The organism is Pseudoalteromonas sp. NS-SX12, assembly GCF_057367955.1.
The window spans coordinates 2,612,811-2,728,153 of record NZ_CM170634.1; the positions used below are offsets into that span (position 1 = coordinate 2,612,811).

At 41.2% G+C, this 115,343-nt stretch carries 96 protein-coding genes and 3 tRNA genes (2 of these 99 cut by a window edge); 43 read left to right on the top strand and 56 right to left on the bottom strand.

Features of this window, described 5'->3' with window-relative positions; all coding sequences use genetic code 11:
• Both cobO and AC2IOM_RS12135 read left to right on the top strand, forming a co-directional pair.
• Positions 1–471, top strand: partial view of a cob(I)yrinic acid a,c-diamide adenosyltransferase gene (gene cobO / locus AC2IOM_RS12130; RefSeq protein WP_054980124.1) — the 3' portion only. 126 nt of this gene lie to the left of the window's left edge; 471 of the gene's 597 nt are visible here — the last part of the coding sequence; its start codon lies off the left edge, out of view; its stop codon occupies positions 469–471.
• A 256-nt stretch (positions 472–727) separates the two neighbouring features.
• Positions 728–1,078, top strand: coding sequence for a DUF3718 domain-containing protein (locus AC2IOM_RS12135; protein WP_486358511.1), 351 nt, complete (start codon positions 728–730; stop codon positions 1,076–1,078).
• Positions 1,079–1,172: 94 nt separating this feature from the next.
• On the opposite strand, the gene AC2IOM_RS12140 is transcribed toward AC2IOM_RS12135, so the two are convergent.
• On the bottom strand, positions 1,173–1,877 hold the full coding sequence (locus AC2IOM_RS12140; RefSeq protein ID WP_486358512.1) for a DUF445 domain-containing protein: 705 nt from the start codon (positions 1,875–1,877) through the stop codon (positions 1,173–1,175).
• Positions 1,878–2,088: 211 nt separating this feature from the next.
• Here AC2IOM_RS12140 and AC2IOM_RS12145 point away from each other — a divergent pair, with 211 nt between their 5' ends.
• Together AC2IOM_RS12145 and AC2IOM_RS12150 are read left to right on the top strand one after the other, a co-directional pair.
• Positions 2,089–2,964, top strand: coding sequence for a fructosamine kinase family protein (locus tag AC2IOM_RS12145; protein ID WP_486358513.1), 876 nt, complete (start codon positions 2,089–2,091; stop codon positions 2,962–2,964).
• Positions 2,965–3,024: 60 nt separating this feature from the next.
• The gene (locus AC2IOM_RS12150; protein WP_054980128.1) at positions 3,025–3,228 is read left to right on the top strand and encodes a CPXCG motif-containing cysteine-rich protein; all 204 of its coding nucleotides are present in this window, start codon (positions 3,025–3,027) and stop codon (positions 3,226–3,228) included.
• A gap of 15 nt (positions 3,229–3,243) precedes the next feature.
• Here AC2IOM_RS12150 and AC2IOM_RS12155 read toward each other — a convergent pair whose 3' ends face one another.
• On the bottom strand, positions 3,244–3,873 hold the full coding sequence (locus tag AC2IOM_RS12155; protein ID WP_010560250.1) for a riboflavin synthase: 630 nt from the start codon (positions 3,871–3,873) through the stop codon (positions 3,244–3,246).
• A gap of 66 nt (positions 3,874–3,939) precedes the next feature.
• On the opposite strand from AC2IOM_RS12155, the gene AC2IOM_RS12160 reads away from it, so the two are divergent.
• The 7 genes from AC2IOM_RS12160 (at position 3,940) to AC2IOM_RS12190 (ending at position 11,189) form a co-directional block, all read left to right on the top strand.
• Positions 3,940–5,295: an MATE family efflux transporter gene (locus AC2IOM_RS12160; RefSeq protein ID WP_336434901.1), complete on the top strand. Its 1,356-nt coding sequence runs from the start codon at positions 3,940–3,942 to the stop codon at positions 5,293–5,295.
• Positions 5,267–6,280: a DUF3080 family protein gene (locus AC2IOM_RS12165; protein WP_486358514.1), complete on the top strand. Its 1,014-nt coding sequence runs from the start codon at positions 5,267–5,269 to the stop codon at positions 6,278–6,280. The genes AC2IOM_RS12160 and AC2IOM_RS12165 overlap by 29 nt, the downstream gene beginning before the upstream one ends.
• Before the next feature lie 182 nt (positions 6,281–6,462).
• Positions 6,463–6,539: transfer RNA gene (locus AC2IOM_RS12170), tRNA-Val, on the top strand.
• 164 nt (positions 6,540–6,703) lie between these two features.
• Positions 6,704–7,816, top strand: a complete 1,113-nt coding sequence (locus AC2IOM_RS12175; RefSeq protein WP_486358515.1) for a hypothetical protein — start codon at positions 6,704–6,706, stop codon at positions 7,814–7,816.
• Positions 7,813–8,454: an LOG family protein gene (locus AC2IOM_RS12180; RefSeq protein ID WP_010560254.1), complete on the top strand. Its 642-nt coding sequence runs from the start codon at positions 7,813–7,815 to the stop codon at positions 8,452–8,454. The genes AC2IOM_RS12175 and AC2IOM_RS12180 overlap by 4 nt, the downstream gene beginning before the upstream one ends.
• 21 nt (positions 8,455–8,475) lie before the next feature.
• Positions 8,476–10,182, top strand: a complete 1,707-nt coding sequence (gene aceK, locus AC2IOM_RS12185; RefSeq protein WP_010560255.1) for a bifunctional isocitrate dehydrogenase kinase/phosphatase — start codon at positions 8,476–8,478, stop codon at positions 10,180–10,182.
• A gap of 65 nt (positions 10,183–10,247) precedes the next feature.
• Positions 10,248–11,189, top strand: coding sequence for a LysR family transcriptional regulator (locus AC2IOM_RS12190; protein WP_486358516.1), 942 nt, complete (start codon positions 10,248–10,250; stop codon positions 11,187–11,189).
• Positions 11,190–11,418: 229 nt separating this feature from the next.
• On the opposite strand, the gene AC2IOM_RS12195 is transcribed toward AC2IOM_RS12190, so the two are convergent.
• The 7 genes from AC2IOM_RS12195 to glk form a co-directional block, all read right to left on the bottom strand.
• Positions 11,419–11,751 carry a membrane lipoprotein lipid attachment site-containing protein gene (locus AC2IOM_RS12195; RefSeq protein ID WP_486358517.1) on the bottom strand — a complete coding sequence of 111 codons (333 nt, stop codon included), beginning with the start codon at positions 11,749–11,751 and terminating at the stop codon, positions 11,419–11,421.
• A gap of 91 nt (positions 11,752–11,842) precedes the next feature.
• Positions 11,843–12,121, bottom strand: a complete 279-nt coding sequence (locus tag AC2IOM_RS12200) for a hypothetical protein (RefSeq protein ID WP_486358518.1) — start codon at positions 12,119–12,121, stop codon at positions 11,843–11,845.
• 79 nt (positions 12,122–12,200) lie between these two features.
• Positions 12,201–13,205 (bottom strand): type I glyceraldehyde-3-phosphate dehydrogenase, encoded by a 1,005-nt coding sequence (gene gap / locus AC2IOM_RS12205; RefSeq protein ID WP_486358519.1) that lies wholly within the window; start codon positions 13,203–13,205, stop codon positions 12,201–12,203.
• Between the two features lies 1 nt (position 13,206).
• Complete coding sequence (locus AC2IOM_RS12210) at positions 13,207–13,836, bottom strand: bifunctional 4-hydroxy-2-oxoglutarate aldolase/2-dehydro-3-deoxy-phosphogluconate aldolase (protein WP_010560260.1); 630 nt, start codon at positions 13,834–13,836, stop codon at positions 13,207–13,209.
• A gap of 12 nt (positions 13,837–13,848) precedes the next feature.
• A complete protein-coding gene (gene edd, locus AC2IOM_RS12215; RefSeq protein WP_010560261.1) occupies positions 13,849–15,711 on the bottom strand; it encodes a phosphogluconate dehydratase in 1,863 nt (620 codons plus the stop codon).
• 458 nt (positions 15,712–16,169) lie between these two features.
• Entirely contained in the window at positions 16,170–17,186 is a 1,017-nt protein-coding gene (locus AC2IOM_RS12220) for a LacI family DNA-binding transcriptional regulator (protein WP_486358520.1), read from the bottom strand.
• A 15-nt stretch (positions 17,187–17,201) separates the two neighbouring features.
• A complete protein-coding gene (gene glk / locus AC2IOM_RS12225; protein ID WP_486358521.1) occupies positions 17,202–18,167 on the bottom strand; it encodes a glucokinase in 966 nt (321 codons plus the stop codon).
• A 249-nt stretch (positions 18,168–18,416) separates the two neighbouring features.
• On the opposite strand from glk, the gene AC2IOM_RS12230 reads away from it, so the two are divergent.
• A complete protein-coding gene (locus AC2IOM_RS12230) occupies positions 18,417–19,436 on the top strand; it encodes a LacI family DNA-binding transcriptional regulator (RefSeq protein WP_105171502.1) in 1,020 nt (339 codons plus the stop codon).
• A 21-nt stretch (positions 19,437–19,457) separates the two neighbouring features.
• Here the strand turns inward: AC2IOM_RS12230 and AC2IOM_RS12235 are convergent, their stop codons facing one another.
• The 6 genes from AC2IOM_RS12235 to AC2IOM_RS12260 form a co-directional block, all read right to left on the bottom strand.
• The gene (locus AC2IOM_RS12235) at positions 19,458–19,949 is read right to left on the bottom strand and encodes an energy transducer TonB (RefSeq protein WP_486358522.1); all 492 of its coding nucleotides are present in this window, start codon (positions 19,947–19,949) and stop codon (positions 19,458–19,460) included.
• Positions 19,950–20,086: 137 nt separating this feature from the next.
• A complete protein-coding gene (locus AC2IOM_RS12240) occupies positions 20,087–22,516 on the bottom strand; it encodes a glycoside hydrolase family 15 protein (protein ID WP_486358523.1) in 2,430 nt (809 codons plus the stop codon).
• Complete coding sequence (locus tag AC2IOM_RS12245) at positions 22,517–24,010, bottom strand: MFS transporter (protein ID WP_486358524.1); 1,494 nt, start codon at positions 24,008–24,010, stop codon at positions 22,517–22,519. It abuts the gene before it with no gap.
• Positions 24,011–24,013: 3 nt separating this feature from the next.
• Positions 24,014–25,816, bottom strand: coding sequence for an alpha-amylase family glycosyl hydrolase (locus tag AC2IOM_RS12250; protein ID WP_486358525.1), 1,803 nt, complete (start codon positions 25,814–25,816; stop codon positions 24,014–24,016).
• Positions 25,817–27,313: a tryptophan halogenase family protein gene (locus AC2IOM_RS12255; RefSeq protein ID WP_486358526.1), complete on the bottom strand. Its 1,497-nt coding sequence runs from the start codon at positions 27,311–27,313 to the stop codon at positions 25,817–25,819.
• A 54-nt stretch (positions 27,314–27,367) separates the two neighbouring features.
• Positions 27,368–30,163 (bottom strand): TonB-dependent receptor, encoded by a 2,796-nt coding sequence (locus AC2IOM_RS12260; protein ID WP_486358527.1) that lies wholly within the window; start codon positions 30,161–30,163, stop codon positions 27,368–27,370.
• 646 nt (positions 30,164–30,809) lie between these two features.
• On the opposite strand from AC2IOM_RS12260, the gene AC2IOM_RS12265 reads away from it, so the two are divergent.
• A complete protein-coding gene (locus AC2IOM_RS12265; protein WP_486358528.1) occupies positions 30,810–32,420 on the top strand; it encodes an alpha-glucosidase in 1,611 nt (536 codons plus the stop codon).
• 114 nt (positions 32,421–32,534) lie between these two features.
• Here the strand turns inward: AC2IOM_RS12265 and AC2IOM_RS12270 are convergent, their stop codons facing one another.
• The 5 genes from AC2IOM_RS12270 to AC2IOM_RS12290 form a co-directional block, all read right to left on the bottom strand.
• Positions 32,535–33,155: an SDR family oxidoreductase gene (locus AC2IOM_RS12270; protein ID WP_486358529.1), complete on the bottom strand. Its 621-nt coding sequence runs from the start codon at positions 33,153–33,155 to the stop codon at positions 32,535–32,537.
• Positions 33,133–33,576 carry an FAD synthase family protein gene (locus AC2IOM_RS12275; protein ID WP_054980145.1) on the bottom strand — a complete coding sequence of 148 codons (444 nt, stop codon included), beginning with the start codon at positions 33,574–33,576 and terminating at the stop codon, positions 33,133–33,135. The genes AC2IOM_RS12270 and AC2IOM_RS12275 overlap by 23 nt, the downstream gene beginning before the upstream one ends.
• A 21-nt stretch (positions 33,577–33,597) precedes the next feature.
• Positions 33,598–34,668 (bottom strand): CDP-glycerol glycerophosphotransferase family protein, encoded by a 1,071-nt coding sequence (locus AC2IOM_RS12280; protein ID WP_486358530.1) that lies wholly within the window; start codon positions 34,666–34,668, stop codon positions 33,598–33,600.
• A 68-nt stretch (positions 34,669–34,736) separates the two neighbouring features.
• Positions 34,737–35,786, bottom strand: a complete 1,050-nt coding sequence (locus AC2IOM_RS12285; RefSeq protein ID WP_486358531.1) for a CDP-glycerol glycerophosphotransferase family protein — start codon at positions 35,784–35,786, stop codon at positions 34,737–34,739.
• A gap of 45 nt (positions 35,787–35,831) precedes the next feature.
• The gene (locus tag AC2IOM_RS12290) at positions 35,832–37,121 is read right to left on the bottom strand and encodes an NCS2 family permease (protein ID WP_010560275.1); all 1,290 of its coding nucleotides are present in this window, start codon (positions 37,119–37,121) and stop codon (positions 35,832–35,834) included.
• Positions 37,122–37,418: 297 nt separating this feature from the next.
• On the opposite strand from AC2IOM_RS12290, the gene AC2IOM_RS12295 reads away from it, so the two are divergent.
• From AC2IOM_RS12295 to AC2IOM_RS12305, 3 genes are all read left to right on the top strand, one after another.
• Entirely contained in the window at positions 37,419–37,889 is a 471-nt protein-coding gene (locus AC2IOM_RS12295; protein WP_486358532.1) for a tetratricopeptide repeat protein, read from the top strand.
• 83 nt (positions 37,890–37,972) lie between these two features.
• Positions 37,973–38,410, top strand: coding sequence for a SulA-like leucine-rich domain-containing protein (locus tag AC2IOM_RS12300; protein ID WP_010560277.1), 438 nt, complete (start codon positions 37,973–37,975; stop codon positions 38,408–38,410).
• 30 nt (positions 38,411–38,440) lie between these two features.
• Complete coding sequence (locus tag AC2IOM_RS12305) at positions 38,441–38,899, top strand: YchJ family protein (protein ID WP_486358533.1); 459 nt, start codon at positions 38,441–38,443, stop codon at positions 38,897–38,899.
• A 481-nt stretch (positions 38,900–39,380) separates the two neighbouring features.
• On the opposite strand, the gene AC2IOM_RS12310 is transcribed toward AC2IOM_RS12305, so the two are convergent.
• A complete protein-coding gene (locus AC2IOM_RS12310) occupies positions 39,381–39,890 on the bottom strand; it encodes a VC2046/SO_2500 family protein (protein ID WP_486358534.1) in 510 nt (169 codons plus the stop codon).
• Between the two features lie 112 nt (positions 39,891–40,002).
• Here AC2IOM_RS12310 and AC2IOM_RS12315 point away from each other — a divergent pair.
• Positions 40,003–40,087: transfer RNA gene (locus AC2IOM_RS12315), tRNA-Tyr, on the top strand.
• An 8-nt stretch (positions 40,088–40,095) separates the two neighbouring features.
• On the opposite strand, the gene AC2IOM_RS12320 is transcribed toward AC2IOM_RS12315, so the two are convergent.
• On the bottom strand, positions 40,096–40,356 hold the full coding sequence (locus AC2IOM_RS12320) for a hypothetical protein (protein ID WP_486358535.1): 261 nt from the start codon (positions 40,354–40,356) through the stop codon (positions 40,096–40,098).
• Positions 40,357–40,784: 428 nt separating this feature from the next.
• Between AC2IOM_RS12320 and AC2IOM_RS12325 the strand changes: the two genes are divergently transcribed.
• Positions 40,785–40,869 (top strand) — tRNA-Tyr (locus AC2IOM_RS12325).
• 25 nt (positions 40,870–40,894) lie between these two features.
• On the opposite strand, the gene AC2IOM_RS12330 is transcribed toward AC2IOM_RS12325, so the two are convergent.
• Complete coding sequence (locus AC2IOM_RS12330; protein ID WP_486358536.1) at positions 40,895–41,587, bottom strand: M48 family metallopeptidase; 693 nt, start codon at positions 41,585–41,587, stop codon at positions 40,895–40,897.
• 60 nt (positions 41,588–41,647) lie between these two features.
• Between AC2IOM_RS12330 and AC2IOM_RS12335 the strand changes: the two genes are divergently transcribed.
• Both AC2IOM_RS12335 and AC2IOM_RS12340 read left to right on the top strand, forming a co-directional pair.
• On the top strand, positions 41,648–43,294 hold the full coding sequence (locus tag AC2IOM_RS12335; RefSeq protein WP_105171517.1) for a response regulator: 1,647 nt from the start codon (positions 41,648–41,650) through the stop codon (positions 43,292–43,294).
• A gap of 56 nt (positions 43,295–43,350) precedes the next feature.
• Positions 43,351–44,328, top strand: coding sequence for a pentapeptide repeat-containing protein (locus AC2IOM_RS12340; RefSeq protein ID WP_336434876.1), 978 nt, complete (start codon positions 43,351–43,353; stop codon positions 44,326–44,328).
• 472 nt (positions 44,329–44,800) lie between these two features.
• On the opposite strand, the gene recD is transcribed toward AC2IOM_RS12340, so the two are convergent.
• The 3 genes from recD to recC are packed head-to-tail and all read right to left on the bottom strand — an operon-like array spanning position 44,801 to position 53,445.
• On the bottom strand, positions 44,801–46,615 hold the full coding sequence (gene recD, locus AC2IOM_RS12345; protein ID WP_486358537.1) for an exodeoxyribonuclease V subunit alpha: 1,815 nt from the start codon (positions 46,613–46,615) through the stop codon (positions 44,801–44,803).
• Positions 46,608–50,177: an exodeoxyribonuclease V subunit beta gene (gene recB, locus AC2IOM_RS12350; RefSeq protein ID WP_486358538.1), complete on the bottom strand. Its 3,570-nt coding sequence runs from the start codon at positions 50,175–50,177 to the stop codon at positions 46,608–46,610. The genes recD and recB overlap by 8 nt, the downstream gene beginning before the upstream one ends.
• Positions 50,164–53,445, bottom strand: coding sequence for an exodeoxyribonuclease V subunit gamma (gene recC, locus AC2IOM_RS12355; protein WP_486358539.1), 3,282 nt, complete (start codon positions 53,443–53,445; stop codon positions 50,164–50,166). Before recC ends, recB begins: the two co-directional genes overlap by 14 nt.
• A gap of 146 nt (positions 53,446–53,591) precedes the next feature.
• Between recC and xthA the strand changes: the two genes are divergently transcribed.
• The 3 genes from xthA (at position 53,592) to rlmA (ending at position 55,983) form a co-directional block, all read left to right on the top strand.
• A complete protein-coding gene (gene xthA, locus AC2IOM_RS12360) occupies positions 53,592–54,398 on the top strand; it encodes an exodeoxyribonuclease III (RefSeq protein ID WP_010560286.1) in 807 nt (268 codons plus the stop codon).
• Positions 54,399–54,422: 24 nt separating this feature from the next.
• Positions 54,423–55,070 carry a hypothetical protein gene (locus tag AC2IOM_RS12365; protein WP_395387908.1) on the top strand — a complete coding sequence of 216 codons (648 nt, stop codon included), beginning with the start codon at positions 54,423–54,425 and terminating at the stop codon, positions 55,068–55,070.
• Between the two features lie 103 nt (positions 55,071–55,173).
• A complete protein-coding gene (rlmA, locus tag AC2IOM_RS12370; protein WP_486358540.1) occupies positions 55,174–55,983 on the top strand; it encodes a 23S rRNA (guanine(745)-N(1))-methyltransferase in 810 nt (269 codons plus the stop codon).
• Between the two features lie 73 nt (positions 55,984–56,056).
• Here rlmA and yfbV read toward each other — a convergent pair whose 3' ends face one another.
• Positions 56,057–56,503: a terminus macrodomain insulation protein YfbV gene (gene yfbV, locus AC2IOM_RS12375; RefSeq protein WP_486358541.1), complete on the bottom strand. Its 447-nt coding sequence runs from the start codon at positions 56,501–56,503 to the stop codon at positions 56,057–56,059.
• 139 nt (positions 56,504–56,642) lie between these two features.
• Between yfbV and AC2IOM_RS12380 the strand changes: the two genes are divergently transcribed.
• The 7 genes from AC2IOM_RS12380 (at position 56,643) to AC2IOM_RS12410 (ending at position 63,102) form a co-directional block, all read left to right on the top strand.
• On the top strand, positions 56,643–57,839 hold the full coding sequence (locus AC2IOM_RS12380; RefSeq protein WP_486358542.1) for an acetate kinase: 1,197 nt from the start codon (positions 56,643–56,645) through the stop codon (positions 57,837–57,839).
• Positions 57,839–59,986 (top strand): phosphate acetyltransferase, encoded by a 2,148-nt coding sequence (pta, locus tag AC2IOM_RS12385; RefSeq protein WP_010560291.1) that lies wholly within the window; start codon positions 57,839–57,841, stop codon positions 59,984–59,986. Before AC2IOM_RS12380 ends, pta begins: the two co-directional genes overlap by 1 nt.
• A 79-nt stretch (positions 59,987–60,065) precedes the next feature.
• On the top strand, positions 60,066–60,452 hold the full coding sequence (locus AC2IOM_RS12390) for an ACT domain-containing protein (RefSeq protein ID WP_010560292.1): 387 nt from the start codon (positions 60,066–60,068) through the stop codon (positions 60,450–60,452).
• Positions 60,452–60,964, top strand: a complete 513-nt coding sequence (locus tag AC2IOM_RS12395) for a PTS glucose transporter subunit IIA (protein WP_486358543.1) — start codon at positions 60,452–60,454, stop codon at positions 60,962–60,964. The genes AC2IOM_RS12390 and AC2IOM_RS12395 overlap by 1 nt, the downstream gene beginning before the upstream one ends.
• The gene (locus tag AC2IOM_RS12400) at positions 60,957–61,301 is read left to right on the top strand and encodes an ArsC family reductase (RefSeq protein WP_010560294.1); all 345 of its coding nucleotides are present in this window, start codon (positions 60,957–60,959) and stop codon (positions 61,299–61,301) included. Before AC2IOM_RS12395 ends, AC2IOM_RS12400 begins: the two co-directional genes overlap by 8 nt.
• A complete protein-coding gene (dapE, locus tag AC2IOM_RS12405) occupies positions 61,298–62,431 on the top strand; it encodes a succinyl-diaminopimelate desuccinylase (RefSeq protein WP_486358544.1) in 1,134 nt (377 codons plus the stop codon). The genes AC2IOM_RS12400 and dapE overlap by 4 nt, the downstream gene beginning before the upstream one ends.
• Positions 62,419–63,102 (top strand): M15 family metallopeptidase, encoded by a 684-nt coding sequence (locus AC2IOM_RS12410; RefSeq protein ID WP_486358545.1) that lies wholly within the window; start codon positions 62,419–62,421, stop codon positions 63,100–63,102. The genes dapE and AC2IOM_RS12410 overlap by 13 nt, the downstream gene beginning before the upstream one ends.
• Here the strand turns inward: AC2IOM_RS12410 and AC2IOM_RS12415 are convergent.
• Positions 63,083–64,300, bottom strand: coding sequence for a pyridoxal phosphate-dependent aminotransferase (locus AC2IOM_RS12415; RefSeq protein ID WP_010560297.1), 1,218 nt, complete (start codon positions 64,298–64,300; stop codon positions 63,083–63,085). The two genes, AC2IOM_RS12410 and AC2IOM_RS12415, sit on opposite strands and share 20 nt — an antisense overlap.
• A gap of 194 nt (positions 64,301–64,494) precedes the next feature.
• Positions 64,495–64,836 (bottom strand): Hpt domain-containing protein, encoded by a 342-nt coding sequence (locus tag AC2IOM_RS12420; protein WP_010560298.1) that lies wholly within the window; start codon positions 64,834–64,836, stop codon positions 64,495–64,497.
• Between the two features lie 196 nt (positions 64,837–65,032).
• On the opposite strand from AC2IOM_RS12420, the gene AC2IOM_RS12425 reads away from it, so the two are divergent.
• On the top strand, positions 65,033–65,626 hold the full coding sequence (locus tag AC2IOM_RS12425) for a tRNA-uridine aminocarboxypropyltransferase (RefSeq protein ID WP_486358546.1): 594 nt from the start codon (positions 65,033–65,035) through the stop codon (positions 65,624–65,626).
• Here the strand turns inward: AC2IOM_RS12425 and dcd are convergent.
• Positions 65,623–66,213, bottom strand: coding sequence for a dCTP deaminase (dcd, locus tag AC2IOM_RS12430; RefSeq protein WP_010560300.1), 591 nt, complete (start codon positions 66,211–66,213; stop codon positions 65,623–65,625). The two genes, AC2IOM_RS12425 and dcd, sit on opposite strands and share 4 nt — an antisense overlap.
• A gap of 2 nt (positions 66,214–66,215) precedes the next feature.
• Positions 66,216–67,328 (bottom strand): iron-sulfur cluster carrier protein ApbC, encoded by a 1,113-nt coding sequence (apbC, locus tag AC2IOM_RS12435; RefSeq protein ID WP_486358547.1) that lies wholly within the window; start codon positions 67,326–67,328, stop codon positions 66,216–66,218.
• 173 nt (positions 67,329–67,501) lie between these two features.
• Here apbC and metG point away from each other — a divergent pair, with 173 nt between their 5' ends.
• Positions 67,502–69,529 carry a methionine--tRNA ligase gene (metG, locus tag AC2IOM_RS12440; protein WP_054979447.1) on the top strand — a complete coding sequence of 676 codons (2,028 nt, stop codon included), beginning with the start codon at positions 67,502–67,504 and terminating at the stop codon, positions 69,527–69,529.
• Positions 69,530–69,767: 238 nt separating this feature from the next.
• Here the strand turns inward: metG and AC2IOM_RS12445 are convergent, their stop codons facing one another.
• The 4 genes from AC2IOM_RS12445 to AC2IOM_RS12460 all read right to left on the bottom strand — a co-directional run bounded on the left by AC2IOM_RS12445 (position 69,768) and on the right by AC2IOM_RS12460 (position 75,665).
• On the bottom strand, positions 69,768–72,359 hold the full coding sequence (locus tag AC2IOM_RS12445; protein ID WP_486358548.1) for an ATP-binding protein: 2,592 nt from the start codon (positions 72,357–72,359) through the stop codon (positions 69,768–69,770).
• Positions 72,360–72,440: 81 nt separating this feature from the next.
• On the bottom strand, positions 72,441–74,672 hold the full coding sequence (locus tag AC2IOM_RS12450) for a TonB-dependent receptor (RefSeq protein ID WP_486358549.1): 2,232 nt from the start codon (positions 74,670–74,672) through the stop codon (positions 72,441–72,443).
• Positions 74,673–74,744: 72 nt separating this feature from the next.
• Positions 74,745–75,017, bottom strand: a complete 273-nt coding sequence (locus AC2IOM_RS12455; protein ID WP_010560305.1) for an acylphosphatase — start codon at positions 75,015–75,017, stop codon at positions 74,745–74,747.
• 36 nt (positions 75,018–75,053) lie between these two features.
• Entirely contained in the window at positions 75,054–75,665 is a 612-nt protein-coding gene (locus AC2IOM_RS12460) for a dienelactone hydrolase family protein (RefSeq protein ID WP_486358550.1), read from the bottom strand.
• 96 nt (positions 75,666–75,761) lie between these two features.
• Here AC2IOM_RS12460 and AC2IOM_RS12465 point away from each other — a divergent pair, with 96 nt between their 5' ends.
• The gene (locus AC2IOM_RS12465) at positions 75,762–76,952 is read left to right on the top strand and encodes a class I SAM-dependent methyltransferase (RefSeq protein ID WP_486358551.1); all 1,191 of its coding nucleotides are present in this window, start codon (positions 75,762–75,764) and stop codon (positions 76,950–76,952) included.
• A 58-nt stretch (positions 76,953–77,010) separates the two neighbouring features.
• Here the strand turns inward: AC2IOM_RS12465 and AC2IOM_RS12470 are convergent, their stop codons facing one another.
• The 4 genes from AC2IOM_RS12470 to AC2IOM_RS12485 all read right to left on the bottom strand — a co-directional run bounded on the left by AC2IOM_RS12470 (position 77,011) and on the right by AC2IOM_RS12485 (position 83,131).
• Positions 77,011–77,280 carry a hypothetical protein gene (locus AC2IOM_RS12470; RefSeq protein ID WP_486358552.1) on the bottom strand — a complete coding sequence of 90 codons (270 nt, stop codon included), beginning with the start codon at positions 77,278–77,280 and terminating at the stop codon, positions 77,011–77,013.
• A gap of 175 nt (positions 77,281–77,455) precedes the next feature.
• A complete protein-coding gene (locus AC2IOM_RS12475; protein ID WP_010560309.1) occupies positions 77,456–77,752 on the bottom strand; it encodes a PilZ domain-containing protein in 297 nt (98 codons plus the stop codon).
• Between the two features lie 92 nt (positions 77,753–77,844).
• Positions 77,845–81,738 (bottom strand): ATP-dependent RNA helicase HrpA, encoded by a 3,894-nt coding sequence (gene hrpA, locus AC2IOM_RS12480; RefSeq protein WP_486359563.1) that lies wholly within the window; start codon positions 81,736–81,738, stop codon positions 77,845–77,847.
• A gap of 376 nt (positions 81,739–82,114) precedes the next feature.
• On the bottom strand, positions 82,115–83,131 hold the full coding sequence (locus AC2IOM_RS12485) for an isoaspartyl peptidase/L-asparaginase family protein (RefSeq protein WP_486358553.1): 1,017 nt from the start codon (positions 83,129–83,131) through the stop codon (positions 82,115–82,117).
• A gap of 274 nt (positions 83,132–83,405) precedes the next feature.
• Here AC2IOM_RS12485 and AC2IOM_RS12490 point away from each other — a divergent pair, with 274 nt between their 5' ends.
• From AC2IOM_RS12490 to AC2IOM_RS12500, 3 genes are all read left to right on the top strand, one after another.
• Positions 83,406–83,720 carry a TraR/DksA family transcriptional regulator gene (locus AC2IOM_RS12490; protein WP_010560312.1) on the top strand — a complete coding sequence of 105 codons (315 nt, stop codon included), beginning with the start codon at positions 83,406–83,408 and terminating at the stop codon, positions 83,718–83,720.
• A 12-nt stretch (positions 83,721–83,732) separates the two neighbouring features.
• Positions 83,733–83,981 (top strand): HP1242/YdcH family protein, encoded by a 249-nt coding sequence (locus AC2IOM_RS12495; protein WP_010560313.1) that lies wholly within the window; start codon positions 83,733–83,735, stop codon positions 83,979–83,981.
• A 136-nt stretch (positions 83,982–84,117) separates the two neighbouring features.
• The gene (locus AC2IOM_RS12500) at positions 84,118–85,632 is read left to right on the top strand and encodes a tryptophan halogenase family protein (RefSeq protein ID WP_486358554.1); all 1,515 of its coding nucleotides are present in this window, start codon (positions 84,118–84,120) and stop codon (positions 85,630–85,632) included.
• A gap of 41 nt (positions 85,633–85,673) precedes the next feature.
• Here AC2IOM_RS12500 and AC2IOM_RS12505 read toward each other — a convergent pair whose 3' ends face one another.
• The 5 genes from AC2IOM_RS12505 to AC2IOM_RS12525 all read right to left on the bottom strand — a co-directional run bounded on the left by AC2IOM_RS12505 (position 85,674) and on the right by AC2IOM_RS12525 (position 95,750).
• Entirely contained in the window at positions 85,674–87,110 is a 1,437-nt protein-coding gene (locus AC2IOM_RS12505) for a tetratricopeptide repeat-containing sulfotransferase family protein (protein ID WP_486358555.1), read from the bottom strand.
• Positions 87,110–88,648 carry a tryptophan halogenase family protein gene (locus AC2IOM_RS12510; protein WP_486358556.1) on the bottom strand — a complete coding sequence of 513 codons (1,539 nt, stop codon included), beginning with the start codon at positions 88,646–88,648 and terminating at the stop codon, positions 87,110–87,112. Before AC2IOM_RS12510 ends, AC2IOM_RS12505 begins: the two co-directional genes overlap by 1 nt.
• Positions 88,649–88,720: 72 nt before the next feature.
• Positions 88,721–89,431 (bottom strand): SapC family protein, encoded by a 711-nt coding sequence (locus tag AC2IOM_RS12515; RefSeq protein WP_486358557.1) that lies wholly within the window; start codon positions 89,429–89,431, stop codon positions 88,721–88,723.
• Between the two features lie 166 nt (positions 89,432–89,597).
• Positions 89,598–92,210 carry a TonB-dependent receptor gene (locus AC2IOM_RS12520; protein ID WP_486358558.1) on the bottom strand — a complete coding sequence of 871 codons (2,613 nt, stop codon included), beginning with the start codon at positions 92,208–92,210 and terminating at the stop codon, positions 89,598–89,600.
• Between the two features lie 1,158 nt (positions 92,211–93,368).
• A complete protein-coding gene (locus tag AC2IOM_RS12525; RefSeq protein ID WP_486358559.1) occupies positions 93,369–95,750 on the bottom strand; it encodes a winged helix-turn-helix domain-containing protein in 2,382 nt (793 codons plus the stop codon).
• Positions 95,751–95,957: 207 nt separating this feature from the next.
• Between AC2IOM_RS12525 and AC2IOM_RS12530 the strand changes: the two genes are divergently transcribed.
• Genes AC2IOM_RS12530 through AC2IOM_RS12540 form a run of 3 tightly spaced genes read left to right on the top strand, consistent with a single transcriptional unit; the run spans position 95,958 to position 98,036 of the window.
• A complete protein-coding gene (locus AC2IOM_RS12530; RefSeq protein WP_486358560.1) occupies positions 95,958–96,641 on the top strand; it encodes a cytochrome c biogenesis protein CcdA in 684 nt (227 codons plus the stop codon).
• A gap of 10 nt (positions 96,642–96,651) precedes the next feature.
• Entirely contained in the window at positions 96,652–97,137 is a 486-nt protein-coding gene (locus AC2IOM_RS12535; protein WP_486358561.1) for a TlpA family protein disulfide reductase, read from the top strand.
• A 5-nt stretch (positions 97,138–97,142) separates the two neighbouring features.
• Positions 97,143–98,036, top strand: coding sequence for a peroxiredoxin family protein (locus AC2IOM_RS12540; RefSeq protein WP_486358562.1), 894 nt, complete (start codon positions 97,143–97,145; stop codon positions 98,034–98,036).
• 50 nt (positions 98,037–98,086) lie between these two features.
• On the opposite strand, the gene pgl is transcribed toward AC2IOM_RS12540, so the two are convergent.
• The 3 genes from pgl to pgi all read right to left on the bottom strand — a co-directional run bounded on the left by pgl (position 98,087) and on the right by pgi (position 102,452).
• The gene (gene pgl, locus AC2IOM_RS12545) at positions 98,087–98,800 is read right to left on the bottom strand and encodes a 6-phosphogluconolactonase (RefSeq protein ID WP_486358563.1); all 714 of its coding nucleotides are present in this window, start codon (positions 98,798–98,800) and stop codon (positions 98,087–98,089) included.
• Positions 98,800–100,269 (bottom strand): glucose-6-phosphate dehydrogenase, encoded by a 1,470-nt coding sequence (gene zwf, locus AC2IOM_RS12550; RefSeq protein WP_138628548.1) that lies wholly within the window; start codon positions 100,267–100,269, stop codon positions 98,800–98,802. Before zwf ends, pgl begins: the two co-directional genes overlap by 1 nt.
• A 539-nt stretch (positions 100,270–100,808) precedes the next feature.
• A complete protein-coding gene (gene pgi / locus AC2IOM_RS12555; RefSeq protein ID WP_486358564.1) occupies positions 100,809–102,452 on the bottom strand; it encodes a glucose-6-phosphate isomerase in 1,644 nt (547 codons plus the stop codon).
• A 285-nt stretch (positions 102,453–102,737) separates the two neighbouring features.
• Here pgi and AC2IOM_RS12560 point away from each other — a divergent pair, with 285 nt between their 5' ends.
• A complete protein-coding gene (locus AC2IOM_RS12560) occupies positions 102,738–103,766 on the top strand; it encodes a LacI family DNA-binding transcriptional regulator (RefSeq protein ID WP_010560325.1) in 1,029 nt (342 codons plus the stop codon).
• Between the two features lie 226 nt (positions 103,767–103,992).
• On the opposite strand, the gene AC2IOM_RS12565 is transcribed toward AC2IOM_RS12560, so the two are convergent.
• Positions 103,993–105,840 (bottom strand): aminotransferase class V-fold PLP-dependent enzyme, encoded by a 1,848-nt coding sequence (locus AC2IOM_RS12565; protein WP_486358565.1) that lies wholly within the window; start codon positions 105,838–105,840, stop codon positions 103,993–103,995.
• 164 nt (positions 105,841–106,004) lie between these two features.
• Positions 106,005–107,342 carry an ankyrin repeat domain-containing protein gene (locus AC2IOM_RS12570; protein WP_100913203.1) on the bottom strand — a complete coding sequence of 446 codons (1,338 nt, stop codon included), beginning with the start codon at positions 107,340–107,342 and terminating at the stop codon, positions 106,005–106,007.
• Between the two features lie 134 nt (positions 107,343–107,476).
• Between AC2IOM_RS12570 and AC2IOM_RS12575 the strand changes: the two genes are divergently transcribed.
• The gene (locus tag AC2IOM_RS12575; RefSeq protein ID WP_010560328.1) at positions 107,477–107,656 is read left to right on the top strand and encodes a DUF2897 family protein; all 180 of its coding nucleotides are present in this window, start codon (positions 107,477–107,479) and stop codon (positions 107,654–107,656) included.
• On the opposite strand, the gene AC2IOM_RS12580 is transcribed toward AC2IOM_RS12575, so the two are convergent.
• Entirely contained in the window at positions 107,653–109,053 is a 1,401-nt protein-coding gene (locus tag AC2IOM_RS12580) for a YjiH family protein (protein ID WP_486358566.1), read from the bottom strand. The two genes, AC2IOM_RS12575 and AC2IOM_RS12580, sit on opposite strands and share 4 nt — an antisense overlap.
• A 158-nt stretch (positions 109,054–109,211) precedes the next feature.
• Positions 109,212–110,342 (bottom strand): outer membrane protein assembly factor BamC, encoded by a 1,131-nt coding sequence (gene bamC / locus AC2IOM_RS12585; protein WP_486358567.1) that lies wholly within the window; start codon positions 110,340–110,342, stop codon positions 109,212–109,214.
• A gap of 187 nt (positions 110,343–110,529) precedes the next feature.
• Here bamC and AC2IOM_RS12590 point away from each other — a divergent pair, with 187 nt between their 5' ends.
• Together AC2IOM_RS12590 and bcp are read left to right on the top strand one after the other, a co-directional pair.
• Positions 110,530–111,063 carry a glycine cleavage system transcriptional repressor gene (locus tag AC2IOM_RS12590; protein WP_010560331.1) on the top strand — a complete coding sequence of 178 codons (534 nt, stop codon included), beginning with the start codon at positions 110,530–110,532 and terminating at the stop codon, positions 111,061–111,063.
• Positions 111,064–111,074: 11 nt separating this feature from the next.
• On the top strand, positions 111,075–111,548 hold the full coding sequence (gene bcp, locus AC2IOM_RS12595) for a thioredoxin-dependent thiol peroxidase (protein ID WP_138628562.1): 474 nt from the start codon (positions 111,075–111,077) through the stop codon (positions 111,546–111,548).
• Between the two features lie 76 nt (positions 111,549–111,624).
• Here bcp and rluB read toward each other — a convergent pair whose 3' ends face one another.
• The 5 genes in view from rluB to rnm are tightly spaced (at most 53 nt apart) and all read right to left on the bottom strand, a layout consistent with a single transcriptional unit that may run on beyond the window.
• A complete protein-coding gene (rluB, locus tag AC2IOM_RS12600) occupies positions 111,625–112,500 on the bottom strand; it encodes a 23S rRNA pseudouridine(2605) synthase RluB (RefSeq protein ID WP_010560333.1) in 876 nt (291 codons plus the stop codon).
• A gap of 53 nt (positions 112,501–112,553) precedes the next feature.
• Complete coding sequence (scpB, locus tag AC2IOM_RS12605; RefSeq protein ID WP_054979477.1) at positions 112,554–113,132, bottom strand: SMC-Scp complex subunit ScpB; 579 nt, start codon at positions 113,130–113,132, stop codon at positions 112,554–112,556.
• Between the two features lie 17 nt (positions 113,133–113,149).
• A complete protein-coding gene (locus AC2IOM_RS12610) occupies positions 113,150–113,944 on the bottom strand; it encodes a segregation and condensation protein A (protein WP_486358568.1) in 795 nt (264 codons plus the stop codon).
• Between the two features lie 24 nt (positions 113,945–113,968).
• Positions 113,969–114,589, bottom strand: a complete 621-nt coding sequence (locus AC2IOM_RS12615; protein ID WP_010560336.1) for an L-threonylcarbamoyladenylate synthase — start codon at positions 114,587–114,589, stop codon at positions 113,969–113,971.
• 9 nt (positions 114,590–114,598) lie between these two features.
• On the bottom strand, positions 114,599–115,343 hold the 3' portion of the coding sequence (rnm, locus tag AC2IOM_RS12620; protein ID WP_486358569.1) for an RNase RNM. The gene runs 110 nt beyond the window's last position; the window shows 745 of its 855 coding nt (coding positions 111–855); the start codon falls outside the window, past its right edge — the gene reads right to left on this strand; the stop codon is at positions 114,599–114,601.

The window sequence follows — 115,343 nt, forward strand, 5'->3', positions numbered from 1 at the left end:
AAGTCGACCAGTGCATTTGGCACGGTTGCACGTGCTGTAGGTCATGGGCAAAAAGCAGCAGTAGCACAATTTGTTAAAGGCGGCTGGGAGTGTGGTGAGCGCAATTTACTTGAAAATGCCGGCGCCACATTTTTTGTTATGTCGACAGGCTTCACTTGGGAAACGCAAAACCGAGAATCAGACACACAAGCCGCGCAAGCTGTATGGCAAGACATCAAACAGTGTTTATCAGATGACACCATAGATTTGGTCGTACTTGATGAAATCACCTACATGATTAATTACGACTATATTGACCTTGATGACGTATTAATGGCAATTGCTAACCGCCCAAAAGAGCAATCCGTGATTGTGACCGGTCGCGCAGCGCACCGTAAATTAGAAGAGCTCGCTGACACTGTCTCTGAAGTACGTAATGTTAAACATGCATTTGATAACGGGGTTAAAGCGCGTAAAGGTATCGATTGGTAAATTCACACAAAGCGACGTGTAATTACTTCAGCAATGAAAAAAGTTAAAAAATAATTTCAGCTATTTATTGCAAATGTCACATATTAACGCCATGAAAAGTGGCGTTTTTTATGCGCTAATGACACATTTGAAATACTCTTTTACACCCTGTCACGTTAGGTTAACAGCATTTTTTCGAGTTTCAGCGACTATATAAGTACGTTCAATTGAAAACGTGAACACTTACTTTAATTAATGTTGGAATGAGGAATTTAACATGAAAGTTTTAGCAGCAGCACTTATTAGCACCACCCTTTTCGCTTCAGTAAACGCATCTGCAGATACACAATTTGTCGCAGCAGATAATTCGCCGGGTACTGCGCTTTGTATGGCAATGACAACAAACAAACCGCTTAAACTACATCGTGAACTTAAAGAAACTTATCTTAAAAAGCATTCACTGGCGGATAAACTAACTTGTAATGATATGTCGCTGGCGAAATTTGCAAATACATATGGCCTTAACCGCACTGGCAAATATTTAAATTTAGAAGTTAAAACATCAACCAGTATTCAAGACTTAGCGATGGCGAAAAAGCAAATCGTCTATGTTTCAGGCAGCAAGTAACCTTAACATGGTGTTTGGATAATGACGGGAATAAGACAAGAAAACGGAGGCTCACCCTCCGTTTTACGTAATTCTTTTTAATAGATAATCGGCTTTAAATAAAATGAGCAATTAAGCCAAATAAACCACCGAATACCCCACCCCAAACAACCAACCAGCCTAAGTGTTCTTTAATAAGGTTTTGAATAAGCTCTTTTACAAGTTCAGGCGTTAATTCGGTTAAACGTGCCTCAATAATCGCTTCAATTTTCGACTGGAGCTTTTCTGCACTGGTGTTAGATGTTAGCTGAGCTTGCACAGTTTTATGGAATACTTCAGAACTACTGATCTCAATAAGTGATGACTGCATTTTTTCAATAAATGGCTGTTTCATTGGTTCAAGTACTGCTGTACCACCAAACATACCAAGCATCGCGCCAAACTGTGAGTTTTCAACCACGTCTACCAACGAGTCAAACGCTGGGTTTAAATCGGTATTTTCAATGATCGGCGTGAAATCGATGCCGTTCTCACTATTATCCAACTCTGCTGACATTAGCTTATTAATATTTTCTTGAGTAAAGAACTGCGACATAAATAAGCGCTTAATGGCTAATTTAATCTGTTCAAACTGATTTGGAATAACACCCGAACCGTAAAGACCGGGTACTTTTTCAAATAACATGTGCACAGCAAGCCAGTTTGTTAACGCGCCTGATAACGCAAATAAACCAATGCTAAGTAACCACGGTAAAGACAATACAAAACCCGCCACTGTTAACACCACAGCGACAAGATTGGTGATAGCGTGCTTGTTCAACTAACCCTCCAAATTCCAGCTAAACCCAAATCGCCGCTATTTTAAAGTTTGGGTTTGGCTAGAAGCAAGGGCAAAAAGCCGAATTTCTTCTTATTTTATGTGCTTTTTTGTAAACGGTGCTCAAAAATAATGAGCCTTGACTATAGTTAGTTTGTTGCTCAACTGTGTGCTTGCGCCATTAGCAAACTAAATTGCTGCGAAGGACTTAATTATGTGGAACGCCCTAATCACCGAACTGTCAAAAACCCTACATTGTAACCTCGCTATATCGAACAAAATTCAACTGTCGAACTCTGGAGATGACCTGCTTTATAAACTTTCAGATGATAAACAGAGTTTTTTTGTTAAAGTCGCAAGTAAAGACAAACTCGATAACTTTGAACAAGAACGCATTGGTTTAAACACCCTTACCAAAGAAAGCACTTTTTACGTTGCCGATTCGCTGCTTGTCGGTCAAAGTAATGAGTTTGCCTACCATGTAATTGAATGGCTTGATTTAGATGACGGCAGAGAAACTGATTGGTATCACTTTGGTGTGACATTAGCTGAACTTCATAAAAAACATCAACAACAAATGTTTGGCTTTGATTTAGATAACTACATAGGTTTAACTGCTCAGCCCAATGAGTGGCATAAAAAATGGGATACCTTTTTTGCCGAACAGCGAATTGGGTTTCAACTGCAACTGCTGGCGGAAAAACGCGTTCATTTGGTGGATATTGACCGCTTTGTCGATTTAATAAAGCAAATACTGCATACCCATCATTGTCAGCCATCATTACTGCATGGTGATTTATGGCGTGGCAATGTAGGCTTTTGCCAACACAAACCGAGCGTGTTTGACCCAGCATGCTATTATGGCGACCGCGAAGCCGACGTTGCCATGACCGAGCTGTTTGGCAAATTTCACCATGATTTTTATGTTGGCTATCAAGATACCTATCCACTGCCCGAAACTTACCAAGAAAGAAAGCATATTTATAACTTGTACCACCTGCTTAATCATGGAAATATTTTTGGTAATCAATATATTGAAGATGCACATATGCAGGTCGTTAAAATCCAGCAACGATATGGTCTAGACTAGCGGGTAAAATTAAGGTTTTCGACTACACTTTAACAAGTGTCTTTATTGTTGGAAACTGCTATGAGAGACCATAAATTTCAACGGATCACTTGCCCGCATTGTGGCAATCATGTCGATGTAGAACTTGATACAACACTCGGCGACCAAGAATACTACGAAGACTGTGCAGCCTGTTGCAATCCTATCCATTTAAATATGCACATAGATAGGATTTACAACAAAGTGGAGCTCAGTGTCGACAGTGATGACGAACAAGTTTTTTAAACCTTTCGGCAGCAATTAGAGACCTTTCGCTTTCATATAACGTTCGATGGTTTCAACAATAGTATAGGTTTGTTGGTCAACTTCGATATTAAATTCGCTACCAATGTGTGCAAGGCCCAAATTGGTTACTTCTAGCGTTTCTGGAATTAGGTGTAGATAAAATCCGTTGTGAGTAACTTCGCCAACCGTTAAGCTGCAGCCGTTTACACTAATAAAGCCTTTGTAGTTAATGTATTTGAGCCATTTTTCTGGTAACGACAGAAACATTGCGCAGTTATCTTGCTCACGTTCAATACGCGTTAGCTTTGCAACGGTGTGGATATGCCCAGAGACGATATGTCCGCCCAACTCAGTCCCAAAGGTAACCGAGCGTTCAAAGTTTACTTTTTCGCCTTGTTTTAATTTACCTAAGTTGGTGAGCTTCAAGGTTTCGTCGATCACATCAAAATGCACTTGGCCAACTACGTCTTTATGACCGAGCTCGTATTCCACCACAGTAAGACAACAACCATTGATTGAAATGCTCGCACCAATGTCCAAATGATTTAAATATGCGTTGGGAGTAGACAAAACTAGGCGCATAATTTCACCACTTTTGGAAACAGATACCACCGACGCCTTTGTTTGTACAATACCAGTAAACATTTAATTCCTATCTATCTCTACATTCAGTAAACTACGATTTTCCTTATTTTGCTAGAATGCGCAAGTATGACCTTTAATGTTTTTGAAGCGAGATTTATTCTTCGCTTGGCTATCCCTGTTTTTATTGCCCAAGTTACCATGATTCTAATGGGCGTTGTGGATACCGTAATGGCGGGACAAGTAAGTGCCTATGATTTAGCAGCGCTTGCCATTGCGTTGGGTATTTGGAACCCAGTTCTACTGACACTACTAGGTGTCTTATTAGCTTTAACGGGTATGGTGGCGCAAAACTTCGGGGCAAAGAAGCTATTTGCAATTCGCCATGATATGTATCAAGGGTTTTACTTAGCTTTGGTGCTTGCTGCACTTGGTTTAGCGCTCATATTCTTTGTTGATATTCCGCTTTCTTATATCAAAATGGAACCGGAAGTAGCAGGTCTTGCTCTTGGTTATATTAGCTATGTTAAATGGGGCTTACTGGGCTTTTTAATTTACAATGTACTTCGCTGTGTCTGCGAAGGTATGGCATACACCAAGCCTGCGGTTTACATTGCCGCAATTGGCTTAGCAATTAATATTCCCGCCAACTATATTTTCATTCACGGTAAGTTCGGTATCGACGCCTATGGCAGTGCTGGCTGCGGAATCGCCACAGCTATTGTGTATTGGTCAATGGCGTTCAGTTTGTTTATTTATATGCTGTATTCAAAACGCCTAAAAGGTCGTTTTCTATTTTCTCGCGCAATTAAACCACACTTTGCTACACAGCTGACGATTACCAAGCTTGGCACACCCATTGCGCTTGCACACTTTTTTGAAGTAACGCTATTTGCCTGTATTCCACTCTTTATTGCACCACTTGGGGCTATTGCGGTGTCAGGTCACCAAGTGGCAGCAAGTGTATCAACGGTATTATTTATGATCCCATTAAGCCTTGCGCTCGCCATTTGCATTCGAGTTGGTAATCTTACCGGACAAAAAAACTATGCCGCAGTAAAAAATACCGTATCAACTAGTTTATTATTAGCATTGATGATTTCAACTCTAGTAGCGCTTATTACGTTCTTGTCACGCAGCGTGATCGGTAGTGTGTACAGTGATAATAGCGAAGTAATCGCCCTCGCCAGCGCGATTTTAATTTTGGCGTGTTTTTATCAATTACCCGATGCCCTGCAAGTCGCTGCAACAGGTATTTTACGTGGCTTAAAGTACACCGCACCTATTTCGTATATTACGTTTATATCGTACTGGTTAATCGGTTTTAGTTTAGGTTACGTATTAGCATTAACTGATTTAATTGTTGAGCCTATGGGACCAGAAGGCTTTTGGCTCGGCATTATTGTTGGGTTATCAACCGCAGCCGTTTTATTAATTTATACCGTGAGGAAACGCCTTGCTAACGCGCCATTTAATAACGCTTAGTACCAAAACCTTAATTATTTTAATACTAGCTGGGTGCTCAAAGGCACCTAGCGAGATTAATTTAGATTATCACGCACGCTTAAATACGCAGCTCACGTTACCCGAGCTTACCCCCTATCAAGACAGTAAAAAGTTGGTCATGCCAACCTTTTCCAATATCGATGCCAGCACTATTGGCATTCTACAACTCAATAAGTTACAACACTGCCAATTAGGTCAATTGATTGCTGAGCGCAATTCACAGCTGGGGAAAGTCAGCGGTCCAAGCAGCGAATTTGTATATAACGTGCGTTTTATCCAAATGGTGCCTAATTGTGTTGCGACACTTAACGACGCTGAGCTTACAAAGCAGCTCAACGAAGTAAAACAACAAAAAGCCGACTTGCTGTTTACCTATTGGGAAAAAATGCTGTTTTTAGACAAGCAACTTGCCTCGCTTTATTTACCTGTATCTTATTCACTGCTCGATGTTAACCAAACACAAAAGCAACACACGCTTAATACCTTAAATTATTTAGCGAGCGTTAAAAGCGCGTTGGTAAATCAAGAATTTAACCAAATAAACAGCGCTGAATTAGAAGCGCATTTAGCAACACTTTTTAAAAACAGCTATTTGCCAAGTTTGTTACGAGCTTTGTACGAACAAATTTTTATACTGCAGCAGCAAAATAAAGCGCTCGAATCAGTATCATTTAGCGACATTTGTAAAACCGGACATAACAATAAAAGCGCCACCGTACTCACAAATATTTTTAGCAAATTTTATGGCAGCAAAATACAAGGCTATCACAACGATCTGTTGCAGGAATATATGCAAGTAAAGCCTGCATTACTTGGCCTTTGGCAAAATCAGTACCATCAGCCTTACAAAAGTGATTTAAAAATTCATCCGCTTTCGCTCGATACCAGCCTTAAGCACTATTCAGTTACGCATGTTACTTGGTGGCAACAACTGTATAAACGCTGCAACATTCAACCAGGCTAAGCCCGATGTTCTTTTGTAGTTGAGTTGGCGTCGTCTTAGACTGACGCTCACTATCTACATTCGTCTAACATGAATATAAAAGAACACTGCAAACTGCATATAAATCCATCAGTTAAACGCGTTTGGTGAAAATTCTGCTTGTGCAACAAAAAATTCTATGTAGAATGCGAACCATAAATAGAGGGTCTGTAGCTCAGTTGGTTAGAGCGCCACGTTGACATCGTGGAGGTCGGTGATTCGAATTCACTCAGACCCACCATTTACTTCCAAAATATCTTCTCCCTTAAATATTCATTGTTTCTAATTTAATTTTACGTTCATAAGTTTCTTCTATTAGCTTCAGCATCTATGCGTTTTTCTAGCTTCTCACTTTTGAAATCAGTAAACTGGCATCTATCACTTAGCTTACTTATTGATGTTTAAATGAAGTTTAATGTTCTACTTTCTTTTCTAGTGTGCGCTATATACTCAACTCACCTGTTAGCCAATGCTTTTTCAATTAGCAAACAAACGCCGCCAACAAGCCTTAAAATTAATACTGACAGCGATAAACTTTGTCAGGTTGCAGATAATACCCTTGCCTATCGTGCACTGGGTAACGCATACGATCCCGCGGTGATCCATGCAAATAAACTTTCGCAATTTGGGATTACTGAAAAAGACATCGAACGAACGCTTAAATCACTGTGTGAATTTGCCAAACACGATGATATGAATAAGACCCATCAGCTGACAAACTTTGAGTTTCTAACGAAACATTATGATTTCTATCGTATTAGTTCAGACACAAAACATGCGAAAAAACTAAGTAACAAAAAGCCATTACTTAAAAACCTCACCGCCGATAAAGTGTTAATGACAAAATACTATGTGCATTTAGCGAGCGGCAGTGACAGCAAAACAAGCGAAACACCGTTTCCACTCTATGCGCTGCCGTTTGATGAACACCATTTATCACTAGAAGAAGCAAATACACAAAAACACCTAACGCGATTCAAATACGGTAAACAAGCTATTTTAGGTGGTGTGATTGACGCCAAAAAGCTAGCAAAACCGCTTGTTTATTTGTCACGAGAAGATTTAGAGTCAGCACTGTTACAAGGTACTATCGTTGTTGATATTAAGGGACAGCAGCGTGTTTACAATGTGCATCGCAATAACGACATTGCCTACGACCGAGCAATTAAGCCATATTTACAAAATCGTTACTGGTACTTTAAACAAGTGGATGGCATTTTAGGCTATGGCAAAGACGCAGACCATAAAATTGAAGTATTACCGGAAGTAACGTTTGCGGGAGATATTTATCAACTCGGGCTGGGCGCATTAGTTTTTGCGCAATTTGATTTTAAAAGTCATAGCGAATACCGAATGGCAGTGATGGCCGATACCGGTGGCGCGTTTGAAAATAACTTGTATCAGCTAGACTATTTAGCAGGCAGTTACCCAGGCATTGACGCCTATTACGATGCAAACCGACATATGCCGGATTATATTGACGCGTGGTTTATGGTGTTAAAAGGAGATGCACAATGATCGATGATTTAAAGGGTGACGAATCATGGCGCATGTTTCGTATTATCAGTGAGTTTGCCGATGGGTTTGATAAATTATCAGATACAGGCCCTGCCATCTCTATTTTTGGCTCAGCACGCTTAGAGCCAAGCGATACGTACTATCAAGCAACCGTCGATATTGCCAAACGCTTTGTAGAAGAAGGGTTTGCGGTAATTTCTGGCGGTGGTCCTGGGATCATGGAAGCAGCCAATCGCGGTGCAACAAACGGCAAAAGCATTGGCCTAAACATTGAACTGCCACACGAACAAGTGCCTAACCCATACCAAAATCAACCTCTTGATTTTCGTTATTTTTTTACCCGTAAAGTGATGTTTTTAAAATACTCTATGGGCTATATTTGTATGCCTGGTGGCTTTGGTACACTCGATGAAACATTTGAATCACTTACGCTACTGCAAACTGGCCGCATTTCAAAAATGCCTATCGTGCTATTTGGCTCAGAATTTTGGCAAGGGCTGGTTGATTGGATGCAAGCACAGCTAGTTAAAAAAGGATTGATTGACCAAAGTGACTTTTCGTTGTTCACTGTAACCGATGATATCGAAGAAGCGGTGGCGATTATTGTTAAACACGCTCGGGGTCGTCAACAACCATAATAACAATAAAGGGATATAAAAATGCAGTTGAGCCAGGTTATTGCTAACTTAATTTTAAAAGGGTTTAGCCATCACTATTCATTGTTTCAAGGATTAACCTCGCAAGCTCAAGTGCATTTTGCCAATGCCGATTGGCAATCAATGCAGCGTATTAGCGCTGAGCGCATTAGTTACTACGACAAGCGCGTAAATGAATGTATTGAAAAGTTAAAACGCCGCATTGATGCCTCGCATATCGATACCGAATTATGGCTTGCCACGAAAGCCGAGTATACCGATTTACTGAGTTTTCACCCACAGGCCGAGCTGGCTGAAACCTTTTTTAACTCTGTATTTTGCCGCTTATACCACCGCAAATATTTTAATAACGACTTTATTTTTGTTGAAAGTACTTTAACCGCACCACTGGTACCGGTTGAAGAAGAATACAAAAGCTTTTTTCCTGTCGTCGATGGCCTTTTACCCACCATTAAACAAATATTCGCCCAATTCGATTTAAAAGCACCGTTTATCGACCTTGAATCAGATATAAAAAATATTGTTAAAGCCTTTGTTAAGCAAGCCCCTAATGTAAACTCGCGCAACCACCAAATGCGCTTTGATATATTGAAAGCACCGTTTTATCGCAACAAAGCAGCTTACATTGTCGGCCGTATTGTTAGTAAAAATGGCGTACAGCCGTTTATTATTCCTATTTTGCACAAAAAAAATAAAGGGCTGTATATTGATGCCGTGCTAACAAATTCAATCCAAATGCGGGTAGTGTTTGGCTTTGCTCGGGCGTACTTTATGGTCAATACTCGCTCGCCCTCAGGTGTTGTAAGCTTTTTAAATCAGCTTATGCCGAACCGCACACCCGCTGAGCTGTACAACGCCATTGGTTTTCATAAACAAGGTAAAAGTGAGTTTTATCGCGAGTTTTTAAATCATTTAGCCTCATGCAAAGAAGATTTCGAAGTAGCCGCAGGTACTCCTGGCATGGTTATGGAAGTATTTACCCACCCTACTTTTCCGTATGTATTTAAAGTTATTCGCGATAAATTTGGTGATGGTAAACCCTTTGGCAGACGCACCGTACTTGAACGATATCAATTGGTAAAACAACACGATAAAGTCGGACGCATGGCCGATACCATTGAATTCTCAGATGTTGCCTTTCCAATTTCACGCTTTCCAGAGCCTTTGTTAAACCGGCTAAAGAAATCAATTGCCGGTTCACTCGAATTTGACGGTGACTTATTAATCATTAAGCATCTTTACATTGAAAGGCGTATGACACCGCTTAATTTGTTTTTACAAGATGCCAACGAGCAAGATAAACGTCATGTAATGGGCGAATATGGCCAAGCACTTAAAGAGATGATGTCGGCCAATATTTTCCCAGGCGATATGCTGTTAAAGAACTTTGGTGTAACTAAGCACAAACGCGTTATTTTCTATGACTATGACGAAGTGCAGTATTTAACCGATATGAATTTCCGCGATTTACCTAAATCCGACGGTTATTTTGATTACCCCGATGCCTATTCAGTTGCGCCACAAGATGTCTTTATTGAACAACTCACCACGTTTGTTACCACAGATCCACATATAAAAGCCTTGCTGCTCGACCAACACCCTGAACTCAGTACCGCAAGTTTCTGGCGTGATGAACAACAAAAAATTAAACAAGGCATAAGTACAGATATTTACCCTTACCCCGAAAGTCTAAGATTTAAATTACGATAACATCTTGTTATTTATTCATTCGTTTATTAAAGTCTTTTATAAAATACTTTAGCCACATAAATAAAATGAATATTAGTAAAGTCGATTTAAACCTTTTGGTGTATTTAGATACCCTGCTAAGAGAATGTAATGTGACGCGTGCAGCAAATCAGTTAAACATTACACAACCCGCTATGAGTAACGGTTTAAAACGCCTGCGAGCACTGTTAAACGACCCAATCTTGGTGAGAACCAGTGATGGTATGGTGCCGACTGAACGCGCTAAAGAATTACAACCTGTGATCCGCGGGGTATTATTAACCCTTGAAGAAACACTGCAGCCTAACCGCGATTTCGAACCAGCAAGCAGTAATCGCGTGTTTCGTATCATGGCCAGCGACTACGCTGCAAGCACCCTCGCGCCTATGTTATTAAACCGCTTACAATCCTTAGCCCCTGATACAACGCTCGATATTGTTACGCCAAGCGACGTAACCTTTCACGACGTAGAAAATGGCAAAGTGGATATGGCGATTAACCGGTTTGATAATTTACCGCAATCATTCCACCAAAAGCGTATATGGAAAGACAGTTTTTCGTGCGTGGTGAACGCCAACAATCCCGTATTAGAAAACTACAGTTTAGATGCATACTTAAAAGCCCGTCATATTTGGGTTAGTAAAACAGGTTTTGGTGTGGGTGTGGGCATGGATCCTGCCGATGTACAAAAACTTGGCTGGGTTGATGAAGCACTTGCTCATTTTGGTAAACACCGCAATATTGCATCATTTACCCGTAATTACCATGTGGCTATCCACCTTGCTAAAGCACAAAACCTAATCGCCACGCTACCAACCAAAGTAGCTAAAATTTATGAAAGTGATAACGCGCTAAAAATAGTCGAGCCACCGTTCCCTATTCCACCGTTTGAACTCGATATGATTTGGAGTCCATTATTACACCGCGATGCAAGCCATATTTGGCTGCGCCAACAAATTGCCGATGTAGCAGAAACGCTTGCAAGCTAACTGACGCCGTTTATAACGTATAAAAAAGCCGACAAACAGTGTCGGCTTTTTTAATCAGAGCTGGGATTATACCAATTCACTTAAATAGCAGCCTATCCTAGCGGACTAAATATCATGCTAACTGCGTTAGAATTTATCAATTTAAAACAACTACATAAGAAAAATTCTGCCTTGTTACCATTTCATTTATCCAGCGCTATCCCTGATCTCATACTTAACAGAATTGGTATTATTCTTCACGTTTAGTGAGCTTAACACCATCGACTGTCATGACCCACTGATCGTTTTCAATCGAAGGTGGCTCTGTTACATCGAATGTAGTCGTTAAAAATCCTATACCTACAATAAAATCATCACCTTGAAACTCTTTAAGTGGCCCATTAACCTCAGTGCTACCACCGCCCTTCAGGCGCTTATAAGATACTGTGCCGTCAGGCAAGATTAGCAAATACATTTCTTTACTCGACCACTCCCCCGCATACGATAATCTATCGTCCGGTAACGGTTCGCTACATGCACTTAAAAACACTAAAGCAAAAATAACCAATAATGATTTTTTCATATTCCCTCACAAAAACTAAAACAAAATAAACGTAAATAAAATTAGGTGATAATGAGCATTTTATAACAAGCTTACAGTGACCATAAGACTTTTATAACTTAGAGTCTGACGCATTCGTTTCAAGTAAACGATAAATGGCATACAGATAGAAACACGGATAAAACCCACCAATAAATAACACTAAGCTGCTCGAACTAAGTAAATCAGTAAACGTAAGTGCCTTAATATCCTGCTTAAGTGATATTTGGTCAAACATCAGCCAAAGGGCAAAAAATAGTAAAGCGAAATGAAGAAGCGAAAATGCGATAACGCGCAATTTAGACTTGGCAATTGAGTGCGACCATGTCGCAGGGTGTGATGCTAAACTCATAAACAATCCTTTGTTTTTTAGCATTGTAAAACAAAAACGGCTGCAGATGCAGCCGTTTTTACTTAGTCGGTAGAGTAAATTATAAAAACTTACCTAATGCTGTTACTTGGTCGAGCATGCGGTTTGAGAAACCCCATTCGTTATCGTACCAAGCCATTACTTTAACTAATTTACCATCAACCTTAGTTTGCGTTGCATCGAATACTGAAGACGCAGGGTTGTGGTTAAAATCAATTGATACAAGCGGTGCTTCGTTGTACTCAAGTACTTCTGCCATTGCACCTTCAGCTGCTGCTTTAACCGCTGCGTTTACTTCTTCAGCTGTCGTGTCGCGCTTAGCAATAAAGGTTAAATCCACAAGTGATACATTGATTGTTGGTACACGTACCGCCATGCCGTCTAGCTTACCAGCAAGCTCAGGCAATACTAAGCCAACCGCTTTTGCTGCGCCGGTTTTTGTTGGGATCATACTTTGTGTTGCACTACGCGCACGGTATAAATCACTGTGGTACACGTCCGATAAGTTTTGGTCGTTGGTGTAAGCATGAATTGTTGTCATGCTGCCTTGCTCAATACCAATTGTATCGTTAAGCGCTTTAGCAACAGGTGCTAAACAGTTAGTTGTACACGACGCATTTGAAATAATAATGCTATCAGCGTTTAACACATCTGAGTTAACACCGTGCACAACCGTTGCGTCCATATCTGTACCTGGTGCAGATACGATTACACGTTTTGCACCCGCTTCAATGTGTTTTGCTGCCGCGTCACGCGATGTGAAAAGACCAGTACATTCAAGCACGATGTCCACAGCTAAATCAGCCCAAGGCAAGTTTGCAGGATCGCGTTCTTGTACTAATGCAATTTCATCGTTGTCGATAACCAGTGTGTTTTCAGCAAGCGTTACTTTTTTACCAAACGTACCATGCACTGAATCGTACTGTGTAAGGTGTGCATTTACGTTAGCTGGTGCTAAGTCGTTAATTGCAACAATTTTAATTTCTTGTTCGCGATTTGACTCATAAAGCGCGCGTAATACGTTGCGTCCAATACGGCCATAACCGTTAATAGCTACTCTGATCATCTTATTCACCCTCATTCACTTTACTTGCTTGGCGCGCTAACTCTTCGATTGCTTGCCAGTCTTTATTTGCGATTAATTCTTTATCTAACATCCAAGTACCACCCACACACACTACATTTGGCAGTGCTAAATAGTTAGGCGCACTGGCAAGGCTTACACCGCCAGTTGGGCAAAACTTAACATGTGGTAGTGGACCAAAAATTGACTTCAACATTGGCACACCACCGGCGGCCTCTGCTGGGAAAAACTTTAAAAAGCCAAAGCCTTTTGCTGCCAGCTGCATCACTTCACTTGGTGTCGCGGCACCTGGTAAAAATGGCACATCAGTTTCACTGGCAAGCGCTAACAACTCATCGTTAACACCAGGGCTCACCATAAAATCAGCGCCCGCTTCAATTGATGCATTAAACGTAGCTTTATCTATTACAGTGCCAGTACCAACATACGCTTCTGGCAATGCTTGTTTAATTTGTTTAATTGCTTCTACCGCTACAGGTGTACGCAGGGTAATCTCTAATGCGCGTAAGCCACCGTTGTACAATGCCTTTGCAAGTGGCACTGCGTCTTCAAGGTTATTAATAACAACAACAGGGACTACCGGTGCTGCTTGAAGAATTTTTTCAATACTCATTTTTACTTCCTGTTATTGGTTTGTATTTGGGTAGATAAGACCAAATGCACTGGCACCTAAATCTGCGCTAGATACCGTTTGGCGAATACCTTCAAACAACTCACGACCTGTTCCAAAAGTTTGAACTTGTTCGCTAATTTCAATTTCACGCTGTGCAAATTCATCATCAGCAACATGTACTTTTAATACGCCATTTGGTGCATCAAGTGTTACCACATCACCTTCGCGGATTTTTGCAATAAAGCCACCCTCGACTGCTTCAGGCGCAAGGTGAATAGCCGCTGGCACTTTACCTGACGCGCCCGACATACGGCCGTCAGTAACAATCGCCACCTTAAAGCCTTTGTCTTGCAACGTTGCCATAATTGGCGTTAGTTTGTGTAGCTCTGGCATACCTTTCGCTTTAGGACCTTGCTCTTTAATTACGGCGATAAAATCAGTTTCAAGTTCGCCGCGAGCAAAAGCATCTTGCAATCCTGCTTGCGAATTAAATACTTTTGCAGGTGCTGTCACTGTTTGATGCTGCTCTTGTACCGCAGATACTTTAATCACCGCATGGCCCAAGTTACCCGTTAATAGCTGCAAGCCACCTTGCGGGTTAAATGGATTTGTAACTGGGCGAAGTACTTCTTCATCGTGCGAATTTTCTGGGCAATCTTGCCATTTCACTTTCGCTGCAATTTGGTTGTCGGTAGCAATTACCGAAGTATCAATTACTGGCTCTTTGGTGTAATCGTTTAGGCTATTACCAACAATGGTCTTCACATCTTCGTGTAAGAAACCGCCTTTTAATAGCTCTTTCACTAAGAACGGTAAACCACCTGCTGCATGGAAATGGTTAACATCTGCCGAACCATTTGGATAAACACGTGCAAGTAATGGCACAACTTCAGAAATATCTGACATGTCTTTCCATGTAATTTCTACGCCTGCTGCTTTTGCCATTGCAACTAAGTGAATTGCATGATTCGTTGAACCACCCGTTGCAAGTAAGCCGACTAAACCATTCACAATCGTTTTTTCACTGACAATTTCACCAATTGGATTGGCATCTTGGCTGGTGATCAGCTGGTTAAGCATCATTTCTACCGCGTTAACCGTTAAACCATCACGTAATTCTGTGTATGGATTTACAAACGAGCTGCCTGGCAGGTGCAGACCCATAATTTCCATCAACATTTGGTTAGAGTTAGCGGTACCGTAGAAAGTACATGTACCTGCACTGTGATAAGACGCGCTTTCTGCTGCAAGTAATTCATCACGACCGATTAAACCTTGCGCAAATTTTTGGCGTACACGCGCTTTTTCTTTATTTGGAATACCTGAAGGCATTGGGCCTGCTGGTAAAAAGTAAATTGGCAAGTGGCCAAAAGACAGTGAGCCAATTACAAGGCCCGGGACAATTTTGTCACACAGACCTAAACAAAATACGCCATCAAAAACGTCGTGCGACAGTGAAACAGCCGTAGACATTGCAATCACATCACGGGAAAAAAGTGAAAGCTCCATGCCATCACGGCCTTGCGTTACACCATCACACATAGCAGGTACACCACCGGCAACTTGTGCAGTGGCATTAAATTTGGTTGCAACCTTTTTAATTAGATCTGGGTATTCTTTGTAAGGCACATGCGCTGAAAGCATGTCGTTGTAAGAATTGATAATACCAAGATTAGGTTGTTCGTCTTTGGTTAATAATGCTTTGTCTGAGCTTGAACAGGCTGCCATTACGTGTGCAAGGTTACCGCAACCTAAGCCAGCACGTACGCGTTTTTTAGATTTAGCTGCTGTCATACGCGCTAAATACGCTTGACGCGTTGCTTTACTGCGTTCAATGATTCGTTCGGTTACTTCTTGGATTCTTGGGTGTAGCATTTTCGCACTCATTCATAAAGATTTGGGAAAAAGGCTCAGTACTTAAATTAGAGACTCCTGCTAGTCTAAGTACCGAGCGACTTTGTCTACCCGTTCAAAGGTCCGATATCGAGCGTCTCTCACAACCACTCTATGACACCGGTGTCACATTATTAAAACCGATCCATGACACCGGTGTCAACCCTAATTTTAGTGCTTTTCTTGTGAACTGCCCAATTTATCTACAATAAAAAGCATGAATTGAGTTCAACAAGTGACAATGACATTAAAATGAAAGAAAAAATAATTTACGAGGAACGCTTAGATATAAGCCGATAAAGAAAAAACGCGGCAAAGGAACCGCGTATTACTAAGGTATAAGTGAAATGTTTAGCGCCTCTTAAATAAAAGAAACGCTTTGCTTTAACTGGGAATTATCAACCGTTATTTTCGTAAGGCGTGAAGTCTTACGTGACAAATTATTTTTGCATAGGCGCTGTCGATTCACGCTCAATTAATTTGCCAGCGAACACTTCTTCGATGTCTTCGCTTTCCGGCGCATTGATCTTATCGATTAATAAGTTTACCGCACGAAATGTCATATCTTCTACCGGTTGCGCAATCGTTGTAAGACCCGGCCAAATATGGCGCGCAATCGGGGCATTATCAAAACCTGCAATTGACAGCTCATCAGGTACTTTAAGTGACATTTGCGAGGCAACTTTTAATACCGCTGCGGCCATGTAATCATTCGACGCAAATACCGCACTTGGTCGAGCTGCTGATTCAAGGATTTGTCGCGCACTGTCTTCACCAGAATGATAACTAAAGTTACCCTCGGCAACTAACTCACTTTTAAGGGTTATGCCCTCTTCGTTCAAAGCATCAACATAGCCGGCGAAACGCGCTTCAGTAGCACTGTGATCTGGGTGACCTTTAATAAACGCAATTTCTTTGTGGCCGAGTTTTAGCAATAACTTGGTAATATCGTAAGCCGCTTGCGTGTCGTTACTTTTAATCGAGATTGATTGGTCGTCTAAGGTCACTGGTGCGACGCGCGCATACGGGATCTTGCGTAGCTTTAAATGGTCTACTAACTCGCGGTTATCTGAAAATGGTGGCGTTAATACAATACCATCTAAGCGCGATGTGCTAATAAGTGTTTCAATATTGTCAATAAGTGGCTCGCCGCGCAGTTCACATGGGTGAATTAGCAAGTTGTAGTTGCGCTCTTGGCAGGCTTCTAATGCGCCTGACTGTACACGGGTGATATAACTTTTTGACGGGTTGTCATACAAACAACCAATGATAAAACTGCGGTTATGGGCAAGGCCTCGGGCAATCGGATTAGGACGATAATTTAGCTCTTTAAACGCTTGCTGAACCTTCTCTCGGGTCGCATCAGACACGTTTGGCTCGTTATTAAGCACGCGAGATACCGTCTTTTTTGATACCCCAGCGTGTTTAGCCACACTATTTATCGTCACTTTTTCCATATAAATCTCTAATTATTACTTCGTATCTAAACTGGCAGCTGCACCCAACAACGGAATATTGTCTTGAGTGATTAAAATTACCGGAATATCGTTAACAATGTGCTGCATTTTTCCTTTTGCAACAAAACGTTTTACAAACTCACTCGCCAGTAGCTTATCTTGAAAACGGGGCAAAATACCGCCGCCAATATACACACCACCGGTCGCGTTAAAGGTCAGGCTCAAATCACCTGCTACAGCGCCAATCCAATCGCAGAATTGGTTGAGTGTTTTTACACAAATGTCGTCATCATTTGCGAGCGCCAATTGTGTAATTGTTGGCGCGTCAAAGTTCTTTGCTGTTTGCCCATGGACTTTCGCCATCGCACGGTACAAGTTTTCAATGCCCTGACCGGAAAATACATGTTCAACCGAAACATGTTCAAATTCTTCGCTTAATGCAGTAATTAAGTTGCGTTCAAGTTCATTACATGCCGCTAAGCTGATATGGCCTGCTTCACAGCTCAATACCACATTCTGCTCTTCGCCTTTCACAAGTGCGGCAGCGCCAAACCCTGTACCTGGACCAATCACCGCAATATTACCATCGCTGTGACTATGCCCGTCTTTAATAACTAAGTTTGCAGTGTTATCAATATAAGGAGATGCGTGTGCAAATGCAGCAAAGTCATTGATCACTTTAAAATTAGCAAAGCCGAATTGCTGTTTAATATCGCTTACATTAAATTGCCAACCTAAGTTAGTTAAAAAGACCGTGTCTTTTTTACGTGGACCCGCAACGGCAAAGCATGCATTGTTGGGCACGCTTTCTAGGGTAGAAATGTAGGCTGCAACAACATCAGCAAAGCTATCAAACTCTAAACTTGAAAACTTTTGAATGTTATTAAATACAATTTCTTTTGTCGTTTTATCAAATGCTGTAACGAGTGCAAAGCGTGCATTTGTACCGCCAACATCCGCAACTAATATAGGCTCAAACATATTAATTCTCTCAATTGAATTAGCTAATTTTTAAGTGCAGCAATTGCAACTCGTAAGTAGTTATATCTTGCCCTGCTACAGACAATCAACTAAATGGCAACAAACCCAATTGACTTCGGTTAAGTTGACTAATTATGACACCGGTGTCAGATTAAATTCAATATCTCATCACATAAAGTTAGTTTTTTTATTAAGTTTATGGCTAAAATACCGTCTAAATTAGCGTGTTTATCATAAAAAGGTGCACAGTTGAGTAAATCCAAAGCCACATCGTTCGATATTGCCCACTATGCAGGCGTATCACAATCTACGGTTTCGCGCGCATTGCGCAACAGCCCGTTAGTGAACGAGGAGACCAAAAAGAAAGTCTTTGAGATTGCCAAAAAACTTAATTACAAAGTCGATAAAAACGCCAGTAACCTGCGCACGCAACAAAGCAACACCATTGCACTGTTACTATTTGAAGATCCCACCAGCGATGAATCAATGATCAATCCGTTTTTTCTATCAATGTTGGGCTCAATCACGCGTGCCTGTGCTAATCAAGGCTATGATTTACTCGTGTCATTTCAGCAAATGGATCAAGATTGGCAAGCGCAATACGAAGACAGTCACCGCGCTGATGGCTTAATTTTGCTGGGCTACGGCGATTACATAGATTACCAAGCGCGACTTGCCACACTATTACAAAACAACACTAAGTTTGTATGTTGGGGCGCCCGTGTTGATTCGCGCCCAGAGCTCTCCATTTCCTGTGATAACTATTTTGGCGGTGAGCAAGTTGCAGAGTTTTTAGTCGCGAAAAAGCGCACACAATGTGCATTTATCGGTGATGCATCAGAACACAGCCCTGAATTTTTCGCCCGTTTTAATGGCTTTAAAGACACGCTTAATAAACATGGTTTAGATGTTGATGCGCGCCAAATTATTAATGCGATTTCAACCGATGAGTCAGGCTATAACGCCACCAAGACTTTGCTTAGCTTAAAACGCCCTATTAATGCTATTTTTGCTGCCAGTGACTTAATTGCAATTGGCGCTATTCGCGCAATCAAAGAAGCGGGATTAAATGTACCTGAAGATATTAGCGTGATTGGCTTTGATGATATTCCCGTTGCGAGCTTTACTGAGCCCGCACTCACCACAGTTAATCAAAGTACGTCTGTTGCGGGAGAAATGCTTGTGGCGAATTTGCTAGCCCAATTAAAAGACGAGCCACCAGCACAAACCCAACTAAAGCCCACCTTGGTTGTGAGGCATTCGGCATAAAAAAGGCGCTTAACGCGCCTTTTAAAATGCTATTTCTTTACTTATTAAAGTGCCAACAGATGCCACAACATCATTGCCAGGACATTGACTCCTTGCAATTAATTTATTTATTGCACAGTTTCCTTTTCCATCTTCTAAGCAATACTCAAACCGAGTTCGGAGCTTTATAGGTTTATCCATCCCTGCTCCACTTAACGCTTGCCAATTCCATTTAGGAATAACGTTTTTTGCCTCTCTCGCAAAGCTTTTATGAGTAGAGTTTATTGACGTTATATCTTCAATTTTGTGTTCCGCTGTTACTACATATTCGATAGTTGCACACCCTTGCTTGCGCGAAACCACTTGTTCTTCAGGATAACGTGGTGCAAATCTCTTTACTGAATTAAACTGCAATAATTCCGAAAAATCGTTTGATACGCTCAAATCAGCGTATTTACGACTTTCTATATCAGCAGTTGAGTTACACCCGAATAAAACAGTTGCTGTTGCAATGTAAAACAATCTTTTTGCCATATACACTCCCTGTAAATTAATAACTACTAATAGGAACGTTACCACTTAAAAGTATGTTTTTCAAATAACTGACTGCTGGGCTTCCAGAAGTTTTACTCTTTGAAAGTAAATTAAAAAAGGCGCTTAACGCGCCTTTTTTAATTCAACTTTTCTTTGACTACTGGGTAGTAATCCCAAACTTGTTTATCTGACATTGAGCGCAATAACTTAATGTACTCCGCGTGTGTCCAGGCAAGTGGCGTCGCTGAATTTGTGCCTTCGCCAAATGTGTAATTATGCGGGTTAACACCAACACCATCCCACACTTGCTCTGGTAACATTAAGCCTTCGTTGGCGAATTGTTCCATGCCTTTAACATAGGTTTGCGTCAATGCGGCTTGCTGTTTCGCATCGAACGAATCAGATTGCGCGAGTTTTGCAATTTCATAGTGGCCTCGCTCACCGGTAAAGAATGGCCAAACACGTCCACGTTGTCCTGGGGTATTATTGCCGCCTTCGGCGTAGTTGGTGCCAGTCACCTCATCTTCACCATAACCGTCATTACCGTAACGGCGCCAGCCTGGGAATTGTCCCTCTACCCCCTCAAAAGTAAAGTTATATTTTACTTTAAGGTTTTCAGGTAAATTTTGTGCATCATATTCATCAAGCGTATCAATAATATGCTTATCCTCAGCGCTTCTTACACCGTAACGCACAAGTTCCAAAAAGCCGCCATCCAAAATGCTTTGTTTAACTAAACCTTTGCGCCCATTGTTATCGCCTAAAACAGTTGTTGAGTTTGCATCGTCATCTTGGCTAATGCGAACATAATGCTGACCGTTTGATGCGTCGCTCGGTAACGTACTTTTAGTGGTATACATGCGCGATTCAACTTTGGCGTTGTAATCCTTTGCAACATTGAAGTACTTAGCAGCCAAGGCATCATCGCCTGCCAGCTTTGCAATTTCACTTGCGGTAATAAGACCAGCAATTACAGCGGCTGTGGTTGACGGCGAATGCCCCGCTTGCTCTTCCCAACGTTCTTGTTGAGTAAATGGCGGCTTTATTTCGGTGTCATTCCATAAAATTTTAGCAAGACCACCTTCCACTAAAAAATCTGCCGCAGGTTTAAGCATTTTATTAAACCAAAGGATCAGTTCTTCTTTGCTAAGCACATCGGCAAGATAAAGCTTCCAACCAAGCATAATTGGCATCGCGGTTTGGTCCAATTGAACACCCACCCATTCCAACTCACCGTCAACATGAGTCTTTTGTAAAAACCAACCTGTATCACCTTGGTTACCCGGTGTTTTATCGGTCACTTGTACTTTTTCTAGGTATTCAAACGCCGTTTTCGCGGTGGCTTTATCACCCATAGCTAAAAACGCCATTGCTACTTGGTAGAAATCACGTACCCAAACAGCTTTGTATCCGGTATGCCCTTCAATTGCAGGTACGGTGTCACCCCATGGGTTTGACAGTGATGCAATCAATGCGCCCGCATGTGTTTTGTCTTCCTGCGCTTTTAACACTAAGGCACTGGCATACGCTAAACGACCATTATCGGCTGATTGCGAGCTTAGCGCTTCCAGATCAAGTGACGCTAAATAGCCTTGCCAATCTGCACCAAATTCAGTTAATAGCGCTTGGTAACCTTTTTGTTGGCTTGCGTTTGCTGCCGCAATACTTTCATCCAAGGTGTTACCAAATGACAGTGTTAAATCAAATTCTGCTTTGCTTGATGTACTACCAAGTAAGGCGTCAAGCGACACGTTGCCAGGTTTATCACCGGTTGTTGCATAGCTTGTGAACGTTTCGCCCGATTTCATTTGTGATATCAAATCAGATGTACCAACAAAACCTACACTCGCTTGTTCAAATGCGGTGTTACTTGAAAGTGTTAGATAATTGTCGCCATCAACCGCAACGAGTTTATCCTCTTTCACCATGGCTTTATCGCCAACACCGTTATTATTCACATACGGGTTAGCATGAACATAAAGTGATAATGCCTCGCCTTTAAGTGATTCTAAAACCACTTTTACAAATAACGTTTGGTTGTTGCTATCAGTAAAAATGTGCTTTTCAATTTTAAAGCGGCCTTGTTTGTCGGTATTCGTCAGCTTGTAAGCAAGTGACAAGGGTCTGCCTAGTTCGTCTTTTTGTAGGTAGTCAATTTGCCACTGGGTATCATCAAGTTCTGAAGCAATGAAGTTGTTGCCTTTAACAACAAATTGCATTTCTTTTAACTGTGCTTGATGAATTAAACCAAACATGGTTTCGGTAATAATCCCCTGCGCTAATGAAAACCACACTTTTGAAACGGCACCTGTTGCCGCCTTATCACTGTAACTGCCATCTAAATAGGCTTCGTAGCTAGTACCGATACCGGTTTTGCCTGAATAAGCCCAGAACGGTTTGCTACCTGGTGCGCCTGGGGCAGTTAAATTGTTTTGCGCTGTACTTGCTGAGTTAGTTTTTGCCACTTCAGCACCACAGCCTGTAATTGCAAGTGCTACTGCGCTTGCAAGCAATGATTGTTTAACAAATTTAGTTTTAAACATGGTTAATTGTTCACTTGTTGTCATTTACTTGTTATAGGTCACACGGGTTACCGCAAGGGCAGCAATCAAGTATGAAACGCCACCTAGAGAGAGTGCATAAATTGCTTCACCATCGAATACAAAGCGCACTAATGCGCCTAAAATGGTTGCTGCTAACATTTGCGGAATAACGATAAAAAAGTTGAAAATGCCCATATACACACCCATTTTATTGCTCGGCAAGGCGTTACTAAGCATGGCATATGGCAGAGATAAAACAGATGCCCAAACAAAGCCGATGGCTACCATGGCATAAATAAGATGATCGCTATTCGAAATAAAGGCAAAGCTCAACATACCGCCAGCGCCAAGCAATAAATTGATCATATGGCTCACTTTTAAGCCAAGCTTTTTCACCATTAGCGGAATAACAATTGCGGCAATTACTGAAAAGCCGTTGTAGGCTGCAAATAATACCCCTACCCAATCAGCACCATCGTTATACGCTTTTGTTGCAACGTCGCTGCTGCCAAAGTGAAAACTGGTTACGGCGGGAGTGGTGTAAATCCACATCGCAAAAAGGGCAAACCAACTAAAAAACTGTACAACGGCTAATTGTTTCATGGTGCTTGGCATGCTCATCATGTCAGACATCACCGTATAAAAACCGTTTTGCGTTTTACCACGAGTTTGCATACTGTTTGAAAGTAAAAAGAGCCCACCAAATACACTCAGCGCGCCGCCTAAGAATACGATATCTGTACCAAGCGATAACACATACACTGCCGCCAAAACTAACAAACCTAAGCCAAGTAATGCCACGCCAATGCGAGCAAACGGCAAGTGGCCTTGGTTTGAATATGCAAGCGTTACTTGTGGATCTTCATACTTCGCGAGCTCTTCAGGGCTATATTCTTTAGTAGTGACAATGGTCCAAAGTACCGCAACCAGTAATACCACAGCACCAAAATAGAATGAAAATGTTACTGATTCTGGAATAACACCAGCTTCTGCGGTATTACTAATACCAAACCAATTAGTCATCATCCAAGGCAGTGCCGATGCAACTACGGCGCCAACACCAATGAAAAAGCTCTGCATTGCATAACCCATACCGCGTTGCTTCTTCGGAAGGTTGTCACCTACAAGTGCACGAAACGGCTCCATCGTCACGTTGATAGCAGCATCCATAATCCATAACATGCCTGCCGCAATCCACAAGGTGGGCGAATTTGGCATAATACACAGTGCTAATGTTGTTGCCAGTGCACCGTATAAAAAGAAAGGCCTACGGCGACCTAATTTCCCCCAAGTGCGGTCACTAAAATAACCAACAATCGGCTGCACAATTAAACCTGTAAGCGGCGCGGCAATCCATAAAATAGGAATTTCATCGATATTTGCACCTAAGGTTTGGAAAATACGGCTCACATTGCCATTTTGCAGGGCAAAACCAAATTGAATGCCCATAAAACCAAAGCACATATTCCATATTTGCCAAAACGACAGCGTTGGTTTGTCTTGCACGGGTGTTGTCATAAATTACTCCACTACCACAACTACTGCGCCCTCGGGCACTAGTGTGAAGTTAGTTGTTTTATTATTAGTTTGAATTTTGTTATTGCCAGCAAAGCGCAACAGATTTGCTGGCTTCACATTATATGGCAATGTAACTGACTGCTCTTTATCGCCAAAATTAGCAAGTATCAGCAAAGTGTCATGCTCGCTTTTACGGATAAAGCCAATCACCTTATCTTTAGCCTCACCTAGCTCACTGGTGATATCAATCAGCGAACCTTGTTTAATGGCATCGCGCTTGGCCAAATTTAATAATGTTTTATAGAATTCGCGCAGCGCTTTTTGTTGGTCTGATAACAAGCCACCATCAAATTTGCCATTATTCACCCATTTTTGATGTTGAGGCACGCCAACATAATCAAAAATACTGGTACGTGTTGGGCTACCAAACCCGGCGTTTTCAGCGCCTGGCTCCCCTACTTCTTGACCAAAGTAAATTAAACTAGGTGATTGGCTGATAAGGTGCGAGACCACCATCGCCGGTTTGCCTTTATCCATATCGCCGACAAAATCAGGGCTCGCAATGCGCTGCTCATCATGATTTTCTAAAAAGTTAAGCATATGTGGCGCAATGTCTTTTACTTCGTGGTGAACAGGCATTAAGGTCGTTGCCGATTGCTTTCCTTGCATTACCCACTTTAACGTATCGTAAAAACCGACTTTGTCGTAGAGATAATCCATTTTACCTAAGTGGATATAATCACGATAAAGTGTTGGATTGTATACTTCTGCAATTAACGTGGCGTGCGGGTTTTTGCGCTTGATATGCGCATTTAAGTAGCTCCAAAATTCTACGGGTACCATTTCAGCCATATCATAGCGAAAGCCATCAACCCCTTTGTCTAACCAATAAAACGCGATATCGCGCATTTTGTGCCAACTGCTTGGTAGCTCTTTACTTTGCCAAAACGCGACAACATCTCGATAGCTCTTAGTTGCGTATTCACTTGGTAATGTCGCAAAATCATAACTGCCATCAGGTTTTACACCGTAGTTTACTTTTACTGTTTCGTACCAGTCATTAAAATTTGGCTGCGCCTCGCGTGAGCCATTACCTGTCCATTTCGCTGGGGTTTCATCAAACTTTCCATCAACTAATGGATGCGCATCACCGCCTAAAGGTGAATAATATTCAGGAAATTTAGGCAGTGAAAACGCTGCTCCAGGAATATAGTAAAAATCATTAAACTTGGAATAAGTAACGCTGGTATCGTCCTTTTCACCTAAACCAATCACACCTTTAGGTTTCGCGATAGACTCATAGCGGCGCGCAACGTGATTTGGCACAATATCAATAATTACTTTTAAACCTGCAGCATGGCTACGTTTGATCAGTGCTTCAAACTCTTCAATACGCTTGGCCGGATTATTTGCAAGATCTGGGTTAACTGAATAGTAATCTTTAATGGCATAAGGGGAACCCGCGCGTCCTTTTATCACATCGGGATCATCTAAACTGATACCAAACTGTGTGTAATCTTCAGCCATTGCATGATGAAGTACACCGGTATACCAAATATGACTAACACCCATATCTTTTATTTCATTAAGCGCTTTCGGGGTAAAATCAGCAAATTTTCCAACACCATTTTCAGCCTTGCTACCCCAGGGTTTATTGGTTGTATTTGTGTTGCCAAACAAACGGGTAAACACCTGATAAACAACTGGCTTTTGCACTTTGTTTTGTTCTTCTACAAGTTTAGATTGGGCACTGACACTATTTGACGCCACAATAAGCGCAAATAAGGCATACATCTTCTTTTTCATTTAATTACCAAATCGTTTTAAAAATTCATTATGGGTTGGCAGTTTTTCACTGGTGTGGGCAACCAAGGTTTTTAAGCTTTCAAGTAAATCTTTAATTTGTGCATCATTTAAGTTTTGCGCGAGTGGATGATATTGCGCTGGCGTAATACCTTGCCCTATCATCACTTGCTGCCAGGCCACTTCACTAAACAACTCGTCATCTTGTCTGAAAAACAATGCGTTATCAGCAAAAAGCTGTATTTTGTGGCGTAAGCTGTTTGGCACGTCCATATCATTACACTGACGCCAAAAAGCACTGTCTGTGCGCTCGGTTAATTTGTAATGCAAAATAATAAAATCGCGAATGCGTTCAAATTCAACCTGACTTTGACGATTAAACTCTGCTACAACGCCATCATTAATTCCCATTAACGGAAAATGCTTTACGAGGCGAGTTGCCGCAGTTTGAATTAGGTGAATACTGGTTGATTCAAGTGGCTCTAGAAAACCACTTGAAAGGCCTATCGCCACGACATTCTTATGCCATTGTTTTAAGCGACGGCCAGTGCGAAAGCGAATAAGCTTTGGCTCTGCAAGCGCCCTACCGGGTAAGTTATTTAGCAGTAATTGTTTTGCGTCATCATCCGAGAGATGATTGCTGGCGTAAACCAAACCATTACCAATGCGATTGGTTAGCGGAATTTGCCATTGCCAACCGGCATCATGAGCAATTGAACGTGTGTAGGGTTTAATTTCATTCTCATCATGTTCACACGGTACAGCCAAAGCACTATCACAGGGTAACCAATGGCGCCAATCTTCAAAGCCAACATTCAGGGTTTTATCAAGCAATAAACCGTGCAAACCAGAACAATCGACAAACAAATCACCTGTTACAAGCGCTTGGTTTTCGAGCGTGAGTGATTTAACAAAGCCATTGTTATGGTGAGTTTCGACACGGGTTACTTTGCCTTCAATGCGCTTTACCCCGAGCTGCTCTGCGTGATTTCGCAAAAACTCTGCGTATAAACTCGCGTCAAAATGATAGGCGTAGCTAGTCCCCGGTAATTTGGTATTTGGTAGATGCTGGAGCTTATCGAAGCGGTTGCGCTTTGCTGCTTGATAATTAATCGAGTAATCCCAAAAACTACTCGTATCACCCCGCTCTTTGGCTTTAAGCCAATAATTCAAAAAATTACAAAATGGAAAGTCCTTACCAAAACTACCAAACGCATGCATATAATGCTCGCCTTGTTGCCCCCAGTTTTCAAACTGAATGCCAAGCTTAATAGTTGCATTAGTTGCTTTGATAAAGGCTTTTTCATCAATGCCAATGGCGGCATTAAAAGGAATGATGGGAGGAATGGTTGCCTCGCCAACGCCAATTGTGGCGATGTCTTTTGACTCAACTAGCGTAATAGAAATCTGCTTGCCAAGTACTTTTGCAAGTAAGCTTGCAGTAAGCCAGCCAGCAGTACCTCCGCCGACGATGACAACATTGTTGATTTGATTTGTCATGGTAACCTCAGATAAAAACAAAGCCCTTTACAGGGCTTTGTTGCAACATTCAGGTTAGAACTGGTAGTTCACACCTAGCAAGAAAGTGCGACCATAATCTTGGTAATCACGTACTTGCAATGCGTTATCACCTGATAACGAGATAAACGGTTCTTCAGTAATGTTTTGCACTTGGAAAGTCACCGTCATGCCCTCTAGGCTCTTTAAGCCACTTTCAGAGAAGTCATAACCAATTTGTGCATCCCAAATCGTTTCGCCTTGAATATCAACTTGCTGTGAGTCAAAACCGCGGCCATAAACGTCACCTTTAAAGTCATCACGTTTACGCATGCTAGCACGCGCTTGGAAACCGTAATTTTCATAATAGAAAGTTAGGTTTTGAATGCTCTTAGATAAACCTGGAATTTCGTAATCATTGCCATCTTGGTCAACCATGTCTGAGCTATTAACAGTATGGCTTGCAATTAAACCAAAACCATCCAGTGCATCAGCAAAGTAGTTAAATGGTAATGTTACTGAGAACTCAGCACCTTTAACCGTGCCGTCGCCACCGTTTACTTTACCATTACCTGTACCATCTGGGTTAGCAGGTACTAGGCCTGTTGATGGATCTGCAACACCTGTCATGTCGATTGAATAGCTACCATCAAAGATCCAGTCTTTTAAATCTTTATGATAAAGCGCGATAGCAAAATAACCTTCTGAGCTAAAGTAGTTTTCATAGCTTAGGTCAAAATTAATTGCTTGATACGGTTCAAGTGACGGGTTACCGCCATTTACTACCCAGTTGCTACCATTTTCGTCTGGCTGCTGATTGTAAGTAGCATTAACCGAGGCATTCATTTCATCCATACGTGCACGTGAAATCGTCTTTGCAGCACCAAAACGTACCGACTGATCATCATCAATCGACAATGATAGGTTTAAGCTTGGTAATAGATGTGCGTAATCGTGTTCAATATGCGTTGGCGATGTAATAACTTTGCCGTCTTGTGTATTGAAAGCGTTACCTTGCGATTCTTGCTCAGTTTTAACATAGCGAAGACCTGCATTACCAGTTAACGGCATGCCTGCTACTTCAGTATCAATGTTTGCTTTAACAAAAGCACTGGTTAATTGCTCTTTAACCGTCCACGATTTAGTTGCGTGGCTTGGATCGGTTAAGCTTTCTGCCAGTAAATCGTAGTAACCATCTTCAACCATTGCGCGTGAGTTAAACGCAATCATGTCGCCCATACCGATGAAATCAAGGTTTGCAGTACCTAAACGGTACTCTTCTGGCACCATCATCATACCTGGGTTATCTAACGAGAAGCTTGATACTGTTAAGAAGTAACCTTCAGAGCGCTTGGTTTTCTCACGTTCACTGTAAGACAAACCAAATTCAACAGACGTTACATAATCGTTTTCAATTACTTTAGTTGCAGCAAGGCGAAGTGCATTTAGCTCATCGTCAACTTCAGGGGTATTTAAAAAGCCGTCTTGCAATTGGTTTTCATATTCAGTACCAACAACGCCGTATTTTTCATTAAGTGCAGAACTCCAACCCCAAGAAAGTGGGCCGCCAAGTTGAATTAAATTATAGTCACTATAATCCAGCTCATGGCTAAAGGTTGCGCCTGTATTTCCAGAGTTAAATGCGTAACCTAGGTTATCTGCAACACCACGTGCATCGCCACGACCTGTTCCGGCATAACTTTCCATACTCCAGATTTCACGCTCAACACTTGAGTGACTTGCATCGAACTCAAGTGACCAAGAATCATTTAAATCGTATTCTAAATTAAAACCAAATGATGTGAGTTCAGCGCTGCGATCTTCGTAGTCGTTACGTACTACAACACGCTGCCCTTCTGTAATCGCTGATGTAACAAAGCCTGTTGCTGGGTCTACCACTGCGTTATCCGCACTGATTGAACCCTGACCCCAAGCAAATGGCACTTCGATACCACGGAGAATTTTTTCATCTACAAAATCTACATATAAGCTATCAAATACCATACGTAGATTTTCGCTTGGTGCATATTCAATCACCGCCATAACTGAATCACGTTCTAAGGTAGATGAACGTACAAACGGCTTTGCACCACCTAAAATTGAATAGGTATTACCATCATCACCCGTGAATTCAGGGTAGCCCCAAGAGTTCCAACGCTTTTCTTGGTTTGGTGATGACATTGTATTAAATGCAACTGCCACACCTAGGGTGTTATCGGCAAATTGGTCGATGTAAGACAGTGTACCGCGAAAGCCATTATCGTCAGCATCTGGATTTAATTTTTCAAAGCCCGTTTGCTCATACATGGCGTTAACTTTGATAACGCGCTCATCCATTGATAGCGGTTTAATTGTTTGCAAATCAATAACGCCAGCAAGGCCCGATGCTTCTAAATCGGCACTCGGCGTTTTATAAACCGTTACCGCACTCATAATTTCTGATGGGTATAAATCTAATTCTGCACCGCGGTTATCGGTTATCGATACTTGTTCACGACCATTAAATGTTGTGCCAACATGGTCTTCACCAAAACCACGAATAGTAACGCGACTTGCGCGACCGTCTAAGCGCTGAGCGGCTAGACCAGGTAAGCGTGCAATTGATTCTGCAATTGAAGAGTCTGGTAATTTACCGATGTCTTCTGCTGATACTGATTCAACCACTTCTGGTGAAAAGCGCTTGGTGTTAATGGCTTTAACTAAACTTGCGCGAAAGCCTGTAACCTCAATAACCTCAACTTCTTTTTCTTGTTCTTTATCGTTGTTTTGGTTGTCTGCAGCATATAAGTTTGCAGAGCCTACACCTGCTGCGACCATTGCCAGCGTCAGCATACTTGGTTTGAAAATAGACATAAATTTTGTTCCCGATTGACTATTGCTAGTGCAAATCATGGTGCGAAATAACATCACTAAACGAATATAGCTTACTGACAGTATTTGTAGCAGTTGCACCAAATGAGTTCGCGTTTGTTGCCGACAGTGATAGTAACGCTATAAATTTAGCAACCACAACAAACTGCATACGTATTCAAATTTATGCAACGGCGCTTTTGGTTACAAATATTTTACATTTATATTTTGTTACACATTGATTAATAAGTCTTTTTTAAAAGCAGCATAAAACAAAACGTTAACTTAAAGAAAATGACATAAAATCATTACAAATACGGGCCAATTCAGTGCAAATTCAGCACAAAGTGAATATAACCTGCACTTAAAAGGTGCAACACAAAACCAATGATAAATTGGTATTACCAATTTAAACCTTTATTTTAGTGCATTTTAATAATAAATATTAAAATTGGTTATTTAGTGTGACCAATAAACATCGTTCCAAAGACTTCTCTTCTTAAAACTATTTTCACTGCATACGTATGTAGGCTTTTTACTCGCAGCCACTATATGACGTAAGCTGACCGTTATTCGCAGTAAACAGATACTGTGAAATGGCAACGCAAACGTAAAAAAGCATTTAGCATCAGATAGTAATGAGAAAACGATGTCGAAACTAACAGCGCAACTAAATTGGTGGAAAGGCGCGGTAATTTACCAAATCTACCCACGCAGCTTTCAAGACACTACAAATAATGGTGTTGGCGATTTACAGGGAATAATAAAGCGACTTGATTATATTAAAGCGCTTGGTGTTGACGCTGTATGGATTTCGCCGTTTTTTAAGTCGCCAATGAAAGATTTTGGTTACGACATTAGCGACTATCGCGATATCGACCCATTATTTGGCTCACTTGCTGATTTTGACGAACTCATCGCGCAAGCTCATCAACGCGATATTAAAATTGTGATTGACCAAGTATTGAGTCATACCTCAGATCAACACCCTTGGTTTATTGAGAGTCGTGAAAACAAAACAAACGATAAAGCCGATTGGTATGTATGGGCTGATGCCAATGAAGATGGTTCACCGCCAAATAACTGGTTATCAATTTTCGGCGGTTGTGCATGGCAATGGGAGCCGCGTCGCTGCCAATACTATTTGCATAACTTTTTAACCCAGCAGCCCGATTTAAACTTCCACAATGAAGATGTGCGCAATGCTGTATTAGATAACGTTGAGTTTTGGTTAGCTCGCGGTGTAGATGGCTTCCGCTTAGATGCTATTAACTTTTGTTATCACGACGCACAACTGCGTGATAACCCTGCAAAGCCAAAGCATTTAAGGCAAGGTCGTGGGTTTAGTGAAGATAATCCATACGCATTTCAGTATCACTATTACAATAATACCCAGCCCGAAAACCTGGCATTTATGCAGGCTATTCGCACGCTAATGAACAAATACCCAGGCGCTGTGACCCTTGGTGAAATTTCCTCTGAAGATTCACTTGCCACCATGAATGAGTACACAGCAGGTGGCGACAAACTGCACATGGGTTACAGTTTTGAGCTATTAACAAAAGACTACAGCCCAAGTTACATTCGAAACACAGTTGAAACCCTTGAATCGCAAATGACTGAAGGCTGGCCATGTTGGGCATTTAGCAATCACGATGTAGAGCGCGTTGCATCACGTTGGAGCAACAATGGTATTGTTAATCATGAGCAAGTAAAAATGCTACATGCGTTACTTGCAAGTTTGCGTGGCAGTGTGTGTTTGTACCAAGGTGAAGAGTTAGGTTTAGGTGAAGCTGAAATCACCTTTGAGCAATTACAAGACCCTTATGGCATTACCTTCTGGCCAAACTTTAAAGGTCGCGATGGCTGTCGTACGCCATTACCTTGGCAGCGTGAAAATGAATTCGGTGGTTTCTCAACTGTTGAACCTTGGTTACCGGTAGTTGACGCGCATAAAGATGTCGCGATTGACGCACAACAAGCTGACGAAACTTCTGCGCTAGTACATTGCCAACAATTTTTAGCTTGGCGCAAGCAACATGATGCGCTGCTTTTTGGTGACATTAAATTTACCCAAAGCGACGAACATATTTTAGGCTTTGAGCGCAGCTATAACGGCAAAACATTAGTCTGTTATTTCAACCTAAGCGAACAAAGCCAAACGGTTGACGTACAAGGTAAAGTAATTAAAGCAAACCACTATGAAAGCGCGACATTAAGTGGCTTTGGCTATGTGATATTTGCAAAAGAGGACGTGTAAAAGTTACTAACGCAGGGTAAATGGAATTACCATTTTAACTAATTGAAAGAATTACGTATTGTTCTTCCCATGTGAACGTAAGGCTAGCCCATCTGGGTTAGCCTTTTTTTTGAATTATGGATTAAGTACAAACTCATTTTTACGAATAAACAGTACATCACCACTTTGGTATTGCCCATTTAGAACATCAACAACATGTTTGCTAAACTCGCTACATGTCATGATATTGTTGTTAGGAATATTAAACTTATCCCTAAACTTAGTTTCAATTGCACCGGGTGCCATGCAGATCACTTCAAAGCCATCATTTGCCATGCTTTTGCTTAACGTAATCACACCTGCTTTTGAGCTGCAATACGATGACCAATCTTTATAAGCGTTAAACCCAGCAGTTGATGAAATATTAATTATCAGTGTGTTTTGATTATTTTTCAGCGCGTATTTACTTACCAAATAGGTACCAATTAAATTCACTGAAATATCTTGAATCCACTCAGCTGAATCGGATTCAAGTAATCGATTTGGGTGAATGCAGCCAGCATTATTAATGACAACGTCGAACGCTTTACCTTCAAAATAAGACGCCACTTCGCTATCTTGCGTGACATCCAATTGTTTGCGTGAGACTAAGGTAATATCAAAGGCATCGCTAAATTCGTTAGCAAAGCTTTGTGCCCAATCACCGCCACCGCCAGTAATTAAAATTGATTTTTTAGACGATATCTGGGTTTTCATGTTTATCCGACTTATCTATTAAGTTTCTGTATTGATCGTAAATACGCTCTTTTAAGTTTGAGCTACTTACACCAGCACCATATGGGAAATAAAATACTTTTACACCGAGATCGCGGAGGTAATCATATTTACCGCGCCAATCATCGCCTACCACAAAAATATCGATATTCAGATCTTTTATGCGCTGTGTATGCTCTAACGAGCGCTGTGGAATAACCACATCAGGGTGTTTTAGCGCTTCAACAATCGCAATACGTTCTTCAAAAGGTACCGCAGGTGGGTTTTTATAGCTACACACAAGCTCGTCGGTGCTTACCCCTACAATTAAGGTTTCGCCAAGTCCTCTGCCATATTCAATCATTTTCAAATGATTGCGGTGAAACAGATCAAAGGTACCTGATACGTAAACAATTTTACTCATAATATATTCTTTTAACTCGTGTTAATGTGAGATTAAATAATCACAAATACGCTCTGCCGATTTACCATCTAGCTTGCCCACGTATTCATCACATATTTGCTTTCTTATTGACTGTTTGATTTGCGGGTTTTTAACCGCATTTGCAACTACTTCGCTAAGAGCTTGATAACTCGCCGCCCTATCACAGAGTTCGTGAAACACTGTAATGCTTTCATCTATGCGCTTTTTAAAACGGAACGAAAATATACCGCGATAACCCCAACGTAATTTGTAGAAGTCACACCAGATAACGGGTTTATCTAACGCTGCAAATTCAAAGATAGCAGACGATGCATCCGACAGCATGACATCTGAAATCGCCATAAACTCCAACAGATTATACTCATCAACGCCAGCTAGATAGACATTTTCACTGGCCGCCCAAGATTCTAATATGGCTTTTTGTTTAGTGTAACGCGGCTTAGTTAGCGAGAAAAAGTGCGGCTTTAAAATAATGTTGTAGTCTGCAAAATCGTTGGCAAAATTTGCAGAAAATAGTTCTATTGAACTTGGATAAAATGTTGGCGCGTAGAGAATTGTCGGCTTATTTTCATCTAAACCAAGCGCGCTTAATGAGAGCTTAAGTGATGTGCGATTAATCGCAGGATCGAGCTTAGCATAACCGCTGTCTACAAAATTGCCGTTTGGAAACATGGCTTGAAGATTAGCTCGGCGCTTTTCACCTTCAACAAAGCGCACTGTGGTTGGGTTTTTCGATACATCGTAATAACAGCTTTTAGGGCCAACGCCGTGTTGCATCAATACCGTTTTGCTTGCGCTATGGAGTTGCTCTAAATCAGATACGGCGTTACCAAACACAATCCAATCGGCTTTTTGTGCGAGATAATGTGCTAACGCGTCTTGCCAATTGCCTACAATTTTGTAAGTTAACTGGGTGTCGTTTAAAGCATTTTCAACGATGCGGTTTAGGTCATTATCATCTGTTTTGTAAGCGACTAACTCAATATCTGTTTTATGCTGTTTTAATGCATCAATTACCGGTAAATACTGCGGTAAATAATACAGATGTTGAATATCAAAAATAACCTTCATTGAACTGCCTAAACGATTTATGTGACATTTTTATGATCTCACAAAAACTTAACATCAGGCAAAGTTTTTTAATTGAATTTCCAGTATTTGAGCTTTTTTCTTAGCTTAAAATTGCGAATAAAGTTAAGTGGCTTAGTTTTTTCAACAGTAAGTTCACCCAGTAATACTTTCTCAACCGCATCCAGTACTCGGCCACTCGATTGCCCATCGCGATACGGATGCAATTGCTTTATATACTCGCCAATCTGCTGAGTAAGGTCGTGTGGAGATTGCAATGCATATGACAGCTTTTCTTCAAGTAAATTAGGCTCAGTGAAATTAACCATATACGGTTTAGGATCAATATTGTTAAACGTTACGACCGGTTTATTTTGCACTAAAAACATTTGAATCACTGACGATGTATCGCACAACATCACATCTGCCTGTTTAAGCAGCGGCAATACGTTATCGGTTTCAACAAACTGTAAATGTTCGCTTTCAAGGGATTTATATTGCTCAACAATATGTTTTGGCATTTTAGGATGAAATTGCACTAGCCATTGCCACTTTCCCGTTGTGCTGAGTTTTTTAACTTGCTCGAACAAATGCGGTGCACACGTTAAATTGCGAGAAAACGTCGAGCACATTAACACCGTTTTCTTACTCTTATTGACTGTCGGCTCGGTTAGCGTGTCAGTAAATAATGGATCAAGCGTAGGCCAGCCTGTTTCGACCACATTAAAATAGCCATGTTGCTTGGCAAGCTGCTTGAACGGTTCGGTAGTATCTGGTCCTTGGGTGCAATATAAATCAAAGCATTGACGAATATTGAAATGGTCATTGTTACCGCGTCTATTTAACTTACCCGCGTTAAAACCATGGAACACCGCCACTTTAACGCCTGGGAAAAAGCGCGGTACCGTATTACCAGGAACAAATACCGCATCTGGATTAAATGCTTTTACCGCATCAACTGATTTAAGTACCTGCTCATCTTCTTTTAAATAGTTCGCATTAACTTCATTACCCCACAAGAACCAAGCAACCTCGCCACCGCGGCGCCAAATTTCTTGTTGTAACGGGCGTAAAATCGCATAACTGTAATTTTGAGAGATAAAGAAAAGGTATTTACGCATAAATAATCCGTTGTGTTAAAGGCGCAAACAGCGCCCCGTTTATTTTTATAGTAGAGCGAACTTAACCACAAAGAGAATAGATAACACCCAAACGCTAATGCTCACTTCTTCTGCACGATTGCACATTACTTTTACTGCTGTGTAAGCAATGAAACCTAATGCAATACCGTGCGCTATCGAAAACGTAAGCGGTGTCATTAATAATACAACGGCCACAGGCACGGCTTCTGTCATATCATCCCAATCAATCAGTTTTAAGTTTTGTAACATTAATACAGCAACATATAAAATTGCGCCAGCTGTGGCGTAAGCCGGCACCATCGCCGCAAGCGGTGCAAAGAACAGCATTAATAAAAAGCAGATACCAACAACAACGGCGGTTAAACCTGTTTTGCCGCCAACCGATACCCCAGCAACAGACTCAATATAAGAAGTCGTTGTTGATGTACCTAACGTTGCGCCCGCGATCGTTGCGCAACTATCTGCACTAAGAGCGCGGCCCATACGTGGAATATTGCCTTTTTCATCAGCAATACCGGCTTTTTGTGACACCGCAACAAGTGTGCCTGAGGTATCAAATAAGTCGACAAAAAGGAAAGCAAAAATCACACTAAGCATTGAAAGCTCTAATGCGCTGGCAAAGTCCAGTTCCATCCAGGTCGGTGCAAGTGATGGTGGCATTGAAACAATGCCGTTGTATTCAACTAAACCAAATGCTAACGCGATAGCGGTAACACCTAAAATACTAAACAGCACGCCACTTTTAATATCTCGGTATAAAAGCGCAGCGATAAAAAAGAAACTAATAATTGCAAGTAACGGGCCCGCTTGGGTTATATCACCAAGCTGTACCAAGGTTTCAGGGCTTGCCACAATAATACCCGAGTTTTTAAGGGCGATTAACGCTAAAAATGCACCAATACCGGTGGCAATTGCGCGCTTTAAAACAAGAGGAATGGCATTAATAATCCACTCACGCACTTTAAATAAACTTAACAGTAAAAAGATAATGCCAGAGAAAAACACCGCGGCAAGTGCGCTTTGCCAGCTGTAGCCCATACCTAGCACAACACCATATGTGAAAAATGCGTTAAGCCCCATGCCTGGTGCCAGTGCGATTGGGTAATTCGCCCAAAACCCCATAATAAAACAACCAATTGCTGCGGCTAAACAGGTGGCTACAAATGCTGCGCCTTGGTCTATGCCTGCTTCGGTTAACATTGCAGGGTTTACAAATACTATGTACACCATAGTGACAAATGTGGTGATGCCAGCGATCACTTCACGTTTAACCGTACTGCCCTGTTGGTTAATTTTAAAAAGTTGCTCAAACATGATTTCGTTACTGTGTCTTAAGGGGGCGATGATCATACCAGTGACACAGCAAAAATTAAATTTTTAAGTCATTTCGAAATGAAATTAAGTGAAAAAAACAAAAGCTTCTAAACTTAGGGTAATTCATCACGCTTAGATTTAGATAAACGTTCACCATGCGACATAATTTTAAAGGTACCAGATCAACGTCTGGTCACTCGTAATTTTATTTAAACACGTTTTAATCGGAACGTTTCTAACAATCATTGTAAAAAAGTTATTAGCCTTGCCTTAGGTTGATTAGCAATAAGGAAGCATATGCCCGACGAACATAAATCCATTGAAGTAGATTCATTAACTATAGAGGAAGTAGAACATCTGATTCTTTCTACATTACTTGCGATCAAAAAAGAACTGACACAAAAAGCACACACTATTGTAGAGCAAGATGCCGAACGTTTGTTTGCAACCTCAGTCACCATGTCAAAAGCCAAAAATGATGTTGGTGCTGCCAAATATATGCGTTTCGCAGCCCTGCAAGGTCATGTAAAAGCGCAGTTTTATTTAGGCATGATGTTCGCTAAAGGCGCCGGACTACCACAAAGCGTGTATCACGCATATACCTGGTTATACCTAGCTGAAAGCCAAGGCTCGATAGAAGCCGTAGAGGCAATTGGCAAGCTGCAGCCGCTACTCCAAGCAAAACAAATCACTGATGCCAAAAAGCAAGCCGCTGATTTATATGAGAATATTAATGACGCAATAATCCAATCTGAAAAAATTGTGTAAAAAATAACAAAAAGTGCTTGAAACAAAATACTGTATAAACTACTGTATAGATAATTTCACTGTATATTTAAACAGGTATCGTTATGTTACAAGCTCAACACCTTTCATCACAGCACGCAGTACAGGTTTCAACACAAGATACAGACAAGCTGAAAGTTATTAATGTGCAAGATGACATTCAAGAAACATTGGCACTTATTGAAATACTGCAAAAGCATACCTGCGAAAATAAATGGACACTGCTGCTTGCACCCGATGCGGTGCCAAGTAAAACCCTGTTAGAAAGTTTATCTATCGACCACAGCAAACTGCTTATTATTCGTCAGCGCCATCTTATTAACATTGAATACGTGGTTAATTCGGCGCTAAAAAATGGCAATTTTGGCGCAGTGGTATCGTGGACAAATATGCTTGATGAAGTAACGCTAAGTTCACTCTATGCAAACCAAACAGAGTTTAATGGCTATTTTTACCACTTTGCAGCCAGCAAAGGTGTGACGGCAAACCCTACTCTCTGCTAAAATGCTGGTTTTGAAAAACGAAATCTATTTATGTGTTACTGTGGAACAGCACAAGCATTTGAGCAATGTTGTGCACCCATCATCAATGGTGAAAAAAAAGCAGATAATGCAGAGCAGCTAATGCGCTCTCGCTATTCTGCATATTGTGTAAATAACTGTGAATATATTCATAACACCTATGCACTGGCTAAACGTGCCGAAAACAGTGTTAGAGAAATAAAGTTATTTGCTGAACTTGCTGATTTTATAAAACTTACGGTGAATAGTTTTAATGAGCAAGGCGATTCAGCCCAAGTGCATTTTAAAGCAGAGTATATTTGCGACGGCTACTACTGCCAGCTAGAAGAAGTATCAAACTTTATTGTTGAAGAAGATCAATGGCGCTATTTAGATGGCACCCTTACCCCTCATAACGAAACTAAGCTAGGCAGAAACGATACCTGTCCATGTGATAGTGGTAAAAAGTTTAAAAAGTGTCATGGTAGCTAAGTAAGCCTTATTCACTTTTTAAATGTATGTAGTATTAGCATAAGCAACATTGTCTTATCCTATCACTAAGATTAAGACGTTGACTGAAAGTTTTAATAGGGTGGCCCAATTAGATAGCGCCCCCTATTTCTCAACTCCCATCCACCAATACCAAAATACCCATTTTTTAGATACATTCAGATAATGCACATGGATGATAATAATTGAGTTTCGCGATAAGTTTTTATGCAGTTTTTTCCGCTTAACTTTTCTTCTTGGCTAAACCACGAACAAAACGCAAAACATATAGCCCACACATTAAGCCACTACCCGACCAACAAGCATTCACGTAACGCATTTTGAAAAAAGACATAAACCCGTCAAATATATATTTAATGGCAAGCACGCTATTAACTGCCGCTATTTATACAAAGATTAACGTTATGAAAGATTTAGTAAGTATTTAACAAAAGAGCCGTGTGAGCCGCTACGGCCAATTTTACTAAGCGACAGAAGCGAAGCTGTACTCTTGGCTCTTTTCAATACTTTGATAGAAATTGTCGATATCCATTTCGTTATTGTTAAGTCCCACTTGTTTAGCACTGTGTAACTTCTTTTGCACAGCAGGCGGGCAATTATCAACAACTAGGGGCGGAATGTAGTTTTTATCATTCTTACAAGTGAAAGGTTCAGGCTTTAAACATTCATTAAATTGAATCGCGATTAATCCTTGGTTTTCTAACAATGTACGATTGTGTTCGCCAAGCAAGCCGTTAAACGGTTCACTTGCTAATGGCTTTTTCGGGCCTGCTGCGACCTTTGCGTATGAAAAAACCGGATCAATAGTCGCCGACTTTTCGCTTTTTATTAGCTGAAATTGCGAAAACTCCGTCGCATCATTACTTAATAAAGAAAGTAAAAGTGCAAAATCAGAATGGCGCTGTTCTTTAACACTGTGAGAAAGTTGCTCTCCAAGTTGCGCTTCATGTGTGATGATTTGTTCGATTTGCATCTTTAATAGTCAATCTGATTAATAACAAAGCTGTTATCGACAAAATTAAAAAAAACTTTAGTTTTAACCTTTACTTAATTTTTTAGTTTGTTAATATTCGCCTCGTTCTCGTGGAGGGGTTCCCGAGCGGCCAAAGGGATCAGACTGTAAATCTGACGGCATTGCCTTCGATGGTTCGAATCCGTCCCCCTCCACCACTTCTCTTTTATTCCAAATTCCAAATTCCAAATTCCAAATTCCAAATTCCAAATTCCAAATTCCAAATTCCAAATTCCAAATTCCAAATTCCAAATTCCAAATTCCAAATTCCAAATTCCAAATTCCAAATTCCAAATTCCAAATTCCAAATTCCAAATTCCAAATTCCAAATTCCAAATTCCAAATTCCAAATTCCAAATTCCAAATTCCAAATTCCAAATTCCAAATTCCAAATTCCAAATTCCAAATTCCAAATTCCAAATTCCAAATTCCAAATTCCAAATTCCAAAAAGTGAAATGTTATCTGGTGCTAAGTCAAACTAATTATCTTATTGATACTCACTTAGCGATTAATTACATACCTATAATTTAAATTTTAACACGCAAAATACACTGACCTACTCGTTATCAAAAATGCGTGTATTCACAGCACATAATTTAGCGCTTGATTACGTTAACAAATAATCGAACGTCACTGCCTAACATAAATTATTCTTTTCCAACTAAACAAATTAACTTGTGTCGCTATGTGTCTCGAACATCAAATATGAATAACAAAAGTTCTTTTGGCGGTTACTTTGAGTGGTTTTGTATGAAATTTAGCTGTTATGATTGCATTTTGAGCGGTTGGCCGCTTTTTTATAAAAAGTGCTTTACAGTAAGATAAAGCTTCACTAATATTGCGCCTACTTCAGTGGAGGGGTTCCCGAGCGGCCAAAGGGATCAGACTGTAAATCTGACGGCATTGCCTTCGATGGTTCGAATCCGTCCCCCTCCACCACTTTCTCTCTGAAGCTCATCTAAATCTATTCAAGCTTAAATATATCCAATCTATATCCGTTTTCTTTAAGCCAGCTTTCAGCTTTTCGATAATCTGGATAGATGCTCTCAACCGTTTGCCAAAACCTACGGCTATGATCCATCACTTTTAAATGCGCTACCTCATGTGCAACAACATATTCAATTACCCATAATGGCGCACTTACTAGCTGCAAATTAAATTGTAATCGTCGTTTCGAATCACATGCGCCCCAACGACTGCGCACATGTTTAATGCTTACACTGTGAAATGACTCCTTGATTTGCTTTGCCAATCGCTGCGCCTTGGCGCTGCAATAATTAGTAAGTTTATTTTTTGCAAAATCAGCGATTAATGCCAGCTGCTTATCACTTACATTTTTTACCCGTCGCGATGTATTAATAGACAGTACCCCGTCAACTAATTCAACGTTACTTTTTACCTGCCCTTCAACAAATATTAAATTGATCTCTTCACCTAAAATAGTGAGTGTTTTTTGCGTTAATACCGACGCTGCATCAACACGTTTAATCTGCTTTTCTAAGTGTTTATTAATCCAACCTTGTTTTTGCATTAACCATTGTTCAATAAAGTCGTGTTTTAAATGCATAGGAGCATAAACAAACACTTCTTTTGCTTTAATTTTTATAGCGAGTGTTTTACGATTTTTACTACGTTTTAACTGATATTTGATCGACATTATTTTCTATTGTGGTTAACTTGCTATAGTTATAAGAATCTAGCGCTAATCTGTATATAAATGAGTCAAAACAGCGAAAATCCACTCAAAGATAAGTCCATTTTAATTATTGATGACCAGAAATCGTTCCAACAACTGCTTAAAGGTATGTTGATACAACTGGGTGCCAATAATGTCTCATTTTACGATTCCGGCGAAGCCGCGCTTAATAAAATTGACAAAGATTCTGTTGATATTGTGTTTATCGATTATAACCTTGGACAAGGCCGAAATGGTAAACAGTTTTTAGAAGAGCTTAAGTATTTAAACAAATTATCTCGCCACAGTATTTCCATTTTAGTTACAGGGGAAAGTACTCGCTCAGTTGTTTTGTCGGTACTTGAAATTGAGCCTGACGATTATTTAATTAAGCCGTTTTCAAGTGGCATGTTAAAAACACGCTTAAGTAAGCTCTCCAACAAAAAGAAGTTATTTTTTGACGCGAATCAGGCTATTGAAGACGGCCAACTAGAAGCCGCAGTGCAAATTTACTTAAAAATAGCCAAAGATAGGCCGCGTAATGCCCAATTTTGTTATAAACGTGTCTGTCAGATCTACTTTGACTTAGGGCAATACCAAAATGCCTTTGAATTACTTGGTAATATTTTAGCAACAGCACGGCCCACTTGGGCGCTAACTTATATGGCACAAACTTGCATGTTTTTAGCGCAATACGACAAAGCAATTCGTATTTGTGACGAATTACTCGGGCAAAACCGCTTTAATATCGACGCCTTAGACATTAAAGCCTTATGTTTAAACCATATTGATCAAGGGAAAGAATCACTTTTCCTTATCGAGCAAAGTTGTAATATTTCACCGCATTCATTTGCAAGGCAAAAAACCTTCGCTGAAATCGCACAAGCTAACAACGATCTTGAGGCGCTTATTAAAGCACACGGCACCCTGCTTGCCATGTCTAAAGGCACCGCATTTGCCCATATTGATTATCAGTTTAACTACATTCGTGCCATGTTCAGCCAACTCCATTTGGCTAACTCAAAAGAAGAAAAAGCTGACCTAAGTAATCAAATTAAAGGGAGTTTACGTCAAGCACAAAACGACCCTACCGTTACAGAGCAACATGCATTGTTTAAAGAGTTTAATACTTTTTGCGAAGCGCGATTAAGTGTCAGTGAAGGCGACTTTTTAGATGCGAAAAAAATGATAGCGCCTTATATTGCTGAACAATCATTAAGTAGCTCGGTATTGCCTGATTCTGTTATGGCACTATTTGATTTAGGTGAATTTGACGATGCCAACGCTCAGCTTGAAAAATACAAAGGACTGAACGAATGCGATGGGCAAACCCTTAAGCAATTACAAGAGCGTAACGAGTCGCTTGCAAATCATCAGACCGAGTTTGAGCAGCACAATGTACGTGGCATTGAGCTGTATAAACAAGGCGATTTTCAAAACGCTATTGAGCAATTTGAAATGGCACTTAAATACGCACCTATGAATACGGGGAGCGCACTTAACTTACTGCAAGCCCTATTACAGCTTTTGCCTCGAGCAAATCAAGCAGCCGATGTTATTTTGGAAAAATGTCGCAGTAATTTTCGCTTGGTCGAAGGTATGGCATTGCCGCGTCAACACGCTAAACGACTTGAAGATCTTAAGTTTGAATACAACAAGTTAGCTAAACTTTATTCACAATCAAATTAGCAAAACCTTAGCTAGGTGCTAGGCTTAAAGAATTCAATATCTGATATTTTTGATCTATGAGCAATGCACCAAAATGTAAATATGTATCGCCTGAAAACGAGCAATGTCGTGAGCTTGATATGGGTGGCGGCTATTGTTTTTGGCACGATCAAAAATACGATAAAAGTGGCTTAGCGTTAACTGAAAAATTAGAGCGCTATGCCAAACGCGGCGGTTTATTAAAAGGCTTACAGCTAAAACGAGCTGACCTTACCGGGCTTAATCTAGTCAATCACCACGGTGAAGATTTCGACCTATCGTACAGCAACTTTTATCGCGCAAATATGCAAAACGCGCATCTTTACAATACCTGTATTCGTGATGCCTCACTGATGAAAGCCGATTTACGTGACGCCAATTTGCATTGCGCCAAATTAGAGGGAACAAACCTACTTGGCATCAAACTAGTCGGCGCACGTATCGATAATATGAAGTTGGGCCACACCTTATTGCAAGAAAATCTTGCGCGAAAAGCTGAAAAGCAAAACGACAGTGACAAAGCACTGGATTATTTTGAACAATCTGAAGAGATCTATCGCGATCTTCGAAATGCCGCAGAGAATCAAGGACTGTTAGAGCTATCAGGCAAATTTAATCACAAAGTACTGATTATGCGCAGGCATCAATATCCCAAATTTTCAAGACATCGCATTGCCTCTAAGTTTTTCGATATTTTGTGCGGCTATGGCGAGCGCCCTGTAAACGTTATTTTCTTTTCGATGATGCTGATTCTGCTTTGCGCACTAGGTTACTTTACATTTGGCGTAAGCTTTAATGGCGACACAATTCAGTTCAGTTCAACGCAAAACACGCAAGAAAATTTAATGGCGCTGGTTAACAGCCTCTACTTTAGCGTAGTGACCTTTACAACCTTAGGATACGGTGACATAACGCCCCTTGGCTATTCCCGATTTATCGCCGCTGTCGAAGCTTTTTGCGGTAGCTTCTCTCTAGCCCTGTTCGTGGTAGTTTTCGTTAAGAAAATGACGCGTTAGCGTGAACACCCTTAACGAAAACTCAAACCATTAACTCGAGTATTAACGTCATATTCGTTTTGCTAATTAATGTTGCCAATAATAAACAACATCATGAATACCATTGAAAGTAATCGAAAAAAGAACAACTGCCCTTTTAAACTGCGTACCTGTTTAGACGTTTTAAAAACTTTCAACTCTAATGCTTTACAATATTCACGACTAATCATAATAGAACCCTCATAGTAGTATCGGTGTTATACCAACATACCTGTTTGGCACACTTAGTTAGATTATGCATAATCGTTACCAAGTTTTAATGTGCCTTCGCGTTCCTTTTTACCCTCGCTCCTAACTTGCTATCGACCTATCAGATAAAACTTTAAACGATATTTACCGTTAACCTTGCTGTTAGCGACTTACTATCAAAAAAGTAGGTCATAAGTCGCCTGTTCGAGTTAAAGTCTAGTTATCTTTTGTGCGCTTTTTCTATCTAGCGTTCATTACGTTGAAAACGCGCATACAGACCAGAATATCGCGATACTGTGCGTGCCATGGCGCGCTCTAAGCCACCCTCTAACGATACCAACTCAAACGATTCTTTCGCACGCGTAATGCCGGTGTATACCAACTGTCGATTAAGTACCGGTGAATTAACTGGTAGTAACATAGCAACATGTTTAAATTCAGAGCCTTGCGATTTATGAATTGTCATTGCATAAACAGTATCAAATTGCGGTAAACGGGTTGTTGAAATCACGCGTTCAGCACCTTGGTCGTCAATAAAGCTCGCCATCAATCGACCGTTTTCGTCTTCGATAATAATGCCAATATCACCGTTAAATAAATTAAGCTGGTAATTGTTTTCGCTGATCATAATTGGCATACCAATATAAAAATTACCGGTGCGTTTAATTAACTGCTGCTGGCTAAGCTGTTTTTCGATTTTCATATTGAGCTCGTTGGTACCATACGGCCCAACACGCGTTGCACACAGGACTTGGTAGTTTGCAAACGCTAAATGAATGTCGCGAATGCTATCGCCATTGCGTATTGCTTTTAGGTAAACACTGTAGTGCTCGGCTGCGCGGTCAATAAATCCCTTAAAATCAGTTTCAAGCGAACTAAACATCAAATCTGCGCTGTTTGAGTGATATACCTCATTCAGAGCATTCAAATCATTGCTATTAACCGCTTTTGCCAATCGCCCTATGCCGCTGTCGGTTTTAAAACGGTGGCTAACTTGCAAATAAGCAAGGTTATCATTGAGCTCATAACAAGTTGGTTTTGCCGCATTCATTGGCATATTAAGTAGCTGCGCAAGGGCTTTTGCCGTCTCTGGTGTGTAATTATGATCGACACCTAACGTTAATGGGCGACATAAATCTGACAGTACATTACCCGTATCAACCGACGATAGTTGGTCTTTATCACCTAATAAAATAACCCGCGCATGACTTGGTAATGCATCAAATAGTTTAGCTAACATGGCTAAATCAACCATCGAGGCTTCATCTAAAATCACTAAGTCCACGTCGAGCGGGTTTTGTCGATTGTGGCGAAACTTGTTAGATAAATGGATCACCCCCAACAAACGGTGCAAGGTTTGCGCTGTGTCTGGAATATGCTTTGCAATTTGCGAATCAATATTCAAGTGTTGCTTTGCACCGGCAATCGATTCACTCAATCTCGCCGCCGCTTTGCCCGTTGGTGCAACAAGTTGCACTTTTAGCGGCACCTTGCTGTAGAGCGACTGTAGAATTGCCAACAATTTAGTCACTGTGGTGGTTTTACCTGTGCCCGGTCCACCAGAAATAATACAAAAACGTTTTAAGCAGGCTACGGCGCAGGCCACTTTTTGCCAATCAAGGGCCCCTGAGTTTTTAAAATAATGCGACAGCAAATTACCCAACTCAGTTAAATCAAAGTTAGTGGAAAGTACATTTCTCGCCTTTACCGCCTCTACAAATTCACGCTCATAATCATCATAGCGAGCAAAATACAGGTGTTTTGCAAACAAACGAAGTGGCTGTTGCTCCCCTACGCTTTGGTGTGCCTGCAAAAGTGCACAAAAGTCATCATCACTTGTAAATGGCGACTGCTTTTTACCATATTCAGTGAGAGCAAGATTAAACGGGTCGTCTTTATCAATGCTTTCAAGCGGTAAACATGAGTGCTGAGAGCGCACCGCACGGCTTAATAACAGTACTAGGTAAAATATTTTAGAATCGCTATCTGGTACTAATATGCTCGCCAGATTAAGGTCAAACTGATCGATTTTGTCATATTCAATAAGTAGTTCACGCATTGAATGTCCCCTTATCAAATAAGCTATCTAATGCAAGCACTTGCTCAACATCGGGTGCTTTGTAATACACGCCATTACCCGTTGGCATACCGCGCATAAATAAGTAAAGGCTGCCCCCTAAATGGGTGTGAATGTCGTAATTAGCAATGCGTTGTTTTAACAAACGGTGTAACGCTACCGTGTAGAGTAAATATTGCAAATGGTAGTGATGTGAACTCATCACCGTTTCCATATTGTCTTGATTGTAGTCCTCACCGCTATCACCTAAATAATTCGACTTATAATCGAGCACATAGTAACGGCCATCAAAACAAAAGATTAAATCGATAAAACCTTTCAGCATGCCGCTTATGGTAGCGCTTGTAAGCGGTGTAAAATGGTCGCGACTCTGTGTGAATAAAATATCGTTAAGTTTGCGGGTCACTAATTCGTTTACTGGCAGCATAAACTCCATTTCGATTAGGCACTGCGTCATATCTAGCTGTTCCATCGATATGGCAAGTGGCGCTAGTGGCTTAGCTAATAACTGTTTAATCCAGTTTTCAACAACCTCCTGCCAACCATCATCTATTTGATATGCGAGTAACTGCTTTTCCACAACATCTGCAAGCGGTTCTTTTTGCTCGAAAACTGGCTGTTCAGCAGCGTTAAAATCAATTTCTTCCATAATGGCGTGTAAGCAACTACCGGCATTGGCGCCTTTTGGAAAACTAAACTCATTTTGTACGATTGCAGTAGTGCTCTCCTGCCAATCGAGTAAATGCATTTCATCATTGGCACCTTGCTTGTAATCAAACGAACTACTATCGCCATGAGACGATTTAGTTAATGATGAAAAACTCGAAAGTCGCCATTTGTTTGGTACGCTTTTCGTTTTTTGCTTAACCAATAATTGATCAAACGTGGTGGCTGCTTGAGGTAACACTACGGGCGACTCTGGTGCACTATAAAGTGACGCGCTTAAACCACTATGGCTCTCGCAAAATCCGCGCAATTGGTTATACCAGTCATGCCCCGTATCAATATCATCTTTATCAAGTAACAAATGCCCTAAAGGCGTTTTTGCAATACCTGGGGTTTTACTGCGGCCATCTTTACAGTTGTATAAGCCCACCACTAAATAATGTACTGCGCGCGTTAGCGCAACATATAAAAGGCGTAAGTCCTCAGCAAGACTTTCTTTATTGGCCAGCGCTTTCGCGTCATCGTCGGGCGCTAAATCATAAATAAGTGTGCCATCGTCTTTATGATAAACCGCATCGTTATTTTCTCTAAAGCTTGCAACAAACGGCATATACACAACAGGGTATTCCAGCCCTTTTGAGCCGTGCATGGTTACAATGTTCACCAGTTGTTGGTCGGTTTCTAGACGCAGTTGCGAACCTTCGGCCGCGAATTTAGTAATTTGGTCATAGAGCCAATGCAGTAAACGATGATAACTGTTCAGCGCCAGCTGTTTTTGCTGTAATAATTCACCTAAATGCCGAATATCCGTTAGCAAGCGCGGTACATCCCAGCCTTTTTGCTGCCAACGACTCGGAAGCGCATTTAACTCGACCAATGATTCAATCACCGCCATTACACCTTTTTGTTGTAACAACAATTTTAGCTCGGCAAAGTGTTCTAAGGTTTCTTCCCACGCATTGGTATTTTGCGTTAATGCATGCACTTGTGAATAATTTAGCGCAAACAACGGTCCCACTAAAACGCCGCGAAAAATCGCTTCATTGTAGGGGGTAATAAGCGCAGAAAGAAAGGTCAATAAATGACTGGCGAGTGGCGTTTCAAACACACTATCGCGCGATAAAAACACACTGGCAACGCCACATTTATAAAGAGCGCTTTTAATTGAATTTGCTTGGTTGCGATCCCTGACGAGTACCGCGATATCGCTTGCTTTTAACGCGTCACCTTCCAATTTGGCACGTCCCGCTGCGGCATCAATTAATAGCTCGGCAATTTGCGAGGCGCAAATGTTAGCAAGGTGATTATCCCCTTGTCCTTTAGCCACAGTGTCATCAAGTTCATCGAAGACACAAAAATGAATACCTGACTTACTTTCTTCATTAACAAATAATCCCGATTCGCTGCTTTTACCAAACGCGTTTACTTTGCTAAATGGAATGTCTTTATTAAAAATAAAACTATCGTCTTTGTTAGCGAAAATACTGTTTACACCATCAACAATTTGCTGCGATGAGCGATAGTTAGTATCCAGTGTGTAATGACTTTCTAACGGTACTTGGCGCTTGGCGTCAATGTAGGTAAAAATATCAGCGCCACGAAACCCATAAATAGCTTGCTTAGGATCGCCAATCATAATCAATGCGTTGTCGTTACGCGATACGCTTTTATTGTTTAAATAAATATTGGCGAATATACCGTATTGAATAGGATCGGTATCTTGGAATTCATCGATTAGTGCAACAGGGTACTGGCTTAAAATTGCATTCGCCAGCTCACCACTTGTGTTAGTTTCAAGCGCTAAACTTAAATTTTGTAATAAATCATCCGGATTAATCAGCTGATGCTTTTGTTTTTCACTGAGTAACCAATCAACGAGGTAGTGATACGCACTAATTAAAATCGACACTGGCAATGCTGCTTCGGCCTGTGCTTTTAGCGTTGCCGCTTCATCAAATAAGGCTGCAAGTTGATGGCTAACCGGTGTTTTATCTTTTAAATAATTGCCTTTATCCGCAAATGCTTGCTCACCCCAGATTTCAAACGAACGTTTTGATGCGCCTTCAAAAATCACCTCATCACTTTGGCAATAGGCGTTTAATAATGCTAAGTTTTTGCTGCTCGCAATGGGCTTTGATTTTTTAAACGGCGTGTTTTCAATAAAGCCGATAAACTCTTGCGCTAAGATCTGCTGTTTAAGCGTACTTGTAGTCTCATAAAGGGCATTTTGTAACGAAAGCGCTTGCTCAAAGGTATAATGCGGCGTAATTTCAACGCCTGTGCGGCTCAATAATCCAAATAAATTTTTAAGCAATACATTCGGTGAAGAAAAACAGCTGGTTACCGCCGCGTAGCATTGCTTTTCAAGTGGAAAAACAAACTGACGCCAAAAATCTTTAATCGCGGTCTCAAGCAATTCACTCTGATCCATAATAAATTGCAAATTAAACGCCATTCCTGATTCAAAGGCATGTTGTTTAAGCATACGTTGACAAAAACCATGAATCGTAAAAATGGCGGCATCATCAAGCGATTTAACTGCGCTGTCGATTTGATAAAACGCACTGTGGCTATCATCTATTTGGCTTACTAACTCGTTAACTACCTGATCATTGGTTTCTTTACCCAGCAGTGTGTCACGCAAGGTAATTAAACGCTGCCTTACCCTGTCTTTAATTTCCGCGGTGGCCGCTTCGGTAAACGTTACAACTAAAATCTGTTCAATACTGAGCGGCGTTGTACGTTTGCCCTGTTGGGTAAAGCCAAGTAGTAACCGTAAATATAGTGCTGTGATGGTATACGTTTTACCGGTACCCGCGCTTGCCTCAATTAAGTTTGCGCCGCACAGCGGCATCGCCATAGGTTTAAGATTTTGCATATTTATGCTCCGTAATAATGGCGTCTATCGGTGCAAGATAGGTTTCGGTTAATTCAATAAACTCGTCAGCGACACTTTCTAGGGAGGTAAAATCAAGTGCAATATACGGGTCGCTCAATTCGTTTTGACCAACAAACGAAGCACCTGAGAATGTGTTTTCTGCCGCGGCAAAATCGCGTTTTTGCAAATAGCTAAATCCAGTCGTCGCAAACAGTGGCAACGGCCGAGTAAACATACAGAGATATAGCTCGCCCCATTTTTCAAGCTGACTTAATGCCTCGTCTTGGTTCAGTTGCTGGTATTCAATATAGCCATCAAGGGATAAAAACACGGTGCTATTTACGTCACCACTGGTTGAGCCCGCTAGGTGATATAAATACCCAGCAATTTTATCTTTTGCTTTTAATTTAGCTGTAGGACGATACAAATATTGCGTCGCTAACGATACAGGTTTTAATGCACCACTTATTCTCAGCATTGATAGTGACAAATCAACACGTGTTGGCTCAATGGGTGTTTCATCACCTGTAATAATCTGATGGCGCTTTAACTCCATCAACAAAGGCTCTGCAGTATTCACCATGTTATCAAACGCCAACTCGGCACCCGCTCCTTGCGGTAAATCGCCCCTTGCAATAATTGCCGCTAAATTAGGGGCATTACTGAGATAATCGCGCTCGATAATTTCTTGCAAGTAGCGGTAACGCGTTAAACCGTCTAAGGCAAAGGTTTCGTCATCTTGATTATTAAATTGATAGTCACCTAATCGTGCACCAATGGTGGAGCGATAAAACGATTGCTGTGGTGCAAATAATTGCTGAATAAACAGCGATAAATCAACCTGTGTGTCGATATCTGCAACTAACGGTTCGTTTTGACCCGTTGCTAGCGCTTGTTTTGGTAACCAAATCGGATTATAGCTTTGCAGGTGCGATTGTTGATAATACGCAGGATTAAACGGCTGCAAGTAGTGGCTCACCGTTAACGATTCAATTAGTTCACCCTTATCGTGCTCAAACACACGGGATAAATAGTCTGTTAATTCACTGACTAAAACACTCGGTAAACGCTCCGAATTATCCACACACGAATTACCGATATAGCTTAAATACACATGTTCACGGGCACTTAAAATTGCTTCTAAAAACAAGTAACGGTCGTCCATTTTACGTGAACGGTCACCTTTTTGTGGTTTGCTGTGCTGAAGTAAATCAAACCCCAGTGGCTGCACAGTGCGCGGATAATCGCCATCATTTAACCCTAAAATACACACCACTTTAAAGGGCACAGCACGCATAGGCATTAAAGTACAAAAATTTACCTGGCCCATAAAAAAGCGCTGGCCAACCCCTTTTTGCATCAGTTGCTGCTTGAGAATATGCACCATTAACACTTGCGATACCGCACCAGTATGATCATTGTTTTCAAAGTGCTGTAAAACGTGTTCGAGTGCCTTTTGTACAAAGCCTAAGTCGTTATTTTGGCTTATATCACTTGCGTAAAAGCGCATTGTAAGTTGTTGCAACTGCTTTACTTTTTCAGCTAAGTTGCCACTGGATTTTAGCTCTTTTTGTGTTTGTTCAAGTGCATCAAAAAAGCGAATTAATTTAGCCAGCGTTTCAACCGCCATACCTTCAACCTGATCGGCTGCAAATAACTGGTTAAATTCGGTGTTTTCGTCTTTGCTAGCAAACCCCAGTATTAAGCGCGATAACCCCTGTCGCCAACTGTTAATGGCAATTTTCGGTTGGTTAAATTCGCCCTTATGTTCGCCATCAATGCCCCAGCGAATATTAACCTGCTCTAACCAATAACCAATTTGATTGAGTTCTTCGCTCGAAATTTCAAACTTTGCTGAAATTTCGTCAACTTGTAATAAGTCCAAAATATCAGATACATAAAAACGGCATGCGCCTAAATCGGCAAGTTTGATAAAGCTGTTTACGATTGGTTTTTCTTGCTCAACACCTAAGTCAGAAATCGCAAATGGAATGTAACGGTTGTCTTTTGCACTGCCAAATACCGCTTCAATATATGGGCTGTACTGGCCCGAATCGGGCATCATCACAATAATATCGCGCGGTGATAAGCTATCGTCAGCACTAAATAAGTTCAACAAATGGTCGTGCAGCGCTTCTACTTCTCTAAGTGCATTATGGCAGCGCGCAAACTGAAATGACGAATAGCCTTTGTTTTCACTATAAGTTAACTTGCCCTCATCTGATACAAACCAAGTTGGGTCACTAGCAAGCGGCACGCCTTTAAACGCTAATTCAAAAATTTCCTGTTGTAATTGACCCAGTAAATTCTCATCAAACGCCTCAATAAATATATCCGTCCACTGTGCATCTAATTCCACCAGCTGCTCTAAATATTCGCGCCCTAGTTTACCCCATGATGCCAAAAGTGGATTACCTACAATGTAATAATCCTCGCCTTCGGCATCAATATTTGGTTTAACGTCATAATTGGCAATAATTTTCGCTTTGGTTTTTTCATCAACTACATCGCCCCAGTAGTGTTTACTTGGGTTACATAAATAAATGTACACATCAATATGCTCGGCTAATGCCTGAAACACTTCAAGTTGCTGACTGGGAATGGCAGACAAGCCAAATATGTATAAATTTTGATGAGATAAATTAATTGCATTTTGGTTTAGAGATGCAATTAAATCTTGATGCAAATTCGCACGATGATATGGGTTTTGCCCAAGTGTTTGCGTATGTTCAAGTAGTTTTCGCCATAATATGGGCTGCCACGGTGCAATTGATATATCGACATCGGCAAGTTCGTCGTCACCCTGCTGCCAGCTCTCTAGCCAAGCTGGTCGATACATTAAATATTGGTCAAACGCATCGGCAATTTTTTCGCACAAACTAAATAATCGCGTATCGTTATCGAGCGCAGTTTGCGTATCCACCAAGTACTGTTTTAACAGTGCAAATTCCGCTTGTTCTAAACAATTAGGCAAAATATTAAATAGCTTCCACGCCATATTATTTTTGTTAAATGAGGATTCTTGTGGCACATCTGACAACAAGCTTTGATACAAACGCCAAATATAACTTGAAGGCAACACATAATCGATTTGCCCAGTGACACCATGTTGCTCGGCAATCAACACCTTTAGCCACTGCGCCATACCGGGTGATTGCACCAATACTTGTTCTTTATTAAAAATGCTCGGATTGGGGCTGTGCATCAGCGACTGAGATAAGTGAAGCTGAAGCGCTTCCATACGGTTTGATTGAATAATATGCAGCATTTTAAGAACAAACTAACTAATTGGTTTACCTTATATTAATTTAAATAAATGCGGCTGACTATGAAAGAGTAAAAAGCTAACGTGACACGCTTGTTTTTTGTTAGACTAGTGCGCACTAATCTCAGATGTGGATAACAAGGTGAACAATGAAAGTTATCAGTTTTAATATAAACGGCTTACGTGCTCGTTTGCATCAACTACAAGCGGTTATCGACAAGCATCAGCCTGACGTAATTGGCCTTCAAGAAATTAAAGTACATGATGAAGCTTTCCCTATCGAAGATGTTGAAGCGATGGGATATCACGTTGCATTTCATGGTCAAAAAGCCCATTACGGCGTGGCGGTTCTTACTAAACAAGCGCCAATCGCAATTGAAAAAGGCTTTCCGACCGATACTGAAGAATCGCAAAAACGCATGATTATTGCGACAGTAGCAGATAAAAACGGTAATCCGGTTAAAATTTTAAACGGCTACTTCCCGCAGGGTGACAACATTGCCCACGAAACTAAATTCCCATACAAACGTCAGTTCTATCTCGATTTAATGACTTATTTAGCAAGTCATGATCCTGAAGAGCAAATTATCGTAATGGGTGATATTAATATTTCACCGCTCGATTTAGATATCGGTATTGGTGAGCCTAATCGTAAACGCTGGCTAAAAACTGGTAAATGTTCATTCCAACCAGAAGAACGCGAATGGCTTGCTCGCCTGCTCGATTGGGGATTTGTTGATACCTTCAGAGCATTAACGCCAGACGCCACAGAAAAGTACTCGTGGTTTGACTACCGTTCTAAAGGGTTTGATGATAACCGCGGTCTGCGTATTGATGTTGTACTAGCAACCAAAGCGCTTGCAGCAAAGTGCATCGAATCAGATATTGATTACGAGCTGCGCGGCATTGAAAAGCCATCAGATCACGCGCCAATTTGGGCAACATTTGATATTTAACCGAGTCAATTGGTAGGTAACCCTGTGCAATTTGATTTAGCTGAATTAACCTGTTTGTTGTTATTTGCAATTGCAGTGATTAAATCACTGAATGCGACCACGCGTCATATTCTTTTATCAAATCAAGTTGTGCAGCGAAGCGTGCTCGCCATCAGCCTAATGTTAGTTGGCTTTTGGTCACTCAAGGCTGGGCTTTATCCCGGTCTTGATATTCACGTTTTAGCGCTGACTGGTGTAACGTTAACGCTTGGTCCTCGCCTTGCAATTCTCACTGCAGCGCTTAGCCATAGTTTACAGTTAGGCCTTGGTTTAGTACCGTTTGAGCAAATTGGCAGCTATGCCCTATTTACCTCGCTTTTGCCTATTTTGTTTAGCTACGCACTGTTTTTATTGTGCTACCAATACATTACCCGCCATTTATTTGTTTATATCTTTGTTAATAGCTTTTTAGGCGCTGGCCTTACCGCCGTGTTTCATATTGGCTTAATGACAGGCTATCATTATTTTTCTGGCCACTATGATTGGCAAACATTACTTGATAATTACACTTTTTTAGCAAGCCTCATCTGGTTTCCAGAAGCCACCATCAACGGCATGGCAATGACGGTGTTAATTATTTATCGCCCTCATTGGGTAAGAACCTTTTACGACAACGAGTATTTAGCGCGCTAAACCACATATTTTGAAAGAGCCGAGTTTATGGTGCACTAATCTCGTATCTGCTGGTGGTTTAAGGTTATAATCATGCGATTATTTATCGTGTAACCAGATTTAAATGTCTCAACTTTATTTTTGCCCTATGTGCCAGACGCCACTTGCCGATGACACACATCGTTTAATTTGCGCCAATAACCACAGTTTTGATAAAGCCAAAGAAGGTTATATCAACCTGCTGCCCGTGCAAAACAAAAAAAGTAAAGATCCGGGCGATAACAAAGAAATGGTTATGGCACGACGCGCGTTTTTAGCCCGTTGTCACTATAATTTTTTACGCGATGCGATTTGCCAACAGATTGAAGCACTGGCGAATAACAGCACGTTGCTAGATGTTGGTTGTGGCGAAGGTTTTTATACCCACAAATTTGATGAATGTGAGAATGTCGCAACGACTTACGGGCTCGACATTTCAAAACCTGCGGTTAAATATGCTGCTAAGCGCTTTAAAAATTGCCATTTTAGTGTTGCTTCATCGTCGAATGCACCATTTAACGATGCAGCGTTTGATATTGTAACCAGTGTATTTTCACCACTGTTTAGCGATGAATTAAATCGTCTTGTAAACGACAACGGTACGCTAATTGTTGCAAGCCCAGGTGATAACCACTTAACTGAGTTAAAATCGATTATTTATAACGAAGTAAGACCACATCAAGCAGTTGAAGCGCCGGCTGGCTTTAACCTTCAAAGCCATACGTTACATACCCAAGTAGTTAGTTTAGAGCTCGATGCGTTAACTGAATTAATTAAAATGACACCATTTGCGTGGAAATTTCGCCCAGAGCATTGGCACTCTCTCAGAGAGAAAACACCTTTTACAGTAACCCTGTCGTTTTATGTAAGTGTGTTTAACAAAGGCAATGCTTAATCTCACAAAGCATTGCGCGAATACAAAAAAGTATCAGCTAAAGCCCTGATACTTTTTGGTTATCGCAGGGTATTTAAAAAAGATCGCGTTTAAACGCATTATCCATTTTGTCGTACACCTCTTTAAGCAGATATGCCAAATCGCCGTAACGCGGTTTGCTAATTGATACTGGCGGCTCGACCCCGTGCTCAGTCATTTTGCCGTAAACCTCGCGAAACCACACCGCTTCTTGGGGCGGTAGCAACGTATTGGCACGCTTGCCCAACCAATACAAACCTTGCACTGGCATTGACAACAAAAATAAAGAAAAGGTTAACGCTTGCGGTAAATATTCAAGACTTAAAAAGTTTACCTGCACAAACACACTTAACACCGCAAGCAAAGGCACAACTTTAATGGCAAGCTTAGTTGCCTTTATGACACGAAACTCCAAAAATACAGCGCCTAATTTAGGCTCCAACGGCCATGTTTTGCTGTAGTGATGCCCATCAGAAATTTGCGCTAACATCGATTTTTGCATTACCACCTCGAAATTGCATTGAGTTTCTAGAATTACCTAACGAAAAAGTAAATTTTAGGGTAAAATTGCAACTAATAAAGTCAAGTATACCATAGTCTGAAATGACTGCCGAAAAATCTATTTAAGGAAACTATTAACTATGTCGCACAATGTGCTCGTATTAAATTGTGGAAGTTCAAGTTTAAAATTTGCCATTATCGATGCCACAACCGGCGCAGCAAGCCTAACCGGCTTAGCCGAGTGTTTATCACTTGATAATGCATCGCTAAGTTACAAACTTAACGGTGAAAAGCATAAAATCGAATTACCAAAAGGGGCACAGCACGACACTGCCATTGCAGAAATCGTTAATCTAATTAAACAGCAAAACTTAAGTAGCAGCTTAATTGCGGTAGGCCATCGCGTCGTTCATGGCGGCGAAGCATTTACCGGCTCAGTAATCATTGATAGCGCTGTATTAAATAGCATCGAAAGCAATGTTGCCCTCGCACCACTTCACAACCCAGCTAATTTAATGGGTATTCGCGCGGCACAAGCGGCATTTGCAAACCTACCGCAAGTTGCAGTATTTGATACAGCATTCCACCAAACAATGGAAAAGCAAGCGTACTTATATGCGCTACCGCTTTCGCTATACAAAGAGCACGGGGTGCGCCGTTACGGCTTCCACGGCACGAGCCACTTCTTTGTTGCTAATGAAGCTGCTAAATTAATTGATAAGCCAATAGAACAAAGTGCGATTATTACTGCGCACTTAGGCAATGGCTGCTCTGTTACAGCGGTTAAAAACGGCAAAAGCGTTGATACCAGTATGGGTTTAACACCGCTTGAAGGCCTTGTAATGGGTACGCGTTCAGGGGATTTAGACGCAGGTCTTTACAACTATTTATCAACCACACTTGACTATTCAAACAGCCAAATCGACGCATTACTAAATAAACAAAGTGGCTTACTTGGCTTAAGCGAACTTTCGAGCGATTGTCGAGAAATTGAAGAAGCAGCCGAACAAAATCACGTACAAGCTAAGCTTGCTCTTGATGTGTTTTGTTACCGTCTTGCTAAGTACATCGCGTCATACGTTGTACCATTAGGCCAGCTTGATGCCATTGCTTTTACCGGTGGCATTGGCGAAAACTCATCACTTATTCGTGAAAAAGTCATTCAATTATTGGCTTATTTTGCTTTTGAACTTGATAGCGATGCCAACCTTGCAGCGCGCTTCGGTAATAGTGGCGTAATCGCGTCAAACCCATTAGGTGCAAAAGTGCTTGTTGTACCAACCAATGAAGAATGGGTTATCGCGATGGACGCTCATAAGCTTGTGGAGGCACGCTAATGTCACATCGCATTATGCTTATTCCCGTATCAACGGGCGTTGGCCTTACCTCGGTTTCTGTGGGCTTAGTACGTGCCCTTGAAAAAAAATCGGTAAAAGTTAACTTTTTTAAACCTATTTCGCAGCCTCGCGGTAAAAAAACTGGGCCAGAGTTATCTACCGAAATCGTTAAAATTGGCTCAACCATTAACCCAGCGAAATCAATCGATTTACATACCGCGGAGCAAATGATTGGCGACGGTAAAACGGAAGTTTTACTTGAAGAAATTGTTGGACGTTTTGAAAAACATGTTGGCAAAGATGATGTTGCAATTATTGAAGGTATGGTACCGACACGTAAGCAACCTTATGTTGGCCGCGTAAACCGTGAAATTGCACAAACCCTTGGTGCGCACATTGTATTCGTTTTAACGCCAAGTAACGATGACGTAGACGAAATTGAAGACCGTATTGAGCTAGCAGCAAGTTTATACGGTGGCGTTGAACACCCTCGCGTACTAGGTTGTATTTTCAATAAAGTAAATGCACCACTAGATGAAGAAGGTAATATTCGCACTGACTTTATTGAGCCAAGTAATGATGAAAGCTTGCAAATTGAGCTTAATCGCATTGCATCGCTGCCACTATTTCGTAAAAAGCCGTTTAAGCTATTAGGTTCAGTACCATGGTACCAAGATTTAGTTGCGCCGCGCGTAATGGACTTAGCCAAGCACCTCAACGCTGAAATTTTAAATTACGGTGATATCGAGCATCGCCGTTTAAGAAGCGTTACATTCTGTGCACGTACCGTATCAAATATTCTTAACCACTTTTCACCGGGTGCATTATTAGTAACGCCGGGTGATCGCTCGGATGTGTTAGTTGCAGCCTGTTTATCAGCAATGAATGGTACAAAAATTGGTGCGGTACTGTTAACCGGTGGCTTTAAACCTGAAGAACGCATTTTAAAATTGTGCGAACAAGCGTTTGACACTGGCCTGCCAATTATTTGTACAGAAAACGACACTTGGCGTACCTCGATTCTACTACAAAGCTTTAATCTTGAAGTACCAGTAGACGATGAACAACGTATCGAAAAAGTAAAAGACCATAATGCACGCCATATCGATAAAGACTGGTTAGAATCACTGACGCAGGGCGTTGCGCTAAATCGTAAAATGTCTCCACCAGCGTTTCGTCATTTACTGTCATCTACTGCACGCTCAGCGCAAAAAACCATTGTCTTGCCTGAAGGCAACGAACCGCGCACAATTAAAGCTGCGGCAATTTGCGGCGAGCGTAACATTGCCCGTACAGTTTTACTTGGCGACCGCGAAGAAATTGAACGTATTGCTGAGCAACAAGGTGTACAGCTAAACGATAACGTTGAAATTCAAGATCCGAGCATTGTACGACAAAACTACATTGCGCCTATGGTTGAGCTACGTAAACACAAAGGCTTAACGGAAGTTATTGCCGAAGAACAACTGCAAGATAACGTAGTGTTAGGCACCATGATGCTCGCAGAGAATAAAGTGGATGGCCTTGTTTCGGGCGCGGTGCACACTACAGCCAATACAATTCGTCCGCCGCTACAGTTGATTAAAACAGCGCCAAATAGCTCACTGGTATCATCCGTGTTCTTTATGCTTTTACCAGATCAAGTATTGGTTTACGGCGACTGTGCAATTAACCCTGATCCAACAGCAGAGCAATTAGCCGATATCGCCATTCAATCGGCTGATAGCGCAGCCGCATTTGGCATTGAACCACGCGTTGCGATGATCAGCTACAGCACAGGTACATCAGGTACCGGTGATGACGTTGAAAAAGTACGTTTAGCTACCGAACTTGCTCAGGCAAAGCGCCCTGATCTATTAATTGATGGCCCACTGCAATACGACGCTGCCATTATGGAAAGCGTAGCGAAGAAAAAAGCACCTGACAGTAAAGTTGCCGGTAAAGCAACGGTGTTTGTATTCCCAGATCTCAATACAGGTAATACAACATACAAAGCAGTACAACGAAGCGCTGACCTGATTTCTATCGGTCCAATGCTGCAAGGTATGCGCAAGCCGGTAAACGATCTATCTCGTGGCGCCTTAGTAGACGACATTGTTTACACCATTGCATTAACTGCGATACAGGCAACGCAAGAAAGCCGCTGATCAGGTTGAAAATAGCCTTACAGATGATATTTTTTTTGATATTGTAAGGCTATAAACCACAAGGATTTTTGGGAGTAATATGTCTCAACAAACGTTAGCCGTAATGCAAGAAACCTTTACGATTCACAGTTTTGACGTAGACACACCTATTCCACCTGCCGTTTATCAAAGCAAGGTGTTTTTTATTGCGCGCACCTATGATGAGCTCTCGGTTGTATGCCCGTCTCATGTAAAACTTGATTCAAACGAGCAAGAAGAAGATTGGGCAGCGCTTGAGGTTTTAGGCCCTCTTGGGTTTTCTATGACTGGTATTCTTTCTAATATTTCGGGCGTACTGGCAAGTGCAAAGATTTCCATTTTCGCAATCTCAACATTTGATACCGATTATATTTTGGTGAAGAAATCATTAATTAATGACGCCGCAACTCACTTATCAAAAGCAGGCTATAAAGTGGTTGATAGCTAATGCGCGTGTTAAAACAAGATTTTTACAGCGTTAAACATGCAGCCCTCGCTATTCACGCGCCATTTTCCGGTCGGGTGATAAAGCAAAGCGACGCCGCAAACCCATTAGTACGCAATCAATTGTTGGGATTAGGGGTTGAATTAGAAATCAGCAATTATCAGCTTTTCGCGCCATTCTCAGGCACTCTGCTCTCAGTCAATCAAGGTGGTTTAGAGTTTGTCTTTAAATCAAAGCAAGGCCTTAAATTGCTAGTGCTCGTCAATCTAGATGAACAATCTCTGCCAATGACAGGCTTCAAACAACACCTAAAGGTTGGCGATTTGGTTTCCCCTGGGCAACTTGTCGCTAGCTTTGATTTTCGTAAACAACATCACAGTGTTTTCGCGAGCATTTTACTGCTTGAACCTGAGCGCTTAAGCAAGGTGCTTGATAAATGTTATTATCAAGCGAGCCGCGTAACCGCCGCAAACGGTATTTTATTTAAACTAACAAAACGAATTAACCATGATTAAACTTTTTGGCATTCCAAACTGCGACACAATTAAAAAAGCAAAAAAGTGGCTTGAACAAAACAACATTGAATACACTTTTCATGACTACCGCAAAGACGGTGTAAACTCAGAGATGGTAAATAACTTTTGCCAACAGCTAGATTGGCAACAAGTATTGAATAAGCGAGGCACGACCTACCGCCAGCTCGATGATGCAACTAAAGAGAACCTTAACGCCGAGTCTGCGGTCGCACTATTAGTAGAGCAACCAGCCATGATTAAGCGCCCCATTTTAGAAAAAAATGGCGAATTCCATTTAGGTTTTAAAGCAGATCAATATCAAAGTATTTTCTCATGAGTGATTACAATGTAGTAAGCCTTACCCAAGCGCTTATTCAAAAGCCCTCTGTGACACCCGATGATGCCGGCTGCCAAGATTTAATGGCCGAACTGCTAACGCCGCTCGGATTTAATATTGAATCTTTATTTTTTACCGACACATTAAACATGTGGGCGCGCAAAGGCACTGAGGCCCCGTTATTCTGTTTTGCAGGTCACACCGACGTGGTACCAACTGGGCCAACAGATGCATGGCATCAACCACCATTTTCGGGTAATTTACTCGACGGCTATATTCACGGTCGCGGCGCCGCTGATATGAAAGGCTCGCTTGCCGCTATGCTGATTGCCACTGAGCGTTTTGTTAAAAAGCACCCAAATCATAAAGGAAGTATCGCCTTTTTAATTACCTCAGACGAAGAAGGCCCGTTTATTAATGGCACGACTAAGGTGATTGACGTATTAGAAGCCCGTAACGAAAAAATTGATATGTGCTTAGTGGGCGAACCTTCATCTAGCCATACCTTAGGCGATGTAGTTAAAAATGGTCGTCGCGGTTCATTGACTGGGTTTGTTACTGTGAAAGGTGTGCAAGGCCATGTCGCCTACCCGCATCTTGCAAAAAACCCAATTCATTTAGCTGCCCCCGCATTGGACGAACTGGCAAATACGCAATGGGATAGCGGCAACGAGTACTTCCCAGCCACCAGTTTTCAAATCTCAAATATAAACGGTGGTACTGGTGCAGGTAATGTCATCCCGGGCAGTGTTGAAGTGCAATTTAACTTTCGCTATAGCACTGAAGTAACCGCTGATGAGCTCACTGCGCGTACTGTTGCTATTTTAGACCATCACGGACTTGAATATGATATTCGCTGGGTTTACAACGGACTGCCTTTTTTAACCGATGAAGGTCCACTACTTGAAGCAACCGTAGCAGCCATTAAAGATGTACAGCATATTGATACATCGGTTGAAACCACAGGTGGTACATCTGACGGGCGTTTTATTGCACAAACAGGCGCACAAGTGGTTGAACTGGGTCCTATCAATGCAACCATTCATAAAGTTAATGAATGTGTAAACGCACGCGATCTTGAGATCCTTGCTGATGTGTATGAGGCCATTTTAGTTAAATGTTTAACCTAGATGAGCAGGCTGCGCTTGGTCTTACGCAAGCGCATTTATGCGATTATCACGGTCGCTTAGTCGAGCAATCGATTATACGCGACCTTAAGCAAATGCAAGTTGCAGCAAGCAAATGCAATATTATTCTCTCTCTTGCCTCTAGCTTTCGCGATTTTGAAAGGCAAAGCCTAATTTGGAACAATAAGTTTAACCAAATCAGGCCTGTGTTTGATATCAACGACATGCCAGTCGATTTAACTCACTTAAACGAGCAAGACAAATGCCAAGCAATCATGGTGTTTAGTGCGATTCCTGGGGCAAGTCGACATCACTTTGGCACCGACCTTGACGTGTTTGACGCAAATAAGGTAGATGATGATTATCAATTGGCGCTTAGCCAACAAGAGTATGCGTCGGGTGGACCGTTTTTTGAACTTGCAAAGTGGCTTGAACAACACGCTGAAACGTATGGATTTTTCTTACCTTATAGGCAATTTAATGGGGGCGTTGCAAAGGAGCCGTGGCATATTAGTCATATCAGCCGCGCGCAATACTACAGCAATATTCACTCTAAAGAATTGCTTGAAAAGCTACTGATAAACTCAAATGTGGCAGGTTGGCCAAGTTTAGTTGACCAACTCGATACAATTTATCCTCAGTATGTCAGCAATATTAGCGCTGCTGGTAATTAGCAAAGAAGCGCTGTATTCCCTCTATCGCAGGAGTTAATTGGTCTGGGTGTGGCAAAAACACAAGCCTGAAGTGATCTGGATCCGGCCAATTAAACGCACGTCCATGCACTAATAAAGTGCGCTCTTGCTTAAGTAAGTCTAAAATCAGCTTTTCATCGTCATCGACATTAAAGCGCTTACGATCAAACTTAGCAAACGCATACAGTGCGCCCTTTGGTTTTACACACGAAACACCATCAATGGCGTTTAAGCCTTCATATGTCATATTACGCTGCTGATACAATCTGCCGCCTGGCAAAATCAGATCGTCGATTGATTGCACACCACCTAATGCTTGTTGAATGGCATATTGTGCAGGTACGTTTGCACACAAACGCATTGATGCAAGCATTTCGAGCCCTTGCATATACTCATCTAACAATGAAACTTTACCACTGAGTACCATCCAACCCATGCGAAGGCCCGCTGCGCGATAGGTTTTTGCTAACCCATTAAAGGTAATAATTGGTACATCGTCACACAGGCTTGCAATCGAGGTGTATGGCGTATTGTCGTAGATGATTTTTTCGTAAATCTCGTCACTAAATACCAGTAAATTGTGCTCTCTTGCTAAACCTAACAGATCATTAAGCAATGCTTTGTCGTAAACAGCGCCCGTTGGGTTATTTGGGTTAATCAGCACTATTGCTTTGGTATTTGACGTAATTTTACTTTTAATATCATTGATATCAGGAAACCAGTCTTGCTCTTCATCACACAAATAGTGCACTGGGTTACCACCAGCTAGCTTAACTGATGCCGTCCAAAGTGGATAATCAGGCGCCGGGATCAGCACTTCATCTTGGCTGTTAAGTAAAGCTTGAGTTGCCATTTGAATAAGCTCACTAACGCCATTACCAATGAAAATATTATCGATTGATAAATTAGAAAACTGTTTATTTTGGTAGTATTGATAAATAGAAACGCGGGCCGAATATAAGCCTTTTGAGTCACAATAACCCTGTGCAGCGCTCATATTTCGAATAATGTCTTTTAACATATCTTCTGGCATGTCAAAGCCAAAGGCGGCAGGGTTACCAATATTTAACTTTAATACCTGTTCCCCTTGATCTTCCATTTCGCGTGCCATTTTTAAAACTGGCCCACGAATGTCGTAACAAACCCCTTGTAACTTATCGCTTTTTTTAAACACTGCCAAACGTCCCCAAATACAATTTTTTGCGTTTACCTTAAACGCTCTATTTTTATAACAACCAAACGCGCAACGGACTTATGTCGTTACATAAGTCCAATAAAAGCATATATCAATTGAAAGCTAACGCGTGCTCAAGCCACAGGCTATCGCATTTGCATTAAAAGCGAAAGGATAAACACACTAATGGAATAAAATAATTAAACTAGTCTATTTATTGCGTCTTTAGTAGCAGAAATATGCGCGGGCAAAGTCGTTTTTAATTCGCTGGCCAGCGCCATATTTGACTCGTTAAGCGCGTGTTCGAGTTGTCTCGCGATTTGCGCAAGCGAGTCTGCACCAAATTGCGCCGCATTTGATTTTAAACTATGGGCATGTCGCGTTGCCTCAGTTAAATTACTATCAAAATCGTTTTCAAGATCTTGATAAAGGCGATCAAATTCTGTCAGACAGAATTCTAAGGTAGGTAAGAATTGATCTTGCAACAGATCTTGCATAGCAAACAGTGCATCTGAATTAATGTTTACGTCTATTTCACTCATAGTAAGCTATTAAAGTATTTAACTTACTTTAACATTAAACCAAGATGCGCCACTTTTCTATTCCGATTTAAAAATTAACTGTTAGTTCCTATATTTAGCACAATATTTAGTTTTTATTTAACGCATCAATCGGCGTGCTTGAATGAAGTAACACGGACTATTAAACTACTCATTTTAGCGACGAAACTACACATTTATGGCCCGCCCCACTTGTAATACATGCCACTTTGTTAAAACTGATTGCATATGTGCACATGTTAAAACCCTTTCTAATCGCATTAACATCATTGTGTTGCAACACAAAGGCGAAGAGAAAAACGCAAAGAATACAGTGCGATTGGCCGAGTTAATTTATTCTAATGTTACGGTTTTAGTCGGTGAAACACCCGAAGATTTTGACGTACTTAAAGAACTGCCACAAAATTCCAGTGCCCTTTTGTACCCGACAGAAGATGCTGAGCCACTAGAAGACAACAATATCGCGTCACACCTTACCCATTTAATCGTGCTTGATGGTACCTGGAAAAAAGCGAATAAACTGTTTTTTAGTCTGGATATTTTGAGTCAGTTCAAACAGGTGAGTTTTAGCCAGCTACCGGAAAATCGGTATCATATTCGTAAAGCCAACCGTATTGATAGCTTATCGAGCTTAGAGGCAATTGCTTACGCGCTAAACTTGACGGAAAAACTACCGATGGAGCCCGCTTACACGGCTTTAGAGGCGATGATGGAGAATCAATTTAAGCACATGCCCGCAGAAGTACGGGCACGCTATAAACAAAACGATTAAGACTGGCTGTCGTCACTAATACGACTAGCCACAGCGCCGGATTGACCTTTGTATTTTGCGTCTTTACGGCGGTTATAAGGGTTCTCTGCCGGACCAGACATGGTTTCAAAGCTAAGCGCCCCGATTTTCATATACGGGCGAAGGGCTAATGGCAGTTTGCCTGAGTTATAAAACTCAAGAACGATATTACCCGACCAACCTGGATCAATTCGGTGAGCGGTTACGTGAACCATTAAGCCTAAACGCGCAAGCGACGAACGGCCATCTAACCATCCTACGATATCGTCAGGCAAAGTGACACTTTCATACGTGATAGCAAGGGCAAGTTCACCCGGGTGTAGGAAGAATGCTTCTCCCTCTTCTAGTACAATTTCATCGCTCATAATCGATTCCATTGCCGCAGACACCAACTCTTTTGGACCACTTAAATCAACATAGGGTGCTTTATGATCCTGAAATACACGAAATTTGTTGCCTAATCGTAAATCGACCGTCACACCGGAAATCATGTCATCTTTTGGTGCAGGATCAATGCTAATTTTACCCGCGTTTAGATACTCTTTTATATGGGTATCGCATAATCGCATAGTTAATCGTCCGTTATAATAATTTCGACGGGATTGCTGCCACTTCCTTGATAAAACAAATGACTAGCAATAAGTTTTGCCGCTCGATTATAAATGGCAACGAGCGCCTTGTCAGCATTATGTGAAATAAACTCACCTGCTTCGCCACTTTCGCGAATGGCATGGGCCAGCGGCACTTGGCCAAGTAATGGTACATCAATACGCTGAGCAAGTGCTTTACCACCGTCTTCACCAAATACGTGGTTGATACCATTACAATGTTGACAGTGAAAGTAACTCATATTTTCAAGCAAACCTAAAATCGGCACTTTAACTTTATTAAACATGTCGATGCCCTTATTGGCATCGGCAAGCGCTAAATCTTGTGGTGTTGTAACAATCACAGCGCCACTTGCTGGAATTTTTTGCGACATGGTGAGCTGAATATCTCCCGTACCAGGAGGCATATCCACAATTAAATAATCAAGTTCAGGCCATGCAGTTTCGTTTAGTAATTGCATCAGCGCGGTCGATGCCATAGGACCCCGCCACACCGTGGCATCCTCTTTGCCTAGCAAAAAGCCAATAGACTGAGCCGCCAGCCCATCTTTCATTATCGGCAACAGGGTATTGTCATCTTTTGCTTCAGGTTTAGCATCTTCGAGCCCCAGTAATAACGGAATAGATGGGCCATAAATATCGGCATCTAGCACCCCGACCGCTGCACCATTTTGCTTCAACGCATGGGCCAAATTAACGGCACTGGTTGATTTACCGACACCACCTTTGCCACTGGCAACTAAGATAATATGTTTAATCGTGCTATGGCGAAAAGGCTCGAGCAATTGCACCTGCACACTCACGTGCACCGGCTTTTGCAGTTGTTCTGAAAGAAACACGGCGATTGCAGGTTGCTCTGTCGTGGCAGCAAAATGAAGCGTTAGTACAACTTTAACACCGTCAACATCATCCACCGAGACTAAACTACACGCTTGTTGTAACCCCACAGGAAAGACGTCCGAGCGATAATCGCCGAGCAAACTGTTTATTTGCTCAAACAGGTCGGAATTTTGTGGTTTTTTCAGCGCTTTTTCGGCTGCTTTGGACCCTCGGAAAAGATTTTTAATATTAAACATGTAAATCTTCATTTGGCTAATGAAATACGCGCTGGAATTATGTAATATTCCTGACCTTAACTCCAGTTTTAAACTTAGCTTGTTGTACTGTTTAATATTCGCTTTCACAAGTTAGGTGTTACCCGTTGGGTATTTTAATGGTGTTGTCACCACACTAGTTTACGGTAAACGATATGTCGCAAAGAAAAATCTTAATTACAAGTGCATTGCCTTATGCAAATGGCCCGACTCACCTAGGCCATTTACTTGAGTATATTCAAACGGATATCTGGTCGCGCTTCCAGAAATTACGTGGTCACGAAACGTATTATGTATGTGCCGATGATGCGCACGGTACGCCGATCATGCTAAACGCGCAAAAACAAGGTATTACACCAGAAGAAATGGTGGCGAATGTAAGTGTTGAGCGCCAGCGCGACTTTGCTGACTTTCATATTAAATTTGATAATTACCACAGCACTCACTCAGAGGAAAACAAGCAGTTTTCTGAGTTAATTTATAACCGTCTAAATGATGGCGGCTATATTAAAAAACGTACTATTTCTCAGCTATTTGACGAAGAAAAAGGTATTTTCTTACCAGATCGTTTCGTAACAGGCACGTGCCCTCGCTGTAAAGCAGAAGACCAAAATGGTGACAGCTGTGACGCATGTGGCGCAACTTACAGCCCAACTGAATTGGAAGCACCAAAGTCTGTGATGTCTGGTTCAACACCTGTATTAAAGGATTCTGAGCATTACTTCTTCGATTTACCAGCATTTGAAGACATGTTGAAATCGTGGTTAACCTCAGGCGCAATTCAAGGCGAAATGGCAAACAAACTAAACGAGTGGTTTGAAGATGGCCTACAGCAATGGGATATCAGCCGTGATGCACCGTATTTTGGTTTCGAAATTCCTGGTGCACCAGGTAAATACTTCTACGTATGGTTAGATGCACCAATTGGTTACATGGCAAGCTTTAAAAACTTATGTGATAAATCTGGTCTAGATTTCGACGCATTTTGGTCAACCGATTCGGATGCCGAGCTATATCACTTTATTGGTAAAGACATTGTCTATTTCCACAGCCTGTTTTGGCCTGCGATGTTAGAAGGCGCAGGTTTTAGAAAGCCAAACAATGTATTTGCTCACGGTTTTGTGACGGTAAATGGCGCTAAAATGTCTAAATCAAAAGGCACCTTTATTAAAGCGCGCACATACCTAGATCACATTAACAACCCTGAGTACTTACGTTACTACTTCGCGGCGAAGCTAAATTCGGGTATTACTGATTTAGATTTAAACCTAGAAGATTTTGCTCAGCGCGTTAACTCTGACTTGGTCGGTAAAGTAGTGAATATTGCGAGCCGTTGCGCTGGCTTTATCACCAAGAAATTTGATGGCAAGTTAAGCACTGATATTGCAGAGCCTGAATTACTTGCTGAGTTTGTAAACGCACAAGAAAGCATTGCAGCTTCGTTTGAAAACCGAGAGTACAGCCGTGCCATTCGTGAGATTATGGCGTTAGCGGATAAAGCAAACCAATATATTGATGCTAAAGCACCGTGGGTGTTAATTAAGAACGAAGAGACCCAAAACGAAGCGCACCTTGTGTGTTCAATGGGTATTAACTTATTCAAGTTATTAATGACTTACTTAAAGCCTGTGCTTCCAGCAATGGCCGAGCAAGTAGAAACGTTCTTGAACACCGAACTAACATGGCAGAGCATTAATACAGCACTAACTGGTCATGAAATTAGTAAGTTTAAAGCGCTTATGCAGCGTGTAGAAATGGATAAAGTTAACGCTATGCTTGAAGAATCAAAAGAAAGCCTTGCACCAACAAAACCGGCAATTGACCCAAATAGCCCACTGGCAAAAGAGCCAATTGCTGACGAAATTGAGTTTAACGACTTTGCAAAGGTTGACCTACGCGTTGCTAAAATTGCAAAAGCAGAGCACGTTGAAGGCGCTGATAAGTTATTAAAGCTTACACTTGATTTAGGTGGCGAAACACGCCAAGTGTTTGCAGGCATTAAGTCAGCTTATCAACCAGAAGATATTGAGGGTAAGCTTACAGTTATGGTTGCAAACCTTAAACCACGTAAGATGCGCTTTGGTATGTCTGAAGGTATGGTGCTTGCTGCAGGTCCTGGCGGTAAAGAGATTTACATCTTAAACCCAGATGACGGTTCACAGCCGGGTATGCGTGTAATGTAATAGCAATTCTGTTGAGTATGTGTTCAGAAATAGCGCTGAATAAATTCAAACGCTGTTAGCAAAATATTTACCCGCTAGCATGAACAGCTATTCAAGTAAATTGGTAGAAAATACACACTTAAAAAAACCGCCAACTGGCGGTTTTTTTGTATCTCAACAATTTAATAGGTAAAACACCTAAAACGGTCATTACATATCTAAAATAAAGCTAAACGGGTTAAGCATAAATCGGGGAAATTTAACTCACCTGTTTAATCGAGCGCATAAATGATTGATAAGATGAGCTAATATCTTTTTGTGATTGTGATTTCAAAGCGCCTTCTAAACCTTTAGCCATTTGACCCAACTCATCAAAGCCAAACATACCTGCAGCGCCATAAATTGCATGACACAGTTTAGCCAACTCTTTATTATCACCCAAACAAAATAGGTGCTCAGCGAGGGCTTTTTGTTCCATTAAGTTATTAATAAATTGCAAACGCATAATTTTTAAGTCTTGCTCTGGAATGGCCGCAACTTCAATTGGTATACCAGTATACTTACTCAGCTTTTCATAAAACTCGGTTTGATCAATGGGTTTAGCGATATGATCATCAAATCCTACTGATAAATAGTGTTTAATTTCATCTGTCATTGCATTAGCAGTAAGCGCCAAAATCGGGCACGATACACCCGTTGAGCGCATTAATTCATGGGCTTCAATCCCATCCATCACTGGCATTTGAATATCTAACAAAATAATATCAAACTCATCGGTAAAGGTGGCATCAACTGCCAGTGCACCATTTTCAACACACGTAACCTGAAATCCTAAATTCTCAAGCATTCGGGATATAAACAGGCGATTATCAGGGTGATCTTCTGCCAGCAAAATACTGCCCTCGAGTTTTTTAACCTCGCCAGATTGTTTTTTCTTGGTATTCGCTTCTTGCGTAACTTGGTATGAATCAAGCCATTTGGTTTCTGTGGTTGTATAACATGGCAGTGTAAAGCTGAATTTAGATCCTTTGCCTGGTTTGCTCGAGACATTAATTAAACCACCCAAGCGCTCAATTAAGTTTTTGGAAATATGCAAACCTAAACCAGTGCCACCATATTGCCGTGTGGTAGATATATCGCCCTGATGAAATGGCGTAAATAACTTTTTAACGGCCTGTTCATCCATACCAATGCCTGTATCAACAATGGTAATTTTCAGGTCGTCTTCTTCCATTTCAACCTTAATACTGACACTGCCTTTTTTGGTAAATTTAACTGAGTTACTGGCTAGATTAAGTAAAATTTGGCGCAACCTAACGGGGTCTGACATGATGGTGTTAGGCAGCGGAAAATGGTAATCAATATTAAATTCAAGGCCTTTATCGCGCACTTGACGCCCCAAAATGGAACCTACCTCGGAAAGTAGCTGGAAGATGTTCGTTGGTACTTGCTCAATGGTAAGTTTGTTTGCTTCAATCTTAGATACATCCAGAATGTCATTAATTAGGCTTAGTAAATGTCGGCTATTCTTTTGGATGACTTTAAGCGCATGACGCTGCTCGTTTGGCGTTAACGTGTTATCACTGTTTAAGGTATCCACATAGCCTAAAATAGAGGTCATCGGCGTACGAATTTCATGACTCATGTTGGCTAAAAAGCGTGATTTTGCCTGATTTGCGTCTTTAAGTTCATCAGTCAATACTTCAAGGGCGATGGTACGTTCACGTACTTTTAGTTCTAGGTTTTGACTTAAATCGATATTTTGCTGATTTATTAAACGCAACTTATCAGCCACCGCAAACGCCAATAACAAGGCATCTAACGTGGTGCCAATTAAGCCGTACAAGTAAAAGTTTGCGTTAACATCGCCCAATAACCCCAAGTTATTTAAATTGCCCACCATATTCGGCAGCAGCATAGCAATGTAAGCCAAAATAAAATAACGGGCTGGTTTAAAACCATGTTGCCAACTAAGTAACCCAGACGCCATGCCAATCACCATCATGGTTCCAGTAACGAGCGTGGCCCAGATAAAGCCGAACCCTGGCATAAACAAACTTATGGGAATGCCGGCGAGCGCGCCATAACCAATCCATAAAGCGACTTTTGCCAATTGGGGAAAGCGTTCATCCAGTCGTAAAAACGGAATAAAAAACAGTGCATTGGTAAGCGGCAGCAAGATAAAGCCCAACCAATGAACAGACGCGGTGTTAACATTAAATAGCTGCTGTGGAATTAAAAAGAAATGACTCCACGCGAATACCCACGACGCGGTAAACAATGCATAGTACAAGTGCATTTTTTCTCGCGACACAAAGTAAATCAGTAAGTTATATAACCCAAGCGCTAAGCCAATGCCGAAACAAAGCAGCATTATGGTTGAATTTACAGTTGCTTGCTGTTCAAACTTGGAGGTGTGACTAAACGTTACTTTTGGCGCAGTGTAAAAATAGTTACTGGTGATGCGCATAATCACCATATATTGCTCACCTTGTTTTAAGTGAACACGATTGGCGAAATGAAATGGCACATTTAAGGGGTAATTAGCGCCGGAATACGTGGTTTGTACGCCATTTTTGGCAAAGACCCGTACCTCAATGTCATCTGCCATAAAGTTTGACGGCGCAAATACATAATCACCAGTAGCGAGTTGATTATCAATTGAAAGCGCATACCACACTTCACCGCCAAATATATTAGGTCGTTTTACGGCTTGTGCTTTGTGTTGCCAAGTGAGGGATTCTTGAAAGGTTAGCGGAAAGCTTAGAGGCTGTGAGTTATCAATTTGTACCGCGTGGATTAATACATTAGCGCCGAGTTGCTCTTCAGACAGGACAGTTGCTGAGGCCAAAATTGGACTCAGCAAACACCAACATATCAGTAAAAAGTATATCCCACGTGTTCTGATCATCTACTGCTTTCCGAACAAGAATTAAAATTGATAACGCAGATTTACGCCATATTGACGGCCTTCGGCTTTAAAATCTTCGAGCATGCCTAAAAATGAGCTCAGGTCGAACTTTAAGTGACTGTACTCTTCATCTGTTAAGTTTTTACCCCACAGATTAACATGCCAATTTGCGATACGATACGATACATTTGCATGCCATAACAGTACATCATCCTGCATCGCAAACGCATTCATGTTCTGGTCAAAGTAGTATTCCGACTGGTAATCGTTACCAATGCCAAACGTAAGTTCACTTTTATCAAAATTAATGCGGTAATTTACGTTGCTTGAAATATTCCATTCAGATGTAAATGGTAAACGGTTATCGGTAAGCTGATTACCAAGTGGATCGGTATATTCGTCAAACTCTGCATGAGGCAAGTAGCCAATATTAAGCACGATATCTAAATCGCTGCCGACAAACCACGTATTTTCAACTTCCACACCATAGATTGTTGATGAAGCGACATTTTCTAACAGCTGTAACGGCGGCGCATTAGGAGTAGCGCTCGCCTGATTCATAAACACTTGCTGATCTTGATAATCATAATGGAACGCTGCAGCTGAGATTTTCCACGCATTATCAAATAACTCTGTACGCAGGCCCAATTCATTCGCAATCAAATATTCAGGACCATATGCAGCTAGCTTTGCCTGTTCTTCGGTGGCAATAAAGCCACCGTAGTAACCGCCACTTTTATAACCATTGGAAAGTGAATAATAAAATTGCGTGCCATATAATGTTTGATAATTAAGCGCTAACTTTCCTGATAGCTGCTCATCGCTTTCATCACCAGACACCCTATAGTAATCAATTGTTTGGCCAAGCAAATCACTTGGGTCGAGCACAAGGTTTAAATCGCTATCGGATTCATATTTAACCGTTTCATCGGTATAGCGCGTGCCAAGCACCACGGTAAATTGCGAATTGACTTGCCAATCAAACTGGGCAAATAAGGCTGCAGATTCAACGTTAATGGTATTATCATAAAAGAAGGTCGTCGTTAAACTAGGATCAAGCACGCCACGTAAGTCACGCAGAATGTCGTTGAAGTTGTTTTGTTTAATATCTTCATGTAAGTAAAATAAGCCCGCCATTAAATGCCCAACATCGAACTTTGACGATACGCGAATTTCCTGACTAAACGCATCATCTTTAGTACCCAAATGGCCTTCACATAGCTGGGCTGGACTACCGTCACAATTAAAACCATGATCGCGGTTAAGGGAGTTATATGCGGTAATACTAGTGAGCTGAGTTACATCGTTAAATTGATAATTAAGTTTTAGCGACGCACCAACATTTTCCGTATCGTGTTCTTGCTCATTATTCACCATAACATCGAAAAAGTTTTCACTGCCATCGTTAAAGCCAAACGCATCAAAACAGCTATTTGAGCCAAGTTGGTCTTTACTGCATAAAGAACCATCGGCAGGATTTTTAAATATGCCAATAGAGCCAACTGGATTTACTCGGCCATCCCAGTCATTGCCATTGATTTTGAACAGCATATCGAAGTTATCCCAGTGCCCATAAACAGCAATACGATAATCGGTTTGCACCATGTTCGCTTGTTCTGAATCAGCAAGTAAATTATTGGTAGAGTAATCATATTCTTTTGAGCTCACCGCTACTCGCGCCGCAATTGAATCGCTCAACGGAAGATTCGCCACACCTTCAAGCAAACCAAAGTTTAGATTGCCTCGCCCTACTTTTATGTAGCCATCTAAATTATTTAGCTCGGGCAACTTGTTACGAACTAATATTGCCCCACCGGTACTATTGCGACCAAATAAGGTACCTTGCGGTCCGCGCAGCACTTCGACGCTTTCGATATCAAATAAGTTAACTAATTGATTATTGGCAGCACCAACAGATACATCATCTTGATAAATCGCAATAGGCGATGTATTTGATGTGTTGTAATCAATTAGGCCAACGCCACGGATATTCACCGCGGGGGTTGTCCCCTCTGCGGCATTTTGGGAAATTTTAACGTTTGGAATTAAATGACCAATGGCGGTGATATCTTTTAACTGCTCCGCATTAATCTGCTCACCATCTATTCTCGATAAGGTTACGCTTACTTGTTTAATCGGTTGTGCACGTTTTGTGGCATAGACCTCAATCACCTCCATATCACTTTTAGTTGATTGAGCAAACGAAGGGGCGCAGGCAAGCGCGCAGGCAACATAAAGTAAGCGTAGTTTCATACGTGAGAGCATTCTTTTGTTAGTTATAAATGTAAGTATAATCAGTGAATTGCAAAGGTACTAATTTTTTCGCTATTGTACCTCAAAGCCATTAAACTGTTTTGTTTGAATATAATCCCACGACACCTTTTCCACTTCAGCTTTACTTGGCCCTTGCTCTAAAAACTCAGTGAACTTAATGAGCTTTAAGTCTTGGCCAGTCGCTTCAACTTCTACTTCACCATTAGCAAGATTTTTTGCATAGCCACTAATACCTAATTGCTCTGCAACTTGCTTGACTGACGCGCGATAAAAAACCCCTTGTACGCGCCCAGCGACAATAGCCTTTAAGGTTCGCTCTGACATATCCACACCAAATTAATAGCAACTGTTTAAACAAACTTAGTCGGTCACTCTAGTATTGCCAAATTTTTCATAATAATTCGCAAAACTGTCACCTTCAACAGCGTCAATACTTTGCAAAAGACAGGCTATCGCCTGCTCTCTTGCCGTGAGATTAAACTGCAGCGATTCTGGATTTACAAAGCCATGGCGATATGGCGCGCGATAAAGAGAAAGCGCAGTTTTTGGCAACAACGCGTCAATTACTTGGTTTTGGTCAAAATGCGCTTCGTAATGTGCAAACACAATATGCCAAGGTGCAACAGGCTGCACTTCTAGATAGTGTCGGATTTGCCCGGGATAAAAAGCTATCGCTTTTTTAAGTGACGGTAGCAAGTGTTGTCCCGCCCAGACTGCCGCGCCGCCAGCACTAAAACCAAGGGCGATGTCAATTTCACCCGCATTTTTCAAACTTTTAAAGCGTGACAGATAGTTATCCATACCACCTGATTGTAAAAAATACTGATAGGCGTCTGATTCATTCGCAAATGCTGGGGGGTTATGCTCGTACGGGGAAAGAGACGTAACTGAATGATGTGACGCTAAGCGTTCACAAAGTGCCAAATGTGATGGGGTTTCACCAAAAATATCTGTGGCAATAAGAATCTTCATAGCAATTGTCCGACTGCAAAAGCGTATTCTACTTGTAAGCACCTACGAGGTTAACTAAAATAACGACCTTTTTTATCTGCAACAACCGGAGCCATTATGTCTGGGGTTATTTATCTTCAACCAGGGCGTGAAAAGTCGTTAAAGCGCAAACACCCTTGGATTTTTTCTAAAGCCATTAAAAAAGTTAAGGGCAACCCGGGCTTAGGTGACACCGTTAGCGTTTACGATGCAGATGGTAAATTTTTAGCAATTGCAGCTTACAGTCCGCAATCACAAATTCGCGCACGTGTTTGGTCGTTTGATGAAAATACCATTGTTGATACAGACTTTTTCTATAACCGATTAAAGCAAGCCCTTAGTTTACGCGATTATGTTATTGAAGAAGGTGGGCTAACCGGTTTTAGATTGTGTGCAGCAGAATCAGACGGCCTACCGGGCATCACCATTGACAAGTTTGATAACTACTTAGTGTGCCAGTTACTAAGTGCCGGTGCCGAACGCCATAAAGGCGAATTAGTACAAGCACTAATTAAATTATTCCCAGGTTGTAACGTATATGAACGTTCTGACGTTGATGTACGTAAAAAAGAAGGCTTGGAGCCAATTACTGGCGTATTACACGGCAGTGCACCAACCGAGCCGGTTAAAATAATGGAAAATGGCTTGGCGTTGGAAGTGGATATTTTAGGTGGCCACAAAACCGGTTTTTACTTAGACCAACGCGATAGTCGTAATGCGCTGAGTCGTTTCTCTAAAGATAAAACCGTACTTAACTGCTTTAGCTATACAGGTACATTTAGTCTGTACGCATTAAAAGCAGGCTGCGACAAAGTGACTAATGTGGATGTATCAGAGAGTGCTCTTGCCATTGCCAAACGCAATGTCGAGCATAACAATCTTGATCTATCAAAAGTAGACTTTATCAAACAAGACGTTTTCAAATTACTGCGTGAATATCGTGAAAACGGCGTGAAATTTGATACGATTGTGATGGATCCACCTAAGTTTGCAGACAGTAAAGCACAATTGACCGGTGCATGTCGTGGTTATAAAGATATCAATATGATTGCCATGCAAATTTTAAAACCAGGTGGCACGTTATTAACCTTCTCATGCTCTGGTTTAATGGAACAGAATTTATTCCAAAAAGTGGTTGCCGATGCGGCATTAGATGCGGGCCGAGAGCTGCGTATTATGGAACGATTAAATCAAGCACCAGATCACCCAATTGCGGGGGAATACCCTGAAGGATTCTACCTTAAAGGCCTTATCTGTAAGGTATTATAAAGACTTAAACTGTCAGATTCAGGTTATTGCATCTGACAGTTCTTTTTAAGTTTCAAATTTAACAGTCACCGCCCCCGCCAGAACAATCGCCACCGTTTGAACCACTATCACCACTGAGAAATCCACCGCCACTAAAGCTAGTTCCATTGGTTCCGCGGCTAGAGTTACTAAGACCAGATGAAAGAAGTGATGCTTTAATTAAAGTGGTAATAATCAGTATCACAAAAATAATCGGGCACACTATCGCTTGCAAGTTTGATTCAGAATACACATCGGTAAAATACCCAGATGCGATTAGGCCTAGTACTATCATTATCCATGACCACATACACATATCCTTTTTGCTAAAATCACAACTACGTTGCCGCCATTAGCGCATTATGTCAACACTAAATTCTTTATATTCAACAAAGTAAAGCTTAGGTCTAGGGTCTATTGACCTTTCAAGTTCGTTTTATTTCAGGCAGATTTTGTCATTAAAAAAGGAGCATCATGCTCCTTTTTTAATTTATTTCCAGTACTTCTAAACCCAGCAAATACTCTTGATCTTCTATTTCGCTGCAGCGCACCACAGTTGCTAGTGCATCAAGTGCCGGCACACTGTTATTGGTGGCATCGATGCGCACTTTTACTTGTGTGCTTACCTCTAATGGCTCATCGATTTCAATTGCCATTCCCGTTGCACTTAAATCTCGGCATACACCATCAATTTTACGGCCAGCTTCTGAGTCTAAAATTACTAGCTGTGCTTCGGCATTTACTAACATGCGAAAAAAATTACGCTTGTCTTCATACAACATTAGATTTCCCCTAAACTTCCTGTCGCAGGTTTATTATTACCACAGCAAATGCCGATTTCCAATAACAAAAAATTTACATTTTCTTGTGATATTTATTCGCTACTACTCTCTTTGATTGCATTTTGTATGCGCTTCAACGAGATAGGATACGCTGTACCTAAATTCTGTGCAAACATTGAAATGCGCAGCTCTTCAATCATCCAGCGTACTTCTTCAAGTTTCTGTTTTTCACTGTTTGAACGCGCTTTACCAAGTGCATCGCTAAGTAGCTTTTGCGCTTTTTCCACATCTAACATTTTAAGTTTATCTTGATGCGGGTCAATCGGCAGTTTTTCTAATCGTCGCTCAATGCCTTTTAAATAGCGGATCACATCTTTGATGCGCTTGGCGCCGTGACGGGTGACAAAGCCTTTAAAAATAAGCTGTGATAACTGTTCCTTGATATCACCTTGCGCCAAGATCATAGTGAGATCGGTTTTACCTTTAAGCTTTTTATTCAAGCCACTAACTAGGCTAAGTGCCGCTTCAACATCGAGTGCAATAGCAACAACTGCATCACCCAACTCACCGCGAATGGTTTCTTTAATCTCGGAAAACGATTGCTCATCGCGTACAGCGCTGCTCGCAGCCAAAATGTCATCAACTGCGGCTGCAATACAATCGTCAATCAGCTCGTTAATTTTACCAAACGGATTAAAATAAAGGCCTAACTTCGCCTTATTTGGCAGTTTTTGCTGTAAATACTTAATCGGTGATGGAATGTTTAATAACACTAAACGGCGTAAGCCTTTTAAGTGTGCACTATCTGCTTTGTCTTTAGCATCAAACAATTTAATGCTTGTGGACTTTCCTTCATCTACTAAAGCTGGATACGCCTTAACCTCGTACTGACCTTGTTTTTGTACGTAAGATGCCGGTAATTCACCAAATGACCATTCAATTAAGTCACTTTGTTCTATGCCTTTTTCAGCCACTTTGGCAAGATTGTCACTTACTTTACCTTTCAGTTTTTCTTTAAGTTCAGTTAAGTCGAAACCACTTGCAAGCAATTTATTTTTATCATCTTTAATCGCAAACTGAAGTTTCAAATGACTTGGCAACGCAGAATAATCCCACTCTTGCGCTTTAATCGTGATACCAGACATACGCAATAACTGCTTACTGATTGCTTCAATAAAACTGCCCTGCATTGGCTCAAGCGACGCCATTACGGCATCAGCGTAATTAGGCGCTGGCACAAAATTACGGCGCGTTGTTTTCGGTAACGATTTGATTAAGGCGGTGATCAGCTCATGACGAAACGCCGGAATATGCCAATCAAAACCCGTATCTTCCACTTGGTTTAACAGCGCTAAAGGCACTTGCACCACTACTCCATCCAATGCTTGCCCCGGTTCAAAATGATATTCTAACGGGAAGAACAAATTGCCTTGCTGCCAAACGTCCGGGTAATTGTCTTTACTAATATGCGCCGCATCATGTTGCATTAACGCCGCTTTATCCATATGCAGGTATTTTGGCTCGGTTTTCTTTTTACTCTTCCACCAAGTATTAAACTCAACGCGACTGGTGATGTTATCTGGCAATCGTTGATGGTAAAAGTCCATCAAGGTTTCTTCATCGACTAAAATATCGCGACGACGTGCTTTGTGCTCAAGATCTTGGACTTCATCAATCAGCTTTTGATTAAAGTTTAAAAAGCTTTCACTTTGGCCAAGCTGTTGTTCAACCAACGCACTGCGAATAAAAATTTCACGGCTTAACTTGGCGTCTATTTTATTAAATTGCACGCTTTTACGTGAAACAATGGTTAAGCCATAAAGGGTTTGCTGTTCAAACGCCATTACCGCGCCTGCTTTCTTTTGCCAGTGCGGTTCACTGTAACTGCGATTCACCAAATGCTGTGCAAGTGGCGCTACCCATGCAAGATCTATCTTGGCATTAATACGGGCAAAGAGTTTACTGGTTTCAACAAGCTCCGCGGCCACTAACCATTTCGGAGACTTTTTGAAAAGACCTGAGCCTGGAAATACAAAAAACTTACTTTGACGCGCCCCTGTGTATTGCTGATTTTCATCTTTCATACCAATGTGGCTGAGCATACCTGCCAAAATTGATTTATGAATTGCTTCGTAATCGCTTGGGTTTTGGTTAATTTTAAAGCCCATTTCTTCGCATGTTGATACCAGTTGATAAACAATGTCTTGCCATTCACGCACACGCATATAAGCAAAGAATTCGTTTTGGCAAAGCTTTCTAAATTGGCTGCGCGACAACGCTTGTTGTTGCTCTTCTAAATAACGCCATAAGTTTAAAAAGCCGATAAAATCAGAATCTTTGTCCGCAAAGCGGCTATGGCTTTCTTGTGCTTTGGCTTTTTTGTCTTGCGGGAATTCTCGTGGATCTTGAATCGATAACGCCGCCACAATCACAATCGCTTCGAACATGGTGTCGAAATCTTTCGCTGCGTGTACAATTTTTGCTAGCCGCGGGTCAACTGGTAAGCGGCTTAATTCGCGCCCTGCTTTAGTCAGCTTATAATCTTTCTTGCGTGTAACCGGTGTAATTGCCTGAATCTCTTCAAGTAAGCGAAGACCATCGGTAATATTTCGGTTATCAGGTGCTTGCACAAATGGGAATTTCGCAATATCGCCTAAGCCAAGTGCCAACATTTGTAGAATTACTGACGCTAAATTTGTTCTTAAAATTTCTGGGTCGGTGAATTCAGGGCGGCCCAAAAAGTCTTCTTCTGAATAAAGGCGAATACAAATACCTTCCGCCACACGACCACATCGCCCTTTACGCTGATTAGCACTGGCCTGCGAAATTGCTTCAATTGGTAAACGTTGAACCTTAGTACGGTAGCTATATCGGCTAATGCGTGCCGTACCAGGGTCAATAACGTAACGAATACCCGGAACCGTAAGTGACGTTTCAGCAACGTTAGTAGACAATACAATGCGACGGCCCGAATGCGAGGCAAAAATACGGTTTTGCTCAGCATTTGAAAGGCGCGCATAAAGTGGCAACACTTCGGTATTTGCAAGGCCGCGTTTTGCGAGCGCATCTGCCGTGTCGCGAATTTCACGCTCACCATTCATAAAAATAAGAATATCGCCCGGCCCAGCTTGCATTAGCTCATCAACCGCATCAAAAATACCTTGCAGTTGATCGCCCTCTGCTTCCATCTCTGTTTTGTCGATTTCCGTTAACGGACGATAACGTACCTCAACTGGGTAAGTGCGGCCCGATACTTCAATAATCGGCGCATTGTTAAAATGCTTCGAAAATCTCTCGGGATCGATGGTTGCCGAGGTGATAATCAGTTTTAAATCGGGGCGTTTAGGTAACAGGTTTTTCAAATAACCTAAAATAAAGTCGATATTTAAACTGCGTTCGTGCGCTTCATCGATAATGATGGTGTCGTACTGGTTTAAAAATCTATCTTGTTGAATTTCCGCGAGCAACACACCATCAGTCATCAGCTTCAAATAGCTTGAGTTAGAAACTTGATCACTAAAGCGAATTTTAAAACCCACTTTATCACCTATGGTGGTGCCAATTTCCTCAGCAACACGGGCGGCAACACTGCGCGCCGCTAATCGGCGTGGTTGGGTGTGGCCGATTAAACCTGCAACACCTCGGCCAAGCTCTAAACAAATTTTTGGTAACTGAGTGGTTTTACCTGAACCGGTTTCACCCGCGACAATCACCACCTGATTTTCGCTAATGGCTTTTTTAATGTCGTCTTTTTTCTGACTAACCGGTAGGTTTTCTGGATAACTCACCTTTGGCAATTGCTTTAAACGTAACTCCCTCAGCTCGATGCTTTTTTCAATGTCTTTTGTAATTGTGGTAAGCACCTTCACCTGTTTTGCTTCATCATTTATTTTTTTCACACCATCGAGGCGACGTTTGAAGAAAAACTGATCTTTCTTAAGACAATTTTTTAAGAGTGAATAGAGCTGCTGTTGTGGATTAGCCATAGATAGAATAAAGCGGAATTTCAAAAGGCTAATAATAACAAATTGATTGTCATAAAATAAGGGAAGCATTGCGCTTCCCTTATTTTAATTTTATTCAACTAGGGTCTGTTGATCTTTGCTGTTCTATTTTTGTTCTGTTTGAGCGTGCTTTTATCGCTGCGCTCGATGTGTGGCCTAGCAATCTAAGCGAATATCGAGCAACAATGAGAAAAGTGCGATCAAAAGAACCGTTCGGCAGCGCTTGATTGGCTTTTCTACTGTGTTATCGGCTGACTCACATAGAATAACTATGCCACGCAGCCTCTGCCTTGTATAAAACCCAATCAAACTGCTGCAAAAACGAACTTGAAAGGTCAACAGACCCTAAAAAATGCCTTTATTCATCTTTAAAAATGGCCACATAGGTAGGCTGATTTGCCTGTTTTGACGCGCGATACATGCCTTTAGTATTAAATGGCAGACTAATATTACCTTTACTATCAACAATAATTACGCCACCTGTGCCCCCTATTGGTTTAAGTACATCATGAATTACTTCATCACCGGCTTGCTGAATGGTTTTGCCTTGATACTGCACACGAGCACAAATATCAGACGCCACACTGTAACGTATGAAATATTCACCATGGCCTGTGGCTGACACCGCACATGAACGGTTATCAGCAAAAGTACCCGCCCCAATCACAGGCGAATCACCAATACGACCAAAGCGTTTTGCCGTCATACCACCGGTTGACGTACCAGCTGCCAAGTTACCGTGTTTATCTAACGCCACAGCGCCGACCGTGCCCATTTTATATTGCTCAAGCAGTGCACGATGATTTGCTTGGTAGTTCTCTGTTTTATTGAGTTTCTTTTTGGCACGTTCTAGCGCTTTATAACGGTGCTCGGTGTCGAACACACTGTTATTAACTAAACTCATGCCGTTTTTCTTAGCAAATTGTTCTGCGCCATTGCCACTTAGCATTACGTGTACAGACTCTTCCATTACTAAACGTGCTAAATCAATTGGGTTTTTAATGTGCTTTACACCTGCTACGGCACCCGCTTGACGGTCACGTCCATCCATAATTGATGCGTCAAGTTCATGGTGTCCATCATAAGTGTAAACGGCACCAATGCCGGCGTTAAAAAACGGCGAGTTTTCTAAGATATTAATGGCTGTAGTGACCGCGGTTAAGCTCTCACCACCGTTTTCAAGCACTTTATAACCTGCTTCTACTGCTTCTTGTAGTTTAGCCCGATACGCCGCTTCCTTTTCAGGGGTAAATTTACTTTTGTCTATCGTACCTGCTCCACCGTGGATGGCGATTGAGAAAGGCTGTTCACTTGATGCAAACACGCTAGTAGATAAAAACGCTGTTAAAAACGCAGTTGCGAGTCGTTTGTTCATTATTGTTTTCCTTTTGTTTTTAGAGCGTATTGATCTTTGTGGTCTAAATTCTGTTCAAATCCAAAGCTTTTTTGATCGCGGCGTGGCTTTGTAGTCCTAGTGGTCTAAGTCAAGAAGCAACAACAAAGAACAAAACACTCTATTCAATTTGCAAGGCAAACGCGTCAATTTCAAGCATTTTCGATGAACAGCACAAAGGCGTTATTTTTTTGCGCTAGATCAACGCAATCCCATCAAAGCGGCGTAGATTAATAATTAAAGAATAGGAGGCGTTATGAACAAAAACGCAATTTTAATCGAGCTTAAAGAAAAACAAATCGAACTCAATAAACGCATCAATGCGATTGGTTCAGATTTTAAAAAAGGTCGCTCGCAAGACTTTGCAGAGCAAGCGACAGAGAGTGAAAACGACCAAGTGCTCGATGGCATACGCCATGAGGCAAAATTGGAATTACAACAAGTAAATGCCGCTATTTCGCGCTTAGAAAACAATAATTATGGCATTTGTAGCCAGTGCGAAAGCGAAATATCACGCGAGCGTTTACATGCATTACCCTATGTTCAAACTTGTATCAACTGTGCACAATAAGGAATAACACCCATGTTTATTGAAAAACACGACATGCATCATGAGTTTCCAGAGTTTAATGAAGAAATTCGCGAATTAAAAATGACTAATGCGCACTTTTCTAAATTATTTAAGGAATACCACGATCTTGATCACGAAGTGATCCGCATTGAAGAAGGCGTTGAAAATACTTCTGACGCATACCTAGAAAAACAAAAAATGCGTCGTTTACACCTAAAAGACGAGCTATACGCGATGCTGAAAACACATAAAGAAAATTAACAAACAGCAAACACAAAAAAAGCGCCAATTGGCGCTTTTTTTCTTACAGCATTGACAGCGATGTCATTTACTTCTTGATAACGATAATCTAGAAAGCTAACATCAATATCACACAAACCTTTCGAACATCGGTGCTATGGAAAATAATAAAACTAAATCAATCACAATTGTTGGTGGGGGCTCATCTGGTTGGATGACAGCAATGTACCTTAACCACCTTTATCGAAAAGAAAAACAAAACATCAAAGTGCGCCTTGTTGAAAGTGCAGATATTGGCATCTTAGGTGTCGGTGAGGCAACGGTACACAGTATTCGCTTTTTCTTCGCGGCTATGGGGTTAGATGAACAAGAGTTGTTGAGTGAAACTCAAGCAACCTATAAAACAGGGATTATGTTTCGTAATTGGATGAAACCTCAACAAGATAAAGTACATGAATACTTCCACCCATTTGAACAGATAAAGTTTGGCAACGGCTTCGATTTGTCAACATCTTGGTTACTAAGCCAAAAACTCTCTGGGCAACGTTATGACGAAGGCACTTGTATTTCATCTGAATTAATTAAGCACCAACATGGGCCAAAAACAGCCAATAGCAAAGGTTATACCGGAATTGTACCCTATGGCTATCATATTGATGCGAACCAATTAGCACGTTTTTTACGTAAAAAAGCAGTTGCAGCGGGTGTCGAGCACATTGAAGCTACCGTTGAAAAAATAAACACAGATAATCAAAATATTATTAGTATTGAAACCGATAATGGCGTATTCGAAAGCGATTACTTTATTGATTGTACCGGCTTTAAAGGCTTACTTATCAATGCAGTAAGTGAAGATAACTGGGTAAGTTATGAAGATGCGCTTCCATGCAATAAAGCAGTCGCGGTACAGCGCAAATATCCAGCAGAGCAGCAGCCTAAGCCCTACACCGAAGCCACGGCATTAAGTAATGGCTGGGTGTGGCAAATAGATCTGATTAATCGTCAAGGAACCGGCTATGTATACGATGGCAATAGGCTAAGTAAAGAAGAAGCAGAGGCCGAACTAAAATCATTTTTAGGTAGCGAGTCTGAGTTTATTAAAACTTTACACATTGATATGCAAATTGGACGTCGCAAACGTTTTTGGGTTGGTAACTGTATCACTGTAGGACTTTCCGGTGGTTTTATTGAACCGTTAGAGTCGACAGGTTTGCATCTAATAAACCTAGGCGCGCGCTTGCTTTCTACCCACTTAACACAAGTTAGTGTGCCTGATGCAATCCAAGAGTCTTATTCAGAGTTAATGATAAATGCTTATGAAGATCTCAAGCAATTTATCGTACTACATTACTGTATTACTGATAGAGATGACACAGAATTTTGGCAAGCGGCACAACGTTCAGTTGAACACTGCCCCGCGTTAAAACGTAAGCTCGCAATCTGGAAATACAAGATTTGTGAATATGCTGATTTACAAACGGCCAGTACTTCGTGTTTTAACGATGAAAATTACCGCTTTATCTTATATGGCATGCAATACTACCCAGAGTTACACCTTGACATCGATAAAGCACAAATGGAAACGTTATTTGATTCTGTAAAGGCACGCTGCCAACAAGCGGTGCAATACAGCGAAACTCACCAAGATTCGCTAGATAAACTACATAATTAGCTGTTTTTAAAAAACCTTACGACATCTGGATAAAGACATACTTATTCGTCTTTATCCAGTAATGCATTGACCTCACCAAAAGCAAATTCGTAGTTTTTCCAGCGGCCAACACCTGACTTAAAGATTGGCTGACGTACTTGCTGACTGCTCAATGTATGCACCACGCGGTTTGACTTGAAAAATGCTAAACAATCCACTTCAAAATCAAGCTCTAAATACTCACACAAGCGTGCTGTTTGAGCCTCAATATCATCAACCAAAGCCTCGTAATCTATGGTTAAGATAGCCTCAGGATACAAACTGTGCCAGTGTGTCATTAACTTATCGTACGCTAAATAATAACGTGTTAGTTCGTTAAGGTTGTAGCTAAACCGTATGCCTTCACCAAAGAGCTGACGGAAATTACCCCAAATTGTATCGTGCGCATTGCGTTTACAATGAATAATCTTTGCATTAGGGAAAGCACGCTTAATTATGCCAATCGCTTTAAAGTTAAGCGGCATTTTATCGGTAAAATAGCGCTTAGTTTGAAATGGTTTAGTCAACTCATAATAATTCAAGGCAATCTCTGAATACGCTTTGCTCGAAAGTTGGTCTGCCCAATGAGGGTAAGGGCTTGCTGGTTTTTCTTTTCGTAGTAGCTGTTGAGTAGCCATCATCAGATCTGATAACTCATCAGCACCAATCACTTGACTGTGCGATGCAATGATTTGCTCCACTAGTGTCGTACCACTACGCGGCATACCGACGATAAAGATCGGCTGACTTTGCGTGTCAAGCGGTTGTGTCGTGGATTTAGCCAAATGAAATGCGTGCGCTAAATTGTCCAGTTCATGTAATTCGGCATCAAATTGGTAATTACCAAATGAACGGCGTTTTAGCTTGGCCCCTTTTGCATAATAGTCAAAGGCGCGAGCGTGATCGCCAGCTTGGTCAAATACTGACGCTAAAGTATAACACGCCAATGCGCGTTCACGGAGTGAGTGCTCATCCTGCTGCACAAAAAGCGTAAGTGTTTGGTGTTGTTGTGTAGTGAGCTCAGGTGTTAGTTGGCAAAGTTGCCAATAGGCTTCTATCGTCTCAGGATAAGTATCAATAAGCTGTGACAATAACTCAATTGCCTGCGTTTTAGCCCCCTGCTCTTTGTACAAGGTTGCCAACAATAGTTGACGCTCAGGCGAAGCGTCGGACAATTCTTTCAGCAGCGTAATCGCTACTTCGTGCTGTTTCAGAGCCCTTAAAGCACCAATATGAAAGTTTAAACAATTTTCCGGTACTTTATTAACTTTAAACAATTCAATTAAACTACTAAAGCGCCGCATTTGTGTATAAAACTGACACAGCCAATACAGTATTTGTTGATTATTATTGTATTGCAGAAGTGCCGTTGTTAGTACGTTCTCAACGTCGCTAAATTCTCCTGCTAAAAAGTGTTGCTTTACGCGATTAATAATCAAATTAACGTTGGTGTCACTCATTACACACTTTGTATTCCATATTTTTTAATCTTATCAATCAACACTCGATGCTCTGGTAAAGTTTTACTCAAATGATCGCGATAGTTAGCTAACTCCTTTAGCCATGCGCGATAACCGTCAACATCTTGATACTGGAACTGCTGATTTTGTGAACTAGTCTCAAATTCCATACCGTACAAAACATAAAGGTAATTATCTAAATTAAAAATAGATAATTTATTATGAAAATCGTATTCAGTAGGAATTTTAAAACGCCAATACTCTAAATTTTCCTGCAGTGAGTCAGGAATCGAACGCGGATCTGTATTATCGCGCCAAAAAGCAGAATCTCGCCTTTTTGAAATACAGTAATGTAGTTTAATAAAATCGATAACACGGTCCCATGTTTGACGGATCCGTTGGTTAAAACGCTTTTCTGCAAGCGGCATTTCCGCATGCTCCATTGGGAATTGTTCGGCAAGCATGCGTGCAGTTGCATCAAACACTAATAATCCAGTCGCTTCTAAAGGCTCTACAAAACCTTGCGAAAGGCCAAGTGCCACACAGTTTTTATGCCAAAACTTTGCGCGGTAGCCAATGTGCATTTTGATTCGACGCGTGCTTATATTGTCAAACTCGCTTCCTAAATAGTCTCGCAAATCGCGTTCAGCTTGTTCATGAGAAGTATGATTAGATGAATACACATGCCCTACACCACGTCGCTCGGTTAAACCAATATCCCATATCCAACCTGCTTGCTGAGCAGTTGAGATCGTATGGCTAGCGATAGGTTGAGATACACTTTGGTAAGGAACTTGAATAGCCAGTGCGTGATCAGCGAACAAAATATCACTCTTATCAACGAAATCTATACCAAGTTTTTCACCCATCAAGAGTGAATTAAATCCTGAACAATCTATAAAAACATCGCCGAAAATGTTCCCGTTTTGTTGCGTTACAAGTGCTTTTATTGAACCATCTGTATGCAAAATCACATCGGTCACATCATCTTTAATATGGATAACGCCAAGCTTATCGACCGCATTCTCTGTTAGCATTTGTGAGAACTTCGCAGCATCCAAGTGATAGGCATAAGCTGTTGTCCCTTGGTATTGAGGGTCTGTAACCATTTTTGGTGCAAGCCCTAAATTACATATTTTCCCTTGCACTGCAACAGTTTCTGCATAACTTAATTGGCAATGTTTATTTAACCAATAAGGAGTGCTGTTGAATTGATTTATCAATGGGTAATCGAATAAGTGATGGTAGTAATGGTTGCCATGCGCTGCTGGGTCATGCGTCCAATTAACAAACTTAATACTTTGCTTGAAAGTCGCATCACAGCGCTTAATGAAATCACCTTCATCAATGCCTAGGTATTTTAGACTTTCACGCATAGCCGGCACAGTGCCTTCACCGACTCCAATGGTTGGAATATTTGGCGACTCAACTAAGGTTACGTTGATCCCGTTAGGTAGATTTAACTTTTTGGCCAAGTGATTTGCAGCTAGCCAACCCGCTGTACCACCACCCAAAATAACTATTTGCTTGATTTTCACAGAAGTAACTTGATGGTTGAATTATGCATAAAAAAAGCGAGTGTAATTACACTCGCTAATCATAAATGAAGATTAACTCTCAGCTTCCGCCTTTAAGCGAGCTAGACGATTAACCTGTGGCATTGATGTTAAGAAAGAGTAAATTGGTGGTAAGTAGCCACGCTTACGAAGTTCTAAGAACTCGTCATCAGCCATTTCGTTTAGCTTCTTCTCATCGATAAGGTAAATACCGTTGATATCACGCTTTTCGCCTTTAATTTCAAGGGTAAGTGTTTGCGGGATAAGTAGCTCTTTATCTGCTAGGAATTTAGTAAACGCAGCTGTTACTTGTGAGAATTCAACAAATGCAATTAAACCTTCTTTACGACGCTTAAGGTAATCTGTTTCTTCACCTTTATCATCAAACAGTGCATTACCCTCGTCTTCACCTACTAAGTCGCTTGATTCGTTAATACCAACAAATAGCTGCTCTTCATTCTCAGGGTTTTTACTAAGAACTAGTGGGTAGCGCGTAAGCGCATGCGGTAGGTATGCTGCTTGCCACTTACCATCTTTAACAAATAGGTTTTCACCAGGCTCCAAACCTAGCATTGCAACAGGTTGAAACTCACCTGTTTCGTTATTCTTAACAAACACAATTGGATATTCATTTGCTACACGTGCAAACTCGTGTGCTACTACAGGCACTAAATGCTGATCTTTAACAAGATCTGTATTAAATCCATTTTTAATTTTAAAATTTTTATGCACTTCGTTGTGCAACGGCTTGATAACATCTGCCATGGTACTACTCCAACTTTATATTTTATGGTGCCGCAGCGAATTTTTCATTTTTTTGCTAAAAGCATCTAGACTTACATTGCTATGGCGTTTATTTGTCGCCCTATGCTAGATGGTTTTAGACAAAAAAAAAAGGGAGAAACTCTCCCTTTTTAAATTATTTTATCTGTTAGAAACGTAGAGCCACGCCTAGAGATACCATACGAGGCATTTCATATTCATACAGTGGGAAACCTTTTGTGAAGCCGCTGTAAGAACTGTAGTCTGCGTTGTTACCTTTCTGAACAGAACCTTCTTCAGTTAAGTTTACTGCAGTAAGACGTACATCTAAGAAATCAGTTGCATGCCAAGTAGCGCTAAAATCAAGCGTACCAAAATCATCATGTAAACGGTTGCCGTATGCACCAACATCACGAATCATGTATTCTGAACGCCAGTTATATGACAAACGTACTTCAAATGATTCATTCTCATAATAACCCGTTAAGTTATAAACATGCTTTGAGCTATCACTCATCTCGGTGTTGCCGTCACTAAAGATTTCAGAACTTGACGTTTCCGCATCTGTATATGTGTAGTTAACGATTGAACCGAAACCATTGCCAAAGTCTTGTTGATACTGAAGCTCTAAACCTTGAATATTAGCTGTACCATTGCTTTCCAGCTCTTGCACTGTCCAGCCGTTTGGTACTTCGTCTGGTGCTAATTGATAGTTAATATCAGAAGCATCAGCAGCATACTCATTAACAGTTACAAAGTTAGCAACGTCTTTAAAGAATAAACCAGCTGAAACAAGTGAACTTTCATTGAAGTACCACTCAACACCTAAATCTAAGTTATTAGAAATAAATGGCTTCAGACCTACGTTACCAACAATCCAGAATTGGTTATCTGGCAGTGTGTCATTTGCGCCAGTGATATTAGGATTAACATACATGTTTACGTAAGAAGGTCGTGCCATAGTGCGCGCAGCATTCGCACGTAAAATCACGTCGTCAGTAATATCGAAGGCGATGTTAAAGCTCGGTAACGCTTCTGTGTAACTTTCATCAGTCGTTGTTTTAACACCATTAAGGAAATAAGTCGAAGATGCATCTGTATTAACAATACGTAAACCAAAGTTACCACGTGCCATTTCAGTTGAGAAAGAAGCCATTGCATATACTGCTAAGTTATCTTCATCAATTTCACTATAAGATGTTAAATCTTCATTTTCACCGATAATACCCGCTTTAGCGTGATTAATGAAAATATCTGAATCAAATGTGGTCATTTGATAATCACCAGCGCCAATATCAGTTTTTTCACCAGAAAGCGTTGTTGTATCAATGAAAGGTTGAAAGTCATCGGCTGTAACAAACTCAAAACGACGGCTTGTGGTGTTATGAGATGAATAGCGAAGACCCGTTTTTATTGATGTAATTGGACCTAGATCGACGTGGAACTTAACGTCTGTTTGGAAGTACGATTCTTCATCAGTCTTAGGTGTTCTGTTCATGCGTGTACAATGAGGTGCAGCTGTTTGGCAACTTGCAATCGCTATATGACTAGGTACGTAATCTTCAAGCGCAACGCCACCAATACCATTCGGTAAATCCCACGTTTGATTACCATTAGTGAAATCGTAGCTACCGCCTACAATCGGTGTACCTGATTCAGGATTCAAACCTTGCGCGTCAAATACTTCAATTTCAAAGTCTGTACCACCTGTTGACGATGTATCACCAAATTGTACAGATAAATCGTAACCATCACCCGCATAGTTTAAAGTAAAGTCGATAACTTCTGAGCTCATGGTTGCTTGACGAGGGCGACTCTGCCAGAAACCAACATTTAAAGGTCCTTTAACAGGTGTTCCTTCAAGGAATTCTTCCGTTTCACCACCACCCCAAGTAGTATCAGCTTGCGTTAACCAAAGTGCATAGTTGTTATTGTCTGCAGCCATTTCCATGTCGATAAGGTTAAGTGACATGTCTAACGCATCAGTTGGTGCATATTGGAAAGTAGCAGCAATAGCTGTACGTTCACGCTCTTGTTTAAATGCAACAGGACCTGCACCCCACTGCCAAAATGCTTCGTTACCTTGGCGTTGTAACTCACGCTCCTGGTAAACACCAGAAACGAGTAGGCCAAACGTCTCACTGCTATTTTTCCAGCTATAAAGACCTGAGATTAATGGTGTAGTTTCTTCAGAATCAGTCGAATTTAGCGCTTCTAATGATGCGTAAACTGAGTTTGCATCCATATCTAAAGGCTTACGTGTGTTGATTTCTACCGTACCACCAACGCCACCTTCAACAAGGTCTGCTTGCGATGATTTGTATACTTCAACACCACCAACTAACTCAGAAGGCAACAGTGAATAGTTAAAAGAACGTTTTGCAGGTTCAAAAACAAACCAGCCTGTAGACGCTACGTTTTGACCATTTAAAGTTGTTAATGTTAGCTCGTCGCCCGCACCACGGATTGACACCGCCGCACCTTCACCCCATTGACGCTGTACTGTTACACCTGGTACACGCTGAAGAGATTCTGCAACGTTACGGTCTGGCATTTTACCAATGTCTTCTGCTGTGATTGCATCAACAGTACCGTTTGCGAAACGTTTTGTATTAAGAGAAGCTTCTAGAGAGCGACGAATACCACGTACCTCAATTACTTCCACATCTTCTTTTGCTTGTACTTCTGAATCAGCTGCAACAGCCACGCCTGAAAAACCAGCGCCCATTGCTAAACCGATGTTAACTGCTAATAAGCTTTTTTTGAAATTTTTAGCTAACACAGGATTCCCCTTGAATCATTTTGTTTTGGTTTAATTCACTTTCTGCCCAGTGAAGATGACAGCGTTGTCATCTGATAACAAACCTTACACGTAAAATTACAATATCGCTACAATTATTTTTGCATTTTTTAAACAATCGCGTTCATTTATATATAACAAATAAGAACAATTTATTTACATTTGCAATAATAAATTTTCATAACACCCGCTAAATACGGGGGCTAGCGACCTTTTTACTATAACACACGGCAAATATTATCTGTAAAGCTTAATCTGTAAGAAAAGTTTAATCAGGTGGAGGTCGGATCAGGTGCTTGGAGCGATTTTAGAAAAATGTCAGGCAATTATTACATTGCCTGATAAAGCGCTTTGCTTAACGTTACGTTGGTTAACTCTGTGTTAGCTAATTGAGGGCCCCTATCACTGGGCAGAATGATAGAAGTGGAGCCCTCAAATCTTAATTCACATTACTTACAAGGGGAAGTAATGACAGCGCTGTCATTTGTTAATGAGAATAATAAAGACACCGGTGTCATTTGTCTAGTCATATTTCGATCTTTTCGTAAAATTAGCCATGATTATGCTTTTAAAAACACATTAGGTTACAAAGTAAGCGTTTAAGTCACCTTAAGCGAGCCTGTCGTATCGTCAAAAAATAACCACGCCACGCATATCGAATTGTTGTTTACACAGATAAAGTGAGTTCTGCTCTATTATCGCGATGAGGTGTTGATTGATATGTAAAGCAGCGATGTGGGTTAGCTACTTTTTTACAGGAAAGCCTGTTGAGCTTTCATACTTATTTTCACGATATTTAAACAATGCCGAGAACACGATGGGGTTGGTCAGCATAAATAAGCGATAACACAGTAGAAAACCAAAAAGCGCAGGCGAACAGTTCTCTTACGCAAACTTTTATCATTGTTGTGAACAAAATCCAGATACGGGATGTGAGCTAAGCCCACAAGCTTTGTATTCGCTTAGATTGCTAGGCAACATATCAAGCGCCGCGATAAAGACACGCAAAATGAGGACTGTAAAGAACAACAGCCTTGGTATTCAGCGAATTTGTAACCCTTTTACATGAAGCAAGCAATAACCACCCAGCTTGCATAAAGGCACAAAATGACTGGTAAAACGATAGTGATTAGAGCACTGTTAGTTAGCATGTTTGCTAATATCAATCGACCAATCTGTTTCACAATAAACGGAATGTGCTTTAGGCAGAGTTTGCTCGAGCATGATACTGCCTGCCCTATTTTGTCTGCGATAGGCTTCAAGCAGGTCGTTATCTTGTATTGTGAAATACCCCGGCATTACTTCTTTTAATTCATTAAGCGTGTTGGCCGCCTTATTATATTGCGCTAATGCAGCATACGCTTTGGCGACATAAACCGCTTGTAATCTTGTACTCCAAGGGCGTTTTTCTATTTCCAGCACTTTTTGCGCTTGGTCTTGCAGTAGGTAAATATACATTAACGAATAACGCGCATATTCATTTGTTAAGGTTAACGCAGGGTCGCTGGAATGGGTTAACGCTAATTTAAGTGCATGTTTCGCCTTATCAAACTGTTGTAAGTCGGTGTATGCCCATGCAACAAATACATAACTGCTTACTTTTATCACATCCGATTGCGTATTCGGTAATAGTGTCTGAAACGCATTAATCGCTCGCTTAAGCATTTCTGGATTTTGTCCATAGCGGCCCATTTCACTTTGATCTAGTCCTTGATCAAGGTAGGAAAACGCTATATAAAAATCAGCCCACGGCAACGCCGATTTGGCACCTAGCTTTTCAAACCCATGCTTTGCTTGCTTAAAATACTGCTCAGCAAGTTGCCCTTGGTGCAATTGCATATGATAAAAACCCGCATAAAGTTCTGCCATCGCTAACTCATACGGTAAGTTAAGCTCGGTAAAGCGCGCTAACGCATTTTGCAAAGCGGTTTCCCGTTTTTCTTGGTCAAAATAATAGTTTTGTGCAATCGCCAGTTGTGTTGCCGCGATTTTTTCTAGATTGCCGAGGGTTTGGTAAAAACTCAGCGCCTTGGTAAGTCGCTCTTTATTTTTGGCTAAATCGTTATACGGGCTTTTTTCTAGCCCCACATTATTTGGTTGTCCCAAATAAAATAGTGAATCTGCCGTTGCGGCTAACTCAGTATAATTATCAGTTAACTTAGCTGCTTTTTTAAGTAAGTCATCATGTTGCTGCCATTTCATTGCTTGCCAAGCCAATGACGCTTTTAAACGATAACTTTCTGCGATTAATTGTGGGTCTTGGCTGTTGATACTGGCGTGAATGCTTTTCTCAATCAGAGCATGTTGGTCGCTAGTGCCTTGGCGTGTCGCGATAATTGCCTGCCAATACGCGACAAAAGCATTAAGTAGTGGATCGTATTTTAGGTCGTTTTGCCCAATTTTACTAAATTCGACGCGAGCCTGTGACCATTTTCCCACAGCAATATAACTTCTTGCCAAATAAGCGCTTGCCCAATTCGTTTGCAATATGGTGTTTGCTGCTTGAAAATACTTAATCGCCTCTGCAGCACCCGTGGTTTGCAATGCTTGCATGCCTTGTGCGATCGCCATAGCTGAAATATCAGGTCGCGCTTTTTTGGTGTTTTGTTTATGAGCATTTATCATTGCCAGAATCTGCTGCGAGATAACTTCAATATGCGATGCTAACTCGTTATAGCTCAAACTGCCCTGTTTGATGCGTCCATCGGAATAAATTGCCTGAAAGTCGATAACTTGTTTTTGCTGATGCATTCGCACACTTGCGAAAATAGCGACATTTGCCCCAAGTTTATCGAGTAAGTTACGTATTTGTACTGGCATTGCGGGCCACGGCAACTCATTTTTCAACAACGATAAATGTGCCTCAGAAGGCGAAATCACATCAACCCGTTGAGAGCGCTTTAAATCGACAGCCAACATATCTGACAGGCCATGTTCTAGCCACGCCATGCTTGGTTGCTGTGTATCGTTAATAAACGGCAGCACCATTACTCGCAAACGCGATGTAACTTGGTTTTGTTGTTCGCTATGGTTAGCTGCATTACCGCTATTAGGTTGCCAAATTCCAACAGCCAATATTAACCCGGCTAACATTAAAACGCCCACAACAAACCATAACCGTAAGGATTTATTTAACGTGTTTTCTGTCTGTATTGTTTTTGCTGCTGGCTGTTCAGAATGCTTTGATTCTGCCTGATTTACTTCACGTGTTATTGGGCAAATCCACTGATAACCACGTTGTGGAATTGTTTTAATGTAGCGCGGCGATTTAGCATCATCGCTTAGGGCCAAACGCAACTCACGAATACTTTGCGTTAATGCTGATTCGCGATAGTCACCATGCTGCCATAAATGTGTAAGTAGGGTTTCTTTCGCTATTAGTTCATTTGGGTGCTGCAAAAAATAAGTCAGCAAATTTGCGACCTTGTTTCGCAGTAACACCGGCTGTTGAGTTTCTGCATCGTTCAGCCGCGTTAGGTAACCTGTTTCTGGTTCAAATTCATAATCACTAAAACGAAACAACAGCGCATCCATCCACAAATCAAAATAGGCCTAAATAATAAATCAAAGCACAGCAAAACAAAACCTTTAACAAACTCCAAGCTAAAACTTAATACATTGAAAAATATATAAATATATTTATTTTAGATGGATTTTATATCGATTTAATAGGGTTTGGGGCAAATAACGGCAACACTGATGCAAGCCAATTTTTAAAGCGAGCTCAGTATGGAAATGTTTATTCAAGAAGCCCTCGTCAGTGATAAAGCTTCGCTGTATGTGGTGCTGGTAATATTTGTGACAGGCGTACTAACCAGCCTAACGCCCTGTGTTTACCCAATGCTGCCAATTACCATTGCAGTGGTACGCCAGCACGCAAACAATGGCTACCAGTCAACAGCATACACTTGTTTATATGTGTTAGGCCTTGCGCTTAGCTACAGTTTATTAGGTTATTTTGCCGCCAAGCTGGGATATTTGTTTGGCAGTGTCGCCACCCACCCTGCAATGTTGTTCATTGCGGGTAGTTTTTGCTTAATCATGGCTGCATGGATGCTTGGCTGGATAAACATGCCGCAGCTTTCTTTCACCAAAAATACATTCAGTTCATATGCGCCACTCAATGTATTTGTCAGTGGTGCGTTATCCGGCTTGGTAATGGCGCCCTGCACTTCACCGGTACTTGGTATGTTACTAATGTATGTTTCAACTGAGCACGCACCACTCGTTGGCCCCATTTATTTGTTCGCATTTGCACTTGGATTAAGTGCCTTACTGTTCATTGCAGGCATTTTTTCCAACGTTTTGAACTCGTTGCCGAAAAGCGGCCCTTGGCTTAACGGCTTCAAATACCTATTGGCGGCCTTGCTGGTTGGCGTGGCCCTTTATTTCTATTTTCAAATCACGTTTTAAGGATATTTATATGAAAAACATACTGGCTTTTATGTTATTTACTCTTGCCATCCCTTTGTTTGCATCACCGCTTAAGGTTGGCGACAAAGCGCCTAATTTAGTTAGTCATACCTTAAAAGGTAAGGCAATTAATTTAAAAGAGTTACTAAAGGAAAAACCCGTTTACCTCAAATTTTGGGCAACATGGTGCCAATATTGCCAAGCTGAAATGCCACATCTAGCAGAGTTAAATAAAAACCATAGCGACAAAATCGCCATCATTACGGTGAACGTTGGCATTAATGATTCAGTTAACAATATTAACGCCTACTTTAATCGTAATAATCTGTCGCTAGATACAGTGTTTGATACAAACGGCGCAATCACGCAAAACTTTGGCGTATTAGGTACGCCTTATCATATTTTAATCGAGCAAAGCGGCAAAGTTGCACTAACGAGCTTTCTACACTCAGACAAAATTGACGCATATATCGCTGCGTTACCTGAAAAGGAATAGTAACTATGTTTAATCAACTCAAAGCATTGCACATCGTCGTTGTAACTTTAGGCTTATTATTTTTTGCTAACCCTGCGTATACAAAAACACAAGAGCCAACTAAACATACGGTGTTTATGGATATTTGGGCACATTATGATGGCGCAAACTCCGTGTTTATTGACTGGCTAAATCAACAAAGCTATAGCGTCAGCTATAAACAACAAGATCTCAATGTAACACCCAGTCAAATAGCTAAATTTAAAAGCAACTACCCGCAATTTGCATCCATTGAGATCGATAAAGAGTTTAAGTTAATGCGGCAATATGACGTTTGGCAAACACCGTTTCATATTCTTGAGCACGATGGCACAGTATTATTTAAAGGTGATGATGCTGCACTATTGGCATATCTAAAATTAAACCAACACATTTCCCAAGCTCAGTTTACACACTATAAAAGCAAATTATTAAAAGAGGCGTCTTCACCACGCTTTAAAAAACAACCGCCGGTAAATCATATTGCCGTTGGTGAACAATTTTCAGATTTTGTTCGTGAAAGTTTATCGGGGCAAACGGTATCGTTAGGTAATACCATTAAAATGCTCAAACCCAGTAATACGCTTGAGTTGGTATTTCTTGATAGTTTGTGTCCAATGCCACACTTTCCAAATTGTGAGGCAAGCCTAAAGCAATTAGCTGACAATCAACTTAAACAAGGTAAATTGTATCTGGCTGTGATCAGTGGCTACTACGTTAACGAAGCCCATGTACGCAGTTTTATTGAAACCCATCAATTACAAATGCCGGTAATTTGGGATAGCGAAAATGCGATTTTTAAACGTTATGGTGTCTCTCAAACGCCTTACAAGATTGTCATAGATCATCGCGGAACTGTTTTGAAACGTCATGCTTTCTAAACAAAAAAGCCCAACTTAAGTTGGGCTTTTTAATCTAGTTTAGTCAAACATTAAGCTGTCCAGTACACTTCTACCGGTACCTTTGTTTGCTGTAAAATAGCGCGAAGTGGCATATCTGCAACCTCCCCGCCAGCTTTAGCTTCTTTATAAACTGCCAGTTTTTCTTCACCGCTTATTAAAAGCTTAATCACTTTCGATTGTAAAATAGCAGCACGCGTTAATGTCATGCGCTCAGTAATATCACCAGTTACATCACTTTTAATTGCATCAATTGCCGCGACTAAATCAGTAGTGGTTAACGCATTATCAAGGCCTTGGGCATGCGGGAAAAGTGATGCGGTATGACCATCTGGTCCCATACCTAAAATCGTCACATCAAAATTTTGTTTAAGTGCCGCATATGCGTTTTGACACTCAGCTTGACCAAGTTGCGCACTGTCCGCTGGATTTTTCATGGTTACAAAGTTCGCAGCAGCAGCTTTGTCTTGTAATAGCGTTGATTTAATAAACGCTTCATTACTTTTATCATGACTTTGCTCAACCCAACGTTCATCAACCATAGCTACGTCAATTTTGTCCCACGCTAACTCAAGACCACTTAAATAGCGATATGCTGGCGCCGGTGACGAACCACCTGATACCATTAATACAGCGCGACCATCTTGTTCAATACCTTGTGCTAAACACTTAGCAAGATCTTCACCTAATTCAACGTTATAGGCATCTTTTGAATCGAAAAACTTTTCAATAATATTGGCTGACATTATTTGTTATTCCCTGCGTTGTACCATGCGTGATTATTTTCAGCGAGTAGCTCGTCTGCATCTTCTGGACCCCATGTACCTGCACGATAAAGTGCTGGCATACCCGCTGTTTGCCACTGTTCAATAATTGGATCAATCCACGCCCATGCTTGACGTACTTCGTCACGGTGAATAAACAGCGATGCATTACCTGCCGCAGCATCAAGCATTAAGCGCTTGTACGCATCTGAATGGAAGCCATTTTCATAGTTTTTAGACAAATCGAGATCAAGCGTTACTGGCTCAAGTTGCATTTCTAAATTATCTAAACGCTTAGACATTAGCGTAAGCTGAATGCTTTCTTCCGGCTGTAAGCGGATCACTAATCGGTTTGGCTCAATGCCGCCAACCGTTTCGTCATACACGTTGTGAGATACATTTTTGTATTCTACGATAATCTCAGCACAACGCTGTTTCATGCGTTTACCGGTTCTTAGGTAGAATGGTACGCCAGCCCAACGCCAGTTTTCAATGTGTGCGCGGATCGCTACAAAGGTTTCGGTCTCGCTGTTTTCGCCAAGCTCTTCTAAATAGCCAGGTACCAATTTACCATCAAGTTGGCCCGGTACGTATTGACCACGTACGGTGTTTGCTTCAACGTCATCACCTACAAGTGGACGCAAAGCTTCAAGTACTTTTAATTTTTCAGTGCGAATGCTTTTAGCCGTTAGCTTATTTGGTGATTCCATCGCTACAAGGCACAGTAGTTGTAACAAGTGGTTTTGTACCATATCGCGCAGCGCACCGGCTTTGTCGTAAAAGCCCGCTCGGCTTTCTAGGCCAACAGTTTCAGAAATACTGATCTGAATATTATCAATCGATTTTGCATCCCACATATTTTCAAACATCACATTTGAAAAACGCAGTGCCATTAAGTTTTGAACTGTCTCTTTACCCAGGTAATGATCGATGCGATAAATTTGGCTTTCTTTAAAGTATTCTGCGATTTTCGCGTTAATTTCTTCTGCTGACGCGCCACAGTAACCAATTGGTTTTTCCACCACAACACGTGTTGATTTAGTAATCAGCTGATTATCAGATAAAAGCTCGCTACAACGGCCGTATACTGCAGGCGGTAATGAGTAATAGAAAACGCGCGCTTTGTCTTGTTCGTCTGACTCTAAAATTTCTTTTAAACGTAACCAGTTATCATCTTGCTCAGTGACATTAACAACAATTGGTTTTAAAAACGCAGAAAACGCTTTCCAGTCTTTCGCGTTATATTCGCCTTTACCTAAAAACGACTTAAGGCTGCTTTGTACTTTATCAACAAACTCTTGTTCATTTGCTAATGCCCTAACGGTTGGCAAAATTCGCGTCCCTTCCGGCAGGTTTCCTTCTTGATAGGCACGGTACATTGCAGGCAGCAGTTTACGCAGTGATAAATCACCACCACCACCAAAAATAACGATATCGAATGGGTTTAGCATAATTGTTCTCTTCGTTTTAGTAACTTGTTGTTAAGTACAATATAGAATGTGTTTTTAGTTCGTTATGTTAGCACTAAATAGCGCTTGGGTAAGCTATTTATGATTGCTAATTTATATTGAATTCGTATGTAACTGCTCACGCAAATGGGGCTATGAAGAAAAGAGTTTTCAGGAGTAACAATGCTCTCACCCACTGTTACCCCTGAATACTCAGCGCTACTCAGTTCGCTTTATAAACGGATATGAGCTTTGGAGGCGTCAACTCTCTCACCAATTGACGCTCCAAATCACTCAGCGCTACCCGTTCAAAGGTATTTTTTAGTATTTGATTACGTTCAACTTGCATTTGCCAAGTTGCTATTTGAACCGGTAAATAAGAGTGTTTGGAAGCGTCAACTCTCTCACCAATTGACGTTCCAAATAACTCAGTGCTACCCGTTCAAAGGTATTTGTTGCAGTTTCAAAGCAGCCTAAGGCATTTTGAAAACCGCGCAGTCTAAGCTAATGCCAATCACTTAACCCTGACATTTGACCGCTTTTTAATTTTTTCGCTTATTTTTATACAGTGCAATTAAGCCAGCTGTTGAGCTATCGTGTGCAAGCGTTTCATCTGTCTCTAATTCTTTTTGAATGGCATTTGCTAAGCCTTTGCCCAATTCCACGCCCCATTGGTCGAATGAACAAATTTCTAGAATAATGCCCTGACAGAAAATCTTATGTTCATAAAGTGCAATTAAACGGCCTAAATGCTTCGCATCAATGGTATCAAGTAAGATTGATGTGGTAGGACGATTGCCTTGATGTACTTTATGCTCAACCAGCTCAGCAATACGCGCTTCGCTTAAGCCTTTGCTTGCTAATTCTTTTTCTACTTGCGCTTTGCTAACGCCTGTCATCATGGCTTCAGTTTGTGCAAAAAAGTTTGCCATTAGAATTTCATGATGATTATTCACCTCACGCACAGGCTTTATTGAACCAATAAAATCGGCCGGCACAATCGTCGTACCTTGGTGCAAATATTGGTAAAATGCGTGTTGACCATTGATACCTGTCATACCCCAAATAAGTGGTACGCTCGTATAATCAATCGCTTTGCCATCAAACGTGACTGACTTGCCGTTACTTTCCATCTCTGCTTGTTGCAGGTATGCCGGTAACATATGCATGCTTTGGTCGTAAGGTAAAATAGCCTGCGCTCGTGCATCCAAAAAGCTAGTATTCCACACGCTTAAAAGCGCCATAAGCACAGGAATGTTATTTTCAAAGTTTGTTTCTACAAAATGCCGATCAACTTCAAATGCACCTTCAAGTAACTCAATAAACGCATCAAAACCAAGATACAAAGCGATAGGTAAACCAATTGCTGACCACATTGAAAAACGTCCGCCAACCCAGTCCCACATGGTAAATACGTTATCTGGATTAATACCGAATTCTGACGTTTTTTCTAAATTGGTGCTCACTGCGGCAAAATGCTTTGCAACCGCATCGTCATTACCGGCAGCCTGTTTCAACCATGCAACAGCTGTTTTCGCATTCGCCATGGTTTCTGATGTGGTAAAGGTTTTACTTGAGACAATAAATAGCGTGGTTTCCGCATTCACTTTGCTTAGTACATTTGCTATCTGCATACCATCGGCGTTTGATGCATAATGCACTTTAAGCGTTTCATCTGCGTAGGCTGCAAGCGCTTCCGTTGCCATTTGCGGGCCAAGGTTTGAGCCGCCAACACCAATGCTCACTACATCAGTAATGCGCTTACCGGTGTAACCTAACCAAGCGCCACTGCGCACTTTCTCGGTAAATGCACTGATTTTATTCAATTCTGCGTTAACGGCATCAACCACATTTTCGCCGTCAACATACACCGCCTGATTATTGCGTTTACGCAAGGCTGTATGCAGCACAGCGCGGTTTTCGGTAATATTAATTTTTTCACCAGAAAACATTTTGTCGCGCCATGATGCCAAATCAACATCATTGGCGAGTGCTAATAACGCATTTTTAACATCTTGAGTGATCAGGTTTTTTGAGTAATCAAAGAAAACGCCATCAATTTGCGTGGAAAAACGCTCAAATCTTTGTGCATCATTAGCAAATAAATCAACTAAGTGCTGTTGCTTTATATCACTTGCAAGGCCTGCCAGTGTTTGCCAACTTGCTAAAGAAGAACGACTACTCATACTCTACCTAACTCTCTTTACCCTAAGCATGTGTTTGCAACTTGAAACTCGCTAAACACTTGCTAAAGTTACTACTTATTAAAATGTCTAGGTTAACAATAAGTAAAAATGACAACGCTGTCAATTGGCAATTTAAACTTTTTGACACCGGTATCACGTCATATTAATTGTATAAATTATGAAACATAGCTACAGACTTGAAAAAAAAACAGTTAGAATAATACGTTGTGTGTTATTAACCCCATGCTTTACGCAAAGCTCATCAGCAAAAGATATAATAACAATATGAAAGTCACCATAAATGATGTTGCACGCCTAGCCGGCGTATCAATGAAAACAGTATCTCGTGTTATGAACAACGAGCCTTCTGTTAGAAAAAAAACCTCCGATAAGGTTATGGCTGCTGTTAAAGAATTAAACTACAAGCCGAACTTAGCGGCGCGTAGTTTAGCAGGCACCAAGTCATTTGCTATCGGCTTCGTTTATAGCAACCCGAATGCTTATTATGTCATTGATATGCAAAATGGTATTTTATCTCGCTGTAAAGAAGAAGGTTACGAACTACTTATTCACCCGTGCAGCAGTACCGACGAAAATGTGCTAGAAGAAATTCAAACCATGATCGAGCGCTCGCGTTTATCGGGATTAGTATTAACGCCACCGCTGTCTGAGCGTCAAGATGTTACAGATTTACTTGATTCTATCGGCATTAACTATGTGCGCATATTATCGGGCCGCGAACCAAGCGAAAAAGAAAGTAAGCCTAACGCCATTTTCGTAAATGACCACGATGCTGCATATCAAATTACCGAGCATTTAATTTCGCTCGGACACAAGCACATTGCATTTATTACCGGTGAAGAAGAACACAAATCAACACTTGAGCGCTTAGCGGGCTACAAAGCCGCACTGTCTGCTCATAATATTACGTTAAACGATGCGCTGATATTTCCAGGTAAGTACTCGTTTGAATCTGGTGTTGAAGGTGCTAAAGCACTGATGGCGAATAACGAAAAAGTCACCGCTATTTTTGCCTGTAACGATGAAATCGCGGCGGGTGCATTATTTGCGTCGCGTTTGATGGATATTAAAATTCCTGAGCAACTGTCTATTACTGGATTTGAGGATTCACCCTTCTCAAAACAAACATGGCCAAAGCTGACAACTGCACATCAGTCAAACCAAGATATTGCTACGCAAGCAGCGAAGCTGCTATTTGCAAACAGCCGCCCAACGAAAATTAAAGAAGAAAAAATGGCAATTTGTTTTACACCTGAATTAGTTGTGAGGGATTCAACCGGTAATGCGCTGTAACAACAATTCATTTAAATTATAAAAAAAGCAGCTTTAAGCTGCTTTTTTTATACCAATTCTGTTAAGAATGTAGTCAGAGTTTGTGCCGGTAAATAAGTAATCACGGAGCAAAACTTTTCTTATGTGGTTGTTTTACATTGATAAATTCAAACACTGTTAGCATTAAACTTAACCCGCTAGGATGACCTGCTATGTAAGTGAATTCTATTCGTGCTGTTATCCACTGCTAAATAAAGGCAACGCCACCAGAGAGATTATTTAACTTAGTAAAGTTGAGGCTTGTCAGTAGCTCACAACAGGCTTTAGAGCGACGACCACTGCGACACACCAACACATAATGTTTGTCTTTTACCAGCTGCCCTGAAGCAAACTCATTTAGCAAGCGGTAACTTGGAATATTCGTCACCATATCGCGTGGGACCTTTAGATAGTCACTTAGCTCACCTTCTTGATATTCATAATGCTCGCGAATATCAATGATGCCATCCAATTTATTAGCGGCTAATTGTGCTTTAAGCTCTGTACTGTTTATTTCGGTAACGGCGTTAGGCGCGTTTAATGTTAATGCAAGCTTTAACTGACTACCTTGATGAGTAAATAGAACTGCGCGATCACACAGTTCAACGTTAAACTCAGGCATTACTTTATTTGTTGCTAAATCAATGTATTGACTGTCTGCAAATACATCTGCGTAGCCTGATTTATCGCTAATAATATGGGTGATCTTCAACCCTTGCTTAGTTGCTAAACGTTTAACCTTGTTTATCTCAGAAAAGATAGGGTTAATCAGCAAGGTATTAAGTGATTGATTGACAATAAGGTACATAATATTGCCATCGATTACATATTGATTAATACCTACTGCACACGGTGTTTCTTTAGTATAACTCGTTAACATACATGCATTTGCAAGCTTATCTTTAAGCGCCATAATACGCTCACACGCACTGTTAATTTCATCTTCACTTGCCATTGGGCCAAACGATAGGCGAATTGCGTTCTCACTTTGCCACGGCGCTAATTTCATCGCATCGAGTACAAAGCTACTCGCTGCGCCTGAGCTACAAGCAGAGCCTGCACTAACTCGAATGCCAGCAGCATCAAATAAATTCATTACTTCGCTGCCTGCAATGTTAGCAACACTAAAGTTAATTGTGGTTGGAACCGATACTGAAAAGTCGTTATTAAAAACGATTTCATCAAATGTATGCGACAATGCGTTTGCTAACTTATCACGGTAACTCGCCAACACATCTGCCGATTTAAACGGGCTTGCTTCGCCCTTTTGCATTAATTCAAATAACTTTTTTAAACCTGCTATGCCCGGCAAATTCTCGGTACCTGAACGCGCGCCACTTTCTTGCCCACCACCTGCAATAAAAGGTGTCAGTGGCGCATCTTCACTTAAATATAAAAATCCAATACCTTTAGGTGCATACAGCTTGTGACCAGAAAACGGCGCATAATTGATGCTTGTTTGGTCAAGATCCAATTTTTGTTTACCTAAACCTTGTACACAATCCACCATCCAAAACACATTCGGATTGTTATCACGGATCACTTTATCTAATGCAGCAATGTCTTGTGTTGCACCTGTTTCATTGTTTACTATCATGGTACAAATTAGCAGAGCATTTTTGCTGTGCTCTGCAATAAACTGATGATCGAGCAAGCCTTTTTTATCAACTGGAATTGCTAATATTTCAGCGTTAATTTCAAGTAACTCATTCCAATGCTTTAGCGTATTTGGCACGGCTTTGTGCTCAGTTGCACCATAAAGTAATACTGGCTTTTCGATGGTGTGATTTTTTGCAGCAACCAATGCAGATACAACCGACGTTTGGATCCCCTCGGTTGCGCCCGAGGTAAATAGCAACCTTCCCTTTTCGGAGCCAATTAATTGTTTGCCTAATTGGCGTGTGTCTTCCATTAAACGCTTGGCTTTTAACCCGGTAATGTGAGATGACGACGGGTTACCAAACTCCACTTCCATACAGTGCATCACTTCCTGAGCGATTTCACTGTAAACCGGTGTTGTTGCATTGGCGTCTAAATAAATTAAAGATTGGCTCATGGTTACTGCTTTATTACTTTATGGAATATCTTATAACATTGTTTCAAATATCCATCAGAAAGGCTAATAACATTTCGTTTTGACCTAACGGCTTTTTATAAAGCTTTTACCACAAACAAAAAAGGCCACTGTATAAGTGGCCTTTGATAATTATTAGAAACAGCTTAGCTGAGAACTGTTGTTAAGATAACCAATAGCAGTAATAACGCTAATATGAGTGATATCGGCGACAATATGCGAATAAGCGTTAATGCAAACGGGTGCTTAATATTTGGGTATAAGTTGCTGCGCTTTAATGACAAGGCAAAAGCAAATGCACCGAGTGACACTAGCGTTGTCGCAATGCTGATTTCTGTTTTTATAGTAATTGAGTCTGAAAAGATCAGAAAAATCTGTAACGGCAAAATAAAACACACTAATGCATGTAACAAATGCACATGCTGGATCAGTTTTAATTGCCCTTCTTCACTCAATTCTTTAATACCAAACTTGTGTTCGAAGTGCTTTATCACTTCAGGCAGCTCTAGTTCAACCGCTAAACGATATGGTGTAAGGCCATCACTGTCTTTTTGATGATAATTTACGCCACCGTTAAGCGCTTTACTAATAATATCCAAACTGCGAGCTCGCACCGCAAAATGCAGCAAGTTATTACCTTTTAAGTCGCATTCACTTGCACGTTCCTTACTTAGCAATGCATCAAATACATTTGCAAAGCCTTGCTTAGCTGACCAAATTAACGCGGTTAAGCCATCTTCATCAGTGATCTGCCCTTTTGCCCCCTGCTCAATAAAGCGCATACATAAGCTTTGTTTAGCATCAGGTTGTGAAATATGAGATAGCAGCGCGCGCTCTAACAAACGGTTATCAACTTCACCATCAGAGAGTGCAAGTAACAAATCAAAAAAGTCTTCGCCTTGGCGCAATCTATCGGCGATTTCTTCTGCCAATACATTGGTATCACCAGTTACATTACTTTTAATAAAGGGTAAAGCAACTTCACGAAAATCATCATCCGCCCAAATCGCTAACACATCGTCGTGTGATAACGGCATGCCAAGGTTTAAAAACTGCTGAAACAACTTAAAGAAACGCAAGTGCATACACAGTGAGGTAAGTGTTAGCTCACTTTGCATCGCAACCTGATTGCCAATCGCTGCGTATTGGTCGATTCGTGATAACAAGAGTTCGCTTATTGCTTCTTTGCTGTTGAGTTGCTGATGTAAATGCGCAATAGCTGATTCAATATACTGCTGAGCATTATCATCGTATTCAAATATATGCTGATAGAAACATTGCTCAAATGGCTCTGCCGGCTTTAGCCACAATAAATAATACAGTGGCGGTAGCACGCTGGTGCTGATCCCTTGCGCGTCTTTGGTCTCTTCGCATTTCGGCCAAGCTTCAAGGGCATCCAAAATAAATGCACCATTTTGCTCTAACAAACCTTTTAATAAAAGTGGATAAGCCTCAGGCCAAACTAATACTCGCTCAAGTGACAACGCAGTGCTCCAGAATAAAATGTAATTACGCGAAACGCGCTAATAGTAACAACTATTTAATTGATGAAAAAGAACTTATTAAGTTCCATTTACTGGGTTAAAATTAAAGAAATTCACAACTTTTAGGCAAATCTATGAGCATATGGGCCACAATCTTAATAATCGCAATTGTGCTTGGCGTGATTTGGAGCAATATCGCGTTACTAAAGCATTCCGCAAAAATGGACATGAAAAACTTTAATCAAGATCCGATAGAAAAAGCTCGCCGCTCATTAGAAGAAAAACAGCGAGCCGAAAAAGATCAAGAAAATTAGCCTACTAGCCAATGTCCCATTAAGGCAATTACCGGTAGCGTTACTAATGTACGCAAAATAAAAATCATAAATAACTCAAAGATATTTACTGGAATTTTGCTACCTAGTAACAGTGCACCCACTTCAGACATGTAAATCAACTGGGTTACACTCATTGCCGCAACCACAAAACGCGTCAGTTCACTGTTAATATTTTGCGCCGCCAAAATTGATGGAATAAACATATCGGCAAAACCCACAACCACAGTTTGCGCAGCCTTTTCAGCTTCCGGAATTTGCATCAGTTCAAACAGTGGAATAAACGGTGTGCCTAACCATTGAAATAATGGCGTATATTCAGCAATCACAAGTGCAATCGTACCGATTGCCATAACTACTGGCAGTACCGCAAACACCATATCAACGGCGTTTTTTAAACCATCAATAAGGGTTTCTTTAATTGTTTGCGCATGACGTGCTTTATCAAGTGCTACATCAAGTGAATGTTTAAACAAGGTTTTCCCTTCAGGTAATGCCTCTGGGTTACCTTTTACTTCTTCACCATCAATGTATATGTCTTTTTTGAATCTAAGTGGTGGCAAGCGCGGAACAATCAGTGCAGCGGCAATACCCGCCATACATACAGTTAGGTAAAACGGTGCAAATAAATGCGCCAATTTTACTTGACCAATAACCACCAAACAAAAGGTAATTGAAACCGCCGAGAAAGTTGTACCAATAATCGCCGCTTCACGCTGTGTATAATGTTTTTCTTCATACTGCTTCGCAGTCATTAAAATACCCACACTGCCGTCACCTAACCAAGAGGCAACACAGTTAACGGCACTGCGACCCGGTACACCAAAAAGTGGACGCATTACTTTAGTCAGTAATGTACCGACTAATTCAAGCAAACCGAAATTAAGCAATAAAGGCAGTAATAAACCAGCTAAAATAAATACCGAAAATAAAATTGGCATCAACTCGTGCAGTACCAAGCCACCAACTGCGTCTGAGTGAATCTCAATTTTGGTATCACCAATCGAAAACGTACCGACTTTTAAGTACGCCATTAGCACAAAGATAGCGCCTAACGTACGTGCCACAAGCCAAATCGGGCTAACAATCAGTAAGTGACGGACAAAGCTACCCGCTTTTAAAAACTTTGGTTTAAATAGCGTAGCTAAGCCCGATATTACTGCCATTGATACAATCACCGATGTCACAATAAGCGTAATTGAGTGTGCTAACGCGCCTTTTAATTCCTTAGCCAATATCGCTATAGGGATAGTGAATTCGCCACCATAGTTAATCGGTGTCATAAATAAAAACACGCCTATTAATGACGGAATAAGGAAAATCATAATGGTCGCAAAATTACTGCGTGGTGCAGTCGATTGATTAGCTTCCAAACTCATACTTGTTACCTTTAAAGTGATAGCGGTAAATTGATTTGCATATCTTTGCCAACAAAATGCATAACCATTTACTTATTTGCTATTTTAATCGCTACTTTTCTATCGTTTAAAAGCAAAAAAGAGCCGAGGGCTCTTTTTTGCTAATCTAATTTTATAAATTATTGAACGGTTACACCGCGCTCTTTTAGCATGGCTAAAATAACTTGTAGTGTATCGCTTAACGTGCCCGGCTCTAATGTTTCACCCTCAGCATCAAGCCAAGTAATTGATGTGCCACCGGTCTTCGTTTCAGCAACCAATAATTGATACTGACCTGCTTCAAGTGGCAGTTTACGAACGTCATCACCCCAAATTGAATCCCAAACGCTTTCGTCTGGTGTTTCGTACGTGGCGAAAATTAAGTTACGAGATTGCTCGATTTCATCAATATTGAAACCAACGCGCTCTAAGAAGCTTGGGAAGCGCTCAAAAATATCACGTGCTTTTTGCTCAGTTACAAACGCCGCGTTACCTTTGTCATCAAAGCCCATTTGCAGCGATACAATGCCGCGAGCTTTATTTAATTCAACCATTAACTGTCGGTAGTTAAAGTCGAACTGACCAATAAACTCATTGAGCGCCGCCACTTCTAAACGCTGCTGCAGTACCGCTGTTAACTCGTCGTATTTCGATTCAAAATCAACTAGTTCAACCTTTACCGATGCGGTGCGTTTATGCTCTTCAGATTCAACAATAAACTTAAATTTTTGACGGCTTAGCTCACGCTCTTCTTCCCACCACCAAACATCAATTGGCTCTTCAATTGTATGCCAGTTAGTCACTACGTAATTGTCAGCTTTATTTTCTGTGGTTACTTGGCGCTCAACAAATAAATCGTCAATCGCTTGCCAAATAAAACTTTCTAAATCTTGAATACCTTCGTTTTTATCGAAGAAAATGCGCGACTCTTTATCGCCTTCGTTAATCCATGAACCTTGTGCAAAAGTAAGCACTTGAGCCGGTGCTTTTACCAGATATAATGCACTTTCTTCAGCTGATGTATATTGTGCCGAGTCAAGATCGTAGGCAGGATCTTTGTATGGTTTTGTCAGGTTACCTGGCACTTTAAGTTCATCATTAACACGGTAATTGCGTTTATGATGCGAATCATTGGTGAAAACAGAACAAGCAGTAATCGCCATTGAGATAGCGACAACCAATGAATTTCGGATCCAATACTGCACAAATTTCTCCTTGGTGTGCTCTTTATTATTTGCTTGATTTGACGCAGCACACACTGTTTGGTTCATAATATTATTCTCAAAATTGCCGCCTATGTTACTTTTACTAAGGGCCAAACACAAGAAACCACCACCCTATCTTTAATTTATTCTTAACAATTCGCTATAATTTTCACCACATCATATATTTACATGGTTGAACCCATTTAAATTTGCTAAAATTCGCGGCCACGTTATTAACCCATTGAGACTAAAAATGACGTTAAACACTGGAAATCAACTTGTTGTTACTGCCATCGGCGAAGATCGCCCCGGCATAGTGAGTGAGCTTACCAAGCTAGTAAGTGAAACTAATTGCAATATTATTGATAGCCGCATTGCCATTTTAGGCAATGAATTCACCTTTATAATGTTGCTTGAAGGCGATATTTCTGCCATTAGTCGTGTTGAATATAATATTCCGACAAAAAGCGTTGAACTTGGTTTATTAACCATGATGAAACGCACCAGCCAACATCAAGAAAAACAGTATAAAGCAGGTTATAAACTAACCTACCACGGCCCTGATACGCCAGGCACACTAAGCAAAGTGACGCAATTGATGGCTGACTACCAAGTAAATATTGCAGCACTTAAATCTGATAGTGTTGAACAAGATGGTGATGTGGTAATGCGCTCGGAAATTGACATTAATTTCTCGCGTGACGTGGATGAAGCTGAATTTAAACATCAACTTGAGATCATTTTTTCAAAGTCTAACGTAGAACACATTTTAAAACGGATTCGATAGGAAATTATAATATGAATACGCTTCAAGCTGGCGATAAAGCACCGCTATTTTCACTTGCCGATCAAAACGGTGACACAGTAGAACTTGCAGAATTATTAAAAGAAAACAAAGTACTTGTTTATTTTTACCCAAAAGCATCCACACCGGGCTGTACAGTGCAAGCTGAAAATCTGCGCGATCATAAAGCGGAACTTGCAGCGCTTAATACCGTTGCGGTTGGCATTAGCCCAGATCCGGTAAAACGCCTTAAAAACTTCGAAACCAAAAAAGAGCTTAACTTCCCTCTGTTATCTGACGAAGACCACGCCATTGCCGATGCATTTGGTGTGTGGGGTTTAAAAAAGTTTATGGGTAAAGAGTATGACGGCATTCACCGTTTATCTTTCCTTGTTGGCCAAGATGGTACAATTGAACATTTCTTTAATAAATTTAAAACCAAAGATCACCACCAAGTGGTTATTGATTACTTAAAAGAAAATGCTTAATTAAGAAAAACATTCTTAATTAAAAAAAGCGCCAATTGGCGCTTTTTTTATATCTACAATTCGGTTACTCACCGAGTTACTTTTTTGGTGCACGGCGTTTATTGCCCGGCGTCACACGTTGATTATGCTTTTTAACCGCTTTACGGATTTTGTTAATCTTAGCGCGGCGATCTTTACGCTTCTCTGGCATTACCGATAGTTTTGTTTCGGTTTCACGGCGCATTCCAACCGTTTGACGTAAATAGTTTACGTCTTTTAGGTTTAGCTCTTCCCAACCACCTTGCGGTAAACGTTTATTTAGTAATAAGTCACCATAGCGCACACGAATGAGGCGTGATACTTCCACTTCCTGTGACTGCCATAAACGACGTACTTCTCGGTTACGGCCTTCGGTTAAGGTAACGTTAAACCAGTTGTTTAAACCGCTTCCGCCTTGCGGCACTACCGATAAGAACTTAGCAAAGCCATCGTCTAACTCAACGCCATTTGTCACATTTTTCAGCGTTTGATCCGTTACTTCACCGAATACACGTACTGCGTATTCACGTTCCACTTCATAACTTGGGTGCATTAAGCGGTTGGCAAGTTCACCATCGTTAGTAAACAGTAGTAAGCCTGATGTGTTGATATCTAAACGGCCAATGGCAATCCAGCGATCATTTTCAAGCGGTGGTAAACGGTCAAATACGGTGCGACGACCTTCAGGATCTTTGCGTGTACACAGCTCACCTTCAGGCTTGTGGTACATTAAAATACGACAAACACGTTCGTTTGACGCTTCAACCTTAACAACATGTCCGTCAAGACGGATACGCTGTGTTGGCTCGACACGGTCACCCAAACGGGCAACTTTGCCATCAATACTAACACGACCCGATTCAATAAATTTTTCACATTCACGACGTGAACCTTTACCAGCACGTGCTAATACTTTTTGTAACTTTTCGCTCATTATTTTCTCATGTAACTTCGCAGCTAGGAATTGTTGGCTATTCTAGCACAGAGCTAATCAAGTTGCGCAGGCTCACTGAGGATTTGTGAGATTTTTTCGTCTTGCGCTACTGGTAATGGCGGTAATTCATTCAATGAAGACAATGAGAAGTGATCTAAGAATTGTTTGGTGGTGCCATAAAGTGCCGGTTTGCCCGGTACTTCTTTATAGCCAACCACTTTTACCCAATTGTGCTCAAGCATAGTTTTGATGGTTTGACTGCTTACGGTAACGCCGCGCACTTGCTCTATTTCACCACGGGTAATGGGCTGACGATACGCAATTAAACTTAATGTTTCTAAAAATGCACGGGAATATTTAGGGGCTTTTTCTTGCCATAGTTTATTAAGCCACGGCGATAAACTACTGCATGCCTGAAACCGATAACCTGACCCAACTTTTACTAAACGCACACCGCGCGTCGCGTAGTGCGCCATAATGGCATCGATAGCGCTTTGAATACGCTTTAGGGATATAGAAAAGTCACTTAATACGGTGTCTCGCAGCTTGTCTTTGGTTAATGGCGTATTCGCAACAAAAATTGCCGCTTCGATTAATTCAATTAACTGCTCATCAGAAAGTCGCTTCGCCATAATACCTATTTCGTTTTTTATTTTAGTTTAAGGTAGATGAGCGAGTTTATATCGCTTTGCTGAACCACAATCAAGCTTTCCTTCACCAGCTCTAAAATGGCGATAAAACTCACCACTACAGCCGCTTTACCTTCAACGTGTTCAAACGCCTGTGAGAATGGCATAAAGCCATCATTTTCTGTTAAAAGCGATAAAATATGTGACATCCGTGCACGAGTTGAAAGCACTTCGGCACTGACTTGATGATGGGTTAACGTTTGCGCTCGCGCCATTACATCACTTAGCGCGAGAAGTAGCTCTTTTACACAGAGATCCGGCAGTTCAACATCTTGCGACTGTGTTTCATCTAACAACGCATGGGCAATATAAATATCGCGTTCTACTCGTGGTAACGCATCTAGGTTTTCGGCCGCTTTTCTAAATTGTTCGTATTCTTGTAAGCGCTTAATCAGCAGTGCCCGAGGATCATCTTCCTCTTCTTCCAGCTCTTTATGTACCGGTAATAATAAGCGAGATTTAATTTGCGCAAGTAACGCCGCCATCACTAAGTATTCAGCAGCAAGCTCTAACTTAAACTCTTTCATCATCTCAACATATTGCATGTATTGCCCAGTGATCTTGGCAATCGACACATCAAGAATATCGAGTTTGTGCTTTTTAATTAAATACAGCAATAAATCTAGCGGACCTTCAAATGCTTCCAGTGCCACTTCAAGTGCATCGGGCGGAATATAAAGATCTTCAGGTTTATCAGTTACCGCTTTGCCATGTAAAAAACCAAGCGGTAATTTTTGCTGCTGCATTTCGCTCATGGGCGCTGTTTAAACTCTGGATACTTATTCAAATGGTGCTGGGTCGCCTGCACCCACACGAATAATCTCTACCGTGTCTTCCGAAAAATCTACCACAGTGGTTGGCTGCTCAGACAAATAGCCACCGTGAATAATTAAATCCACTTGTTTTTCTAATTGAAAACGAATTTCTTCCGGATCCGCCTCAGCAAATTGTTCACCCGGTAAAATTAATGAGCAAGACATTAACGGCTCACCCAACTCCGCCAAAATCGCTTGAGTAATAATGTGATCAGGCACGCGAATACCAATGGTTTTCTTTTTCTCATTAAGCAAGCGACGTGGCACTTCTTTAGTACCTTTGAAAATAAAAGTATATTGCCCTGGTGTATTATTTTTGATTAATCGAAACAAACTGTTATCGACCCGAGCATAAGTGGCAAGTTCCGATAAATCACGGCAAACAAGGGTAAAATTATGGTGTTTTTCTAAACCACGAATACGCGCAATACGCTCCATTGCATTTTTATTACCTATGCTACAGCCGATTGCATAACCTGAATCCGTTGGAAACACAATTACCTTGCCTTGCTGGATCATATCAACCGCTTGACGCACTAAACGCGCCTGTGGGTTTTCTGGATGAATATGAAAAAATTGACTCATTGGATATCCTTAATTTAATTCTTGTTCTTTGGCAATCGCCCAATCCTGCCAAATTGGAACACTGGCTTTAGGTAAGTATAAGTTCTTTCCAAGTTCTAACCAGTTGGTTGCAAAATGAAAATCTGAACCTTGCGACGAAAGCAGCTGATATTCTTCAGCAAGCTGCGCTAAAAACTGACGATCACTCGGTGCTTGTTGTGGCAGCGCCACTTCAATGCCATCGCCACCAGCATGTTTAAATTCTTCAAGTAAACGGCGCAACCATTTATTAGAAAGCTTATAACGACTTGGATGTGCTAAAACCGCTTGACCGCCCGCCGCTTTAATCGCCTTCACAGCAGTGGCAATATCGCACCATTCGCTGGTTACATAACCCGGTTTACCGCGCACTAAAAATTTTTTAAACACCCCTTGTAAGGTGTTTGCAGCCCCTTGCGTTTGAATTACTTGTGCAAAGTGGGCGCGGGTAAGCTGGCCTTTGTTAGCTAACGCTTTTGCTTCTGCTAATACGTTTTCAAACCCGCGTTTTTCGAGCTTTTCAGCCATTTTTTCTGCGCGTGTTGCGCGTTTTCCTGTTTGCTCAGCAATCAAGCATGCCAAAGTGCTATTTTCAACATCAATGTTTAAACCAACAATATGAATTTCAAAGCTTTCCCACTTAGTTGAAAACTCGATGCCCTTAACAAGTGTTAGCGGTAACGCATTTTTGTCGATATGTTGCTGTGCAATTGGCAGCGCCTTAACAGTATCGTGA

Bases quoted from the DNA above. Each gene is read 5' to 3' on its own strand.
- AC2IOM_RS12475 (WP_010560309.1), bottom strand. From the start codon at position 77,752: ATGTTGTATGAAGACAAGCGTAATTTTTTTCGCATGTTAGTAAATGCC.
- xthA (WP_010560286.1), top strand. From the start codon at position 53,592: ATGAAAGTTATCAGTTTTAATATAAACGGCTTACGTGCTCGTTTGCAT.
- AC2IOM_RS12200 (WP_486358518.1), bottom strand. From the start codon at position 12,121: ATGAGTTTAGCATCACACCCTGCGACATGGTCGCACTCAATTGCCAAG.
- dapE (WP_486358544.1), top strand. From the start codon at position 61,298: ATGAGTGATTACAATGTAGTAAGCCTTACCCAAGCGCTTATTCAAAAG.
- pta (WP_010560291.1), top strand. From the start codon at position 57,839: ATGTCACATCGCATTATGCTTATTCCCGTATCAACGGGCGTTGGCCTT.
- AC2IOM_RS12175 (WP_486358515.1), top strand. From the start codon at position 6,704: ATGAAGTTTAATGTTCTACTTTCTTTTCTAGTGTGCGCTATATACTCA.
- AC2IOM_RS12250 (WP_486358525.1), bottom strand. From the start codon at position 25,816: ATGAAAAAGAAGATGTATGCCTTATTTGCGCTTATTGTGGCGTCAAAT.
- edd (WP_010560261.1), bottom strand. From the start codon at position 15,711: ATGCTACACCCAAGAATCCAAGAAGTAACCGAACGAATCATTGAACGC.
- AC2IOM_RS12395 (WP_486358543.1), top strand. From the start codon at position 60,452: ATGCGCGTGTTAAAACAAGATTTTTACAGCGTTAAACATGCAGCCCTC.
- hrpA (WP_486359563.1), bottom strand. From the start codon at position 81,738: ATGGCTAATCCACAACAGCAGCTCTATTCACTCTTAAAAAATTGTCTT.
- AC2IOM_RS12255 (WP_486358526.1), bottom strand. From the start codon at position 27,313: ATGACAAATCAAATCAACAATGTTGTCATCGTCGGCGGAGGTACTGCT.
- AC2IOM_RS12270 (WP_486358529.1), bottom strand. From the start codon at position 33,155: ATGAAAACCCAGATATCGTCTAAAAAATCAATTTTAATTACTGGCGGT.
- AC2IOM_RS12590 (WP_010560331.1), top strand. From the start codon at position 110,530: ATGACGTTAAACACTGGAAATCAACTTGTTGTTACTGCCATCGGCGAA.
- AC2IOM_RS12180 (WP_010560254.1), top strand. From the start codon at position 7,813: ATGATCGATGATTTAAAGGGTGACGAATCATGGCGCATGTTTCGTATT.
- zwf (WP_138628548.1), bottom strand. From the start codon at position 100,269: ATGCTAAACCCATTCGATATCGTTATTTTTGGTGGTGGTGGTGATTTA.
- rluB (WP_010560333.1), bottom strand. From the start codon at position 112,500: ATGAGCGAAAAGTTACAAAAAGTATTAGCACGTGCTGGTAAAGGTTCA.
- AC2IOM_RS12150 (WP_054980128.1), top strand. From the start codon at position 3,025: ATGAGAGACCATAAATTTCAACGGATCACTTGCCCGCATTGTGGCAAT.
- AC2IOM_RS12465 (WP_486358551.1), top strand. From the start codon at position 75,762: ATGTCTGGGGTTATTTATCTTCAACCAGGGCGTGAAAAGTCGTTAAAG.
- AC2IOM_RS12530 (WP_486358560.1), top strand. From the start codon at position 95,958: ATGGAAATGTTTATTCAAGAAGCCCTCGTCAGTGATAAAGCTTCGCTG.
- AC2IOM_RS12160 (WP_336434901.1), top strand. From the start codon at position 3,940: ATGACCTTTAATGTTTTTGAAGCGAGATTTATTCTTCGCTTGGCTATC.
- AC2IOM_RS12580 (WP_486358566.1), bottom strand. From the start codon at position 109,053: ATGAGTTTGGAAGCTAATCAATCGACTGCACCACGCAGTAATTTTGCG.
- AC2IOM_RS12565 (WP_486358565.1), bottom strand. From the start codon at position 105,840: ATGAGCCAATCTTTAATTTATTTAGACGCCAATGCAACAACACCGGTT.
- bcp (WP_138628562.1), top strand. From the start codon at position 111,075: ATGAATACGCTTCAAGCTGGCGATAAAGCACCGCTATTTTCACTTGCC.
- AC2IOM_RS12610 (WP_486358568.1), bottom strand. From the start codon at position 113,944: ATGAGCGAAATGCAGCAGCAAAAATTACCGCTTGGTTTTTTACATGGC.
- AC2IOM_RS12575 (WP_010560328.1), top strand. From the start codon at position 107,477: ATGAGCATATGGGCCACAATCTTAATAATCGCAATTGTGCTTGGCGTG.
- AC2IOM_RS12155 (WP_010560250.1), bottom strand. From the start codon at position 3,873: ATGTTTACTGGTATTGTACAAACAAAGGCGTCGGTGGTATCTGTTTCC.
- AC2IOM_RS12540 (WP_486358562.1), top strand. From the start codon at position 97,143: ATGTTTAATCAACTCAAAGCATTGCACATCGTCGTTGTAACTTTAGGC.
- AC2IOM_RS12390 (WP_010560292.1), top strand. From the start codon at position 60,066: ATGTCTCAACAAACGTTAGCCGTAATGCAAGAAACCTTTACGATTCAC.
- recB (WP_486358538.1), bottom strand. From the start codon at position 50,177: ATGCAAAATCTTAAACCTATGGCGATGCCGCTGTGCGGCGCAAACTTA.
- AC2IOM_RS12490 (WP_010560312.1), top strand. From the start codon at position 83,406: ATGAACAAAAACGCAATTTTAATCGAGCTTAAAGAAAAACAAATCGAA.
- AC2IOM_RS12500 (WP_486358554.1), top strand. From the start codon at position 84,118: ATGGAAAATAATAAAACTAAATCAATCACAATTGTTGGTGGGGGCTCA.
- AC2IOM_RS12485 (WP_486358553.1), bottom strand. From the start codon at position 83,131: ATGAACAAACGACTCGCAACTGCGTTTTTAACAGCGTTTTTATCTACT.
- gap (WP_486358519.1), bottom strand. From the start codon at position 13,205: ATGATCAGAGTAGCTATTAACGGTTATGGCCGTATTGGACGCAACGTA.
- AC2IOM_RS12265 (WP_486358528.1), top strand. From the start codon at position 30,810: ATGTCGAAACTAACAGCGCAACTAAATTGGTGGAAAGGCGCGGTAATT.
- AC2IOM_RS12410 (WP_486358545.1), top strand. From the start codon at position 62,419: ATGTTTAACCTAGATGAGCAGGCTGCGCTTGGTCTTACGCAAGCGCAT.
- aceK (WP_010560255.1), top strand. From the start codon at position 8,476: ATGCAGTTGAGCCAGGTTATTGCTAACTTAATTTTAAAAGGGTTTAGC.
- AC2IOM_RS12145 (WP_486358513.1), top strand. From the start codon at position 2,089: ATGTGGAACGCCCTAATCACCGAACTGTCAAAAACCCTACATTGTAAC.
- AC2IOM_RS12300 (WP_010560277.1), top strand. From the start codon at position 37,973: ATGTTACAAGCTCAACACCTTTCATCACAGCACGCAGTACAGGTTTCA.
- AC2IOM_RS12425 (WP_486358546.1), top strand. From the start codon at position 65,033: ATGGCCCGCCCCACTTGTAATACATGCCACTTTGTTAAAACTGATTGC.
- AC2IOM_RS12560 (WP_010560325.1), top strand. From the start codon at position 102,738: ATGAAAGTCACCATAAATGATGTTGCACGCCTAGCCGGCGTATCAATG.
- AC2IOM_RS12460 (WP_486358550.1), bottom strand. From the start codon at position 75,665: ATGAAGATTCTTATTGCCACAGATATTTTTGGTGAAACCCCATCACAT.
- AC2IOM_RS12310 (WP_486358534.1), bottom strand. From the start codon at position 39,890: ATGCAAATCGAACAAATCATCACACATGAAGCGCAACTTGGAGAGCAA.
- AC2IOM_RS12330 (WP_486358536.1), bottom strand. From the start codon at position 41,587: ATGTCGATCAAATATCAGTTAAAACGTAGTAAAAATCGTAAAACACTC.
- AC2IOM_RS12615 (WP_010560336.1), bottom strand. From the start codon at position 114,589: ATGAGTCAATTTTTTCATATTCATCCAGAAAACCCACAGGCGCGTTTA.
- apbC (WP_486358547.1), bottom strand. From the start codon at position 67,328: ATGTTTAATATTAAAAATCTTTTCCGAGGGTCCAAAGCAGCCGAAAAA.
- AC2IOM_RS12335 (WP_105171517.1), top strand. From the start codon at position 41,648: ATGAGTCAAAACAGCGAAAATCCACTCAAAGATAAGTCCATTTTAATT.
- AC2IOM_RS12495 (WP_010560313.1), top strand. From the start codon at position 83,733: ATGTTTATTGAAAAACACGACATGCATCATGAGTTTCCAGAGTTTAAT.
- AC2IOM_RS12450 (WP_486358549.1), bottom strand. From the start codon at position 74,672: ATGAAACTACGCTTACTTTATGTTGCCTGCGCGCTTGCCTGCGCCCCT.
- AC2IOM_RS12210 (WP_010560260.1), bottom strand. From the start codon at position 13,836: ATGAGTATTGAAAAAATTCTTCAAGCAGCACCGGTAGTCCCTGTTGTT.
- AC2IOM_RS12505 (WP_486358555.1), bottom strand. From the start codon at position 87,110: ATGAGTGACACCAACGTTAATTTGATTATTAATCGCGTAAAGCAACAC.
- AC2IOM_RS12470 (WP_486358552.1), bottom strand. From the start codon at position 77,280: ATGTGGTCATGGATAATGATAGTACTAGGCCTAATCGCATCTGGGTAT.
- AC2IOM_RS12400 (WP_010560294.1), top strand. From the start codon at position 60,957: ATGATTAAACTTTTTGGCATTCCAAACTGCGACACAATTAAAAAAGCA.
- glk (WP_486358521.1), bottom strand. From the start codon at position 18,167: ATGTTTGAGCCTATATTAGTTGCGGATGTTGGCGGTACAAATGCACGC.
- AC2IOM_RS12455 (WP_010560305.1), bottom strand. From the start codon at position 75,017: ATGTCAGAGCGAACCTTAAAGGCTATTGTCGCTGGGCGCGTACAAGGG.
- AC2IOM_RS12305 (WP_486358533.1), top strand. From the start codon at position 38,441: ATGTGTTACTGTGGAACAGCACAAGCATTTGAGCAATGTTGTGCACCC.
- AC2IOM_RS12260 (WP_486358527.1), bottom strand. From the start codon at position 30,163: ATGTCTATTTTCAAACCAAGTATGCTGACGCTGGCAATGGTCGCAGCA.
- dcd (WP_010560300.1), bottom strand. From the start codon at position 66,213: ATGCGATTATGCGATACCCATATAAAAGAGTATCTAAACGCGGGTAAA.
- AC2IOM_RS12420 (WP_010560298.1), bottom strand. From the start codon at position 64,836: ATGAGTGAAATAGACGTAAACATTAATTCAGATGCACTGTTTGCTATG.
- AC2IOM_RS12285 (WP_486358531.1), bottom strand. From the start codon at position 35,786: ATGCGTAAATACCTTTTCTTTATCTCTCAAAATTACAGTTATGCGATT.
- AC2IOM_RS12280 (WP_486358530.1), bottom strand. From the start codon at position 34,668: ATGAAGGTTATTTTTGATATTCAACATCTGTATTATTTACCGCAGTAT.
- bamC (WP_486358567.1), bottom strand. From the start codon at position 110,342: ATGAACCAAACAGTGTGTGCTGCGTCAAATCAAGCAAATAATAAAGAG.
- AC2IOM_RS12290 (WP_010560275.1), bottom strand. From the start codon at position 37,121: ATGTTTGAGCAACTTTTTAAAATTAACCAACAGGGCAGTACGGTTAAA.
- AC2IOM_RS12235 (WP_486358522.1), bottom strand. From the start codon at position 19,949: ATGGCAAAAAGATTGTTTTACATTGCAACAGCAACTGTTTTATTCGGG.
- AC2IOM_RS12190 (WP_486358516.1), top strand. From the start codon at position 10,248: ATGAATATTAGTAAAGTCGATTTAAACCTTTTGGTGTATTTAGATACC.
- AC2IOM_RS12275 (WP_054980145.1), bottom strand. From the start codon at position 33,576: ATGAGTAAAATTGTTTACGTATCAGGTACCTTTGATCTGTTTCACCGC.
- AC2IOM_RS12295 (WP_486358532.1), top strand. From the start codon at position 37,419: ATGCCCGACGAACATAAATCCATTGAAGTAGATTCATTAACTATAGAG.
- AC2IOM_RS12515 (WP_486358557.1), bottom strand. From the start codon at position 89,431: ATGGCAGATGTTATCAAGCCGTTGCACAACGAAGTGCATAAAAATTTT.
- AC2IOM_RS12195 (WP_486358517.1), bottom strand. From the start codon at position 11,751: ATGAAAAAATCATTATTGGTTATTTTTGCTTTAGTGTTTTTAAGTGCA.
- pgi (WP_486358564.1), bottom strand. From the start codon at position 102,452: ATGAGTAGTCGTTCTTCTTTAGCAAGTTGGCAAACACTGGCAGGCCTT.
- scpB (WP_054979477.1), bottom strand. From the start codon at position 113,132: ATGGCGAAGCGACTTTCTGATGAGCAGTTAATTGAATTAATCGAAGCG.
- AC2IOM_RS12240 (WP_486358523.1), bottom strand. From the start codon at position 22,516: ATGACAACAAGTGAACAATTAACCATGTTTAAAACTAAATTTGTTAAA.
- rlmA (WP_486358540.1), top strand. From the start codon at position 55,174: ATGTCTCAACTTTATTTTTGCCCTATGTGCCAGACGCCACTTGCCGAT.
- recD (WP_486358537.1), bottom strand. From the start codon at position 46,615: ATGCGTGAACTACTTATTGAATATGACAAAATCGATCAGTTTGACCTT.
- AC2IOM_RS12340 (WP_336434876.1), top strand. From the start codon at position 43,351: ATGAGCAATGCACCAAAATGTAAATATGTATCGCCTGAAAACGAGCAA.
- recC (WP_486358539.1), bottom strand. From the start codon at position 53,445: ATGCTGCATATTATTCAATCAAACCGTATGGAAGCGCTTCAGCTTCAC.
- AC2IOM_RS12220 (WP_486358520.1), bottom strand. From the start codon at position 17,186: ATGGAAAAAGTGACGATAAATAGTGTGGCTAAACACGCTGGGGTATCA.
- AC2IOM_RS12245 (WP_486358524.1), bottom strand. From the start codon at position 24,010: ATGACAACACCCGTGCAAGACAAACCAACGCTGTCGTTTTGGCAAATA.
- pgl (WP_486358563.1), bottom strand. From the start codon at position 98,800: ATGTCAGCCAATATTATTGAAAAGTTTTTCGATTCAAAAGATGCCTAT.
- metG (WP_054979447.1), top strand. From the start codon at position 67,502: ATGTCGCAAAGAAAAATCTTAATTACAAGTGCATTGCCTTATGCAAAT.
- AC2IOM_RS12135 (WP_486358511.1), top strand. From the start codon at position 728: ATGAAAGTTTTAGCAGCAGCACTTATTAGCACCACCCTTTTCGCTTCA.
- yfbV (WP_486358541.1), bottom strand. From the start codon at position 56,503: ATGCAAAAATCGATGTTAGCGCAAATTTCTGATGGGCATCACTACAGC.
- AC2IOM_RS12380 (WP_486358542.1), top strand. From the start codon at position 56,643: ATGTCGCACAATGTGCTCGTATTAAATTGTGGAAGTTCAAGTTTAAAA.
- AC2IOM_RS12535 (WP_486358561.1), top strand. From the start codon at position 96,652: ATGAAAAACATACTGGCTTTTATGTTATTTACTCTTGCCATCCCTTTG.